98 protein-coding genes and 3 pseudogenes are annotated in these 113,006 nt (G+C 66.9%); 47 read left to right on the top strand and 54 right to left on the bottom strand.

The features are described 5' to 3' along the window. Positions 1–159 precede the first annotated feature (159 nt). From ACRYA2_RS18635 to ACRYA2_RS18620, 4 genes are all read right to left on the bottom strand, one after another. Positions 160–1,395, bottom strand: a complete 1,236-nt coding sequence (locus tag ACRYA2_RS18635; protein WP_433631551.1) for an orc1/cdc6 family replication initiation protein — start codon at positions 1,393–1,395, stop codon at positions 160–162. 1,449 nt (positions 1,396–2,844) lie between these two features. Beyond that, a complete protein-coding gene (locus ACRYA2_RS18630; RefSeq protein WP_433631548.1) occupies positions 2,845–3,651 on the bottom strand; it encodes a DUF8054 domain-containing protein in 807 nt (268 codons plus the stop codon). Between the two features lie 109 nt (positions 3,652–3,760). Beyond that, the gene (locus ACRYA2_RS18625; RefSeq protein WP_433631545.1) at positions 3,761–5,383 is read right to left on the bottom strand and encodes a response regulator; all 1,623 of its coding nucleotides are present in this window, start codon (positions 5,381–5,383) and stop codon (positions 3,761–3,763) included. Positions 5,384–5,486: 103 nt separating this feature from the next. Continuing rightward, complete coding sequence (locus ACRYA2_RS18620) at positions 5,487–6,284, bottom strand: ferredoxin--NADP reductase (RefSeq protein ID WP_433631542.1); 798 nt, start codon at positions 6,282–6,284, stop codon at positions 5,487–5,489. Between ACRYA2_RS18620 and ACRYA2_RS18615 the strand changes: the two genes are divergently transcribed. Next, entirely contained in the window at positions 6,255–7,361 is a 1,107-nt protein-coding gene (locus tag ACRYA2_RS18615) for a lysostaphin resistance A-like protein (protein WP_433631539.1), read from the top strand. The genes ACRYA2_RS18620 and ACRYA2_RS18615 overlap by 30 nt on opposite strands. Positions 7,362–7,370: 9 nt before the next feature. On the opposite strand, the gene ACRYA2_RS18610 is transcribed toward ACRYA2_RS18615, so the two are convergent. Further along, positions 7,371–8,573 (bottom strand): glycosyltransferase family 4 protein, encoded by a 1,203-nt coding sequence (locus tag ACRYA2_RS18610; protein WP_433631536.1) that lies wholly within the window; start codon positions 8,571–8,573, stop codon positions 7,371–7,373. A gap of 366 nt (positions 8,574–8,939) precedes the next feature. Here ACRYA2_RS18610 and ACRYA2_RS18605 point away from each other — a divergent pair, with 366 nt between their 5' ends. Continuing rightward, complete coding sequence (locus ACRYA2_RS18605) at positions 8,940–9,392, top strand: hypothetical protein (protein WP_433631533.1); 453 nt, start codon at positions 8,940–8,942, stop codon at positions 9,390–9,392. Here ACRYA2_RS18605 and ACRYA2_RS18600 read toward each other — a convergent pair. Then, complete coding sequence (locus ACRYA2_RS18600; protein WP_433631530.1) at positions 9,385–9,831, bottom strand: DUF7988 family protein; 447 nt, start codon at positions 9,829–9,831, stop codon at positions 9,385–9,387. The genes ACRYA2_RS18605 and ACRYA2_RS18600 overlap by 8 nt on opposite strands. 153 nt (positions 9,832–9,984) lie before the next feature. Between ACRYA2_RS18600 and ACRYA2_RS18595 the strand changes: the two genes are divergently transcribed. Beyond that, complete coding sequence (locus ACRYA2_RS18595) at positions 9,985–10,716, top strand: sporulation protein (RefSeq protein WP_433631527.1); 732 nt, start codon at positions 9,985–9,987, stop codon at positions 10,714–10,716. Positions 10,717–10,724: 8 nt separating this feature from the next. On the opposite strand, the gene ACRYA2_RS18590 is transcribed toward ACRYA2_RS18595, so the two are convergent. After that, positions 10,725–12,035: a dicarboxylate/amino acid:cation symporter gene (locus ACRYA2_RS18590; RefSeq protein WP_433631524.1), complete on the bottom strand. Its 1,311-nt coding sequence runs from the start codon at positions 12,033–12,035 to the stop codon at positions 10,725–10,727. A 280-nt stretch (positions 12,036–12,315) separates the two neighbouring features. Here ACRYA2_RS18590 and ACRYA2_RS18585 point away from each other — a divergent pair, with 280 nt between their 5' ends. Continuing rightward, on the top strand, positions 12,316–12,711 hold the full coding sequence (locus tag ACRYA2_RS18585; protein ID WP_433631521.1) for a thioredoxin family protein: 396 nt from the start codon (positions 12,316–12,318) through the stop codon (positions 12,709–12,711). Positions 12,712–12,831: 120 nt separating this feature from the next. Next, the gene (locus ACRYA2_RS18580) at positions 12,832–13,092 is read left to right on the top strand and encodes a Sec-independent protein translocase subunit TatA/TatB (RefSeq protein WP_113276641.1); all 261 of its coding nucleotides are present in this window, start codon (positions 12,832–12,834) and stop codon (positions 13,090–13,092) included. Positions 13,093–13,161: 69 nt separating this feature from the next. Here ACRYA2_RS18580 and ACRYA2_RS18575 read toward each other — a convergent pair whose 3' ends face one another. After that, complete coding sequence (locus ACRYA2_RS18575) at positions 13,162–13,743, bottom strand: DUF6663 family protein (RefSeq protein ID WP_433631517.1); 582 nt, start codon at positions 13,741–13,743, stop codon at positions 13,162–13,164. An 89-nt stretch (positions 13,744–13,832) separates the two neighbouring features. On the opposite strand from ACRYA2_RS18575, the gene ACRYA2_RS18570 reads away from it, so the two are divergent. After that, entirely contained in the window at positions 13,833–14,060 is a 228-nt protein-coding gene (locus ACRYA2_RS18570; protein ID WP_433631514.1) for a hypothetical protein, read from the top strand. A gap of 65 nt (positions 14,061–14,125) precedes the next feature. Here the strand turns inward: ACRYA2_RS18570 and ACRYA2_RS18565 are convergent, their stop codons facing one another. Next, positions 14,126–15,805, bottom strand: a complete 1,680-nt coding sequence (locus ACRYA2_RS18565; RefSeq protein ID WP_433631511.1) for a gamma-glutamyltransferase family protein — start codon at positions 15,803–15,805, stop codon at positions 14,126–14,128. An 87-nt stretch (positions 15,806–15,892) separates the two neighbouring features. On the opposite strand from ACRYA2_RS18565, the gene ACRYA2_RS18560 reads away from it, so the two are divergent. Beyond that, complete coding sequence (locus ACRYA2_RS18560) at positions 15,893–16,555, top strand: DUF1028 domain-containing protein (protein WP_433631508.1); 663 nt, start codon at positions 15,893–15,895, stop codon at positions 16,553–16,555. 3 nt (positions 16,556–16,558) lie between these two features. Here the strand turns inward: ACRYA2_RS18560 and ACRYA2_RS18555 are convergent, their stop codons facing one another. The 6 genes from ACRYA2_RS18555 to ACRYA2_RS18530 form a co-directional block, all read right to left on the bottom strand. Further along, positions 16,559–16,789: a hypothetical protein gene (locus tag ACRYA2_RS18555; protein ID WP_433631505.1), complete on the bottom strand. Its 231-nt coding sequence runs from the start codon at positions 16,787–16,789 to the stop codon at positions 16,559–16,561. 110 nt (positions 16,790–16,899) lie between these two features. Continuing rightward, positions 16,900–18,207, bottom strand: coding sequence for an ABC transporter ATP-binding protein (locus tag ACRYA2_RS18550; protein ID WP_433631502.1), 1,308 nt, complete (start codon positions 18,205–18,207; stop codon positions 16,900–16,902). Next, positions 18,204–19,280, bottom strand: a complete 1,077-nt coding sequence (locus ACRYA2_RS18545) for an ABC transporter ATP-binding protein (protein WP_433631499.1) — start codon at positions 19,278–19,280, stop codon at positions 18,204–18,206. The genes ACRYA2_RS18550 and ACRYA2_RS18545 overlap by 4 nt, the downstream gene beginning before the upstream one ends. Further along, entirely contained in the window at positions 19,277–20,278 is a 1,002-nt protein-coding gene (locus ACRYA2_RS18540; RefSeq protein WP_433631497.1) for an ABC transporter permease, read from the bottom strand. The genes ACRYA2_RS18545 and ACRYA2_RS18540 overlap by 4 nt, the downstream gene beginning before the upstream one ends. Continuing rightward, positions 20,275–21,228, bottom strand: a complete 954-nt coding sequence (locus ACRYA2_RS18535) for an ABC transporter permease (protein WP_433631494.1) — start codon at positions 21,226–21,228, stop codon at positions 20,275–20,277. The genes ACRYA2_RS18540 and ACRYA2_RS18535 overlap by 4 nt, the downstream gene beginning before the upstream one ends. Then, positions 21,229–22,887: an ABC transporter substrate-binding protein gene (locus tag ACRYA2_RS18530; protein ID WP_433631491.1), complete on the bottom strand. Its 1,659-nt coding sequence runs from the start codon at positions 22,885–22,887 to the stop codon at positions 21,229–21,231. It lies immediately after the preceding gene. Between the two features lie 163 nt (positions 22,888–23,050). Here ACRYA2_RS18530 and ACRYA2_RS18525 point away from each other — a divergent pair, with 163 nt between their 5' ends. After that, positions 23,051–23,740, top strand: coding sequence for a helix-turn-helix domain-containing protein (locus tag ACRYA2_RS18525; RefSeq protein WP_433631488.1), 690 nt, complete (start codon positions 23,051–23,053; stop codon positions 23,738–23,740). Here ACRYA2_RS18525 and ACRYA2_RS18520 read toward each other — a convergent pair. Both ACRYA2_RS18520 and ACRYA2_RS18515 read right to left on the bottom strand, forming a co-directional pair. Next, complete coding sequence (locus ACRYA2_RS18520) at positions 23,730–24,959, bottom strand: MFS transporter (protein WP_433631485.1); 1,230 nt, start codon at positions 24,957–24,959, stop codon at positions 23,730–23,732. The genes ACRYA2_RS18525 and ACRYA2_RS18520 overlap by 11 nt on opposite strands. Before the next feature lie 112 nt (positions 24,960–25,071). Further along, complete coding sequence (locus ACRYA2_RS18515) at positions 25,072–26,409, bottom strand: tryptophanase (RefSeq protein WP_433631482.1); 1,338 nt, start codon at positions 26,407–26,409, stop codon at positions 25,072–25,074. A 275-nt stretch (positions 26,410–26,684) separates the two neighbouring features. Here ACRYA2_RS18515 and ACRYA2_RS18510 point away from each other — a divergent pair, with 275 nt between their 5' ends. From ACRYA2_RS18510 to fdhF, 3 genes and pseudogenes are all read left to right on the top strand, one after another. Next, the gene (locus tag ACRYA2_RS18510) at positions 26,685–27,470 is read left to right on the top strand and encodes a YihY/virulence factor BrkB family protein (protein ID WP_433631479.1); all 786 of its coding nucleotides are present in this window, start codon (positions 26,685–26,687) and stop codon (positions 27,468–27,470) included. 167 nt (positions 27,471–27,637) lie between these two features. After that, a complete protein-coding gene (locus tag ACRYA2_RS18505; RefSeq protein WP_433631476.1) occupies positions 27,638–28,624 on the top strand; it encodes a succinylglutamate desuccinylase/aspartoacylase family protein in 987 nt (328 codons plus the stop codon). A gap of 108 nt (positions 28,625–28,732) precedes the next feature. Beyond that, positions 28,733–30,788 (top strand): annotated as a pseudogene (gene fdhF, locus ACRYA2_RS18500) (formate dehydrogenase subunit alpha). Positions 30,789–30,815: 27 nt separating this feature from the next. On the opposite strand, the gene ACRYA2_RS18495 reads toward fdhF, so the two are convergent. Together ACRYA2_RS18495 and ACRYA2_RS18490 are read right to left on the bottom strand one after the other, a co-directional pair. Then, entirely contained in the window at positions 30,816–31,079 is a 264-nt protein-coding gene (locus ACRYA2_RS18495) for a DUF7521 family protein (protein WP_433631474.1), read from the bottom strand. Position 31,080: 1 nt separating this feature from the next. Continuing rightward, the gene (locus ACRYA2_RS18490; protein ID WP_433631471.1) at positions 31,081–31,428 is read right to left on the bottom strand and encodes a helix-turn-helix domain-containing protein; all 348 of its coding nucleotides are present in this window, start codon (positions 31,426–31,428) and stop codon (positions 31,081–31,083) included. Positions 31,429–31,539: 111 nt separating this feature from the next. On the opposite strand from ACRYA2_RS18490, the gene ACRYA2_RS18485 reads away from it, so the two are divergent. The 3 genes from ACRYA2_RS18485 to ACRYA2_RS18475 all read left to right on the top strand — a co-directional run bounded on the left by ACRYA2_RS18485 (position 31,540) and on the right by ACRYA2_RS18475 (position 33,828). Then, positions 31,540–32,400: a DsbA family protein gene (locus ACRYA2_RS18485; RefSeq protein ID WP_433631469.1), complete on the top strand. Its 861-nt coding sequence runs from the start codon at positions 31,540–31,542 to the stop codon at positions 32,398–32,400. Next, positions 32,397–32,933 (top strand): hypothetical protein, encoded by a 537-nt coding sequence (locus ACRYA2_RS18480; protein ID WP_433631466.1) that lies wholly within the window; start codon positions 32,397–32,399, stop codon positions 32,931–32,933. The genes ACRYA2_RS18485 and ACRYA2_RS18480 overlap by 4 nt, the downstream gene beginning before the upstream one ends. Before the next feature lie 109 nt (positions 32,934–33,042). Further along, positions 33,043–33,828, top strand: coding sequence for a DsbA family protein (locus ACRYA2_RS18475; protein WP_433631463.1), 786 nt, complete (start codon positions 33,043–33,045; stop codon positions 33,826–33,828). Between the two features lie 62 nt (positions 33,829–33,890). On the opposite strand, the gene ACRYA2_RS18470 is transcribed toward ACRYA2_RS18475, so the two are convergent. Beyond that, a complete protein-coding gene (locus tag ACRYA2_RS18470) occupies positions 33,891–34,613 on the bottom strand; it encodes an HAD family hydrolase (RefSeq protein ID WP_433631460.1) in 723 nt (240 codons plus the stop codon). Beyond that, positions 34,610–35,209, bottom strand: coding sequence for a GNAT family N-acetyltransferase (locus tag ACRYA2_RS18465; RefSeq protein ID WP_433631458.1), 600 nt, complete (start codon positions 35,207–35,209; stop codon positions 34,610–34,612). The genes ACRYA2_RS18470 and ACRYA2_RS18465 overlap by 4 nt, the downstream gene beginning before the upstream one ends. Positions 35,210–35,319: 110 nt before the next feature. On the opposite strand from ACRYA2_RS18465, the gene ACRYA2_RS18460 reads away from it, so the two are divergent. Continuing rightward, positions 35,320–36,201, top strand: a complete 882-nt coding sequence (locus tag ACRYA2_RS18460) for a DUF7351 domain-containing protein (RefSeq protein WP_433631455.1) — start codon at positions 35,320–35,322, stop codon at positions 36,199–36,201. A 251-nt stretch (positions 36,202–36,452) separates the two neighbouring features. Here the strand turns inward: ACRYA2_RS18460 and ACRYA2_RS18455 are convergent, their stop codons facing one another. The 7 genes from ACRYA2_RS18455 to ACRYA2_RS18425 all read right to left on the bottom strand — a co-directional run bounded on the left by ACRYA2_RS18455 (position 36,453) and on the right by ACRYA2_RS18425 (position 42,802). Further along, the gene (locus ACRYA2_RS18455) at positions 36,453–37,241 is read right to left on the bottom strand and encodes a hypothetical protein (RefSeq protein WP_433631452.1); all 789 of its coding nucleotides are present in this window, start codon (positions 37,239–37,241) and stop codon (positions 36,453–36,455) included. Position 37,242: 1 nt separating this feature from the next. Continuing rightward, entirely contained in the window at positions 37,243–37,797 is a 555-nt protein-coding gene (locus ACRYA2_RS18450) for a class I SAM-dependent methyltransferase (protein ID WP_433631449.1), read from the bottom strand. Positions 37,798–38,092: 295 nt separating this feature from the next. Further along, on the bottom strand, positions 38,093–38,494 hold the full coding sequence (gene trxA, locus ACRYA2_RS18445) for a thioredoxin (RefSeq protein ID WP_433631446.1): 402 nt from the start codon (positions 38,492–38,494) through the stop codon (positions 38,093–38,095). A 373-nt stretch (positions 38,495–38,867) separates the two neighbouring features. Beyond that, the gene (locus tag ACRYA2_RS18440) at positions 38,868–39,221 is read right to left on the bottom strand and encodes a DUF7970 domain-containing protein (RefSeq protein ID WP_433631444.1); all 354 of its coding nucleotides are present in this window, start codon (positions 39,219–39,221) and stop codon (positions 38,868–38,870) included. After that, a complete protein-coding gene (locus tag ACRYA2_RS18435) occupies positions 39,218–40,054 on the bottom strand; it encodes a ParA family protein (RefSeq protein WP_433631441.1) in 837 nt (278 codons plus the stop codon). The genes ACRYA2_RS18440 and ACRYA2_RS18435 overlap by 4 nt, the downstream gene beginning before the upstream one ends. 555 nt (positions 40,055–40,609) lie before the next feature. Next, entirely contained in the window at positions 40,610–41,584 is a 975-nt protein-coding gene (locus tag ACRYA2_RS18430; protein WP_433631438.1) for an ornithine cyclodeaminase family protein, read from the bottom strand. A 57-nt stretch (positions 41,585–41,641) separates the two neighbouring features. Continuing rightward, on the bottom strand, positions 41,642–42,802 hold the full coding sequence (locus ACRYA2_RS18425; RefSeq protein WP_433631626.1) for an NAD(P)/FAD-dependent oxidoreductase: 1,161 nt from the start codon (positions 42,800–42,802) through the stop codon (positions 41,642–41,644). A gap of 169 nt (positions 42,803–42,971) precedes the next feature. On the opposite strand from ACRYA2_RS18425, the gene ACRYA2_RS18420 reads away from it, so the two are divergent. Then, positions 42,972–45,035, top strand: a complete 2,064-nt coding sequence (locus ACRYA2_RS18420) for a prolyl oligopeptidase family serine peptidase (protein WP_433631436.1) — start codon at positions 42,972–42,974, stop codon at positions 45,033–45,035. A 124-nt stretch (positions 45,036–45,159) separates the two neighbouring features. Next, entirely contained in the window at positions 45,160–45,576 is a 417-nt protein-coding gene (locus tag ACRYA2_RS18415) for an SPW repeat protein (protein ID WP_433631433.1), read from the top strand. On the opposite strand, the gene ACRYA2_RS18410 is transcribed toward ACRYA2_RS18415, so the two are convergent. From ACRYA2_RS18410 to ACRYA2_RS18395, 4 genes are all read right to left on the bottom strand, one after another. Continuing rightward, positions 45,573–45,821, bottom strand: a complete 249-nt coding sequence (locus ACRYA2_RS18410; RefSeq protein ID WP_433631430.1) for a hypothetical protein — start codon at positions 45,819–45,821, stop codon at positions 45,573–45,575. The two genes, ACRYA2_RS18415 and ACRYA2_RS18410, sit on opposite strands and share 4 nt — an antisense overlap. A 62-nt stretch (positions 45,822–45,883) precedes the next feature. Then, complete coding sequence (locus ACRYA2_RS18405; protein ID WP_433631428.1) at positions 45,884–46,288, bottom strand: HalOD1 output domain-containing protein; 405 nt, start codon at positions 46,286–46,288, stop codon at positions 45,884–45,886. Positions 46,289–46,464: 176 nt separating this feature from the next. Next, the gene (locus ACRYA2_RS18400) at positions 46,465–49,656 is read right to left on the bottom strand and encodes an integrin alpha (RefSeq protein ID WP_433631425.1); all 3,192 of its coding nucleotides are present in this window, start codon (positions 49,654–49,656) and stop codon (positions 46,465–46,467) included. 98 nt (positions 49,657–49,754) lie between these two features. Beyond that, positions 49,755–51,191 carry a hypothetical protein gene (locus tag ACRYA2_RS18395; RefSeq protein WP_433631423.1) on the bottom strand — a complete coding sequence of 479 codons (1,437 nt, stop codon included), beginning with the start codon at positions 51,189–51,191 and terminating at the stop codon, positions 49,755–49,757. A 167-nt stretch (positions 51,192–51,358) separates the two neighbouring features. Between ACRYA2_RS18395 and ACRYA2_RS18390 the strand changes: the two genes are divergently transcribed. The 6 genes from ACRYA2_RS18390 to ACRYA2_RS18365 all read left to right on the top strand — a co-directional run bounded on the left by ACRYA2_RS18390 (position 51,359) and on the right by ACRYA2_RS18365 (position 58,453). Further along, positions 51,359–51,769, top strand: coding sequence for an EamA family transporter (locus ACRYA2_RS18390; RefSeq protein WP_433631420.1), 411 nt, complete (start codon positions 51,359–51,361; stop codon positions 51,767–51,769). A 170-nt stretch (positions 51,770–51,939) separates the two neighbouring features. Beyond that, positions 51,940–52,515: a putative glycolipid-binding domain-containing protein gene (locus ACRYA2_RS18385; RefSeq protein WP_433631418.1), complete on the top strand. Its 576-nt coding sequence runs from the start codon at positions 51,940–51,942 to the stop codon at positions 52,513–52,515. A 974-nt stretch (positions 52,516–53,489) separates the two neighbouring features. Then, positions 53,490–54,251, top strand: coding sequence for an acyl-CoA thioester hydrolase/BAAT C-terminal domain-containing protein (locus ACRYA2_RS18380; RefSeq protein ID WP_433631415.1), 762 nt, complete (start codon positions 53,490–53,492; stop codon positions 54,249–54,251). A gap of 640 nt (positions 54,252–54,891) precedes the next feature. Further along, positions 54,892–56,151 (top strand): ABC transporter permease, encoded by a 1,260-nt coding sequence (locus ACRYA2_RS18375; RefSeq protein WP_433631412.1) that lies wholly within the window; start codon positions 54,892–54,894, stop codon positions 56,149–56,151. 306 nt (positions 56,152–56,457) lie between these two features. Next, positions 56,458–58,056 (top strand): ArnT family glycosyltransferase, encoded by a 1,599-nt coding sequence (locus ACRYA2_RS18370; protein ID WP_433631409.1) that lies wholly within the window; start codon positions 56,458–56,460, stop codon positions 58,054–58,056. Positions 58,057–58,144: 88 nt separating this feature from the next. Next, entirely contained in the window at positions 58,145–58,453 is a 309-nt protein-coding gene (locus tag ACRYA2_RS18365; protein WP_433631407.1) for a DUF7344 domain-containing protein, read from the top strand. 71 nt (positions 58,454–58,524) lie between these two features. Here the strand turns inward: ACRYA2_RS18365 and ACRYA2_RS18360 are convergent, their stop codons facing one another. Then, positions 58,525–58,881 carry a HalOD1 output domain-containing protein gene (locus tag ACRYA2_RS18360; RefSeq protein WP_433631405.1) on the bottom strand — a complete coding sequence of 119 codons (357 nt, stop codon included), beginning with the start codon at positions 58,879–58,881 and terminating at the stop codon, positions 58,525–58,527. Further along, positions 58,874–59,353 carry an Lrp/AsnC family transcriptional regulator gene (locus tag ACRYA2_RS18355; protein ID WP_433631402.1) on the bottom strand — a complete coding sequence of 160 codons (480 nt, stop codon included), beginning with the start codon at positions 59,351–59,353 and terminating at the stop codon, positions 58,874–58,876. Before ACRYA2_RS18355 ends, ACRYA2_RS18360 begins: the two co-directional genes overlap by 8 nt. Before the next feature lie 200 nt (positions 59,354–59,553). Between ACRYA2_RS18355 and ACRYA2_RS18350 the strand changes: the two genes are divergently transcribed. Then, positions 59,554–59,901 (top strand): DUF7344 domain-containing protein, encoded by a 348-nt coding sequence (locus ACRYA2_RS18350; protein WP_433631399.1) that lies wholly within the window; start codon positions 59,554–59,556, stop codon positions 59,899–59,901. Positions 59,902–60,035: 134 nt separating this feature from the next. On the opposite strand, the gene ACRYA2_RS18345 is transcribed toward ACRYA2_RS18350, so the two are convergent. Then, complete coding sequence (locus tag ACRYA2_RS18345) at positions 60,036–61,061, bottom strand: Gfo/Idh/MocA family protein (protein WP_433631396.1); 1,026 nt, start codon at positions 61,059–61,061, stop codon at positions 60,036–60,038. 274 nt (positions 61,062–61,335) lie between these two features. Here ACRYA2_RS18345 and ACRYA2_RS18340 point away from each other — a divergent pair, with 274 nt between their 5' ends. Then, entirely contained in the window at positions 61,336–62,970 is a 1,635-nt protein-coding gene (locus ACRYA2_RS18340; RefSeq protein ID WP_433631393.1) for a potassium channel family protein, read from the top strand. A 182-nt stretch (positions 62,971–63,152) separates the two neighbouring features. On the opposite strand, the gene ACRYA2_RS18335 is transcribed toward ACRYA2_RS18340, so the two are convergent. After that, positions 63,153–64,775, bottom strand: coding sequence for a stage II sporulation protein M (locus ACRYA2_RS18335; protein ID WP_433631390.1), 1,623 nt, complete (start codon positions 64,773–64,775; stop codon positions 63,153–63,155). A gap of 31 nt (positions 64,776–64,806) precedes the next feature. Next, positions 64,807–65,652 carry a hypothetical protein gene (locus ACRYA2_RS18330; RefSeq protein WP_433631387.1) on the bottom strand — a complete coding sequence of 282 codons (846 nt, stop codon included), beginning with the start codon at positions 65,650–65,652 and terminating at the stop codon, positions 64,807–64,809. A 170-nt stretch (positions 65,653–65,822) separates the two neighbouring features. Between ACRYA2_RS18330 and ACRYA2_RS18325 the strand changes: the two genes are divergently transcribed. From ACRYA2_RS18325 to ACRYA2_RS18310, 4 genes are all read left to right on the top strand, one after another. Continuing rightward, complete coding sequence (locus ACRYA2_RS18325; RefSeq protein WP_433631384.1) at positions 65,823–66,554, top strand: NADH-quinone oxidoreductase subunit B; 732 nt, start codon at positions 65,823–65,825, stop codon at positions 66,552–66,554. Then, positions 66,551–68,197 (top strand): NADH-quinone oxidoreductase subunit D, encoded by a 1,647-nt coding sequence (locus ACRYA2_RS18320; RefSeq protein WP_433631381.1) that lies wholly within the window; start codon positions 66,551–66,553, stop codon positions 68,195–68,197. The genes ACRYA2_RS18325 and ACRYA2_RS18320 overlap by 4 nt, the downstream gene beginning before the upstream one ends. A gap of 128 nt (positions 68,198–68,325) precedes the next feature. Continuing rightward, positions 68,326–69,102: a PAS domain S-box protein gene (locus ACRYA2_RS18315; RefSeq protein WP_433631379.1), complete on the top strand. Its 777-nt coding sequence runs from the start codon at positions 68,326–68,328 to the stop codon at positions 69,100–69,102. Between the two features lie 36 nt (positions 69,103–69,138). Then, entirely contained in the window at positions 69,139–70,746 is a 1,608-nt protein-coding gene (locus tag ACRYA2_RS18310) for a sensor histidine kinase (RefSeq protein WP_433631376.1), read from the top strand. A gap of 4 nt (positions 70,747–70,750) precedes the next feature. Here ACRYA2_RS18310 and ACRYA2_RS18305 read toward each other — a convergent pair whose 3' ends face one another. From ACRYA2_RS18305 to ACRYA2_RS18270, 8 genes are all read right to left on the bottom strand, one after another. Next, positions 70,751–71,551: an aldo/keto reductase gene (locus tag ACRYA2_RS18305; protein ID WP_433631373.1), complete on the bottom strand. Its 801-nt coding sequence runs from the start codon at positions 71,549–71,551 to the stop codon at positions 70,751–70,753. Between the two features lie 146 nt (positions 71,552–71,697). Next, positions 71,698–73,101, bottom strand: a complete 1,404-nt coding sequence (locus tag ACRYA2_RS18300; protein WP_433631370.1) for an arylsulfotransferase family protein — start codon at positions 73,099–73,101, stop codon at positions 71,698–71,700. Between the two features lie 160 nt (positions 73,102–73,261). After that, on the bottom strand, positions 73,262–74,827 hold the full coding sequence (locus ACRYA2_RS18295; RefSeq protein ID WP_433631368.1) for a protein kinase domain-containing protein: 1,566 nt from the start codon (positions 74,825–74,827) through the stop codon (positions 73,262–73,264). Positions 74,828–74,989: 162 nt separating this feature from the next. Further along, positions 74,990–75,781 (bottom strand): ABC transporter permease subunit, encoded by a 792-nt coding sequence (locus ACRYA2_RS18290; RefSeq protein ID WP_433631365.1) that lies wholly within the window; start codon positions 75,779–75,781, stop codon positions 74,990–74,992. Then, positions 75,778–76,812: an ABC transporter ATP-binding protein gene (locus ACRYA2_RS18285; protein WP_433631363.1), complete on the bottom strand. Its 1,035-nt coding sequence runs from the start codon at positions 76,810–76,812 to the stop codon at positions 75,778–75,780. The genes ACRYA2_RS18290 and ACRYA2_RS18285 overlap by 4 nt, the downstream gene beginning before the upstream one ends. A gap of 626 nt (positions 76,813–77,438) precedes the next feature. Continuing rightward, positions 77,439–78,419, bottom strand: a complete 981-nt coding sequence (locus tag ACRYA2_RS18280) for an ABC transporter ATP-binding protein (protein WP_433631360.1) — start codon at positions 78,417–78,419, stop codon at positions 77,439–77,441. Continuing rightward, complete coding sequence (locus ACRYA2_RS18275) at positions 78,419–79,519, bottom strand: FecCD family ABC transporter permease (protein ID WP_433631358.1); 1,101 nt, start codon at positions 79,517–79,519, stop codon at positions 78,419–78,421. The genes ACRYA2_RS18280 and ACRYA2_RS18275 overlap by 1 nt, the downstream gene beginning before the upstream one ends. 135 nt (positions 79,520–79,654) lie before the next feature. After that, entirely contained in the window at positions 79,655–80,806 is a 1,152-nt protein-coding gene (locus ACRYA2_RS18270; RefSeq protein ID WP_433631355.1) for an ABC transporter substrate-binding protein, read from the bottom strand. Positions 80,807–81,035: 229 nt separating this feature from the next. Between ACRYA2_RS18270 and ACRYA2_RS18265 the strand changes: the two genes are divergently transcribed. Further along, on the top strand, positions 81,036–82,130 hold the full coding sequence (locus ACRYA2_RS18265; RefSeq protein ID WP_433631352.1) for a hypothetical protein: 1,095 nt from the start codon (positions 81,036–81,038) through the stop codon (positions 82,128–82,130). Here the strand turns inward: ACRYA2_RS18265 and ACRYA2_RS18260 are convergent. Both ACRYA2_RS18260 and ACRYA2_RS18255 read right to left on the bottom strand, forming a co-directional pair. Further along, a complete protein-coding gene (locus ACRYA2_RS18260) occupies positions 82,096–83,388 on the bottom strand; it encodes a TIGR00341 family protein (protein ID WP_433631349.1) in 1,293 nt (430 codons plus the stop codon). The genes ACRYA2_RS18265 and ACRYA2_RS18260 overlap by 35 nt on opposite strands. A 185-nt stretch (positions 83,389–83,573) precedes the next feature. Further along, entirely contained in the window at positions 83,574–85,568 is a 1,995-nt protein-coding gene (locus ACRYA2_RS18255) for a bacterio-opsin activator domain-containing protein (RefSeq protein ID WP_433631346.1), read from the bottom strand. A gap of 126 nt (positions 85,569–85,694) precedes the next feature. On the opposite strand from ACRYA2_RS18255, the gene ACRYA2_RS18250 reads away from it, so the two are divergent. After that, positions 85,695–85,880, top strand: coding sequence for a hypothetical protein (locus tag ACRYA2_RS18250; RefSeq protein WP_433631343.1), 186 nt, complete (start codon positions 85,695–85,697; stop codon positions 85,878–85,880). Here the strand turns inward: ACRYA2_RS18250 and ACRYA2_RS18245 are convergent. Next, a complete protein-coding gene (locus ACRYA2_RS18245; RefSeq protein WP_433631623.1) occupies positions 85,846–86,511 on the bottom strand; it encodes a uracil-DNA glycosylase family protein in 666 nt (221 codons plus the stop codon). The two genes, ACRYA2_RS18250 and ACRYA2_RS18245, sit on opposite strands and share 35 nt — an antisense overlap. A 140-nt stretch (positions 86,512–86,651) precedes the next feature. Between ACRYA2_RS18245 and ACRYA2_RS18240 the strand changes: the two genes are divergently transcribed. Continuing rightward, positions 86,652–87,947, top strand: coding sequence for an alpha-amylase family protein (locus ACRYA2_RS18240; RefSeq protein WP_433631340.1), 1,296 nt, complete (start codon positions 86,652–86,654; stop codon positions 87,945–87,947). Next, positions 87,845–88,270 (top strand): alpha-glucosidase C-terminal domain-containing protein, encoded by a 426-nt coding sequence (locus tag ACRYA2_RS18235; protein ID WP_433631337.1) that lies wholly within the window; start codon positions 87,845–87,847, stop codon positions 88,268–88,270. The genes ACRYA2_RS18240 and ACRYA2_RS18235 overlap by 103 nt, the downstream gene beginning before the upstream one ends. On the opposite strand, the gene ACRYA2_RS18230 is transcribed toward ACRYA2_RS18235, so the two are convergent. After that, positions 88,267–88,905 (bottom strand): cyclase family protein, encoded by a 639-nt coding sequence (locus ACRYA2_RS18230; protein ID WP_433631620.1) that lies wholly within the window; start codon positions 88,903–88,905, stop codon positions 88,267–88,269. The genes ACRYA2_RS18235 and ACRYA2_RS18230 overlap by 4 nt on opposite strands. A 289-nt stretch (positions 88,906–89,194) precedes the next feature. Here ACRYA2_RS18230 and ACRYA2_RS18225 point away from each other — a divergent pair, with 289 nt between their 5' ends. Genes ACRYA2_RS18225 through ACRYA2_RS18200 form a run of 6 tightly spaced genes read left to right on the top strand, consistent with a single transcriptional unit; the run spans position 89,195 to position 97,695 of the window. Further along, on the top strand, positions 89,195–90,565 hold the full coding sequence (locus tag ACRYA2_RS18225) for a diaminobutyrate--2-oxoglutarate transaminase (RefSeq protein ID WP_433631334.1): 1,371 nt from the start codon (positions 89,195–89,197) through the stop codon (positions 90,563–90,565). After that, the gene (locus tag ACRYA2_RS18220; protein WP_433631332.1) at positions 90,558–92,048 is read left to right on the top strand and encodes a pyridoxal phosphate-dependent decarboxylase family protein; all 1,491 of its coding nucleotides are present in this window, start codon (positions 90,558–90,560) and stop codon (positions 92,046–92,048) included. The genes ACRYA2_RS18225 and ACRYA2_RS18220 overlap by 8 nt, the downstream gene beginning before the upstream one ends. Then, positions 92,045–93,847, top strand: coding sequence for an IucA/IucC family protein (locus ACRYA2_RS18215; protein ID WP_433631329.1), 1,803 nt, complete (start codon positions 92,045–92,047; stop codon positions 93,845–93,847). The genes ACRYA2_RS18220 and ACRYA2_RS18215 overlap by 4 nt, the downstream gene beginning before the upstream one ends. Further along, entirely contained in the window at positions 93,844–94,482 is a 639-nt protein-coding gene (locus tag ACRYA2_RS18210; RefSeq protein WP_433631326.1) for a GNAT family N-acetyltransferase, read from the top strand. The genes ACRYA2_RS18215 and ACRYA2_RS18210 overlap by 4 nt, the downstream gene beginning before the upstream one ends. Continuing rightward, on the top strand, positions 94,475–95,866 hold the full coding sequence (locus ACRYA2_RS18205) for a lysine N(6)-hydroxylase/L-ornithine N(5)-oxygenase family protein (protein WP_433631324.1): 1,392 nt from the start codon (positions 94,475–94,477) through the stop codon (positions 95,864–95,866). The genes ACRYA2_RS18210 and ACRYA2_RS18205 overlap by 8 nt, the downstream gene beginning before the upstream one ends. Beyond that, positions 95,863–97,695: an IucA/IucC family protein gene (locus ACRYA2_RS18200; RefSeq protein WP_433631322.1), complete on the top strand. Its 1,833-nt coding sequence runs from the start codon at positions 95,863–95,865 to the stop codon at positions 97,693–97,695. Before ACRYA2_RS18205 ends, ACRYA2_RS18200 begins: the two co-directional genes overlap by 4 nt. Positions 97,696–97,726: 31 nt before the next feature. Here ACRYA2_RS18200 and ACRYA2_RS18195 read toward each other — a convergent pair. Continuing rightward, positions 97,727–98,735 (bottom strand): annotated as a pseudogene (locus ACRYA2_RS18195) (DUF7351 domain-containing protein). A 133-nt stretch (positions 98,736–98,868) separates the two neighbouring features. On the opposite strand from ACRYA2_RS18195, the gene ACRYA2_RS18190 reads away from it, so the two are divergent. Further along, positions 98,869–99,693, top strand: coding sequence for an arylamine N-acetyltransferase family protein (locus ACRYA2_RS18190; RefSeq protein ID WP_433631319.1), 825 nt, complete (start codon positions 98,869–98,871; stop codon positions 99,691–99,693). Between the two features lie 69 nt (positions 99,694–99,762). After that, a complete protein-coding gene (locus tag ACRYA2_RS18185; RefSeq protein ID WP_433631617.1) occupies positions 99,763–100,506 on the top strand; it encodes an SDR family NAD(P)-dependent oxidoreductase in 744 nt (247 codons plus the stop codon). 71 nt (positions 100,507–100,577) lie between these two features. Here the strand turns inward: ACRYA2_RS18185 and ACRYA2_RS18180 are convergent, their stop codons facing one another. From ACRYA2_RS18180 to ACRYA2_RS18170, 3 genes are all read right to left on the bottom strand, one after another. Then, on the bottom strand, positions 100,578–101,060 hold the full coding sequence (locus ACRYA2_RS18180) for a hypothetical protein (protein WP_433631316.1): 483 nt from the start codon (positions 101,058–101,060) through the stop codon (positions 100,578–100,580). Then, positions 101,057–101,194: a hypothetical protein gene (locus ACRYA2_RS18175; RefSeq protein ID WP_433631313.1), complete on the bottom strand. Its 138-nt coding sequence runs from the start codon at positions 101,192–101,194 to the stop codon at positions 101,057–101,059. Before ACRYA2_RS18175 ends, ACRYA2_RS18180 begins: the two co-directional genes overlap by 4 nt. A gap of 292 nt (positions 101,195–101,486) precedes the next feature. Next, on the bottom strand, positions 101,487–103,313 hold the full coding sequence (locus tag ACRYA2_RS18170; RefSeq protein ID WP_433631310.1) for an ABC transporter ATP-binding protein: 1,827 nt from the start codon (positions 103,311–103,313) through the stop codon (positions 101,487–101,489). A 191-nt stretch (positions 103,314–103,504) separates the two neighbouring features. Here ACRYA2_RS18170 and ACRYA2_RS18165 point away from each other — a divergent pair, with 191 nt between their 5' ends. The 3 genes from ACRYA2_RS18165 to ACRYA2_RS18155 all read left to right on the top strand — a co-directional run bounded on the left by ACRYA2_RS18165 (position 103,505) and on the right by ACRYA2_RS18155 (position 106,226). Then, positions 103,505–104,491 carry a winged helix-turn-helix domain-containing protein gene (locus ACRYA2_RS18165; protein WP_433631307.1) on the top strand — a complete coding sequence of 329 codons (987 nt, stop codon included), beginning with the start codon at positions 103,505–103,507 and terminating at the stop codon, positions 104,489–104,491. A 57-nt stretch (positions 104,492–104,548) separates the two neighbouring features. Beyond that, positions 104,549–105,412 carry a CPBP family intramembrane glutamic endopeptidase gene (locus ACRYA2_RS18160; protein WP_433631304.1) on the top strand — a complete coding sequence of 288 codons (864 nt, stop codon included), beginning with the start codon at positions 104,549–104,551 and terminating at the stop codon, positions 105,410–105,412. Between the two features lie 283 nt (positions 105,413–105,695). After that, a complete protein-coding gene (locus tag ACRYA2_RS18155) occupies positions 105,696–106,226 on the top strand; it encodes a 2'-5' RNA ligase family protein (RefSeq protein ID WP_433631301.1) in 531 nt (176 codons plus the stop codon). Between the two features lie 1,643 nt (positions 106,227–107,869). Here ACRYA2_RS18155 and ACRYA2_RS18150 read toward each other — a convergent pair. Next, positions 107,870–109,722, bottom strand: a pseudogene (locus ACRYA2_RS18150) (cation:proton antiporter domain-containing protein). Positions 109,723–110,172: 450 nt separating this feature from the next. Between ACRYA2_RS18150 and ACRYA2_RS18145 the strand changes: the two are divergent. The 3 genes from ACRYA2_RS18145 (at position 110,173) to ACRYA2_RS18135 (ending at position 112,684) form a co-directional block, all read left to right on the top strand. Next, positions 110,173–110,412 carry a DUF2061 domain-containing protein gene (locus ACRYA2_RS18145; RefSeq protein WP_433631298.1) on the top strand — a complete coding sequence of 80 codons (240 nt, stop codon included), beginning with the start codon at positions 110,173–110,175 and terminating at the stop codon, positions 110,410–110,412. A 207-nt stretch (positions 110,413–110,619) separates the two neighbouring features. Beyond that, positions 110,620–111,597, top strand: a complete 978-nt coding sequence (locus tag ACRYA2_RS18140; protein ID WP_433631296.1) for a DUF7972 family membrane protein — start codon at positions 110,620–110,622, stop codon at positions 111,595–111,597. Between the two features lie 475 nt (positions 111,598–112,072). Then, on the top strand, positions 112,073–112,684 hold the full coding sequence (locus ACRYA2_RS18135; RefSeq protein ID WP_433631293.1) for a metal-dependent hydrolase: 612 nt from the start codon (positions 112,073–112,075) through the stop codon (positions 112,682–112,684). Positions 112,685–113,006: the final 322 nt, after the last annotated feature.

Here is a 113,006-nt window from a genome sequence, read left to right as displayed (position 1 = left end):
AGTGACTGAAACCGCTGTAGGTGGTGCAAACAACGGAAACCACGGAGTTGACAGCGGAAACGGCGGGGTCGTGGCTTGCACCGCGTGCGATTCGTGGTCGACCGGCCGGCACCGATGACAGCGGAAACGGCGGTGTTCGACGTACGAGGAAAAGCGGGGCTACGCGTTCTCCTCGGCCGCGGTCTGGTAGTAGGGACGGATGCTCTCGTGAACGCCGGCGAGTTCGATGGTCTCCTCCAGCGCACTCACGACGAGCTGGAGGTCCTGCTTGAGCGAGTGTTCACGATACTTCCCGCCGGACATCCCCTCGTTTTTCTCTGTCGAGGAGATGACGCCGAGCATCGCCAGATCGGCGAGATGGTCGCGCATCCGACGGCTCGTCAACGCCTCGGTGCCGATGTGGTTGCAGAGCTGTTCGTACCGGGGGCGGATGTCTCGCGAGCGCGCGGGCGTGGCACCTTCCGCTTCGAGCGAGGTAAGAGCGTACAGGATTAGTCGCGCGTGCTGAGTCAGGTCCGCGACCCCCTCCATTATCCGGTCGCGTTCGAGCTTTCGACGAGCCTCCTGCACCTGTTTCTCGGTCACCTGCTTGGCGTCCTTGCGCGCCAGATCACCCGCTTCGAGAAGCAGGTCGAGCGCCTGCCGGGCGTCGCCGGCGTCCTGGGCGCCGTAGGCCGCACAGAGCGGGATGACGTCGTCGGCGAGCGCGCCGTCGTGGAACGCGACCTGTTCGCGCTGGCTGAGCACCTTCTGGAGTTCGTTGGCGTCGTACGGCGGAAACGAGACCTCCTTCTCACAGAGCGACGAACGCACTTTCGCGGAGAGCGAGTCCCGAAAGGAGAGATCGTTGCTGATGCCGATGAGGCCGATCTTGGCGTCTTCGAGGTAGCCGTTGCTCCGCGCACGGGGAATCTGATAGAGGATGGAGTTGTCGTTGATGTGGTCGACCTCGTCCAGGACGACGATGATGGTGCCGCCGACCTTGTCGAGTTCGTCCCAGAGGAAACTGTAGACCTGCGCCTGGGGGTACCCCGTGTTACTGATCTGGTCGGCCGGGTCGCGTAGCGTGTTGACGAGTCGAACCGCCACCTGATAGCTGGAGTTGAGGCCGTCGCAGTTGATCTCGATGACCGACAGGGAGATATCGTCGTACTTCGCGGCGTCCTCCTGAAGCTGGTTCAGGAGGAAACGGGTTGCGGCCGTCTTGCCAACGCCGCTTTTCCCGTAGAGAAAGATGTTCGACGGGGCCTCTCCGTTGATGATCGGCTGGAGCGCGGCGTGATACTCCTCGAGTTCGTCGTCCCGGCCGACGAGGTTGTTCGGGGTGTACTCCTCCAAGAGTGCGTCCCGGTTCTTGTAGAGGGAGTTGTCCCGGTCGAAACTGAACGATGACATTGTAAAATCATTTCGCGGAACGATACTTAAAACTGTGGCGTCCGCTGTTTCTTCTGTCCCGATAGTATTTAAATATACGCCAGTAGCTGTAGGTGCGTCGTTTCCGATGTCTATGTCGGACGTCGCCGAGAACGGCGACTTTTCCCTGGGTCGCATGGCGTCGGAACTCGCGAGCGTCCCATCGCGTCGTTCTCTCTTTGTCCAGTGTTCAGGACTGCGGGTTGTGAACGCTTCAAACAGTGGCTGATGAGAATCGGAACAGCAGTCAGAACATCGTGGAAGGATAGGGGACACCCACCCCGTCGTTTCCGCTGTTTAGACAGGATTGAGAGGGGGTGGGGTGAGGGGTCTCTGTAACACCGGTGGTTTTATGCTATAGTAGGTAAAACTTTCTCCGCACTAGGAAAATATTACTTTGTCTTGACTTAGTTAAGTTCGTCAGTTGCGTTTTAAAGCCCGCCAGGGCTCTATTTTCATCGACACGGCGTTCGTCGCAACCGATGGCGTCCCCGAGCTTTCCGTCCTCGACTACCCTCTTATCCCTGCTCTCCCCCTGACCACTCCACCGACCCACTAAAGACAGCGGAAACGACGGGGTGGGTGTGCCCTATCCCATCTCGTTACCCTCACGTCGTCCCAACAGCGGAAACAACGGGGTCTCTGTCTCTTCTCCGCGCTCCGACTCCCGCTTCCTTCTTTCTCGTTCTTCCCGTCGCCCTGCTCTCTCGCTTTTCCTCCCTTCTCTCGTTCTTCAGTTCACGTCTCACACTTTCCCGACACCCCCTTCTCGTCCGGCGATGCAGGGACTGGTACGACCGTCGACGCGACACGAAGCGGCCCGAGGCATCGAACCCGGGGCACTGACCCCGAGACACCGAGTGCAACGCACGTGGAGCCGTACCGTCGCGAGACGACGTCCACGTTGGGCCGTACTTCCGGGAGACGGCGGAAACGTTGGGCTCTGCCGCCTGGAGACAGCGGAAACGATGGAGGTGCGTTCGCCGAGTCGGCCGCTATCCCCGCTACCGCTAGATAGACCCGGCCGAAACAGCGGAAACGCCGGTGTCGCGTCTCGGTCGTCTTCGCCCGTGGGTCTTTCGAGGGGACGGCCATCCGCCCGCTGTCGACACGGCAGAACTAGACGAAGGAGGCCGACTCGGACGAAACAGCCAGTACCAGACGAACCGGCCAGGTTCGGAGAAAACCACAGTCCCGGACAGAACCACCAGATCCGGACGAACGGGACAGCTACCCCTTGTCGTGAACCTCGAATCCGCGGACAGAATGCCCGGAGTCGATTCGGACGACAGAAGGCCGGTAAAACAACGGAAACGACGGAGTAAGCCCGCCGGGATACGTACGTTCCAGAGCTTACGTTCTGTGGATGTACGCTTCAGGAGACCTACGACTTCAGGGGACGTACGCTCTCGGCAGCGAACGACTATCGAGCTACCGGTCCTGTTCGACTTCGAGGAGTCGCGCGTCGCAGTTCTGGCAGTTCGCGGCAACGACGTCCATCGAGCGACAGCAGGACTTGACGGTCTCCTGTTCGGGCACGACCGTCCCACCGCACTCGGGGCACTCCTCGAGGAAGATGCGCAGGCCGCTCAGGACGCGGCTCTGGTCGTCGACCGTCAGCGCCTCCCAGTCGGGGTACCGATCTCGAAGCTCACGAGCGGCGGCGAGGTCTGCGACGAGCGCGGCGTGAGACTCCCACTGACCGAGATGGCGGCCCTCGAGGCGGGCGAGAAACGCCTGGTCGTGCTCCTCGAACTTCAGGTCGTCCTCGTCGACGTCCAGGATGGCACCGAGGTCGCTCTTCTCGGCACCCTCCTCCTCGACGCGCGCCATGCTGTCGTGCCACGCGTTGCGGAACTGGTCGTCGAGACAGAGGTCGTCTATCTCCTCGCACGGGCGGATGACGCCGGCCGTCGAGAGGACCTCCTCGGGTTCGACGTCGCTCTCGCGGGGGACGGTCTCGCTCGTCTCGTGCTTGTCGAAGGCGGCGAGGAACCAGTCGGGGAAGTAACGCTTCGTGAGCGTGGGAGTTCCCGGTACGAGATAGCCACGGAGGTAGATGGCCGCGAGGCTCAACGCGAAGACCCCGATTCCGAACGGGATAGCGACGAGCGTCAGCGCTGCACCGAGGACGACGGCGATGGCCACGTTGACGATGGTGCACGGCGTACATCGATTCTCGCCGGTGTACTCCGGTCGCCGGAAACGGTCGATGAACGACGGTAGTTCCGTACTCATCCTACTCTACTTCGTCCCTTCTCCAATATATATCTATCGTTAAAACAGTATATAGTAGAGTGAAATAAACGTCCGTAACGCGTATCCGATTCTGGACCGCCGCTTCGTATCAGTCAGTCGCACTTCCGGTTTCAATTCGGTCGGTCGCCCGTCCATCGGCCCGCTCGAGACGGATCGTCACGACGCTGCCGCGGGGCTGGTTGTGACCGAATTCGAGGTTGCCACCGAACTTCCCGACGACCCAGTTCGCCAGCCAGAGACCGAGTCCGCTTCCGTGGTGGAGTGCCGTCTCCCGTCCCTCCAGCAGAACGGTGCGTTCTTCCTCCGGGATTCCGGGTCCGTCGTCGGCGACGGTGAGTTCGACCTGGTCGTCGCCGTCCGCGGTCCGCTGTCGGACAGCGATGGACACGTTCGGGACGTCACTGTCGTTGTGTTCGACGGCGTTCTCGACGAGTTCGCTCACGACCGCGTCGAGGGTGTTGTCGCCGTACACCCACGCTTCCTTCGGCACGTCGGCCGAGAGGTTCGCGTCCGGATACGTGTCTTGTAGTTTCTCCTGGATTCGCTCGACGACGGCCGTCAACTCGACGGCTTTCCGGGTTTGGCACTCTCCGTCGAGCGTCTTCCCGACCTCCCGGGCTTTCTCGCTGACGTCGATGAGTTCCGACGCCTTCCGCCTGATGACGTCGGCGCTCTCGCGGGCGCTAGGAATCGTCTCGGCGAGGTTGTCGGCGTGACCCAGTACGACGTTCAGGTCGTTTCGCAGGTTGTGCCGGAGGATGCGGTTGAACACCTGCAGTCGCTGTTCGTGCCGGACGAGTTCCTGGCGCGTCTGAATCGAGTTCATCGCGTACGCGACGCTGTTGCCGAACTTCGAGAGGATACGTCGTTCGGTGTCGCCGAACGCGTGCAACTCGTCGGCGTAGACGTTCAGGACGCCGTACGTCGTGTCCTCGTAGTCGAACGGAACGACCGCCTTGGAGTAGCAGTCCCGTTCGATACCAGTCTCGCGCAACTGCGCGACCGCGAGGTCTGACTCCACGTTCCGTGTGACCTGGGCTTCGCGCCGCTCCAGTGCCTGGCGGAGTGGCTTCGCCTCCCGGGCCGACTCCCCGCAGTCGACGTCGTCGAGATAGCTGTCCTCGATGCCGGCGGAGACCCGAGGAATGACGTTGCAGTCGTCGTCTACCTTCCCGACCCAGGTGAACCGGTACAGCTCGGAGTCGGCCAGCCGCTCGCAGACGGCGCGTTCTATCTCCTCCTTGGAGGACGCCTGCAACAGCGACTGGCTGACGTCCCAGACGAGGTCGTTGACGTCGGCGACCCTGCTCGCGGACTTCTCGGCTCGCCGACGGGAGACGGCGTTCGTGATGCGGTTGGCCAGCACCACGAACTGGCGTTTGCCCTCGCCCTTCTGGAGATAGTCGGTGACCCCCGCCGAGATGGCCTCGCTGGCCGTGTCTTCGCTCCCGACGCCCGTGAGTAGCACGAACGGCATCTCGGAGTAGTCGTCGCGGAGAACGTCGAGGAGTTCGAGCCCGTCCATGCCGGGCATCTCGTAGTCGCTGACCACGCAGTCGAAGCGCTCGTCGTCGAGTCGAGCGAGCGCGTCGGTCGCGTTGCTCTCCCTGCAGACGGTCATGTCAGCTTCGGTTTCGAGGACGTCCGAGGCGACCGTCGCGAAGAACTCGTTGTCCTCGACGTGGAGCACCCGAATAGGTGGATGTTCCATCCTACACACAGGTTCAGAAGCTTATATTAAATAAATTGGCACTGTTCGGGCACGGTCGCCTCTCGGCTCGGCCGACCGACGACGCCCGACGGCGCCGTCACGATCACTCGTCGGCGACCTCGTCGTCCTCCCAGCCCTCGCTGTAGACGCGGTCGTCCGGGACGCCGAGTTCGGCGAGTCGGTCTTTCGTCTCGACGACCATCTCCGGGACGCCACAGACGTAGCAGTCGGTGTCGGACACGTCCGGAACGACGTCGGCGAGGTGTTCCTGGACGTGGCCCGTCGGTCCGTCCCAGTCCTCCTCGGAGAGCGAGTAGACGACGGTCAGGTTCTCGTGGTCGGCTTCGAACTGGTCGAGCGTCTCCCGGTACATCACGTCCTCCTGGGTCTTCTCGCCGTACAGGAAGTAGACCTCCCCGCTTCCCTCCTCCAGATACTGCTTCAGCATCGCTATCATCGGCGTGATGCCAGTCCCGGTGGAGACGAGCGTCACGTCTGCGTCGAGGTCGCGCAGGTAGAGGTTACCGTCCAGGTCCTCGATGCGAACGGTGTCGCCGGGTTGGCGGTCGTGCATGTACACCGACGCCGTTCCGTCGTCGTAGCGCCTGATGGCGAGCGTGATCGTGTCCGTCCCGGGAAGCGACGTCGCAGTGTACGGCCGGACGACCTCGTCGGAATCGTCGTCGGAATCGCCGTCGGAACCGTCGTCAGAATCCTCGCCGCCGGATTGGTCGTCGGAATCGCCGCCCGTATGATCGCCGGCGGACCCCGCCTCGTCCCGTTCGAAGTGAAGGTGTGTGTGCTGGCCGGGCCGGTACTCGAACGGCTCGTCGGCGACGACCTCGAACTGTTTCACGCTCGGAGTCATCTGATGGATAGACGTTATCTCGACCTCGCGCATACTGGCACCACGGTCGTCGCGCCCGTAAGTCTGCTCGCCGGGACGCCTTTGTTCCGGGGCGGCCTATCGGCGCCCGTGTTTCCGCGCGCGCTCACCACCCTGTTCTGGAACGCCGACAGCGACCGCCTTCGCATGCCCTGGCGACTCCTCGCCGGCACCGTGCTGCTCGTCGGTATCGCCGTCGTCTTCGGTCTGCTGTTTCAGGCACTGGTCTCGACGACACGCACCGGAGCCTTGGCCTCGCTCTTCGCCGGCACCGCGAACTCGCTCCTCCTCTCGCTCGCGGGCGTCCTCTTCACGACCGGCGTGACGGTCGTGGGGGTGTATCTCGCCGGACGGCTGGTCGACCGCCGGCGGTTCGCGGACTTCGGCCTCCACCTCGACCGGGCGTGGTGCGTCGACTTCGCCTTCGGCGTCGCGCTCGGCGCGGCCCTGATGACCGGAATCTTCCTCGTCGAACTCGGGGCGGGCTGGCTCGCAGTGACGGGGACGCTCCGGACGAGCGCCGCCGGCGCGAGCGGACCGACCGCGTCGCTGGTCGGCGGACTGGTCCTCGCGTTCGCGCTGTACGTCCTCGTCGCCGTCGGCGAGGAACTGCTCCTCCGGGGGTATCTCCTGACGAACCTCGCCGAGGGACTCCGGGGACTCGGCGCGACGCTGGCCGTCGCGGTCGCTACCCTCCTCTCTTCGGCCGTGTTCGGTCTGTTGCACGTCGGCAACCCGAACGCGACCGCCGTCAGCACCGCGAACGTCGCGCTCGCCGGCGTCGTGCTCGCGGCGGGGTACGTGCTGACCGGCGAACTGGGCGTCTCTGTCGGCTTCCACCTCTCGTGGAACTTCGTCCAGGGGCCGGTCTTCGGCTTCCCGGTGAGCGGTACCAGCCGTGGCGTCGCGCTCGTCGCGGTCGCGGAGCGGGGTCCGGACCGCTGGACGGGGGGCGGGTTCGGTCCAGAAGCGGGACTCGTGGGCGTCGCGGCCCTGGTCGTCGGTCTGGCGGCTATCGTCGCCTGGGCGCGCTATCGGACCGGGAGCGTCGGACTCTCGCCGGCCGTCTGGACGCCCGAACTGCGGGAGTAGGGTCGAACGTCAGTCGGCCCGCCCCGGGACCTCCGAGAGGTCGGGCGACGTCTCGGCCGTCGCGTCCGTGGACCGACCGAGCGACTCGTCGACGGCGGCGCGGAACTCCTCGCGGAAGCGTTCGCGGCCGAACCGTCGCCGTATCTCTTCGGGACGTTTCCGGAGGTCGCGCTGGAGGTCGGGATTCGAGAGCACGCGGTCCATCTTCTCGACCGCGTCCGCGGGCGACTCGTACAGCAGTTCCTCGCGGTCGTCGACGATGGCGTGCTGGCCGCCGTCGTTCGGGACGAACGGGATGGCCCCACCGGCGGCGAGTTCGGCGACGGCCATGCCGAAGTGTTCGAACTCCTTGGCGTGGAGGCCGTAGCGGTGCGAGCAGACGCGGTCGACCAGTTCCTCGCGCGGGAGTTCGCCCTCGAGATAGACGTACTCGCGGTCGCTCGCCAGCGCTTCGACCTCGCGGCGATACTCCTCGTCGACGGTCGGGCCGATGACGTGGAGATGCGTGTCGTGGCCGCGCTCGCGGACCCCGTCGACTATCTCTATCATCTCGACGACGCGCTTGCTGCGCTCGATGCGGCCGAGCGTGACGAACCCGTCCTCTCTCCGGTCCCACGGGTCGGGGTCGAACTCCTCGGTGTCGACCGGCGGGTGGACGACTAGGGGTCGGGAGCCGTAGGCGTCCTCGACGACGGACGCCGTCCACCGCGAGTTGGCCATCAGCGTGTTCGCCTGGATGTCCTCGCGGTCGACGCCCGCGATGGCGGTACAGAGGCGCTCGTACACCGAGTCGTCCTCGACGGTCGGGTGGAATATCTCCTCGCGGTTGTCGAGACTGACCGTCCAGTCGAATGGGAAGTGGACGTACTGTATCGAGTTGGTCTCGAGGCCGAGTTCGTTGATAGTGCTGACGAGCAGGTCGAACTCGTCGGCGTGTCGACGCGCGTACTGGCTGAGAAGCGCGTTCTGGAGCACGTAGTACTGGAGACCGTACGTCTCGTGCAGCCAGGGTGCGAGAAAGCCGGCCTGCCGGACCGACACCGCGCTGACGTCGGTGTTGAAGTAGTCGTTGAGTTCCTCGATGTCGGGCTCTGTCAGCGTTATCAGCGTCACCTCGTGGTCGTCCTCCAGTGCCTCGAGAACGTTCATGGCGACCGCTTCGCCACCTCCCTTCGCCATCATATCCATATGAATGACTGCTATTTCTGCCATAGTACCAACCCCCTGTTAGTTGGTCGGCGCCGTTTTCATTAGGTATTCTGGGCGGACCGAAACACGTCACCGGCTGGTCAGTTCGAACGTGAACGCTGCAAAACGTATTCTGGAATCGTGACGCGATGGATGAAACTTATATTCGCTTCGGTTACGTTAGCCGGGTGCGTCTATCGTACCGCGAGACAACAGGCGATTGGACGCTCGCGCGTCCGAGACGGGATTTCTGCCCCCGTCGCGGCCGACGTGTAACAGAACGGGAACGACGAAGCGGTCACCGCGACCCTGCCGACGGGCGCGCCCCGTCCAGCGCCGGTCGTCACGCGAGGCGGAAGGTACTTTGGGGGCGGACGCCGACCGTCGAACGTGCGCTGGACCGCAGTCGTTGCAGGGGCGCTCGTCGAACTGTTCGCTATCGCGCTCGGGGCCACGGTGCCGCTCCCGCTCGACGTTCGAGTGACCGCCGGGCTGGCGCTCCTGACCGTCGGCATCGCCGGGGGTTACGTCGCCGGACGACTCGCCGGTGGAACGTGGAAGACGGGCCTCCGCCACGGACTGGTGGCGGGTACCTTCGGGGGCGTCGTCTTCGCGACCGTGCTCTACTACACGATGACCCACCCCGGGTCCGAGGTCGGCGCGTACTGGGGACTGAACTTCGCTATCTCCAGGATCGACTTCCCGCCCTGGTTGGTCGACCGCTACGGACGGACCCTCGCGGCCCTCGTCGCCGCCCTCGGCGGGGTCGCGCTGGCGCTGGAGGGCGCGATAGCCGGCGGGGCGGCGGGCACGGCGCGCGTCGAACCGCCGGAGCCTACCTGACGGCGACCGAGACCGCCGTCTCCGGGTCGTCCGGTCCGCGGACGTATCTTACCTCCTCGTCGCGCTCGACCGCGAACGCCCGAATCTCGACCACGAGCCGACCGGCGTCGGTCGTCCCCCGCAGGACGGGGCCGCGACTCGTCACCACCACGTACGGCGGCGCGGGAACCGGCGACGCGGCGAGAGACAGTCCGGTCACCGCGACAGCCTCGGAGAGCAGGTCGGAACAGCGAGCCAGCAGCCCCGCGTCGGTCAGTCGCCGGGAGAGCGGGTCGACCACGGCCGCCCGGTCCGTCGCGGCGTCGCCCTCCCACGCCGCCGTCACCTCGTCCGCACAGCGGAGGACGGCGGCGACGGTCTCGCGGCCGTCCGAGAGGACGTGCTCCCGGGCGACGGTCGTCGGCGCGGACCCGTCGGTTCCGTCGTCGGCGTCGACCATCGACCGAACTCCCTCCCGCCGCCGACAAAACCGTGTCGCTCGCGACCCCGCCTCGGACCTTCCGGCGGACCCCGTTCGGTGGCGACGCGTCGGGTTCTGACCGATCGAGACGCTGCAAACGTTTATGACGGAAAGCGACACACTCTCGACCGTATGAAGGAAGTGCTCTCCCGCGTTGGCATCGGCTCCGCGACCGTCGACACCGTCCTCCCGACGACGACGCTGACCGCCGGCGAATCCGTCGACGCCGAGGTCCACGTCGAGGGCGGGTCGACCGACCAGGAGGTCGACGCCATCTACTTCGCCCTCCTGACCCGATACGAGACCGACGACAGCACGCGAACCGGCGTCGTCGACAAGTTCCGCGTCGCCGACCCCTTCACCATCGAGGCCGGCGAACGGCGGACGTTCGCGGTGACCATCGACGTGCCCCGCGACACACCCGTCACGGTCGGTCGCACGAACGTCTGGCTGGAGACGGGTCTCGACATAGACTGGGCGGTCGACCCGGACGACGAGGACCCACTCCAGGTCGCCCCCGGCCCGCGTCTCGCCACGGTGTTCGACGCGCTCGAATCGCTCGGCTTCACCGTTCGGACGGCTGAGTGTGAGGCGGCGCCGGGCGGACTCTTCTCGGGCAGTTTCGTCCAGGAGATAGAGTTCGTTCCCCGCTCCGGTCCGTTCTCGGGTCGGCTCGACGAACTCGAGGTCGTCCCGCGTCCTACCGCGGACTCCCTCGAGGTCGGCCTGGAGGTCGACCGCCGGGGCGGTCTGCTCTCCGAGATGAGCGACCTCGACGAGCGCCTGACTCGACTCCGGTTCACGGACGAGTCGGCCGACGAGGTCGAACGGCGACTGCGCGAGGAGATAGAGACCCACGCCTGAGGACCGGTCTAGTCGTTCGAAGCGAGGACGCCGGACCGCTCCGCCACGTCCCCGTCGCCCCAGACGCCGCCCGTCAGGTCGATGGCGTCGTTGTACTTCGCGGCCAGCGACGAGACCGCGAGGTCGCCGGTCACGTTGTTCATCGTCGCGATGCGGCCGAGGATGGGGTCGACGCCCGCGACGAACCCCACTATCTCGAGCGGGAGTCCGGCCGCGTTGAGGATGACGGTGAGCATGACCAGTCCGGCGCCGGGGACGCCGGCCGTGCCGATGCTGACGAGCACCACGGTGGCGAGGACGGTCACCTGCTCGGTGATGCCCAGCGGCGCGCCGACGAGGTTCGCGGCGAACACCGCCGTCACGGCCTGCCGGATGGCGGCCCCGTCCATGTTGATGGTCGCGCCGAGCGGCAGCGAGAAGCCGTAGACGCTCTCGTCGATGCGGAGGTTGTCCCGGGCGTCGGCGATGGTGACGGGGAGCGTCCCGCTGGACGACCGGATGCTGAACGCCGTCACCATGGCGTCTTTCGCGCCGTCGAGGAAGGCGAGGGGCGACTGGCCGAGCAGCCCCGCGGTGATGACGCCGAGGTAGGTGACGGCGATGTGGACGCCGATGGCGACCGCGATGGTTCCGACCAGCGCCGCGAGCGAGACGATCGCGTCGACGCCGTGGGAGCCCAGCGACGCCGCGACGAGCGCGAACACGCCGACGACGCCGTACTCCATGACGCCCCAGACGACGGCGAACAGCGCCTCCGTGGCGGCGTCGACCGCCCGGAAGATGGTCTCGACGCCCTCCCGGACGGCCTCGTCGTCGGCCGTGTCCCGGACGACGGCCAGTCCGAGTCCGAACACGACGACGAAGAAGATGGTCGCGAGGAGGTCGCCGCTCGCCATCGCCGAGATGGGGTTCTCCGGGACGATGCCGAGGACGACCTTCGCCAGCGACGGGGGCTCGGCGGATTCTGCTTTCCCGCCCGTGAACTCGACCCCGACGCCGGGGTTCAGGAGGTTCGCCACCGTGAGACCGATGACGCCGGCGACGGCGGTCGTCGCCATGTAGAGGCCGACGACGATGCCGCCGACCCGACCGAGTCGCGAGGGCGAGAGGCGTTCCATCCCCGCGAGCAGGGTGAAGACGACCAGCGGGATGACGAGCATCTCCAGCAGGCGGAGGAAGAGGTCGCCGAGCGGTTTCAGTTGCGTCGCCGGTTGCCCGACGGCGAGACCGACGACCGCACCGAGCAGAAAGCCGACCGAGATGCGGTAGACGATGGGTACGGAGCGGTACCCGCGCCACGCGCGTCGCAGTGAACTCATTGGTGCCGTCCCTTTTCGCTGGAGGGTCCAACGACTGTCGAAGGCGGGCAGTTTGGCCGCTATCCCGGTCGCAGACAGAGCGACGTTGGTTCGGGATTTCGCCGACGTCGGCGGGTCGACCGCCCGATTCCGACGACTGCCGGCCGTCGGCGCCCGACCCGAACCGGACCGCGTTCCGAGAACTGCGGGGGAGGGCGCGTGAACGTCCCCTCGACCGTCCGAGGCCGCGGGCGGCGGGGGCGGCGAACGACACAAGAACGACGAGTGCGTAGCCTGCTCCGTGACCGACGACACTACGCTCCGCGAGGAGTCGGCGAGAGACGCGTCCGAGGGAGACGACCCCGATCACCCCGTCGAGGCCACCGACGGCGAGGAACTCGACCGACTCGTCGCCGAGCACGACCTCGTGCTCGCGGAGTTCTACACGAAGGGGTGTGCGCTCTGTCAGGCCATCGAACCGGTGCTCGGGAACGTCGCCCGCGCCACAGACGCGACGGTGGTGACGGTGAACCCGGGCGACGACCTCGACCTCGTCGACCGGTTCGACGTGCGGAGCGTGCCGACCCTGCTGCTGTTCGAGGACGGCGACCTCGTCGACCGGATGGCGGAGGGGTTCCAGAGGACGGAGGCGGTCGTCGACTTTGTCGAGCGACGGGGCGACGCCGCGTCTTCGTAGTCGCGCCGGAACCGCCGCCGTCCCGCCGGGCGGGGTCCTCGCCCGTCCGAGGCGAGCGAATGGACAATACACTGACAGACAAAAAGCCTATAAATAACTGCGTCCGCGTGTTCTATACAGATGGTAGCCGAAATGATTCCCCTGTTCGGGCCGGTGCCGGGCGGGATGGAACTGGCAGTCATCCTGCTGATAGCCGTCCTACTGTTCGGCGCGAACAAGATTCCGAAGCTGGCTCGTTCGACGGGCGAGGCGATGGGCGAGTTCAAGAAGGGTCGACAGGAAGTCGAGACCGAACTGGCGGAGATGCAGAACTCCGAGAGCGACGCCGCGAACGCGGACTCGAACCCCACCGTCGACGCCGAAACGTCGGACTCGGCCTGAGCCGACGCAGTTCCCACCCGACCGCGAACGACCGGACTTACTTTTTATCGCGACCGATTCCGAGTAGTCCTACGGCTCGTCCGGCCGGGGACAGTCGTATGTGTCCCGGACGGTGTCGGCCAGCATCGACTCCTTCTGGAGGACGATGTAGACCACAACGCAGGGGGCGTCCGCGGGTCGCAGGACGAACACCTCCTGCGGGCCGTCGGCACCCTCCGCGGCGCGTTCGAGCAGCGGTTCGAGCGGCCGCACGCCGGTCCGGAACTCCTCGAAGAGGTCGAGCTCGCCGCCCTGCTCGGCGAAGGCGTACAGCGCACCGTTGACGTCGCCGTCCGTACTCCGGGTCACGTCGGAGGCGACGCCCTCCGTGCGGGCCTCGCGGCACGTCTCCGTCGCCGCCTCGAAGAGGTTCGTCACGCCGTCTGCGAACGAGAAGAGGGTGAACTCGCGAACCGAGACCGTCGAGAGCTCCGGTTCGCCCTCGACCCACTCCAGCGTCGCGTCGAGCAGGTAGCCGGGCAGCAACGACTCCTCCGCATCGTCGACCGCGACGTACGTCGGGTCGTGCGTGTCGACGTCCAGCAGCAGGCGCTCGCCGTCGGCGCGGGGACTGTCGAGGACCCGGAACGTGCCGCTCGTCGTCGGATTCACGTCCGAGGATTCGTGTCGGCGGGTGAAAGGCTTGCGGACTCCCGCGGTCGACCACAACGGAAAAGTCACTCACTCCCAAACTGTCAGGCATGTCTGACGACACGACAGGCGTCGACCGTGCTGGGAGCGGCGAGTCCGGACTGCGAACGCTCGTGCTGCTCGGACTCTCGTTCGTCGCGGGGTACCTCGTCGGCCGGGGACGAAGCGGGGCGGTCGACCTCGACGAGGACCTGAAAGCGCTCGCACCCGAGGAGGAGCCCATGGAGATCGAGATCGAGGAGTCCGACGAAGAAGAGGACGAGGACTCCGAGGAGTAACTACCGAGATATCCGGAGAGAAACCTGCCACCGCGTCCCGGGACGACGCGGAGTCCGGAGAGTGGTCAGTAGCCGCCGACGGTCCCGTCTTTCCGCGGTTCGGTCGCGCCGGAGAGGACGCCGTCTTCGTTTCTTGCTATCTGTGCACCGCCGAACAGCGTCGGTGCGAGCACGCGCACGTCGTGGCCCATCCGCGCGAGTTTCGTCGTGAGGTTGCCGTCGGTGCGCCCCTCGACCGCCAGCGAGCCGTCCTCGCGGTAGCGCCACCGTGGCAGGTCGAGCGCGGCCTGCAGCGGCAGGTCGTAGTCGACGACGTTGCTGACGACCTGGACGTGACCCTGCGGCTGCATGTAACCGCCCATGACGCCGAAGGCGGCCCAGTCGTCTCGCTCTTCGTCGGGCGCGAAGTCGACGACGCCGGGGATGAGGGTGTGGAACGGACGCTTGCCGGGTTCGAGGCTGTTGGGGTGGTCGGGGTCCAGCGAGAACGACGACCCGCGGTTCTGGAGCGCGATGCCGGTGTCGCCGGCGACGAGACCGGAGCCGAAGCCGGCGAACCGGGAGTTGATGAACGAGACGACGTTGCCCTCGTCGTCGGCGACGCAGAGCAGGACGGTGTCGGCGTCCTCCGCGTGGGAGTCGGGGACGCCGAAGCTCACGTCGCTGGCGGTCGCGTCGACGTCCGCCGACCGCTTCTCGGCCCACGACCGGGAGGCGAGTGGCGGAATCTCCTCGTACTCGGGGTCGGTGATGTAGCGGTGGCCGTCGTGGAACGCTCGCTTCGTGGCCTCCGCGAAGTAGTGGACGCGCTCGGGTGAGTCGAGCGGATGCTCGCCCGCTCCGACCTCCTGGGCGACGTTGAGCGCTTCGAGGGCGACGAGCCCCTGGTTGTTCGGCGGGAGTTCGTATATCTCCGCGCCGTTGTACCGGGTCGAGACCGGGTCGGGGAACTCCGGTTCGAAGGCGGCGAGGTCGGAGACGGTGAGGAAGCCGCCCTTCGACTGGACCTCCTCGGCTATCGCTTCGGCTATCTCGCCCTCGTACACCACGTCCGCGCCGCGCTCGGCTATCTTCCGCATGCTCTCGCCGAGGCGGGGGAGACGCACTCGTTCGCCGACGGCCGGCGCGCGACCGTCTTTCAGGTACGCTTCGCGGGCGTTGTCGTCGGTGAAGAGGTCCTCCGCTCCCTGCCAGTAGTGGGCGATGACCTCCGAGACGGGGTAGCCCTCGGTCGCGTAGCGGATGGCCGGCCGGAGCACGTCGCCGAGCGACCGGCGGCCGTGGCGCTCGACGGTCGCCTCCCAGCCTCGCGCGGTCCCGGGGACGGTGACGGTGTGGGGTCCGAGAAACGGCATCCCGAGGTCGTCGCCGTCGTCCCCGTCGTCGACCGCGTAGCCCCGGTTCTCTGGATACCAGTCGGACACGTCGTCGCGGTCCCGGAGGGACGCGCGGACGTTCTCGACCGTCGCCTCGGCGGGTGCGCCGCCGCAGGAACGCATCGCGCCGACGTCTCCGTCGGCGGTCCGGTAGAGCGCGAAGGCGTCGCCGCCCAGCCCCGTGCTCGTCGGTTCGACGACGTTGAGCGCGGCGGCGGTGGCGACGGCGGCGTCGAAGGCGTTGCCGCCCTGTCGCAGAATCTCGACGCCGGCTTCGGCGGCGAGAGGCTGGCTGGTGGCGACGACGCCGTTGTCGGCGTAGACGGTAGAGCGACGCGACGTGAAGCGGTCGAGATCGGGTTCGGGCATACGTATTCCTACGCTGACATCCACCTAAAACACCCACCGTATAGTTCCGGGCCGGACGTTATCGACCAGCACACCGTCGGGTCGAGCATGACGTTCTCCATCTGCGTCCGCGAAGAGACCGACGAGGGAACCGCGTTCGGCGTCGGCGTCGCCACCGACGCCCCGGCGGTCGGCGCGCTCGCGCCCTGCGTCAGCCACGACGGAGCCATCAGCACGCAGAGCTTCGTCAACGTGCGACTGGGCCGCCGCGGCGTCGCGCTCCTCCCCGACCTCGCCGTCGACGACGCCCTGACGGGCCTGCTCGCGCAGGACGACCACGCCGACCTCCGGCAGGTCCACGGGGTCGACGCGCGCGGCAACGCCTACGCCTTCTCCGGCGAGAACTGCGACGACTGGTTCGGCCACCGGGTCCACGAGGAGCGCGGCGTCACCGTCGCCGGGAACATGCTCGTCGGCGAGGACACGCTGGACGCGCTCGTCGAGACGTTCGCGGCGGCCGACCCCGGCGAGGACGGCGACCTGGTCGCGCGCCTCGTCGACGCGCTCGCGGCGGGCAAGGCCGCCGGCGGCGACAGCCGGGGACACAGCTCCGCAGCGGTCGCGGTGAAAGCCCCGCGCACGACGGCCTACCACGACCTCCGGGTCGACGCCCACGACGAGCCGATAGCGGAGCTCCGGCGGGTGTACGAGGAGGCGAAGTCCGCGAGCGACGGCTTCAGCGAGGAGTCGAAAGAGCGCATCTTCGACTGACACTCAGGTCCGGCGGCTGCCCCGCGGGGACCAGTCGAGTTCCTCCTCCGCCATCAGGTACAGCCCCGTTCCGAGCAGTCCGAGCGGGACGACGACGAGCAGGAACCAGCCCGCCGGGCCGGCGTCGGCGATCAGCGCTCCGGCGACGAGGACGACCGCCATCAGCGGCGACGCCAGCAGGGCGACGACGAAGAACAGCCGCCGGGGCCACTCGCTGTACCGTCCCAGAGTCATACGTCGACTCCTCTCCTCGATTGTATAAATAGTGTTACCATTCTGCCGGCCCGTCACCGGCCGACGCTGTCAGCGCCGCGCTCGCCGACGGACTCCCGGCCCCGTTCCCGCTAGTCGCCGACGCGGTGGCACGCCGCGACGTGGTCCGGTGCGGCCGCCACGCTCTCCGGCGTCTCGCGCTCGCAGGGCGATGGGAACGCTTCGGAGACGACGGTCTCCGCGCTCTCGCGGTTGCCCGCGGCGAGTTCGTCGGCCGCCGCGCGGACGGCGTCGGCGGCCTCCGTCGGCAGGTCCCCCGGGTCGCGGGGCAGCAGTTGCTCGACGAGGTAGGCGGCGACGCTTCCCTCGTCGGTGCCCCGTCCCTCCGCTCGCAGGCGGTCCTTCGCGGCCTCGCGGTCGAGTTCCGCCGAGAGCACGTGGTTCCGGAACGCGAATGCGTCGCGGAACTCCTCCTCCGTCCCGGTCCAGTCGTCCGGCGGGATGACGACCGGACACCGGGTGTGGAACCGACAGCCGGACGGCGGGTCCATCGGCGACGGGACCGTCCCCTCCAGGATGATGCGCTCGTCGCGGTCGTCGGGGTCGATGCGCGGCACCGCCGACAGCAGCGACCGCGTGTAGGGATGCCGGGGGTTCTCGAACAGTTCGTCGACCGGCGCGGTCTCGACGATCTCGCCGAGGTACATCACGGCGACGCGGTCGGCGACGTGGCGCACGACGCTCAGGTTGTGCGCGATGAACACGAGCGACAGCCCGAGGTCGTCCTGCAACTCGTCGAGCAGGTTCAGAATCTGGGCCTGTACGGAGACGTCCAGCGCCGACACCGGTTCGTCGGCGATGATGAGTTCGGGTTCGAGTGACAGCGCCCGGGCGATGCCGACCCGCTGCTGCTGGCCGCCCGAGAACTGATTGGGGTAGCGGTCGACGTGGCCGGGCTTCAGCCCGACGCGCTCGAGCAGGTCCTTCGCGCGCTCCAGGCGGTCGTCGTCGTCCGCGCCGATGTCGTGGACCTCCATCGGCGCGGTCAGAATCTCGCCGACCGTCTGGCGCGGGTTCAGCGCCGCCAGCGGGTCCTGGAATATCATCTGGAGGTCGCGCCGGTACGGCCGCATCTCCCCGTCGGACTTGTCCGCGAGTTCCTCGCCACGGTAGCGGACCGACCCCGCCGTCGCGTCTTCGAGGTTGAGTATCGTCCGTCCGAGGGTCGACTTGCCGCACCCGGACTCGCCGACGACGGCGAGCGTCTCGCCCTCCCGGACGGTCAGGTCGACCCCGTCGACCGCCTTCACGGTCGCGTCGTCGCCGGCCAGTCGGTCGAGGATGCCGTTCGACTGGTCGAAGTGCTTCTTCAGCCCATCGACCGCGAGCAGGGGGTCCGCTGCCGCGTCGGCGTCGGTTCGCGTTTTCTGCATGCTCATAGTCGCTCCTCCGGCGGCCCGCGGCGAAGGCAGGCCGCCTCGTGGTCGCTCCGTTCCTCGTCTTCCTCCGTCTCGTCCGCCTCCGCCAGTGCGGACCCGACCGGTCGGAAGTCGGGGTGTATCTCGTAGCACTCCCGCTTCGCCTCCGGACAGCGCGGCGCGAAGTGGCACGCGTACGGGATGTCGATGAGGTCCGGCACGTTCCCCTCGATGGGCCGGAGGTCCTCGGCGGGCGCGTCGAGGCGCGGCGTGCTGGCGATGAGCCCCTGCGTGTAGGGATGCTGGGGGTTCTCGAACAGTTCGCGGGCCGCGGCGCGCTCGACGATTTCGCCCGCGTACATCACGTTGACCCGGTCGCAGACCTCCGCGACGACCGAGAGGTCGTGCGTGATGAGCAGGATGGACGTGTCGAAGGCGTCCTTCAGCGCGCGCAACTCGTCGAGTATCTGGGCCTGGATGGTCACGTCGAGCGCCGTCGTCGGTTCGTCCGCGATGAGCAGGTCCGGTTCGGCGGCCAGCGCCATCGCTATCATGGCTCGCTGGCGCATGCCGCCGGAGAACTCGTGAGGGTAGTCGGTCGCCCGGCTCTCCGGCTCCGGAATCTCGACGCTCTCCAGCATCTCGATGGCGCGTCGCCACGCCTCGCTGTCCTTCGTCGCGCCCAGTATCTTGCGCTTGACCTCCGCCGGGAGTGACGTCGACTCGCCGACGGGCTGGTGGAGCCGCACCATCTCGGCTATCTGCTCGCCCACCCGGAGGGTCGGGTTGAGGCTGTTCATGGGGTCCTGGAACACCATCGAGACGGTGCCGCCGCGCACCTCGCGTCGCTCTGCCTCCGGTATGTCGAGCAGCGACTCGCCGTGCAGGCGGATATCGCCGCCCGCGATTTCGCCGGGCTCCTCGACGATGCCGGCGACGCTGTCGGCGAGGACGCTCTTGCCGGAGCCGGACTCGCCGACCAGCCCGACTATCTCGCCGGACTCGATGGTCAGGTCCACCCCGTCGACGGCGTCGACCGTGCCGCGGGGCGTTGGGAACCGCGTCTGCAGGTCGTCGACTTCGAGCAGGCTCATCGGCTCTCGACCTCCCCCTCGCTCACGTCGAAGATGTCGCGCAGGCCGTCGCCGAGCGTGTTGAACGCCAGCACGGTCAGCATGATGGCGAAGCCGGGCATCACGCTGATCCACCACGCCTGGCCGATGAACTGCCTGCCGTCGGACAGCAGCAGGCCCCAGGTCGGCGTCGTCGGCTTGACACCGAGACCGAGGAACGACAGGCCGGCCTCCGCGAGGATGGCGAGCGGTATCATCAGCGTCGCCTGGACGATGAGCGGCGCGACCGCGTTCGGCAGTATCTCGCGCGTCATGATGCGCCGGTCGGTCATGCCGATGGCGCGCGCCGCGGTGACGTACTCCTCCTCGCGCAGCGACAGCACCTCGCCGCGGACGAGGCGAGCGAAGTCGTCGATGTACGCGATGCCGATGGCGATGACGACGTTCGTCACCCCCAGACCGCCGGAGATGGCGATGATGCCGACCCCGAGGATGAGTTCGGGGAACGCCCACTGGAAGTCGACGTAGCGCATCAGCACGCTGTCTATCCAGCCGCCGTAGAAGCCGGCGAGCAGGCCGATGGTCGTGCCGACGGTGAACGCCACCGCGACGGTCGCCAGCGCGACCAGCAGCGAGACCCGCGCGCCGAAGACGATGCGCGAGAGGACGTCGTGCCCGAACGAGTCGGTCCCCAGCGGGTGCCAGACGCGCTCGGTCGCACCGTCGTCGTCGTAGTCGCCGACCGAGTGGCCGTTGGGCTCCTTCATGAACCCGTACGTCGCCTCGGGGTCGTGGGGGGCGACGAGCGGTGCGAACGCGGCGACGAGCACGAACAGGACGACGACCACGGCACCGAACAGCGCCATCTTGTCTGCCAGCAGCCCCTCGACGAGGCGCTGGCGGGTCGTCTTGTGCTCCTCGAACTCCTCCTCGTCGTCGCGGTACTCCGGCGGTACGTCGGACGGTCCGGGTTCGGCGGGCGTGTTCGGCCCGACGCCCGGTTCGGTGTTCTCGGTCATTGGTTACCTCCGTAGCCGATGCGTGGGTCGATGACGGTGTAGACGAGGTCGACCGCGAGGTTCGTGAACACCATCACGGCGGCCACGATGAGGATGACCGCCTGGGTCACGGGGTAGTTGCGGTCGAGCATCGAGTCGACGAGCAGCCGACCGAGACCCTGGATGCCGAAGACGAGCTCGACCGTGACGCTCCCGACGAGCACGAGCGCGAGCTGGATGCCCGCGACCGTGACGACGGGGATGAGCGCGTTCTGGAGCGCGTGCTTGTAGAGCACGACCCGGTCGCTGACGCCCTTCGCGCGGGCGGTCCGCATGTACGGTTCGTTCAGCACCTCCAGTAGCGACGACCGCATCATCCGCATCACGACCGCGGCGTACGGCAGGCCGACCGCGATGCCGGGCAGGAGGATGCTCTTCAGCCACGGGACGATTCCCTCGCTCGGCGGGACGTAGCCGAAGACGGGCAGCAAGCCCAGCCAGACGCCGAACACGAGCGCGAGCAGGATGCCGACGAAGAACGCCGGCATCGAGACGCCGAGGAACGCCGTGACGGTCGCCAGGTAGTCCAGCGGCTCGCCCTTCCGGGTCGCGCTCACGATGCCGGTCGGGATGGCGACGCCGAGCCCGACGACGATGGCCAGCAGGGCGATGGAGAGCGTCCGCGGTGCGGCCTGTCCGACGAGTTCGGCGACCGGCTGGCTCGTGCTGAGGCTCTGGCCGAACCGGAGCGTCGCCATGTCGACCAGCCAGTCGACGTACTGGACGTACAGCGGCTCGTCCAGGCCGAGTTCGGCGCGCATGGCGGCGACCGCCTGCGGGGTCGCCTCCTGGCCGAGCATGGTCCGGACCGGACCGCCGGGGATGAGGCGGAGTCCGAAGAAGACCGTGGTCGCGACGAGCCACATGACGAAGGTGGCGTGTGCGACCCGTTTCGCGACGTACCGGCGCATCTATTTCTCGACCCACGTCGTGTGGAAGTTGCGCATGAAGGGGATGTGGGTGAACCCCTTCACGCTCGAGCGCTTCGCCGCAATGTCGTCCTGGTGCATCAGGTAGGCGTGGGGCACTTCCTTTATCAGGTGGTCCTCCAGTTCCTGGAGCACCTTCTTGCGCTCCTGCCGGTCGAGCGTCTGGCGCTGTTTCGCCAGCAGCCGGTGGGCCTCGTCGTCGACGAAGTTGACCCAGTTCCAGACGCCGCCATCGTCGGGTTTGCGGTAGAAGTTGTACAGCGACTGGTCGGGGTCCGGGTCGCCGACGCTGCCGCTGATGGTGGTGTCGTAGTTGCCCTTCTCGTAGCGCTCCCAGTAGGTGGAGCTGGTGACCTGCTCGACGCTCACATCGAAGCCAACCTTGTTCAACTGCTGGCGCATCGCCTTCGCGCCGCGGAGGCTGCTCTTGGTCGTCAGGATGCTGAAGGAAGCGCCCTTCGCGCCCGACTCCTTCAGGAGCTGCTTACCCTTCTCGGGGTCGTAGTCCTGGACGCCCGGCTTGTCGTCGCGCCAGACCCAGTTCGTACCCTTGTTGATGGGACCCGTGTCGGGCAGGGCGTTGCCGAAGTACGCCGTCTCGACGAACGCCTCGTTGTCGATGACCTTCGCGATGCCGCGGCGGGCCTTCCGGGACCCGAACGGTTCGCGGCGCTCGTTCATCGCGAACCCGTACCAGTTGATGCCCGGCGCGGACAGCTTTTCGACGCCGTTGGCCTTCTCGACCTTGTCGACGTTCTGGAGCGGGACGAGGTTGGCGAAGTCGACGTCGCCGCTCCGGAGCGCGTTGACCAGCGTCGCGGGCTCGGGGATCGGCTTGACGTCGATGCCGTCCAGGTACGGCAGCGAGTTCCCCTCCGAGTCGGTCCCGAAGTAGTCGTCGAACGCGTCGAGTTTGAGGCCGGAACCGACCTGGTGCTTCGTCACCTCGAACGGCCCGGTGCCGACGGGCTTGATCTTGTAGCTGTCTTTGCCCTTCTCCTCGATGGCCTTCTTGTTCACGATGGTCGCGGCGCGTCCCGGGCCGCGGGTCAGGTAGATGAGCGCGGGCGCCATCGGCTGCTTGAAGTTCAGTTCGACGGTGTGGTCGTCCTTGACGACGACGCCGCCGTCGCCGACGGGCTTCAGCGTCGACAGCTTCGCGGCGGCGGGAGCGCCCTCGGAGATGGTGCGCTCGATGGTGTACTTCACGTCGTCAGCGGTGAACGTCGTCCCGTTGTGGAACTTCACGCCCTTGCGCAGGTCGAAGGTGAACTTCCTGCCGTCGTCGGAGACCTGCCAGTCCTTGGCGAGGTCGCCCCGGACGGTCAGGTCCTTCTTCAGCGTCACGAGCCCGTTGAAGACGTTCGCCGCTATCTGGAAGTACTGGCCCACGCTGATGTACGGCGGGTCGAGCACGTCGATGCTGCCGGTGAACCAGGCCGCTTTCAGGCGGCCACCGCGCTGGCTCGACGAGGGAACGTCCGTCGTGCCGCCGCCGTCACCGCCCGAGTCGCCGCCACCGCCGCCCGTGCAACCGGCGAGACTCGTCATGCCGGCGGCTCCGAGTAGCTTCATCGTCGTCCGCCTGTCGACCACCGGTCCGCTCAGGTCCGTGTCGGAGATGTTGTTACCGGAACCCATGTTACAACTGGACAGGGCGTGGAATCCACTTCGGTATGTAGCCGAATATAGACGGTCGACCCGAACGCGGCAAAAATTTCCACGATGCTCGCCCAGTGCGATGCCGATTTCCTAGCTTCTTCGTGAGTAAGCTTCAATTTCGTCCAATCCATATCCGGACTCGATGCGAGAAGTGACGCTTCGGGTGCGCCACCACGGCGAACCCGAGAGCGACCTCAGCGCCGACTATCCCGACCTGACTATCAAATCGGTGTCGTCGATGACGGGGAGCGCCGCCGAACGCAAACGTATCATCGAGATGTCGGGACCGGAACGGTCCATCGAGGGGTTCCTCGCGGACTTTTCTGCGACAGACGCCGTGCTCGACGCGTCGCCGCTGACCCCGCTCGACGTCTCCCGCGTGCTGGTCGCCATCACGTACGACAGCTACCGGTGGGACAGCATCTCGCAGCGACTCACAGACATGGGCGTCCACTACCGGACGGGCACGTCGATAACCGCCGGCTGGGAGCGGTGGACACTGTATCTCGACGACGGCGACGACCTGCACGAGATTATCGACTCGCTGGAGAGCGCCGGCAACGAGACCGACCTCGTCAGGGACGTCGAACTCGACGAGGTGAACGAGCGCGAGCAACTCGAACTGTCCCGTGTCGTCGACGAACTGACGCATCGACAGCAGGAGGTCCTGCGGACGGCCATCGACCTCGGTTACTACCGGCGCAAGGAGGACACGAGTATCGAGGACATCGCCGACGCCGTCGGTATCGCCTCCACCACGGCCTGGGAACACCTCGCGCGGGCCGAGGAGAAGGTGATGTCGGAGGTCGGCGGCCACCTCTTCAGTCCGTAGCGGGACCGCGGACCGACAGGACGACGCCGAGCGCCGACGCGACGGCGGCGAACCCTGCGAGCACTACGAACAGCGCCGCCGGCGAGGCGTACTGGAGGACGACGCCGGCGACGGCGGCGCCGAGCGCGCCGACGCCGAACACGCCGAGGTAGGTGAATCCGTACGACAGGCCGCGAGCGCCCGGCGGCGTGTACGTCGCGACAGTCGCCTGGTAGAGCGGCTGGACGACGAACAGGCAGAACCCGAGCACGAAACTGGCGGCGAGCAGCGGGCCCAGACCGGCGTCCATCGCGGGGACGAACGCCAGCGCGACGACCACCAGCGCGCCGAACGCGACGGCGATGCCGCGAGCGTTCTCGACCCTGTCGGTCAGCTTGCCGCCGACGTACTGACCCGCCATCCCGACCGTCAGCAGTCCGGCGTAGAGGTAGCGGGCGGGTTCCAGCGACTTGCCCGCCACCTCGACCGGCGCGAACAGCGCGAGCCCGGAGAGCAGGTCCGGGAGGAACGTCAGCACGCCGCGGTAGTACAGCCCGGACATCATGACGACGATGAAGACGACGACGAACCAGCCCGAGAACAGGGTTCGCGAGTCGGCGAACAGTTCCGACATCGAGGAGACGCCGCCGTCGGCGCGGGCGTCGGCCTCGCCCTCGCTCACCGCCGCCGCCTCGTCCACGTTCACGCGGAGCGCGACCAGGGCGGCGACGAACGCCGGGAGCGCGAGCACGACGACGACGGTCTGCCAGTCGAACGCGAGCAACAGCAGCGTCGTCACCAGTGGGCCGACCGCGATGCCGAAGTTGCCGGCCATGCCGTGGTAGGCGAACGCGCTTCCCTGTTCGGTGACGCCCTTGCTCAGCAGCGCCAGCCCCGACGGGTGGTAGACGCTGGCTGCGACGCCCCAGAGGAGCAACGCGAACGTGACTATCCACAGTGACGAGGCGACGCCGAGCAGCGCGAACGCGCCACCCATCCCGAGCAGACAGCCGGCGATGAGCCGCCGGGAGCCGTACGCGTCCGCGAGGACGCCGCCCGGAAGCGCGCCGATGCCGAACAGGGCGTACCCGGCCGAGATGACCACCCCGATGGCCGCGCGGGTCGTCCCGAACTCGGACAGCCAGACGGGAACGAGAATCGGAATCGAGAGCTCGAACGTGTGGACCATCGCGTGCGCGAGCATGACGAGCCCCACGATGGCACGGTCGTTGTCGTTCATCTCTACTTCGTTGTGTAGATTCGTGGGAGACGATGCCTTAAATCGCTACCCCAATGGGGCCGGGGTCGCCGGCTCGCGTCGGCGTTCGTCGCGTCACGGCGACCGAACTCGGTCACTCGACGGGCCGCAGTTCGGCGCTGAAGTGACGGAGTTCGGCCATCTCGGGCTCGTCTATGACCTCCAGGCCCGACACCTCCCCGCGCCTCTCCGCGACGTCCGCGAAGGTCTCAGCGACGTGTTCGAGGTGGTCCCGGAAGTACGTTCGCCGGGGGAGACAGAGCCGCACGAGCTGCGGTCGGTTCTCGCCGGGGAACGCGAACTCGCCGAGTTCGACGCCGCGCACGCCGCCCTCGCGGTAGAGTTCGCAGACCAGCGCCTGGCCGGGGAACCGCTCGCGCGGAATCGACGGCAGGAACTCCTCGGCGTCGACGTACACCGCGTGCCCGCCGGTCGGCGTGCGGACGGGGGCGCCGACCTCCTGGAGGAGTTCGCCGAGTTCCGCGACCTGCTCGACGCGCGACTCGACGTACGCCTCCTCGACCGCCTCGCGCAGTCCGACCGCCATCGCTTCGAGATCGCGGCCGGCCATCCCGCCGTAGGTGGTGAACCCCTCGTAGAGGATTCCGCGCTGGCGGGTCCGCTCGTACAGTTCGTCGTCGTCCTCGCGCACGCCGACGAAGCCGCCGACGTTCGCGAGCCCGTCTTTCTTCCCGCTCATGACGACGGCGTCGGCGTACGAGAGTTGTTCGCGGGCGACGTCGGCGACGCTCTCGCCGTCGAACTCGAGTTCGCGCTGCCGTACGAAGTAGGCGTTCTCGGCGAATCGGCAGGCGTCGACGACGAGTCTGGCGTCGAGTTCGTCGGCCACTTCCCGCGCGGCCCGGACGTTCTCGACGCTCACGGGCTGGCCGGCCATCGAGTTGTTCGTGATGGTGACGACGACGGCGGGAATCCGCTCCGCGCCCACCTCGTCGGCGAGGTCCCGCACCGCCGCGACGTCGAGGTTCCCCTGGAACGGGTCGCCCGCCTCGCTCTCGACCGGGCAGTCGACCGGCTCTCCGCCGCTGTTGACGACGTGCGCTCGCGTCGTGTCGAAGTGGGTGTTGTTCGGGACGTAGTCGCCCTCCGAGATTATCGTGCCGTAGAGAACGTTCTCCGCGCCGCGACCCTGGTGGGCGGGGACGATGCGCTCGAACCCCATCACGTCCGCGACGGCGGACTGGAGGCGCCGGAAACTCTCGCTCCCGGCGTACGCCTCATCGCCGCGCATCAGCGCCGCCCACTGCTCGTCGCTCATCGTCCCCGTCCCGCTGTCGGTCAGCAGGTCGACGAACACCGCGTCGGCGTCGAGATTGAAGACGTTGTACCCTGCCTCCCGGAGATGCCGGTTGCGCGCTTCCCGGTCGGGAAGGCTGATCCGCTCGACCGCCTTCGCCTTGTACGCTCGCATATCTTCACGGTGGCACGACGGCGGCTTAACGCTGCTGTGGCCGAAACGGCGGACGGACGGTCGCTTTCGGCTCTCGATGACCGACTCTGGTCACCGATGCCGCGTCGGTGGAGGGTGTCGCCCCGACGTTCGCGGCGGGCGATGGAAGTCGCGTTCGACGGTCCGGTCTCCGTTCGGTCGGGAGCCGTCGAGACGGGGCGGTAGTGGGCGCTTACCGAGACGTCGCCGACGGGACCGTCTCGCACTCTTTTGTCCGTCGACGCCGAACACCCGTCGTGATTTCGGTCGCCTCGGCCCGGCGCGTCGGTGCCACGTTCAGGGAGATCGTCATCACGGTCCGGGACAATCGAATCTCCTTTCTGGCGGCCAGTTTCGCGTACTACGCGTTCGTCTCCATCCTCCCTATTCTCCTCCTGACGTTCATCCTCGTCTCGACGCTTCGCGGCGAAGAACTCGCGCGGTTGGTCCTTCGACGGGTGACCACGCTCACACCGACCGGGAGCGACATCATCCGGGACGCGCTCACGGGTTCCACCGGGCGACTCGAACTGTCTGTCATCAGCTTTCTCGCGCTGGTGTGGAGCGCGGTGAAGGTCTTCCGGAGCCTCGACTACGCGTTCTCCCGCATCTACGACGCCACGAACGACCCGTCGCTCGTCGAGCAACTGCGGGACGGTGTCGTCGTGTTCGCCGCGATGACGGTCGCGGCGGTGCTGCTGGTGGTCGTCAGCGTCCCGACGGAGTTTCTCTCGGCGTGGCTCCCGTTGGGTGGCTTTCTCGACCAGGTCGAACTGTTCGTCGGCCTCCTGCTGGCGTTCTTTCCCCTGTACTACCTTCTGCCACCGGTCCGGGTATCGGTGCTGGAGGCGCTTCCCGGGACGGTCGTCGCCGCCGGCGGCTGGCTCGTACTCCAGGTCGTGTTCGGCGTCTACGCGGAGCACGCGACCCGGTACGCCACCTACGGCGCGCTCGGTGGGGTCCTCCTCTTCGTCGTCTGGCTCTACGTTGCCGGCCTCCTGTTGCTCGTCGGCGCCAGCGTCAACGCCGTCCTCTCGCGGTAGTCGGTCCGGAGGCTCGGCCCAAACAGCGGAAACGACGGTGTCGACCGGACTACGTCCGTCGACGCCGAGGACGCCTCGTCGTCCGGTTCTCCAGGACGGGTCCGTCGTTCGAACGTTCCGCCTCGACCGGGCAAACGGTCAATGTCTCGTCCGTCGACGGTACACCCATGACGGAGCCGTTCACCTTCGAGGGGGGAACCGTCGAACGGGGCGAGACGCGCCACGTTCGCTTTCCGACGAGCGAGAGCTACCTCGGCGACCCGGTCCGCGTGCCGGTGACCGTCATCAACGGTGCCGACGATGGACCGACCGTCTTCCTCGCGGCCGCCCTGCACGGCGACGAACTCAACGGCATCGAGGTCGTCCGCGAGGTCGCCAACCAGTGGAACCACGCCGGAATCCGCGGGACCCTCGTCTGCCTGCCCGTGCTGAACGTCCCCGGTTTCATCGCCCAGGAACGCTACCTGCCCGGGTACGACCGCGACCTCAACCGCGCCTTTCCCGGCGACCCCGAGGGAACCAACGACCGCCGCATCGCCTACCGAATCTACGAGAACTTCGTCGCGCCCTGCGACTTCGGCATCGACTTCCACACGTCGACGCGCGGCCGGACGAACGTCCTCCACGTCCGCGCGGACATGGACGACCCCGACGTCGCTCGACTCGCCAACGCCTTCGGGACGCACCTCGTCATCTCCTCGTCCGGTTCCTCGGGGATGCTCCGGCGGGACGCGACCGAGGACGGCATCCCGACCGTCACCGTCGAGATGGGCGAGGCCCACCGCTTCGAGCGCGGCCTCATCGACGCCGCGCTCGACGGGGTCCGGAGCGTGTTCGCCGAGTTCGGGGTCGACAGGCAGGAACTCGTCCGCTGGCCCGGGTGGCGGACCGTCGTCGACGAGGCCGACACGACCTGGGTTCGCTCGGACGAGGGCGGCATCGTCGACATGCACCACGAACGCGGCGCGCTCGTCCGGGAGGGGGAGGTCGTCTGCACCGTCGGCGACCCGTTCGAGCGCGAGAGCGTCGAGGTGACCGCGCCGTTCACCGGCGTTCTCGCGGGCGTGCTGGAGAACCCCGTCGTGTATCCCGGCAATCCGCTCTGCCACCTGGTCGCCGTCGACGAGCAGGTCCAGCGCTGCATCGAGTCGTGAAGTCGGCGCACGCGTCCCGCGCCGGTCGACGGACGGCGTTCGGGGTTTTGCGAGGTGCTCGACGGCCTGGCCGTTAGAACGAAGCTATCGGTCGTCGGTACTGTCGCCATGGCCGATTCTCCGGAGCGAACGTTCGAACCGCGGCCGAGCGTCTGCCCGTTCTGCGGCGTCGGGTGCGGAATCGAGTACGCTCCGAAGTCCGGGAAGGCGACGGGGTGGAAGGCGCCGGTGAACGAGCGGGGGGGAGATCTGTCCGAAGGGTGCCGCCGCGTTCGACGTCGTCGACCACGAAGACCGACTCACCGAACCGCTCGTCCGCGAGAACGGTCGGCTCGTCACCGCGTCGTGGGACGAGGCGTTCGCTCGAATCACCGACGCGTTCGGCGGAATCGTCGAGGAAGACGGTGCCGACGCGCTCGCGTTCTTCGCGTCGTCGAACTGTACGAACGAGGAGAACTACCTCCTCCAGAAGGTCGCTCGCGTGCTCGGGACCAACAACGTCGACAACTGTGCGCGACTGTGTCACTCCTCGACCGTCGCGGCGATGCAGGACCGGTTCGGTGCCGGCGCGATGACGAACACCCTCGACGACCTCGCCGACGCCGACGTGTTCCTCGTCACGGGTGCCAACCCCGCCGAGCAACATCCGATAATCTTCCGGTCGTACCTGCTACCCGCCATCCGGGACGGAACGGAACTCGTCCACGTCGACCCGCGGACGAACGACACCACCGGGACCGCGACGCTCCACCTCCCGGTTCGTCCGGGGTTCGACATCCCGCTGCTCAACGCGATGGCCAGGGTAATCGTCGACGAGGGACTGGTCGACGAGGCGTTCCTCGACGACCGGGTGACGGACTTCGAGACGTTCCGGGAGTTCCTCGAAAGCGTCGACGTCGGCGAGAACGCCGCCCTCGCGGGCGTCGACGAGGGCGACCTCCGAACGGCCGCTCGGCTGTACGGCGAGGCCGACCGGGCGGCCGTCTTCACCGGGATGGGGATGAGCCAGCACCACTGCGGCACCGACAACGTCCACGCGCTGTTGAACCTCGCGCTCCTGACGGGGAACGTCGGCGAGCGCGGCACCGGCGTGAACCCGCTTCGCGGACAGAACAACGTGCAGGGTGCCGGCGACGTCGGCGCGCTCCCCGACGTGTTACCGGGGTACCGGTCGGTTCTCGACGGCGACGCGCGGCGGCGCGTCGCCGAGGAGTGGGGAACCGAACCGCCGTCGACGCCCGGGTTGACCGAGGTCGAACTGACCCACCGATTCGGCGAGACGGTCCGCGGGGCGTACGTCTTCGGCGAGAATCCGGTCGTCACGGAGCCGAACGCGAATCGCGTCGCAGACGCCTTCGAGGCGATCGAGTTCCTCGTCGTCCACGACCTCTTTCGCACGGAGACCGCGGAGTACGCTGACGTCGTCCTCCCCGGAAGCTCGTGGGCCGAGAAGGCGGGGACAGTGACGAACACCGACCGCCAGGTGATGCGAATGCGACCCAACGCCGACCTGCCGGGCGACGCCCGTCGCGACCTCGCCGTCGTCAGCGAACTGGGCGCGAGACTCACCGACGCCGCGTTCGACTACGAGGGCCCGGCGGCGGTCTTCGAGGAACTCACGCGGGTATCGCCTATCTACGCCGGGATGAGCTACGACGCCATCGGCACGACTAGCCTCCGATGGCCCTATCCCGAGGGGGCTTCGTCGGGCGTCGACGTCCCCCACGCGGACGAGTTCGAGTCCGGCGACGACACCGCGGCGCTGGTTCCGGTCGAGCACGTCGACCCGGTCGACCCCGTGGCCGACGACGAACTCGTCCTCACGACCGGCAGGGTGCTCCAGCATTTCAACAGCGGTGCCGTCACCCGCCGTTCGGGGACGCTGATGCGCATGCGCGGCGAGGACGTCCTCCAGATACACCCGGACGACGCGGCCGAGTGCGACGTCGACGACGGCGAGGTGGTCCGCGTCGAGAACGACCGCGGCGACGTGACCGTCCGGGCAGAGGTCACCCCCGCCGTCCGCCGGGGTACGGTGTTCGCGACGTTCCACTACGCCGACCCCCTGGTGAACGTCCTGACGCCGGACGAACTCGACCCCGTCGCGAACATTCCGGAGTACAAGCACGCCGCAGTCCGGGTCACGGTGTCCCCGGACGGGTGACGAACGCCGACGACCGCGAGAAGAGCGTCAGCCGTACAGCGAGTAGAGGACGAACCCCATGCCGACGGCGACCAGCACCGTCTGGGCCGCTCCGAACGCCGCGGACGAGATGCCCAGCGTCTGGATGAGCGAACAGCCCATCGTCCCGCCCGCGGTGAGGAAGACGAACCCGACCGCCACGAACAGCATGGGCTCGCTGTGGTTGCGCCGGTAGCCCCGAAAGCCCTGGTAGGCGATGAGGAGTCCGAGTGCCATCACGAGCAGCTTTCCCGCGAGCAGTTCCATCCGCATCTCAATCACCTCGCATGTCTTCCCAGACCTGGGTGAACTGGTCGGCGACGTCGCGCGCGCTGACCTCCACTTCGAGGTCGCCGTCGACGATGTCTATCTCGACGCGCTCGACGGTGGCCTCGTACACCGCGCGGTGATTCCCGTCGGGGTCCGGACGAGTCCGTTTCTCGACCATGTCGGACGCTTCGAGGTCGTTCAACCGGCGGTAGATGGTCGGGAGCGACGCGTCACATTCGGTGCTGAGAGTCTGGGCTGACATCGGTCGTTCGCTCGTTTTCGTGAGGATGTCGCGCGCGTACTCGTCGTCCAGCAACGCGAAGAGTTCCGCTGGACTCGGCTCCCCACTCACGTACTGATTACCGAACCTCGGCTTTTAAAACGTGCCGAACGACTTCCGACCCTGAAAACGAGCGAGTGCGCTTTCAGTCAGGGGGCGTTCGGTCCGAGACGAGCACTCATCATGTTCGACAGCGAGACGAGCAATCGACGCGCGTTCCTCGGGGTCGCAGCGGGGTCGGTCGCCGGGATGGCGGGCTGTACGAGCGCCCTCCAGGGCTCCGACGGGGGACCCACGACGAGCGAGTCCGGGACGACCGGCGAACCTGGGACGAGCGCGGCGTCGACTGCGACGGGGACGAAAACTCCCTCCGGGACGGATTCCGCCACGTCGAGCACGCGAGGCAGCGGCGGCGACTCGCGGGACCCGGAGACGCTGGTCTACGCCTCGGACGAGACGACGAGCTACGGCGTCGACCTCGCGGGCAATCCCGTGATGGGGTCGCCCGACGCGCCCGTCGACCTCTACTACTGGAGCGACTACCAGTGTCCGTTCTGCAAGAAGTTCGAACAGGACACGTTCCCTAAACTCCTCGAAAAACAGATCCGACCGGGGAACGTACGGCTCGTCATCCTCGAATATCCCAATATCGGTCAGGCGTCCGAGACGGCGGCTCGAATGTCAAAGTGCGTCTGGCGGCAGGTCCGCGAGGACGACCCGATGGCGTTCAAGCGGTGGCACGCGACGATGTTCGACGAGCAGAAGAAGCCGAACTCCGGGTGGGCGAAGACGCAGAACCTCCTCGACATCACCGCGAGCGTGAATGGCGTGGACGCCAGCACGGTCGAGTCCTGCCTGAAGAACGACGCGCAGGCGGTGAAGGCGAGCGTCGACGAGGACGAGCGAGCGGGCGACTCCAAGGGCGTCCAGGCGACGCCGACGTTCATCTTCGACGACCCGACGTCGAACGACCTGGCGCCCATGATAGAGGGCGCACAGCCGTACCCCCGCTTCGAAGCGGTGATCCAGAGGGCGAAATCATGACCGGACAGGCACGAGTTCGCCGCTGGGGGAGCGACCTGGTGGACGCGCTCACGTACCCGACGACCTCCGTCCCGCGCATCGTCGGGGGCGTCGTCGTCGCGGTCCTGACGTACGTCCTCCTCATCCTCTCGACGTTCCCCGGGATGTCGATGCAGATGCTCGGTGCCGGCCTCAAGTGGTTCGACGACACGCTCGTCCTGCTGACGGAGAACGTGCTGGCGACGAACGGCTGGTTCGGGCTCGCACTCATCCTGTCGTACGCGGTGCTGACTGGCGTCGCCGTCGTCAACGCCGCGGCGCAGGTGAGCCTGACCGGCGTGTCCGGTCTCTCGGACCTGACGGGCGTCCTGCCGGGGCTCGTCGCTTCGGGCTGTGCGAGCTGTGGCGCTGGACTGCTCGGATTTCTCGGGTTCGCGGGCGCGCTGGCCGCGATGCCGTTCCACGGCGACCTGCTCCGCGTCGGCGGCATCCTCCTCCTGGTCGGCTTCCTCGCCCGCGCCGGCGACCCGCGAACGTGCCGCATCGACGCGTAACGTCCCTGCTGACGCCCCTCCCCGTTTAAACGCCCCCGGCGACTTCCAACCCTGAAAACGAGCGAGGCGAATATACGTCCCGAGTTCCTCCTCCGACACGACGATTGCCATGTACGACAGCGACGAATCGAGCAGTCGACGCGCGTTGCTCGGGACGGCGGCGGGGTCGCTCGCCGCGCTGGCTGGATGCACGAGCGCGCTCCCGTCGATGGGCGGGAGTTCGAATGACGGGGGCGACACGCCCAGTGGTTCCGACTCGAACGACGGAGCCTCGTCCGGGACGTCGCTGCTGTACGCCAGCGACGAGACGACGAAGTTCGACGTCGACCTCGAAGGCAACCCCCTGATGGGGTCGGCTGACGCGCCGCTCGACGTCTACTACTGGACCGACTACCAGTGCCCGTTCTGCAAGAAGTTCGAACAGAACACCCTCCCGAAACTCGTCGACGACTACATCGAGCCAGGGAAGCTCCGGATGGTCGTGATGGAGAACCCCTACATCGGTCAGGCGTCCGAGACGGCGGCTCGAATGTCAAAGTGCGTCTGGCGGACGGTACGGGACGAGAACCCCGACGCGTTCAAGCGGTGGCACGCGACGATATTCGACGAGCAGGGCAAGGAGAACTCCGGGTGGGCGAAAGAGAAGAACCTGCTCGAGATAACGCGCGGCGTCTCCGGCGTCGACGCCGGGGCGGTCGAATCCTGCATGAACGAGGAGACGAAGGCGGTGAAAGCGAGCGTCGACGCCGACGTTCAGGCGGCCAAGAGCAACGACATCCGGGGGACGCCCGCCTTCATCTTCTTCGACCGGGAGTCGGAGAAGGCCGGCAAAATCGTCGGTGCACAGCCGTACTCGCTGTTCGAGAAGGCCATTCGGAAGGTCGACAACGCGTGAGGACGAGAGCCAGAGACGAGGCGGTTTCGAGACCGTTGCCCGCAGGACGACGCGTCGGTACGCTACTTCGAGAGAACGCTCGGTAGATCGGCCAGCGACGAGAGGACGTACGTCGGCTCCGGGTCGCTCGACGCCCGCATTCGATTCCCGTAGGGAATCCAAGCGGAGTCGATGCCGAGGTCGTTCGCGCTCGTGACGTCCTTCGCGAGCGAGTCACCGACCTTCAGCGTCCGGCTCGGTTTCGAGTCGAGCCGTTTCAACGCGCGCTCAAGCGGGTCTACGGCCGGCTTGACGCGTGCGACGTCGCTCCCGAACACTACGGTGTCGAATCGGTCCTCGATACCGACGGCTTCGAGTTTGGTCGCGTGCGTGCGCTCCGGGCCGTTCGTCACGAGGGCGGACTCGTAGTCCTCCGCTGCCGCGAGCGCCGTGTCCGCCCCGGGTCGGAGCGACACGGCACCGTTGTCGAGCGCGTCGTCGTACGCGTTCGCGAACTCCGTCGAATCGATAGCGACGCCAGCCGCCGCCGCGGCGGTCTCGAACACCCGCCGGTCGAAGGTCTCGGCGTCGACCCCCGTGGACTGTCTCCCGACCAGCCTCGTCGCGAGGTCGAGCGCCTCCGGCCCGCAAAACGGCTCGATTCCACAGGCGACGCAAGCGGCCTCGAACACGTCCGCGAACGATTGGTCGTGCTCGACGAGCGTTCGGTCCAGGTCGAAGATGAGCTTCTCGTACGACCGCTCCCCGCTCTCGACCTGCGCCGGTTCGTCGCTCGCGGTGATCATCGCGTCCCCTCCTCGTCGCGCCACTCGTCTTCGAGCAGCCCGTACCGTTCCCTCCCGCGATACTCGCCGCCTGCGAAGCGACACTCCCTGGCCGTTCCTTCGTGGACGAAGCCCAGTCGGTCGAGCAGCCGCCGAGAGGGTTCGTTCTCGGTGAACGCTTCGGCCTCGATGCGATGGAGTCCGAGACGCTCGAACGCGTGGTCGACGACCAGCGAGACGGCCTCCGTCGCGTACCCTTCGCCGCGGTACTCGTCGAAGAGCCAGTAACTGAGCGTCCCGGCGACGCGGTCGACGTCGAAGAGGTTGACCGCACCTGCTATCTCGACGTTCTCCTCACCGTCTCCGTCCGGCCGTCGTCCGTCTCCAGGAGCGTCGTCCCCGTCGAGACAGACGAGAAGGTTGGTACTCGAGTCGTCGGTCGCCGTGGAGGCGACGAACTCCTCGACGCGACTCTCCGGCCACGGAGCGTCGAATCCGAGCGTGCGGCGGAACTCGGGGTCGTTTCTCACGTGGCCGAGGACCGTCCGGTCGGGGTCGTCCTGTTCGACGACTCTGAGGTCGACGCGCTCTCCTTCGAGGAACACGTGTCCTGGCATGGTCTTTCGTACGACGCGTTCGGGCGGAAATCGCCATAACGATTCGGAGAAATTTCGTTCCCCATCGGGACAATCAGAACGCCTTACTCGGGAGAACCGGAAGTGGTCGTATGACTCGTCGGGATTCCGGCAGAAGCGACCCGGACGCTGATACGATATCGGAGGTCGGCCACGAGTCGTTCGGTACTCTCGCGAACGGCACCCGACTCGAAATCCTGGACGCCCTCGCCACGGCCGACTCCCCGCTCTCGTACGCGGACCTGTTCGAACGGTCGTCCGCCGACGACCGCGGACGCTTCAACTATCACCTTAGACAGCTCCGCGACGGCCACGTCCGGAAGACAGACCAGGGGTACGACCTCACCCAGAGCGGCGTGTGGGCGACCAACATCCTCACCGCCAGCGTGCTCCAGCAGGGAGGCGAACGCCCGTTCCGCGAAATCGATTCTACCTGCGGGAACTGTGCGTCGTCGCCCGTGGAAATCGGCTACCGCGATGGCGAGGGAATCGTCCGCTGTCGGGAGTGTGACCGCTGGCTCACCCGATTCGATTTCCCGCCCGGTGCCGTGCGGAATCTCTCGCTCGAGGACTTCGTCGAAGCGTTCGCACAGCGGACGCGCCGGTACATTGGCCTCGCAGACGCCGGCGTCTGTCCGTTCTGTTCTCACCGGATGACGTCGGTGCTGCGTCCCGGGTCGGCGACCCGTTCGGACAGCCTCCCGGTCGCGTTCGACTGCTCGGGGTGTTCTGCTGAGCTACGTGCTCCGCTCGGACTCGTGCTGTCGAACCGCCCGCGCATCTCGGCGACGCTCTTCGAACGCGGAATCGACCTCGAGGAGACGCCCTTCTGGGAACACGGATGGTGTACGTTCTCGGCCCCGACGGTCTCCCGGACCGACCCGCTCCTCGTCACCCTCGAAATACCGGCCGACGACGAAGACTGGACGGTGTTGGTGGACGAGAACGTAGACGTCCGCGAACTCAACTGCTGAACTCGGCTTCTCCGGACCGGACGGCCCGGCTCCGAACCGCTGACCTCACTTCCCGAGGAAAGAATATCGCGGTATGCCGTTTACGAGGTTTGGCAGCTCGTCTCGGGCCTCGTCCGAACGTCTAACGTCGCGTCGATGTCACCGGACGTCGCGGTGCGAACCGGTCCGACGTCGACGCGGAGGACGGAGTCAGTTTCGGCGGGGAGGTCACAGGTACGTTCTCCAGTTTCTCCGGACTGACGCCGGGCCCCTCAACCGCCGTCAACGAACTCGGCGATTCTCCCCCCGTCGTCGCCTTTCACCTTGAACGTCGCCGTCTCGCCGACGCGCGCCCGGTCGAACTGCGGCCGTTCGGTCTCGTAGAGACGCTTCCCGGGGCTGCCGTGAGCGACGACGAATCGGTACACCAGCGCGTCGAACGTCTTCAGCAGGCGCTTGGCCGTCCGCCGTCCAACCGTACGTCCGGACAGCCCCGACCGGTTCGTCGAGACGCCCTCACGGGTCACGGTCAGCAACCGCTTTTCCGTCGGCTTCCGGTCGTCGGGGTTCCGTCTCCCCAGGAGGCGCTTCTCGACGATTCGGCCGGAGCGGACTATCTCGCTCGGCGCGAGCAGGTTCGGCCGGTCGACGAGCCCGATCTGGAACCCAATGCCGTCTCCGGCCATCACCTGGTTGAACGTGCTTCGAGTGGCGCGATAGGACATCGTCTCCCCGGAATCCACGCCGTCGACGTAGTTCTCGTTCCGGTGACGCACCGTCACGCGACAACCGACGTCGTCGTGGCGCTCTCGTATCTCGCCGGCGAGTTTCTCCGTGATCGTCGTGTTGCCGGCCATCGGCTCGCGAGGGAACCGCTCGCGGAGCAGCCGCGTCCGGGGGTCGATTCCCGACCTCGTCACGGCCAGCAACGTCCCGTCCTCCGCGACGATTCGCTTGCGGGCGACGGTACCCCGGAGCGGCGGCAGCGGGTGGCCGACGCACCCGGCGCTTGAGCCGACGACGCCGGCCGCGAGCGCACCCAGCAGGGACCTGCGTCGCATCTCAACGACTGGCGACGAAGAGGTACGTTTCGGGGCGTTCGGTCGCGTACTCGACCGTCAGTCCGGCGTCTGTGACCCGTTCGCGCGCACCGTCCAGGTCGTATCGCTCCTCGACCGGCGGGCCGCTCTCGCCCGCTCCCGTGGCCGTCCAGTCGGCGACGACGAACCGCCCGCCGTCGTCGAGGACGCGAGCCACCTCCTCGAGCGCCGCCGCTCCTGCGAACTCGTGGAACGTCATCGTCGAGAAGGCGGCGTCGAGTTCGCCGTCGTCGAACGGGAGGTCCGACACGTCGGCCGTCACGAGGGAGACGTTGTCCGGGACCCCCTTCTCGCGGTACTGGTCGTGCATCGCCTCCTGGACGTCGACCGCGTGAAGGCGTCCGACGAACGGGGCGACGTCGTCGGTGTAGAACCCCGTTCCGCTACCCAGGTCCGCGACGACGTCGTCGCCTGTCGGGTCGAGATTTCCGACGAGTTCCTCCCGGGAGACGTACCGGTAGCGCGACTCGTCCTCCAACTTCTCTGCTCGGTCCGGGTCGAACGTGTGAAAGCCCATTGGTCGCCTATTGGTACGCCGTGGTCTTAAAAGCGCGAGGCCGGCGCCGCCGGGAGTCGCGTTCCCGGTCCGGGGGAGGGCCGTCCTCGTCGTGCACTCGTCGGCCAGTGGTCGGCGGGGGTCCCGAACGTAAACTCCTCGGTCGGCGTTTCGCTCACCGAGTGGGTGTGACTCCGTCGCGTCGGCTCGAGGGGACCGCGTCGATGTGGCCGAGACGAGTACCGTCTCGTCGCGCCGGCCGGGTATCGACGCGACCAGCTTCGGCTTCCGCGTCCGTCATCGGAGTGGAATCCGACTACCCTCCGTGCTGTTCGATCAGGTTCTTCAGGGTCGACTCGTCCTGGACCCCGACCAGCTGCTCCACCGGCTCTCCGTCCGCGTAGAGGAACAGCGTCGGCACACCCTGGACGCCGTTCTGCTGGGCGAGCCCCTGGTGCTGGTCTATGTCGACCTTCGCGACCGCCGCGTCGGTCTCTGCCGCGACGCTCTCGACGACCGGCTCCAGCATCTTGCATGGACCGCACCAGTCTGCGTAGAAGTCGACGAGCACTACGTTCGAGCTTTCGACGAGTTCGTCGAGGTGAGAGCTCCCCTCGACGGAGACTGGCTCGCTCGGGGTTTCGTCCCCACTCTGCTGGTCTTCGCTCAGTATCTCTTCCCGTTTCTTCTGCCGAATGTCTTCGAGTTTGTCGCTCATTCAGTTCGACGTTGTCGCCCGACCGCCTTAACGGTTTTGCACGAGTGGCACAATACGAATGGCCTCTCCGCTGGTACGGGTACTGTCGACGTAGCACTCCCGTTTTCCTCCGAGACTGGCGTACTCCCACAGAGGCGCAGTGCCGCTCGACGGTACAGTCGATCGGTACGATGAGCAAAACGACTCGGTCATTCTTCTGGCGGAATTCGATAGGGAGATTCCCATTCACATACTCGGAAAGTCACCTGCTAAGGTGTCCGAATATATTGGCAGAAATACGCACAGAAATGTTCCTGTATATATAGCCAAATATAAATATAGATGTATGGCGAGATAGCTAACTGGATAACCGCACGACGAAGGTGGATTCGCGCTATCGGCGGCCGTATCCCCAGTCCTTCATGACCTGCTCGACGTCGTCGACGTTCTGGAGGCCAGCTCGAACGAGCGCTTCGCGGACGTCGAGAGCCATGACCTTGTCGCCGTCGAACTGCTGTCCGAGCTGGCGCTCGATCTCCTCGATCTCGGCTGCCGTGTCGTCCTGGACGTAGACGGGGACTGCTTCGCGGTCGGCTTTCACCGTCCGTCGGGCGAAGATAAACGGGAGCGCATCGTCCTCATGCTCCTCCTCGTCCTCCGCGGTCGACGCGACGGCTCCCGAGGAGAAGTCGTCGAGTTCGTCGCCGTAGTCGTCGTCGGTCGCGCCGTAGCGGTCGTCTTTGGTCATGCTTCCACCTCCTGTACGTCGACGGTCCCCTGTTCGACGATCTGGGCGAGATGCTCGAAGTTACCCAGGAGGTCGTGTTCGTACTCGCGGAGATCCCTCGTCTCGTCGCTCTCGGCGAACTCGAAGACGTTCATCTGGCACTTCCAGGCTTCCTTCAGCACGTCTCGCTTGCGAACGCCGAACGGCGTCACCGGTTTCCCCGCCGTTTCGAGTTCTTCGCGCGTTTCGCGGTAGATGTTCGAGTCACCGACCTCGTTGGGCACCACCGCGAGGATACCGAGAGTGAAGTCGTCGTCGAACTTCCGGAATCCGCGTTCCATGCTGTCCAGGGTGTCTTCGAGACCCTCGATGGAGATGCTACCCTTCCGCGTGAGTTCGATGGGGATGAGGACGTTCCGCGCCGCGACGAGGGCGTTGTCGACGAGCACGTTCAGCGTCGCCGGCGGGTCGATGACGAAGTAGTCGTACTCGCCAGCGACGTCTTTCAGTGCGGACCGCAACTGGAACTCTCGCAACGACGTGTTGCGCGCGGCCATCTCGCTCTCGATGTTCGCCAGCCCCTCGTGGGAGGGAACGAGGTCGAAGTCGCCGGTTTCGACGATGAGCGACTCCACGTCCTCGTCCTCTTCGAGCAACACGTCGCCGAGATGTTTTCGGTCGCCGGTTTTCAGCTCCTGCTTGCCCACGTGGTCGGTCAGACTCCCGAGCTGGGGGTCCAGGTCGATGACGAGCACTCGCTCGTCGCGACGGCCCAGTGCGGCGGCGACGTTGGTCGCCATGGTCGTCTTGCCCACGCCGCCGGATTCGCTCCAGAGTGTAATGGCCCGTTTCATACGGTCGGTCGTTATACCCTTCTCCCTCATAAATTCTCGTCAGACAACCGGCTCAAACTATTCAGATGGCTATCTAGTTAGCTATCTGTACAGATATCTATCTGGATATCTATCCAAATAACCGCCGGACGATATCCGGTTGACCCGATGGCAACGGACCAGCGTCATCCCTTGCGGTCAGATATCTATCTAGATAGCCATCTGGATATCCGTCTCCGGCCGGAAACGAGTACCGACGTTACGGCGGGCCGGACAGCATTCTGGGTAGCTACCCGGATAGCTATTCGGAAATGCGGCGACCGGCGCGCTCTCGAACGTTGAGTCAGGTCGGTGGCGAGGTTCTCTCATCGCGACGACGGCCGGGCGCTGCGGTGGACGCGTGGTGACCTCCTGCTGCCTCGGAGGATCCGGCGACTGCGGCTAGATAGCTATCCGGATAGCTTGCCAGATAACTATCTGCAGCGCCGGACTTCGGACTGCGGTCGGGTACCGACGAGAGTACTGTCGAGATAGCTTTCCGGGAAGATAGACAGATATCCGGTAGACGGCGGTACGTTACAGCGAGACGTCGGTACCCCGTCCGGTCGCCCGCGCCCGCTCGAAGACGTGCTCGCTCGCGGCGGCGTCGAGCACCGCCGACCCGACGCTCTCGACGACCAGAATCTCGTCGTTCGACTCCCGTCCGGCGTGCTCCTCGAACAACGCCGAGAGGGGGACGAGATCCGCCTCGGCGACCCCGACCTCCCGGAGATCGCCCACGTCGACCGCTTCCTCGGGGACGTCGGCGAAGACGCGCGCGGCGCGCTCGACGGTCGTCGCGTCGAGTTCGCGCATCTCGGGCGTGTACGCGCCGATGGCGACGACGAGCGTCCCGTCGTCCACGTCCTCGCCGTCGAGAACCGGCGTCGTGCTCGTCGTCGCCGTGACGACGACGGTCGCACCCGCGACTGCCTCTCTCGGCGTCTCGACCGCCTCTACGGGGGCGCGGAGTTCGTCGTCGAGGTCCTCGGCGCAGGCTCGCTTCGAATCGCTCGGCGAGTAGACGCGCACGGCGGCGAGGTCGGTCGCCGCCGCGATGCAGCGCGCCTGCCAGCGGGCCTGCGTCCCGGCCCCGATGACCGCGAGCGTGACTGGCGCGCTCGCGAGCTCTGCGGCCGCGAGGCCGCCGATGCAGCCCGTTCTGGCGTTCGTTATCCGGTTCCCCGCCAGGAAGGCGGCAGGTCGGCCGGTCTCGGCGTCCGTGAGGACGACCTGGGCGTTGACGGTCGGCAGGCCGCGCGTCGCGTTCCCCTCGTGGACGCCGACGAGCTTCGTCGCGTAGTGGTCCGCGCCGTGGACGTACGCCGGCATAGCGAGGCCGGTGCCGAGCGGTTCGTCGCCCGCGATGCCCGCGCCGACGTGGAAGTGCGGGCGGTCGGGTCGCTCGACCTCGCCTCGGCCCTGGCTGACGAACGCCGACCTGACGACCGGGAGGAGTTCGTCGACGTCGAGACACGCCGCCACGTCGGTATCCGAGAGTATCCTGACCATGCCTCGCGTTCGTCCGGTGGGTTTGTGAGCGTTGCGTGGCACCGGCCCCGCCCGCGGTCAGGCCACGTTGCGCTCCTCGACGGTGCGGTCTTCCTCGAAGCGTGCGCTGTCAAGTCCGGATGCGTCGACGAGCGAGATTTCCCCGTCGCAGACGAGTTCCGCGACGATCTGACCGGTGGCCGGCGCGTGCTGGAAGCCGTGGCCGGAGAAGCCGGCGGCGGTGACGAGTCCCGGCACCGTCTCCTCGACGATGGGATGGTGGTCGGGCGTGACGGCGTACAGCCCCGCCCAGCCCCGTCGGACGCGGGAGTCCGGGCCGAAGTAGCCCGCACAGTCTGCCGCTCGCTCGACGGCCGTCGCGGTCCAGTCGAGGTCCGACGAGCGGTCGAACGCGTCCGGGTCGGCGTCGGGGTCGTCGGCCGAGAAGTGACCGCCGACGAGCGCCGCACCCTCCCGCTCCGGCCGGAAGTACGCGCCGGTGTCGAGGTCGACTGTCAGCGGGACCGAGGCCGGGACGGGCGTCTCCGGGTCGACGACCGCTATCTGCCGGCGTTTCGGCGCGATCGGGAGGTCGACGTCGGCCATCGCGGCTACCTCCCGCGCCCAGGGTCCGGCCGCGTTGACCACGAAGTCGGCGTCGACGCGGCCCGATTCCGTCTCGACGCCCGTGACGCCGCCGTCGGCGCGGCGGCCGCCGCGCAGCACGTCGGTCACCGCGACGCCGGTCCGGACGTCCGCGCCGGCCTCCCGCGCTCCGCGGGCGAACCCCTGGAGCGCGAGGTGCGGGTCGGCGAACCCGTCCGTCGGACAGTAGGTGGCGGCGACGAACTGCTCGGCGCGCAGTTCGGGGCAGCGCTCGCGGGCCGCCTCGGGGTCGAGCAGTTCGCTCGGGACGCCGAGGTCGTTCTGCACGGCGACGTTCTCGGCGAACCGCTCGGCGGTGGCGTCCTCGCGAGCGAGAAAGAGGTAGCCGGGACGGCGGTAGGCGATGTCCACGCCGAACTCCGCCTCGAAGTCCTCCCAGGCGTCGACGCTCGCCCGCGAGAGTTCGACGTTGACGCGCGTGGAGAACTGCTGGCGGATGCCGCCCGCGGAGCGTTCGGTGCTGCCCGCGCCGAGCGAGGACCGCTCGCAGACGACCACGTCGACTCCCTGCTCGGCGAGGTAGTAGGCGCTGGCGAGTCCGACGATTCCGCCCCCGACGACGACGATGCGCATGGCCCGAGTACGGACCCGGGCGTAATGGTTTCGTCGGTGGGCCCGGCGGAACGGTCGACGCGCGGGGCCGGTCGGGTTTCCGACCAGCGGGCCCTGCTCCGTGCCGTCCGTACGGGCGTCGGTTTGCTGCAGGACGTACACTGATAACCCCTGCGTCCGGACGTCCACCATGGCAGACACGTTCGACCTCGGCGACTTCTACGACCTGACGCTGGTCGAGGACGTCGCACTGTCGCCCTCTGGCGACCGACTCGCGTTCGTCGCCGACGAGTTCGACCGCTCGGAGGACGACCGTCGAAGCTCGCTGTTCGTCGTCCCGACGGACGGCAGCCGGGAGCCGTACCGACTCACCCGCGCCTCCGACGCGGGGTCGCCGAAGTGGTCGCCCGACGGGTCGAAACTCGCGTTCGTCGCGGCCCGCGAGGAGGACGCCGCGCTCGCCGTTCGGGACGACGCCGACGAGGAGAGCACCGAGGAGGACGGCGACGGATCCGGCACGGGTGCGGAAGAACCGCAGTCGCAGGTCTGGCTGTTCGACCTCGGACGCGGCGGGGACGCCCGGCAGGTGACCGCCCGGGAGGAGGGCGTCCGCGAGTTCGACTGGGGACCCGAGGGCGACCGCGTCGTCGTCGCGTCCCGCGACCCGACCGACGAGCAGGCCGAGTACCTCCGCGAACGCCGCGACGGCGGTCCCGTGGAACTCGAACGTCTCCAGCACAAGGCCGACGGACGGGGCTACCTCGACGACGTGACGACGTACCTCTTCGTCGTGGACGTGGACACCCGCGAGGAACGTCGCCTCGACGACGCCCACGGCGGCGGCGCGTACGAGCCGATGACGGGGATGCAACCCGCGTGGGGCGACGACTGCATCGCGTTCGTCGCGAACCACGGCGAGCGCCCGGACGACGAGAGCGCGATGGACGTGTTCACCGTCGCCCCGGACGGCGGCGACTGCCGACGGCTCACGGACGGCGACGTCGTAGCTCGCGGCCCTCGATGGAGTCCCGAGGGCGACCGACTCGCGTTCGCTGCGGGCGCACCGACGAACTGGCACGTCCCCGACGAGGTGTACGTCGCCGAGCGCGTCGGCGCCGACGACGCCACCTACCGGTCCGTCTCGGCGTCGTTCGACCGTACCGTCGCCCGCGACGGCACCGTTCGCTGGACCGACGAGGAGACGCTGGTCGCGCTCGTCGGCGACGAGGGGAGCACGCGCCTCGTGCGGTGTTTCGCCGACGGGAGCGACCCGGAGCGGACCTTCTCCGCGCAGGGCGAGTACCGAACGGTCCGGGGGTTCGACCTCGCGGGCGACGCGGTGGCCCTGGCGCTCACCGAACCGGACGCGCCGACCGACTGCTACGCGCTCGACGTCGCCGACCTCGACGCCGACGGCGCGGAACCGAGGCGGCTGACCGCGTCGAACGAGACGTTCGTCGAGAGTCACGCGATGCCGGCGTGCGAGCGAGTCACCTACGAGAACGACGACGGCGAAGCGGTCGAGGCCATCACCTACCTCCCGCCCGAGTTCGACCGAGACGACCCCGAGGAGCGTCCGCTCGTCGTCTCCATCCACGGCGGCCCCGTCTCGTACGACGCTCCCGAGTTCCGGTTCGAGTACGCCTACTTCGCCGACCGGGGGTACGTCGTCCTGCGGCCGAACTACCGGGGAAGTAGCTCCTACGGCCGGGCGTTCTCCGAGAGCATCCGCGGCGACTGGGGCCGCCGGGAAGTGGACGACGTCTGCTCGGGCGTCGACCACCTCGTCGACCGCGGCTGGGTTGACCCCGAGCGAACCTTCGCTACCGGGTTCTCCTACGGCGGTATCACGACCGGCTACCTCGTGACGAACACCGACCGGTTCGCGGCGGCCGCCGCCGAACACGGCATCTACGACCTGCGCTCGTCGTACGGCACCGACGACGCCCACAAGTGGTGGGAGAACGACTTCGGACTCCCGTGGGAGCGCCCCGAGGCGTACGACGAGTCCTCCAGCATCACCGACGTGGGCGACGTCGACACGCCGCTGCTGGTCACCGCGGGCGGCGAGGACTGGCGGTGTCCGCCGTCCCAGTCGGAACAGCTCTACGTCAGCGTGAAAAAGCAGGGCGTTCCCGCGAAACTGGTCGTCTACCCCGACGAGCACCACGCCATCGGCGACCCGGACAGAGCGGTCCACCGACTGGAAGCCATCGCCGACTGGTTCGAGTCACACGACCCCGAGAGGGTGTAACGACGCGTTTCCCCAATAGCGCCCTCGTCGTCGGCTCCCCGTAGCGGTTGAACAGTTATCGAAGCTCGATTCCTAGTCGTAAACGGTCGTCGCGGTTTATACGTCATGAATCGTACCTCGGTATATGAGTGAATCAGAAACCGAACGCAGACGGACGACCGAGCAGACGACCGCGGATTCGAACCTGAAGTGGCTCAGCGGCTTCGTGTCGCTCGTCGGCGCGTGGATATTCGTCTCCGCGTTCGTGTACGACACGATGTCGACCGTAAGTTACTGGAACAACGTAATCGTCGGCCTCGCTATCTTCCTGATAGCGGGGTACAACTACTACCGGATGACGAACGGCTACGAGGTCAGCGTCGGTAGCGCCGGATTCGTCGCGCTCCTCGGGCTGTGGATGATACTCGTCCCGTTCGTCATCGCGGACATCGGCGCGGCGTTCTGGAGCGACGTCATCTCTGGCATCGTCGTCGCGGGCATCGCGGGGTACAACGCGTACGCCGGACGCGAGATGAGAACGGGCGCGCCGACCCGGGCCTAGAAATTTTGGCTTTCGTTTTCGAGCTGTCGGATACGGAACGTCACGAGGTGGTGGCGCGTGACGAGCACGGCGAACGCGACCATGACGACGCCGAACAGCGCGTGGTAGGTGAGCGTGCTGCCGAAGTAGAATCCGTTGAGCAGTTGCGCGGCCGCGAGCACGACCGGCCCGAAACTGAACAGGCTGGTCTGTACGGGCCACTCGCGTAGCATCTTCCGGAAGGTAACGTCTCCATTGTCGGTCATCAATCGTTCCTTGACCGTGGTGACGGTTGGGACCACAATACCGTTTCGGTCTTCCCCGGGCGCTACGAACCGTCGCTTCGATTCGGCGAACCGCCGCTCTCGTTCTGCGGTCCGTCGGGGGAATCGCGCGTCGTGCCGGAGTCGTCCTCGGGGTCGTGATCTTCGGGGGCGTAGATGACCAGCGACCCGTCGCCGTGAACGACAATCTCACACCGCTGTGCGGTGAACACGACTTTCCCGTCCGTTCGCGGCGTTCCGTCGTGCTTGTCGTCGAAGATAGCATCGAGCGCGTCCGGGTCCACGCTGTCGTACAGCCACGTCCGGTTCGACTCGTCGTCGCCCACTATCTCTTCGACGGCCCGGATAACTCTCGTGCTCACGTCCTCGTCGGTACCGGAGACCTGATACGCTGCCCTCTCGTCCCGATCAAGGTCCATCGCTCGTTCGGTGATTCGTTCGTTCTTCATGGATGGTTTCTGGTCCCAAGAGATTCGATTACCGTGCCAGACTGGTTACAGGAACAAAAGAATCCCGATTGTAGTTGAATGCAGCGAAGGTACGACCAGTCGCAGCGTCAGCAGAACGCATTCGTCGAACCGTTTCTCCTCCCCTGATTCCGTCGTTAGCGACCGTCGCTCCACGACTATCCACCCCCAGACGCGACGGTCGTCGTCTCCGTGACTTCGGACGCCGCGGGTTCGGTCGTCTCCACGGGTTCGACCGCTTCCGTCTCCGCCGCTGCCGTCTCGGTCGGCTCCGGTTCTGGGACGTCGGTCGACTCCGTCGTCGGCGACTCCTCCGTCACCCGCTCCTCCGTCGCGGTGACCGTGGTGGTCGTCTCGGCGGTGGTTGAGGTCGTCGTGGTCTCGACAGTCGTTTCGGTGGTCGGTGGTCTCTCCTCCGTCGTGGTGGTCCCCCTGGTCGTTGGAGTGGCCGGGGTGGTCGTCGTAGTTGTCGTCGTGGCGGTCGTCTCCGCCGGCGCTTCCAGACACCACGGGCCGGCGTAGGGGTTGAACGGCCGGAACCGGAGGTCGGTGCCGGCGGGGTCAGCGTACAGTTCGACGTAGTCCAGGCCGAACGGCGGGTCCTGGAACTGGGTGGGGTGGACGAGCGTCGTCCCGCTGGCGGGGTCGAGCGAGAAGAGGCTCGTGGCGAACCCGCCGTCGTCGGCGACGAAGCTGACGTGGGCCCGCACCTCCGGGAACTCGCCGTCGACGCGCGCCGCCGAGCAGTTGAGGTAGGTCACCGGCGTTCCAGCGGCCGGACTGTCGCCGAGCTCTGCCGGCCGGACCGCCTCTCCGTTCAGGTAGATGGTCGCCTTCTCCAGGGTCGCCGCGGTCAGCTCGATGCGGAACCGCGAGATGTCGCCGGTGAACCGGTAGGCGTCGGCGTCGCCCGCTATCGCGCCCGTGACCCGGGAACCGCCGCCGGAGATGGCCTCGATGCGGTCCTCGTCGCTGACCGTTATTCGCTCGTCCGGCACCGGCGCGTCGCCGCTCTCGGCGGTCTTCTCGGCGTCACCCTCGACCACGAAGTCGTACCGAACCGGCTCGTCGGCGTTCCCGACGATGACGATGCGGTTCTCCGCCGGCGGTTCCTCCTTCGTCGTAATCGTCGTAGTCGTGGTTGTCGGCGGCTCTTCCGTCGTAGTCGTGGTGGTCGTTTTCTCTGTCGTGGTGGTCGGCGGTTCTTCCTTCGTCGTGGTTGTCGTCGTCGGTGGCCCCTCCTTCGTGGTGGTGGCCGTGGTGGTAGTCGGGGGCTTCTCCGTCGTAGTCGTGGTCGTTTCCCCCGTCGTCTGTTTCGGGACGCATCCGGACACGTCGTTGCGAACCACCCTGAACGAGTTCGGCCCGTCGAACACCCGAATCCGGGTGATGACCTCGTCTGCTGTCGTTCCCGCGAAGACGTTCGTCCCGCTGTAGATGCCAGTGAACGCCTGCATCGAACCGTCGCGGAACCGGAGCACGACCCGCGTGTACTGGTCCGCGGTGACGGTCGCCTTGGTGCAGCCGAACGCGACCGTCACGTCCAGCGGCTCGGTCTTCGGCCTCGGCTCGGGTTTCGGCGTCGTCCTGGTCGGTTTCGTCTCTCCCGGCTTCGGTTCGGTCGGCTTCTCCTCGCGGGTCGTCGTCTTCGTCACCGTCGTCTCGGGCGTCGCCGTCGCGGTGGTCCTCACCGGCGGCGCACCGCCGAACACGACGTACGCCGCTCCGACGTTCGTCTCGCGCGAGTCGTCGTACGGCGCGGCGACGAACAGGTCACCAGCGCCGTCGTCGTTGGCGTCGCCAGCGCCCGCCGCGTCGAAGCCCGCGAGGTCGTTCTCGCTCTCGCCGACGAACTTCGCGTGCGCCCCGGCGAGCTCCTGGGTCGACGCCAGCTGGGACCCGTACAGCAGGTAGGCGGCGCCGGCGTCCGTCCCGCCCTCGTCCTCGTACGGCGCGCCGACGAGGAGGTCGTCGAACCCGTCGCCGTTCGCGTCCTCCGGGAGTGCGACCGACCAGCCGGCGAGGTCACCGGCGCGCTCGCCCGGTAGCGTCACGTTCGCTGCCGCGAGGCTGCGGTCACCGTCCAGGTCCCCGCCGTAGACGACGTACGCCGCGCCCGCGTCCCTCGCCTCGTCGTCGACGTGCGGCGCTCCGACGACCACGTCGGCGGTACCGTCGCCGTCCAGGTCGCCGCCGGACGCGACCGCGAAGCCGGCTTCGTCGCCCTCGTTCGCCCCCGTCAGCGTCGCATTCGCGTCGCCGAGGTCGACAGTCCCCGAGCGACGGAGGTTAGTGACGACGTACGCCGCGCCGGCGGCCGGCGCTGTGGAGGAGGCGTTCGGCGCACCGACCACCACGTCTGCCCCGGAATCGCCGTCCACGTCACCTGCGGCGACGGCGAAGCCGGCGTGGTCGCCCTCGCTCTCGCCGACGAACGTGGCGGCCGCCCCGTCGAGGCTCCGCGCGTTGTCCGGCGAGAGCTCGGTGGGCCCGTCCAGCGATTCGCCAGTGACGAGGTAGGTAGCTCCGGCGTCCTCGGCCCCGGCGTCGGCGTACGGCGCGCCGACGAGCACCCCCGGCGTCTCCCCGCCGTCGCTCCCGGTCGAGGCGTTCGCCATCGTCGTAAGCGACCAGCCCGCGCGGTCACGGGCCCCCGCTCCGACGAGTTTCGCGTCCGCCTCGGCGAGCGGAACAGTCCCCGACAGCGAATCGCCGCCGTAGACGACGTACGCCGCGCCAGCGTTCTTTCCCCCGTCGTCGTCGAGCGGTGCACCGACCACAACGTCCGAGACGCCGTCGTCGTTCAGGTCGCCCGCAGCGACGGCGAAGCCGGCGCGGTCGCCCTCGCTCTCACCGACGATTTTCGCGTCGGCGTCGGCGAGCGACACCGACCCTCGCTCGGCCGGCCCGAAGACGACGTACACCGCGCCCGCGTTGTCGCCCCCCTCGTCGTCGGTCTGCGCCCCGACGAGCAGGTCGTCGACGCCGTCGTCGTTCAGGTCGCCCGCCGACGCGACGCTCCAGCCCGCGCGCTCCTCGGCAGCCGTGCCCGAGAGTTTCACGTCCGCGTTCCCGAGCGGGACGGTGCCCGCCGGTCCGCGCGGCACCGCTCCCCGTCGGTCGGTCGTCCGCTGGTCCGTCGCGTCGCCCGGGGTGGAGCCGACGAGCAGTCCCCCACCGCCGACCAGCAGGCTCGTCGCCACGAACCACGCGACGACCACCACCGCGGCGCTCCGGTAACGCGGGCCGCCCGACGCGTTCTCGCGTCCGCCGTCCGTGCTGCGTCCCGTTCTCCACCCGCGTTCGCCGCAGTCAGCGTCGTCGCTTCGCGGCTGGTCGCCCCCGGACATCTCTACTCCCGTCCGATACTACCGTCGTCGTCTTTGTTATTCAGACCTGGCCGTTCGACAACGCCGGATTTCCGCCGACGGCGAGGCGGTAATCGCGATTACTTCCGGTAACGTCTCCGCCAGATGAGGACGGCGACGACGCCGGCAGCGGCCACGCCGAGCACCCCGGTGTAGTCCGCCAGCCTGCCGGCCGCGGAGGGTGTTGCCGTCGACGTGCTCTCGCCCCCGTCTCCGTCCCCCGCATCGTTTCCGCCCGCATCGGTCGTCGACTGCCCGTCCGTCTCGTCACTCGCGGTGTCCGTTCCAGCGGACTGACCGTCGCTGTCGAGTCGGAGCAACCACCCGTCCTTCCCAGACGCGCCGAACCCTTCGGTCCGGCCGGCCAGCAGGTATCCGCCGTCGCGGGTCTCCACCGCCGGCCACGGCTTGTCCCAGGCGGAACTGCCGTACGACCGGTTCCACCGGACCGAGCCGTCGTCGGCCGTCTTCACGACGAACCCGTCCGCGCTACCGACGCGGCCGGTCAGCGTCCCGCCCGTGAACAGGTAGCCGCCGTCGACCGCCATCGCGGAATCGAGCCAGTCGCGCTCGGGGCCGCCGTAGCGCTGACTCCAGGCGAGGCTCCCGTCGGCGGCGTACGCCAGCACCCAGCCGTCGAGCGCCCCGCCGCGTTCGGTCTCGCCCGCGAGGACTACTCCCGAGTTCTGACCCCGCGTCGCGGCCCAGATGGCCTCCTGGCCCGGACCGCCCCGCGTCCGGTTCCACGCCGGTTCGCCGTCGGGGCCGACCCGGAGCGCCCACGCGTCGCTGTCATCCCGGCTGGCGTCGCCGCCGAGGAAGTAGCCGCCGTCTGGCGCGGGTGCGACCGCCTTCAGCCGCGCCGACGAGTAGCCGTCCGGCGCCGAGTACGCCCGTTCCCACTCCTCGTTCCCCCGGGCGTCGACCGCGACCAGCCAGCCGCCGACGCCGGCGTCGGTCCGGGTCCATCCGGCGAAGGCGTACCGTTCCCCGTCGCTTCCGCCGGACGCTATCGCCGTGAACGCGCCGGTGCCGAGCGTCCGGTCGGCGCGCGTTGTCCCGTCAGGGGCGAGCGAGAGCATCCAGCCTCGTGCTCCCCCGTCGCGGTCCGAGCGGCCGGCCAGCAGGAAGCCAGAGTCGGTGCGTACGACGCCGTACAGTCGGTCGGTTCCGCTCTCACCTATCGTTCGCGTCCACTGCCGGTCGCCGCTCGCGTCGACCTTCACCACCCATCCGTCGCGGTCTCCACCGCGCTCGGTCCAGCCTGCGAGTACGAACCCGCCGTCCTCCGTCCGGACCACGTCGGCGAACGTGTCCTCGCCGGCATCGCCGTACGTCCGGTTCCACCGCTCCGGCGGGGCCGCGTCGTCCGTCTGCGCCCCGCTCGCGACGAGCGCGCTCGCGCCACCGCTGGGGCCGCTCTCGCGGTCGTGGACGTGTGCGTGGCCGCCGGCGGCTGCGACGGCGCTTGCGGCCGCGACCGCCAGCGCGAGGACGAACAGTGTTGCGCGTCGCATGGCCGTCCGGTCGCCCGCCCGGCAGTTTGTTATGCTCGTCCTGAGCCAGCGAAAAGCGACGGCTCACGACCGGTAGAGCCCTCCTTCTGACGGCTTCGGGGGCCGGCGAGCGTTCGCGTCTCGCCGATACCGGAATCCATTCCTCGTCGGCGCGTGACCGTCGACGCATGCGAACGGCAGTGTTGTTCGCGGTCGTCGGGATGGTCGACTGGGGGTTCTGGGCGCTGTTCGCCGACCTGGCGACGGAGACGCTGTCGCCCGAGGCGGCGATGGTGATCTCCTACGCCGGCGGCGTCGCGGTCGCACTCGGATACATCGCCGCCGGTCCCGGCTCTGTGTCGCTGTCGGGACCGGGCGTCACGTACGCGCTGGCCGGGGGTCTCTTCTCCGGCGTCGGTGCGATAAGCTACTACGCCGCCCTGAAGAGCGGGAGTGCGGCGGTCGCGACGACCGTCACCGGACTCTACTTCGTCGTCGCGGCCGTTCTCGCAGTCCTCGTCCTCGGCGAGTCGCTGTCGGCGAAAGACGTGGCCGGCGTCGCGCTGGCCGTCTGCGCCGTGGCGCTGCTCGCCTCCTGACGTCGACAAGAGCACGCTTCCTAAACCGTATGGCGCTATACTATTGCCACCGTCGCTGAACTCGCATGTACCGTACAGTTCGGTAGTTTTACTCGATACAGAGCGCCTATCATAGCCGTCTGTATATTAGACACGGTGACATTATCTAGTATCGCACTAATTGTCGTGGCATGAATCGAGACATATACTGGATACCGGCCGCCGGATTCGGAATCGAATCGCTTCATCTCATCGAGGACTCGGCAGGTGTCGATGCGGAGAGTGTCGTCGTCAGTTCGATCAACGGTGAGTCGTTCCGTGTCCGATACGAGATCGAGTGTGACCGTCACTATCGCGTTCAGAGGGTGTCGGTTTCCACCCTTGGCCGGGAATCGAAATCGATCTCACTCCGGGCCGACAGGGAGGGCAATTGGACTGACGGTCAAGGAGAGACGGTGTCGAGACTAAATGGATGCACCGATGTAGACATCTCGGTAACGCCGTTCACGAACACGCTCCCGATTCGACGCTTGGAACTCGACCAGAGCGAATCGACCGAGATCGAGACTGTCTATATTTCCGTACCCGATTTACGTGTCGAGACTGCCTCTCAGAAGTACATATGTCTCGACCCGCTCGACGAGGATGGCGGGCGGTATCGCTACGAGAGCATATCCAGCGGCTTCAAGGCCGAGTTACCGATTGACTCGGATGGACTCGTCATTGATTACCCGGAACTATTCGACCGGGTCTACCCTACCGAGTGAGTCACGACGATTATTTCACTCGAAGGTGCGAGTGCGGTCGGAAAGACGACCACCGCCGAGGCGCTTTGCGACGAGTTCGACGCTTACCACGTGCCCGAGGTGAACGCACCTTTCGATACGTCTAACGAGGATTCAACGACATGGTACTTCGAGCGTCAGTGTGACCGCTGGGAAATCGCCGTTGACCGCGAGAGAGCGACTGGATGCGATGAGACCACTACCGTACTCGGACCAATAGCTGATACGGACATCCAGTACTCGGGAGAAGAACCTTAAGATAAACTGAACGAAATAGCTCTTGTCTAACCAAGATGGCTCCTGAACGCCGCTCTCGACGCGAATTACTGGCGTCAGCAGCGGCCATCGGCACAGTCGCTACCGCCGGATGTCTCACTGGTTCACTCTTCGGCGGGAATAGGGGGTCTATCCAGGCTCCGGCTCAGACCACGGTCGGCGACCCGCTTCGCGTTCGCCTGTCCGATTTCGAGCCAGAAACCTCGGTTACGCTCGATTTCGTCGCCAACGATGCTCGGGGCCGCACGTTCGAGGGCTCGTGGTCACTCCGAACTGATAGCCACGGGGAAGCCACGCTCTCGACTACCGACCTAACGGCTAATGCGCCGAAGTCGACGTGGTACGGGTCGGAGGGGGGCCTCCAGGTGGCAGATCGATCGAAGGTCGACATGATTCTTCACCGACTGTCCTCAGCGGGCCTCTTCTCGTCGCCGTCTAATTTCGTCATGGGCGACCGGACCAGGGCCGAACTTGCGTTTCGGGCACGCTCCGGCCTTCTCGAACGCTCTGAAGCTCGTGATTCACAGCGTCGAGTCCTCATCGATCCAGGGATCTCACGACAGCCAGTCGAAACGAACGGACTGGTTGGATGGCTCTACGAGCCATCAACATCAGGGCCGCATCCACCCGTACTCACACTTCACGGTTCGAACGCCGCTGTCCCGCATCGACTGAGCAAGATGCTGGCAACGCAGGGATACGCGACTCTCGCGTTACAGTACTTCCACGCGCCCGGGTTGCCCGAATCGCTGAAAGAGATTCCACTCGAATACTTCGACAGAGCAATTCAATGGCTAACGCATCGACCGGCGGTTCGCGACGGGAGAATCGGAGTTCTCGGGATTTCACGTGGGGTCGAAGCCGCCTTACTGACCGCAGCCAACTACGACGGGCCGGCGACAGTGATCGGCTACTCCGGTGGGGGCGTCGTCGGCCACGGGGTTGCCGGGGTCCCTCCGAGGGCGTTCATCGGTCGCCCCGCGTGGACTCGAAACGGGAAGCCGGTGGCAGGGTCGGACCCGGTTGGAATCGTCTTCGACGCGGTCAAAGACACCCATCAGCATCGCTGTGAGATCGAATCTCTCCCGGACTCGATTCGATCCCGCGTCCCGGACGAGACCCTCCAACGGGTCCTCGTTCCGGTCGAGGATATCGACGGACCCGTACTGTTGCTCGCTGGAGTGGACGATCGAGAGTGGCCGTCCGCTCCCGTGTCAGCATTGACTATCAGTCGGTTACAACGACGCGACTATTCACATCCGTACGGCCTTCGGGCGTACTGTAATGCCGGCCACGTGTTCGGCATGCCGTATGCCGACTACACGGGCAGCCCCTCGAACGACGAGAGGGGTGGCACCTCGAGAGCGAATGCACGGGCCGCAGCGAACTCCTGGCCACTCGTTCTCGATTATCTAGACCGTGGCCTCAAACAGGAAGCGTAGCACGTGAGCCTGTAGCCGATACAGGAGACGCGGGTCTTCTCCACTCGAGTTGGTGTGTAGTCGGTTTGCTCGTGGAAGTCGCAGTGACTGGCGAGTACAATCTGTCGCCAGTCGTGACGGCGAACACGACGTCGAGGTGGAGCGGTCCTCTCCCCCGAGGAAGTAGCGCTGTGGGTCCTTGCTCTGGTTTCTCGACTCCGCCCGATAGAGTGGAAGTGGCTCTCCGTGAGTTCGTCGACGATGCAGGCGTTCGTCCTCTCCATCCACATCGTCGGGCTCTGGCGAGCGTGCCGCCGAATTTCTCTTCGGGCTCCTCCGGAGGGAAGATGGGGATTTCCCCTCGACAGGCGTTGTTATCTCTATTGGCTCCCCGATTATCGTCTATTCCGGCATAATCCGACGTTTCAGGCCATTAATCCGCCGTTTCTATCTCGTGGCTTTTTGTCCGGTGAACGCGTAACGCAGTCGGGGGAACGGGAATGGCAGCATCGAGGAACGACAACGTACGAAGAGTAACACAGACGGACCGGAGGTTCTCAACCGACGGTGAACTAGCGGATGGGAGGGTCCTGCGGACCGACGGTGGCGAGGGAACCTCGCCGGCCGCACCGTCGAATCGAGCGGGGCGAGACGGCCGGGGATGAACGCACTCGAGAGCCTGCGCATCAGCCTGCGCAACATCCGGGAGCACAAGCTCCGCTCCGCGCTGACGACGCTGGGCGTCATCATCGGCGTCGCCGCCGTCATCACGTTCGTAACGCTGGGAGCGAGCCTGCAGGCCGACATCGTCCAGACCGTGGCGGGAGGCAACGCCGCGACATTGTACGTCTCCGCACAGTCGGAGGGCAACACCGGCCTTCCGGACCTCGGCGGCGGCGGAGAGACCGTGTTCACCGAACACGACGTGAACGGCATCCGGTCGCTTCGCGGCGTCGAAGCGGCGGTCCCGCAGAGCGGTATCGCCGCGTCGTCCGTCGAGTACGACAACTCGACGGTGAGCCGTCAGTGGGTGACGGTGACGTCGCCGTCGTACTTCGACGTCAGGAACCAGGAGTTCGTCGCCGGCGGTGCGTTCCAGAGCGGCCAGCGCGAGGTCGTACTGAACCGGCCTGCGGCGCAGATGTTCGCCGCTGGCAACGTCTCGGTCGGCGATACGATAACCATTACGCGAGCGGCCAACGGCGAGCCGCTGAACGCCACAGTGGTGGGCATCGTCGAACCGACCGAGCAGTCCGCACTCGGAATCCAGGAAGGGCCCCAGCCGGAGATATACGCGCCGACGGACCCGTTCTACCAGCGGACCGTCTTCAGTCCGTCGGCGAACGAGAACCAGCGCGTCTACGGGCGGATACTCGTACTCGCCAAGAGTACGCAGCAGGTCGACGCCGTTCAGGGCCGCGTGTACACCTATCTCGGCGAACAGTCCGACGCCCGCCAGCTGAAGCGACGCGGGTACACGTTCAAGGTCACTACCCAGGACGAACTCGTCGCGCAGGTCCGGCAGGTGAGCAACACGTTCACCGCCTACATCACTGGCATCGCTCTCATCTCGCTCGTCGTCGGCTCCATCGGCATCGCGAACATCATGCTGGTGTCGGTGACGGAGCGAACGCGGGAGATCGGCATCATGAAAGCGGTGGGCGCGCAGAACAGCGACGTGCTCCAGCTGTTCCTGCTGGAGGCGGTGCTGCTCGGCGTCTTCGGCTCGACGGTGGGCGCGCTCGTCGGGCTCGGCGGTGGGTACGTCGCCGCGCAGCTCATCGGACTACCGCTCGCAGTCCGCTTCGAGTGGCTGGGCATCGCCGTCGTGGTGGGGCTGGTCGTGGGGGCGCTGGCGGGGCTATACCCCGCCTGGGACGCCTCGCGAACCGACCCTATCGACGCGCTGCGGTACGAGTAGCGGTCCCGCCGCGTTCGACGCGTGGACGGACGGTAGGCCGCCCGAACTGGGTGGTGCTGCGTTCGTCCTCTTTTACCGCCGTGAACTGTGGCCAATCCGTCGTTACCGTCGATTGACAGCGGTGAAACCGACGGAACTCCACGGATAGGTTGGGCCTACGCGACGATAGCCACTGGATAACAAAGAACGTGTCCGGCGACAGGGTTTCCGGAGACTGCGGTCGTCGACGGGACGACCTCGTTTCGAATCATGGCCCGGGAGCAGACGCACACGACCCAAGAGACGGACTCCACGGAGAGTCGTATAATGGACGACGGTCGGGGAAAGGTGGTCGGTGAACTTCTCTGGATGATCCCCGCCCTCGTCGCCGGCGTCTGCATCTTCCTCTTCTACCTCGCATCCCACCAGTACCCCGCGTTCGGTGCGGGACTGTACTTCCGCATCGCGGAGGAGATAGTCGCCAACGGGTACGCCCTTCCGGAGCGTATCCCGGGTTACACTGCCGACGGCGTTCCCTTTGCCTATCCGCCGTTGATGTTCTACGTCCTCGCGGTGCTCCAGGACCTGACAGGCCTGCGAGCGGTCACCATCGCGCGCTTTCTCCCGGGTATAGTCAGCGTGGCCTACCTCGTCCCGCTGTACTTTCTCGCCCGGGACCTGCTCGATTCACGCACCCAGGCGGCGCTAGCGGCGTTCGTCGTCGCCGTCAGCCCGCCGGTGCTCCAGTGGCACATCTCCGCCGGCGGCATCGTCCGTGCGCCCGCCACCCTGTTCGCGCTGACGGGCATCTACGCCGGTCTGCGATTGTTCCGATACGCCGAACGCCGCTGGCTCGTACCGGCGATGGCCGCGTTCGCGCTGACGATACTCACGCATCCGGTGTACACCGTCTTCTTGGCCGTGAGCGTTCTCCTGCTGTACGTCAGCTTCGACCGCTCGGTCCGGGGGTTCGCCTACGGAGCAGCAGTCGCGGTCGGCGGCGTCGTCCTCACCGCGCCGTGGTGGGCGCAAGTACTCGCGACCCACGACCCCGCGGTGTTCGCCGCTGCAGCGGGCACCCACGGCGGCATCGGCAGTAGTATCCCGACGGTCGAAGAGTTCGTCCAGCGTTTCCTCGGCGAGACGCTGTTCCTGTCGATATGGAAGGTGGTTCCAATCGTCGGCTGTCTCTACCTCCTCGCGCGGCGGCGCTACTTCCTGCCGGCGTGGCTGGCCACCGTCATCCTCACCGTCGAGAAGCCGCGATTCGTCTTCCTCGTCGGCGCGCTCGTCAGCGCGGCGTTCCTCCTCGACGGACTCCTGCCGCGTCTACGACGCGAGGCCGCTGCGCTCGACAGGGAAGAGATGGTCGCTTTCTCCGTCGTCGTGTTCGTCGTGCTCGGCGTGAGCACCGGCGCGCTGTACGCCGCCGGCGGCGTCGACGCCCACGCCGGCAGCCCCTCCCTCCCCCAGTTCGTCGACGACGGCGAGGTGTCGGCCATGGACTGGGCCGAACGGAGCACGTCTCCGGACGCCCGGTTCGTCGTCCTCGGCGACGCCGCCGAATGGTTCCCACAGCAGACCGGCAGGACCATCCTCGTCGGACCGTGGGGCGTGGAGTGGGAGGGACAGGACGCCTACCGCGAGCAGCTACATCAGTTCCGACGGACGTCGCGCTGCGAGAACGCCCTCTGTCTCTCCGGGGAACTGCAGCAGGCGGGCGTCCATCCGGACTACGTCTTCGTCCCGAAGGGCAAGTACACCATCCGAGGGATAAAGAAGACCCGGGGCGAGGCGATGGTGACGACGATGCTCTTCTCGCCGCAGTACCACCTCGCCTTCGAGAACGACGACGTCGCCGTCTTCCGGGTCGCCGACGGATGGCCGACCTTCGATTCGTCCGCGAGTGCTCCCGAGCCGAGCTGATGGACGACATTGTGCTATAACGGACAGAAGAGCGCAAAAATTTCCAGAGTCGTACTTCACATACGCACCCGTGGCTTCCCTGGGAAGGATGGGAGAAAACGAGAAAGACGAGAGCGTTTCACCGACGACGATATTCGACGTGTTGGCGCACGCTCACAGGCGAGTCGTCCTCGCGCGACTTCGGGCGGACGGTCCCTGCGAGTTCGCGGCCCTGACCGACGCCGTCGCTCGTCACGAGGACGAGACGCCGGTCGAGCGCCTCCGTGTTTCGCTGCGACACCACCACCTGCCGAAACTGGAAGATTCGGAGTTCGTCCGCTGCGACGCGGGCCGGGTCGTCCCCACCGAACGATGCGCCGCCGTCGACCCGTACCTCGCGCTCGTGGAGGACGAGTGAGCGTCGAGGCGGTCGTCGGCACGCTCGTCGACGTCCGCCCGTCGTCCGTCCGAACTGACGGCGTCCGTCGGCTACCCTCCGTTCGATTCCGTCGAGGCCCTCGGTCGCTCCGTCTCGTCATCGCGTCGGAACTCGATGCGTCCCCGCTCGAACACGGTCACCTCGTAGCCGTGGTAGGAGAACGCCACCTTCCCGTTCGCTCGGACGTCTCCCTCGACGGCCGGCTGGAACAGTTCGTCGAGCGCGTCCCCGTCGACGGTCCAGTACAGCGGGTCGAGTTCCGTCCTCTCCGTCCCCGTTATGTCTCGTATCGCGGCGGGGATGACGACGCTCGGCGGAACGCTCTCGTGGTCGTAATCGACGCAGTACGTCTTCGTGTCGGGGTCGTACTCGGGCGAGGCCACTTCGGTCGTCGGTCGATCACTCATGATTCTCCTCGTCGGCGATGTGCTCGCCGAAATGGTCGAACGGCTGGATGTGCGTGCTCTTGAGCACCTTGGAGTTGACGACGTCGAGGCCTCGCTCGCTGAGTTCGTCGGTGATACGGGCCATGTCGTCGGTGTCCGTGCTGACAGCCTCTATCTGGACGTTTTCCTCCCCGTTCAGCACTTCGTGGATGGTGACGACGCCATTCACGTCACGGGCTTTCTTCGCCAGCTGCTCTCGTCGCGGATTCGGCGCTCTGCAGATGAAGAAGACGTGGAGTTGCAGGCCCGCCCTGTCGTAATCGACGTCCGGGTGATAGCCGCGGATGACGCCTCTCTCCTCCATCTTCTCGATGCGGTTGCGTACCGTACTGGCCGACACGCCGACCTCCTCCGCCATCTCTTCTGTCGTTACGTCACGGGCATCGTTCTGGAGCATGTAGAGAATACCCTTGTCCGTGTCGTCGAGGTTCATCGACTCTTCACGGAACCCCAAGGACCTCTTCTCTAATGGCCTTTTCGCAACAATTGCAAAATATAGTTTAGTATGCGAATATATTCTGTAGAAATATGCGAAATTAGCAGTATGGGGCCCCCCGTTCGAATTTACGAATTGACATTTGCGAAATTCATAAATAGGTAAACGTTGTGAACATTACGAGAAGGGACTGTACGATGACGGATACAGGCTCCGATCGTGACGAGGGTGATGGAAGCAGTGGGGGGACGTCGTTCGACGAACTTCTCGAGGTAGTCGCCGACCAGCACCGCCGATCCGTCCTCTACTGCCTCCAGGATACCGACGGAGACGTCGCCTCCTTCGAGGAGTTACGGGAGCATCTTCTCGCTCACGACCTCGACGACTCAAAACGGGCGACCATCGCGCTCCATCACAGGATACTCCCGAGGTTGGAAGACGCCGGCCTCGTCGAGTACGACGCCCGGAGCGACACCGTGCGGTATCGGGAAGGCGACCTGGCGGAACGCCTGCTGGACCGTCTGGCCGACGTGGAGAAGCGATAACCCCGGCGAACGCAAAGCCCGTAGTCGCGTACCGCCCCGCGACAGTCGCGAGTCTCGCCGGGAAGCGACGCGTCGGGTCTCCTGGGCGCGGTCGGTGCCGTCAGTTGTGGGGTTCGAGTCCGCGTTCGCCGCGGTCAGACGTCGAGGTCGACCGAGACGCGCTCGCCGCTCCGGGCTGATTCGTAGGCCGCTTCGGTGAGCGCGGTGACGGCGAATGCGTCCCGGGCGGTGGCGGGCGGCGTCTTCCCCTGGCGCACGCAGTCGACGAACGTCTCGGCCTTGGTGTCGCCGTGGTCCCGCCGGATGTACGGGACGACGTCCGTGCTGTCCTCCTCGATCTTCGTCAACTGGCGGGGTTCCCACTGGCGCCCCTCGAGATATATCGCGCCCTCGTCGTCCCACGTGTGGATGTGTTCGCGGACGCACGGAGCGTCGCTGAACACGGAGACGCTCGCTCTCGCGCCCTCTGCGAACTCGACGTTCAGCAGCGCCTCCACGTCGACCCGTCGCTCCTCGTCCGCGAACTCCATGTCCGCGCGGACCGCAGTGGGGGTCAGGCCCGTCGTCCAGAGAACGGCGTCGAGGAGGTGGCTCCCCGTGTCGTAGAGGTTGCCGCCGCCGGAGAGGTCGGGATTCGCGCGCCACGTGTCCTCGAAGCGGTCGATCCAGTTCTGGGTTATCTCGGCGGTGACGAACGTCGGCGTTCGGTCGCCGTTGGCCCAGCGTTCGCGTGCCTGGACGAACGCCGGGTTGAGGTGGCGCTGGTAGCCGACCATCAGCACCTCGTCGCCGGACTCGCTGCGCTCGACGAGTTCGCGGGCCTGCTCGCGGTCAGTCGTCAGCGGCTTGTCACAGAGGACGTGCAGGTCCCGGTCCAGCGCCGCGGTCACCTGCTCGTAGTGGAACGCGTGCGGCGTCCCGACGAGCACGGCGTCGAGGTCTTCCTCGTCCAGCATCGTCTCGTAGTCCTCGTACTGGGACCCGTGGCCGACGTACAGTTCCTCTCCTGCCTCCTGGAGCGCCGCCTCGCTCACGTCGGCGATGGCGACGACCGTGGAGCGACGGTCCCGCATGAACCCCGCGCCGACGGTCTTGCCGATGAATCCGCCGCCGACGACGCCGACCCGCAACTTTTCCGGCTCCGGACTACTCTTCGCCATACGCCACCTCCGAGTGACACTCCATGGGCGTCGTTTCCGAGACCAGTTCACTTAATTCGTGTTGTATTCGAGGCGTCGAAGCACTACGCACGCTGGTATATCGGGCACGACGGAACGTCTCCGACGGTTTCATGTCTCGCTCCGCCGTCGACGCTGCGCTACTCTCGTCGCTCGCACGCCCCCACTCCCGTGCGCCGGGCCTCCCTCCGCGCCGCCTCGCCGCGCCCGACGGACAGTAGAGTAAAAGGTCCCGCACGAGAGAGCGTACACCGAGATGAACAGACAGCGGCGTTGGGTGTTGCTCTACGTCGGCGCGTTCGTCACGGTGGTCGTCGGGTACACTTTTGCCTACTCGTGGGGAATGGCGACGTTCGAGGGACGAGAACGGAGCCTGCTAGAGTCGTTCGCCATCGTCGTCGAGACGTTCACGACGACCGGCTACGGCAGGGACGCCGGACTCTGGACGACGACCGAGATGGAACTGCTGATGGTCGCCATGCAGATGACCGGCGTCTTCCTCATCTTCATGACGCTGCCGCTGTTCGTCGCGCCGTGGGTCCAGGAAGCGGTGCGGGTGAGTCCGCCGACGGCCATCGACGAGCGCAGCGGTCACGTCGTCATCTGCGGCTACTCGCCGCGCGCCGAGACGCTCATCGACGAACTCCGGTCGTGGGACCGCGAGTACGTCCTCGTCGTTCGGGACCGAGAGACGTCGCTGGACCTGTACGAGCGCAACCTCGACGTGATACACGGCGACCCCGAATCCGCCGAGGTGCTCCGCCGCGCGCGGGTCGCGACCGCAGACACCGTGGTCGCGGACGCGACAGACGAGCAGAACGCCAGCATCACCCTCGCCGTCAGGGAGATAAGCGACGACGTCGAGGTCATCAGCCTCGTCCAGGACCCCGACCTGGCGAGCTACCTCCAGTACGCCGGTGCCGACCAGGTGTTCTCGCCGCGCCACCTCCTCGGCGAGAGCCTCGCGGAGCAGGTGACCGCCTCGGTGACGACCGACCTTGGTGACACCATCACCATCGGCGAGGACTTCGAAATCGTCGAACTCTCCGTGCAGGAGAACTCGGCGGTCGTCGGCCGCGAGCTATCCGAGAGCAACATCCGCGAGCGGACCGGCGCGAGCATCATCGGCACGTGGACGCGCGGCGAGTTCCACACGCCGCCGTCGCCGGACACGATGCTCGACGAGGACACCATCCTGCTGGTCGCCGGCCGGGAATCACAACTCGAACGTCTCAAGCAGATGACGCTCGGCGACGAGTACTCCCGCTCGCGGCGCTCGGCCATCGTCGCCGGCTACGGCGAGGTCGGCTCGACCGTAAGCGAGAAACTCGTCACCTCCGGGCTTCGTAGCATTGTCGTCGACCGCGAGAACAAGGAAGGCGTCGACGTGGTCGGCGACGTGACTGACGAGTCGGTCCTGCTGGAGGCCGGCATCGACCACGCCAACGCGCTCATCCTCGCGCTCGGCGACGACACGACGACCATCTTCGCGACGCTGGTCGCCCGCGAACTCTCGCCGACGGTGGAGATCGTCGCCCGCGCGAACGAGACGGACAACATCGGCAAGCTGTACAGCGCCGGTGCCGACTACGTGCTCGCGCTCGAAACCGTCAGCGGGCGGATGCTCGCCTCGACCATCCTGGAGGACGAGGAGGTCATCTCGCCGGACAAGCAGATAGAGATCGTCCGGACGACCGCCCCGCGCCTCGTCGGCCAGAGTCTCGGCGAGGCCAACGTACGCGAACGCACCGGCTGCACCGTCATCGCGATCGAACGCGACGGCGAGGTGACCACCGACCTCGGCCCCGACTTCGTCGTCGAGTCCCAGGATAGACTGATCGTCGCGGGCACCGACGCCGACACGAACGCGTTCACGGAACTCGCACAGTGACCGCCCCCCTCGCCGGTCGAGAACCGTCGCACGGAGAGCCACGTCCCGTCCGGTAGCGCCACCGCACGACGGTCTCCCTGGCGACGAATCCGGGACTGAGGCGGACGCCGGCCGTCCGGACGACCCGGGAGGTGACGTGGCCGACCGCGCACGCGCCGAACCGCGGCGACACGGCCCGGCGGTCACACCACCAGGCTGGCGACCCACCAGGTGAGAAACGCCTCGACGAACCCCGCGACGACGAACAGCGGTAGCAGACCGAGCAGGGCGTAGTACGTCCGGACGAGTTCCTCCGCGAGCGCGTCGGCGGACGTCCGGCCGCGGACGTACGACCACGCCGCTCCGCCGAGGTGAAGGCCGAGCGCGGCGGCGACCGACAGTGCAGGAATCTCCACGACGCCGTGGGGAACGACGAGCGCGGCGAGCGCGACCGGGTCCGAACCGAGACCGACGACGCCGCCGACGAGCGCGCCGTTGAACAGTAGATTGACCACCGTCGGCACTCCGAACCCGAGGCCGGCGTACGCCGTCGAGATGGCCACCGTCCAGTTGTTCGCGGTGAGGCTGACGAACGTGTCGACGGGGAATCGTCCGAACACGTTCTCGCTCACCGAACCCGGGACGGGCGTGGAATACGGTCTTGCGGCGGTCCACCCGCCCGCCACGCCGACCGCGAACAGGCCGAGCGCGACCGCGACCAGTCCGGGCCGGGCCGCGACGAAGCCGACGAGTTCCCGCCACCCGCGCCGGAACGCGTCCGCGAGGGAGCCGCGACCGCTCCCGTCCGTCGGCGTCCGGCGGGCCACCGTCGCGTCGACCGGCTCGCCCGTCTCCATCGCCCCGTTGGACGGCTCTCTAACCGCATCCGTGGCCGCCCCGGTCGCCCCTCTCTCTGCCGGTCCGGCAACCGCGGTCGGCGGCCCGGGGTCGCGCGGGTCGAGGTACAGCGCGGTCTTCAGCACGCCGAGGGCGGGGGTGACCAGAAACGCCACGGCGACCTGCAGGAGGGAGCCGACGCCGAGCGCCTGGAAGCCGACCGCCGCCGCGCCGGTCGCGACGACGGCCCCGAACGCGACGACGAGGTAGCCGACCACTCGCCCGGGTTCGCGTCGGACGAACCCCGTCGCGCGTTTCACGGCCTCGACGACGCCCGCGTCGTCCACGACGATGGCCTGCGGCGCGAACGCGAACAGCAGGTAGACGGCGAACGTGAGCGGTAGCCACGCCAGCACGGCGACGAACAGCACCAGTCCCGCCGCGAGACCGCCGCCGTTCGCCGCGACCGCCGCCAGCGCGCCCACGGCGACCGTCGGCGCGAGCAGGGCGAGCGCCCGGGCGACGCCGAGTCCGAGGAACGTCCAGCCGTCCGCGCTCGCCCCCTCGACGCCGGCCGCCATCGGACGCGAGTCCGTCGCCCCTTCGAGCGCGCTCACGACGGCGTGGACCTGCGCCGCGCCGACGAACGCTCGCGCCACGAGGAACGCCACCAGCCCGACCGCCGCGGAACCGAGAAGCAGCGCGACGGTCGTCGGCGTGAACAGCGCCAGCACCGCGTCGGCGAGCGCGCTCGCGGCCGCGTCGCTCACGCCGTCCGTCGGCTCGACGTCGACGCGTCGCACCGTCTCGAGGAAGCGGTCGATGCGGCCCGACCCGAGGAGGACGGCGAACGCCAGCGCGACGCCGACGAGGGGGACCGACTGGGCGACGAGCGCGACCCCGACGCCCGCGAGGAACGCTGGCAGCACCGTCGCGGGGCGGTCGACGAGCACCGAGCGCGTCGCCCTCGCCGCGTCTCCGAGTTTCATGGCCGAAGCCTCACGCGCCAACCGGATACCTCTATCCCCCGGAACGACGGCTCTCTGTCGACTCTGCGGCGTACTCGACGGTGAGGAACTGCCGACCGAACGCCCACATCTCGTGGACGGCACGAACGCCGTCGCCGTCGGGGCGAACCCGGAACCGCTGGGCGAGCGGGAGCGCGACGCCGCCCAGCGGCGTGACGAGGTAGAGTCCCTCGTCGTCGGTGCCCGCCCGCGTCGTCAGCTCGACGCCGCCGTCCTCGCAGGTCCGGGGGAGCAGGACGGTGCTCAGGTTCGAGGCCGGGAGCGGGACGGCGATGTTGACGTAGCGACGGTCGCCGGACACGTGACTGGCGTAGACGGCGACGATGACGGCGACGCCGTCGTCGTCGGTCCGTATCCAGGCCCGCGCACCGTCCCTGGGGTCGGAGCGCTCCTCGACCGCGACGATGCGGCTCCGGAGCGTCCCGCCGATTCCGCCCGGCGCAGGGAGGTTCAACTGTTCGAGGCGACTCGTCGCGCGCGCCGCGAGCGTCGCTCCGAGACGGAAGCCTGGATGCCAGCGAACCGAGTAGCCGAGGTCGTACTCGGCGGTGCGTTCGTAGAACCGTCGCACTGCGGGGTCGAGCGCGTCCGGTTCGAACTCCGGGCTCTCGTACGTCGCGACGTCGTCCATCTCTCCCGGCAGGGAGTCGCCCGTCGCGACGCCGTGGCGGTCGAGGTAGTCCGCGCCGACCCGCCAGCGGGCGAACAGCGGGCTGAGCGGCACCGAATCGGCTCGTGCGACCGCCCTCCGGAGTCGCCCGACCGCGAGCGCGACGACCGCCAGTCCCGCGGCGAACAGCACGGCGACTCGTCCCCGCCTCTCTCGCTGCGTCGTCACACCGGACGGTTCCTCGCCTTCCTATTTCAACGTCCGGACGCCGGGCGGTGCGACGTGCGCCGGCGGCCGGGCAGTCGTCATCGGCTTCGCCATCGAATCCATCCCGAACATTCATGCTGATACCGGCCCAACCACCGGAAAGGCCCGTATCCAGGGCCGGGGGTTGTGGGATGAGCGAACGCAAGGCAGACTACACGTCAGAGGGAGGACCGTCCGTCGACCCGCACGGCGGTGAGGAGTTCCGGGAACCGACGAGTCGCGAGGAGGGCAAAGCCGAGAGCCGCGACCGGTTCAACTCGAAGCTTCGGACGGCGTTCGGTTCGTCGCCGTTCATACTCACGAAGTTCGACAAGTTCATGAACTGGGTCCGGGGGTCGTCGATGTTCATGCTGCAGTTCGGCATCGCCTGCTGCAGCCTCGAGATGATGCACACCTACGCGGTCAAACACGACCTCGACCGCTTCGGCGCCGGAGTGCCGCGTGCGTCGCCGCGCCAGGCCGACGTCATCATCGTCCCGGGGACCATCGTCTCGAAGTTCGCGCCGCGGATGCACCGCGTCTACGACCAGATGCCCGAGCCGAAGTTCGTCGTCAGCATGGGCTCGTGTACGTGCTCCGGCGGTCCGTTCCAGGGCGGCTACAACGTCATCAAGGGCGCGGAGGAGGTCATCCCCTGTGACATCCACGTGCCGGGCTGTCCGCCTCGCCCCGAGGCGCTCATCTACGGCGTCGCCAAGCTCCAGGAGCGCGTCGCCAACGGCGAGGCGAGCCCCGTGACGGTCAAGCCGTACGAACTGGAGCAGTTCGGCGACCTCGAACGCGACGAACTGGTCGAGACGCTCGCCGACCGAATCGACGAGGAGACGCTCGTCATGCGCTACAACTGGGCTGATTCGCCGTGAGCTCGCAGGAAATCCAGCGTCCGGAGGTTGACTACGACGGTCTCGCCGAGTTGCTCGGCGACCGCGTCATCGGTCGGGAGACGCACGGCAACGCTGAGGCGTTCGTCGTCCGGCCCGACGAGGTGCAGGACGCGCTGTTCACGCTGCGCGACGAGGCCGGGTTCGACCACCTCTCGATGGTCACCGCACAGGACTACGAGGACCGCTACGAGAGCATCTACCACCTCACGAAGTACGACGACCGCACGCAGGAAGTGAGCGTCGTCGTCCCGACGCCGACCGAGGACCCGGTCAGCGAGACGGCAGAGCCCGTGTTCCGCACGGCCGAGTGGCACGAACGGGAAGCGTACGACCTCGTCGGCGTCGAGTACGAGGGCCACCCGGACCTGCGGCGCATCCTCCTGCCCGAGACGTGGCAGGGCCACCCGCTCGGCCTCGACTACGACCAGGACCGGCCACAGATCGTGTCGATGGAACGACATCGCAACCCGCTCCAGGCCGACCACCGCGACGAGGAGTCGGACACGATGCTGCTCAACATCGGTCCGCACCACCCCGCGACCCACGGAGTGCTCCACCTCAAGACGGTCCTCGACGGCGAGCAGGTCGCCGACGTTGAGCCGGACGTCGGTTACCTCCATCGCTGCGAGGAGCAGATGGCCCAGACGGGCAACTACCGCCACGAAATCATGCCGTACCCGGACCGCTGGGACTACAGCGCGAACATGACCAACGAGTGGGCGTACGCCCGCGCCGCGGAGGACCTCGCGGACATCGACGTGCCGGAGTACGCCAAGGTGCTGCGGACGCTCGGCGTCGAACTCTCGCGGATGACCGGTCACTTCCTCGCCGTCGGAACCTTCGCACTCGACGTGTACGGCGACTTCACGGCCATCTTCATGTACGCGATGCGGGACCGCGAGAAGGCCCAGAACATCCTCGAAGATCTCACCGGCCAGCGGATGATGTTCAACTACTTCCGGCTCGGCGGCGTGATCTGGGACGTCCCCGAACCGCGCGACGAGTTCTTCGGAAAAGTCCGGGACTTCCTCGACGACCTGCCGGGAGCGCTCGAGGAGTATCACGACCTCATCACCGGCAACGAGATATTCCAACTCAGGTGCATCGACACCGGCGTTCTGGAGCCCGACGTCGCCAAGCAGTACGGCGCGACCGGTCCCGTCGCCCGGGGGTCTGGCATCGACTACGACGTGCGCCGGGACGACCCCTACGGCTACTACGACGAACTCGACTGGAACGTCGTCACCGAGGACGGTTGCGACAACTACTCGCGCGTCCTGGTGCGCCTGCGCGAGGTCGAGGAGTCCGCGAAGATAGTCGGGCAGTGCGTTGACCTGCTCGAAGACTGGCCCGAGGAGGAGCGCACCCTCCAGTCGAACGTGCCGCGCACGCTCAAACCGCCCGCCGACGCCGAAACCTACCGGGCGGTCGAGGCCGCGAAGGGCGAACTCGGCGTTTACATCCGCTCGGACAACACCAGCAAGCCGGCGCGATTCAAGATCCGGAGTCCGTGCTTCCACAATCTCTCGACGCTGCCGGAGATGGCCAACGGCGAGTACGTGCCGGACCTCATCGCCTCGCTCGGTAGCCTCGACATCGTACTGGGTTCGGTCGACAGGTAGGTCCGTCGGAACTCGGCCGGACGCCCGCAGACGCGTTCCCCGGTTCCGCCACCGCCGGTCCGGCGTTTTCGCCCGTTCACGTATCATCGAAGTGGAAGTTTTATGTGGTGAGTTCCCAATTCGCCAGTATGGCCGACGCAGTGCGGGACCACCTGCGAGTCCTCCACGTCGACGGCGACCCCGACTTCGGCGACCTGACGGTCGACTCCCTCGAACGCCGGGACGATCGGTTGTCGGTGGTCACCGAGACGAGCGCAGCCGACGGGCTGGACCGCCTCGCAGCGGAGACGTTCGACTGCGTCGTCAGCGACTACGACCTGGCGGATACCGACGGACTGTCGTTTCTCGAAGCGGTCAGGGAGGACTACCCGGACCTGCCGTTCGTCCTCTTCACGGGGCGAGGGAGCGAGGACATCGCCAGCGCAGCCATCTCCGCGGGCGTCACGGACTACCTCCGGAAGGGGGACGCGCCGGACAGGTTCGCGGTGCTCGCCGACCGCGTCCGCGAGGCCGTCGAGAGCAGCGGAACCGAACGAGCGCGGCGCGAGAGCGAACACCGCTACAGGACCGTCGTCGAGCAGAGCCGCGACGCGATATACATCTTCCAGGACGGGGTGCTCGAGTTCGTCAACGGTCGGGCCTGTCGTCTCACCGGGTACGACAGGGACGAACTGGAAGGAATGGACTTCCGTGCGCTGGTCCATCCGGACGACCACGAACGGGTCGAGAGGATCGCCGCCCGACGCGAGCGGGGCGACGACGCCCCCGAGACGTACGAGGTGCGACTCCGGACGAAGTCGGGCGTCGTTCGCCGGTGCGAGTTGAGCGTCAGGCCGATAACGTACGACGGGAGGTACGCGACGCTAGGGTTCGTCCGGGACGTCACCGACCGGCGGGAGAACTAACGGACGTTCGAGGCGCTGCACACCGCGACTCGCGAGATGATGCACGCCGAGACGAAAGAACGGGTCTGCGAGATAGCGGTCGAGACCGCGCGATCCGAACTCGGATTCCCCCTGACCGGCTGCTGGCTGGCCGACGAGGACGAGATGCTTCGACCCGCGGCCCAGACGGAGATGTCGCACGAGACGTTCGACGGGCAACCGACGTTCGAACCCGGCGACAGCCTCGCGTGGCGCACATTCCAGCGCGGCGAGACCGCCGTCTACGAGGACGTGCGGACCGAGGCGGACGTCCACGACCCCGACACGCCGGTACGGAGCGAGATCATCGTGCCGCTTGGCGACCAGGGCGTGCTGACCACCGGGACGACGGAGATTCGGGACTTCGACAACGTCGACGTCGAGTTCCTGGAGTTGCTCGGGACGAACACGGAGACGGCGCTCGATCGCGCCGAACGCGAGGCGGAGTACCGCCGACTCGGCGCGGAACTCCACGAGAACAAGCGCAAGATAGAGGAACTGCACAAGACAGCGACCCAGATGGAGGCCTGCGAGACGGAGCAGGCCATCTACGACCTCACGGTCGACGCGGCCGAGCGAATCCTCGAGTTCGACATCTGCGTCGTCGACGCCGAGGAGGACGGACTGCTGAAGACGAAGAGCATGTCGACGGGTATCGTCCCGGACGAGACGCCGACGATGTCGGTCGACGATGGGGTCGTCGGGCGGACGTACCGGACTGGCGAGTCGAACCTCGCAGACGACCTGCGGGACGTCGACGCGGCGGACCCCCAGGGCGACTACCGGTCCGGCATCAGCGTGCCTGTCGGCGACTGGGGAGTCTTCCAGGCGGTCGCCGAAGAGGTCGGCTTCTTCGACGAGACGGACCTCGAACTCGCCGAACTGCTGGTCACCCACGTGGCCGAGGCGCTCAACCGCGTCGAGCGCGAGCGCCTGCTCCGGGAGCGCGAAGAACGGCTGCGCCGCCAGAAAGACCAGCTGGAGGACTTCGCCGGCATCGTCTCCCACGACCTCCGGAACCCGCTGAACGTCGCACACGGGTACGTCGACCTGCTCGCGGAGACGTACGACGACGGGCGGTTGACGAAGACCCTCGACGCACTCGACCGGATGGAGGCCATCATCGACGACGTGCTGACGCTCGCGCGGGAGGGCGAACTGGTAGACGACCCCGAACCGGTCGCCCTCGCGACCGTCGTCCGCGGCGCGTGGGCGAACGTCGACACCGCCGACGCGCCGCTGGCGAGCGTCCCCGACGGTCGCATCGAGGCCGACGGTGGACGTCTCCAGCAGCTGTTCGAGAACCTGTTCCGCAACGCCGTCGAGCACGCGGGCAGGGACGTCACTGTCCACGTCGGGGCGCTACGGGCCGGTCCCGCCGACGGGTTCGTCGACGGCGTCTACGTCGAGGACGACGGACCCGGCGTTCCCGAGTCCGAGCGGACGGTGGTGTTCGACTCCGACTACTCGACTCGCGACGACGGAACGGGGTTCGGCCTCGCCATCATCGACCAGATCGCCGACGCCCACGGCTGGACCGCGTCGGTGACCGTGGGCGTCGACGGCGGCGCACGGTTCGAGATTCGGGAGACGACCGGGGACCCCGGACCGTCCGCGGACGGCTAACCGGCTACCGGTTCCACGGCGCGTCGTCGGGGTCGACGATGCGCTCCTCGCGCTCGATGCCGTCTATCGCCGCCACGTCCTCGTCGTCCAGGTCTATCTCCCGCGCTTCGAAGTTGTCCTGCAGGTGCTCCTCGCTCGACGTCTTCGGGATGGCGGCGACGTTCTCCTTCGCGGCGAGCCACGCCAGCGACACCTGGTAGGGCGTGGTGTCGTGTTTCTCCGCCACCTCTCGAATCTCGTCCACCTCGGTCACCTTCCCGCGCGCGACCGGCGAGTAGGCGACGAGCCAGTGGTCGTGTTCGCGGGCGTACTCCTGTAGCTCCTCCTGCTGGAGCAGGGGATGCATCTCGACCTGGTGGGCGAAGATGGGCGCGTCGAGCGTCTCGCGCGCCGTGTCGAGCTGGTCCGGCGTGAAATTGCTCACGCCGACGTGGTCTATCGTGCCCTCGTCGTACAGTTCGTCGAACGCCGGCAGGGTGTCCTCGGCGTCGTAGGTGTCCCGCGGCCAGTGGACGTACAGCAGGTCGACGGCGTCGACGCCGAGTCTGTCGAGGCTCTCGTCCGTGCTGGCGAGCACGTCGTCGTGCGCGAGGTTGTCGTCCCAGACCTTCGTCGCGAGGAAGACGTCCTCGCGGTCGACGCCCGCCTGGGCGATGCCCTCGCCGACGTACGCCTCGTTGTCGTACTCCTGGGCCGTGTCGACGTGTCGGTACCCCATCTCCAGCGCGGCGGCGACGACGTCGGCGCACTGCTCCGGGTCGATGTTGTCGTAGGTGCCGAGTCCGATTCGTGGTAGTTCGTCCATACTCGCGTGTGGACCAGGACGCTTGTGAAACGTGTGGCCGCCGCGCTGTCGCCCGAATTCTGGACGGACCGGCCGGTCGTTCCGCTCGCCCGGATGTCTGCAGGGGTTCCGGCGACGGTCGACGGCGGAAAACGAGCGTGACCGGTTCAGGCCAGGCGCTTTCTGATGCCGTGGTAGATGCGCCGGCGGTGGTAGACGCCCTCGCCGAAGACCCAGCCCACGAGCAGGAGACCGGCGAGTATCGCAGCGATGAACGCGTACTCGTCCATCCAGATGGGGCGGATGAACGGCGTCGCCTGGTCCCACGTCTCGCCGAGTCGCTGCATCTCCTCTTGGAACGGCGTTCCGGCGAACGTGTTCGAGAGGAAGACGGACATCTTGATGCGGTCGCCGCCGGGTTCGAGATTGGCGCTTCCGGTCACGTCGTACTCGCCGGTCACGCCGACGTCCGACATCGTCGAGCCGTTCGATTCGTCGCCGTACTTCAGGCGCTCGACGTCGTACGGCAGCCAGGGCGAGTAGAACTCCCAGACCACCTCGCCTTTCGGCGTCACCTCGATGACGCGGTGGTTCTGCGAGTCGACGATGAGGGTGTTGCCGTTGGGCAGGCGGTCGGCGTCACGCGGCCAGTTGAGCGTCTCGTGGGACCCCACGCTCCAGGTCTGGTTCCACTTCCCGTTCTCGCGCTCGTACTCGACGACGCGCTGGTTGTGCGAGTCGGCGACCAGCACGGTCGGGTTACCGTCCTCGCTCTCGAGGTAGTCCGGGTTGTGCTGCTTGCGGAGGACGTCGTAGTTTCCGTCCTCGCCGAGCTTCATCGTGACCTCCTTGCTCTTGCGGTCGACGACGATGACCTCGTCCATGTTCCGCGGGTCGGCCATGTACTTGCCCGGTCCAACCTTCTCCACGTCGTTGACGTGGGTCCAGTCGCTCGTGTACTCGCCCTGGCCCTTGCCGGCGTCCCGGTCGTAATGACTCCGGAAGTACCAGCGCCAGACGATCTCGTCTTTCTCCAGGTCGTAGACGAAGATGCTGTCGTTGTTCGTCTTGCTCTGCTCGTCGTAGTTCTTCAGGTTCGCGACGAGCAGCTGGTTACCGTTGATGAGGTCGACGTCGTGGGTGTCCTCGATGGGGAGCTCCTGCGTCCACACTTTCTCCTTCGTCTCCGGGTCGAACTCGTACACCAGCGTCTTCCCTTGCTGCGTCGAGGTGACGAGCAGGTTACCGTTCTCCATCGGGTCCACGTCGTAGAACCACGTGGCTCCCTCCTTCGAGCCGTTGTGGACCCACTTGACGTCTCCGCGGGGGCCGACGGCGACGAGTCGGGCGGGCTTTTTGTTGTTCCCTTGTCCCTTGAAGTGGTACCCCTGCACGCTGATTACTGTCGTTCCGTTCGCCGATTTCTCCATGGTGCCTCTCTCGAGGTTCGACTCCTCCTGGTCGTACGTGAGTGCGGAGACGGCGGAGGGCGCGAGCAGAGCGACGACGAGTAACAGGACGGTCCCGCGCACAAGCCACGGCTGTGACGGGAGTTTCTCCCTTATGTCCATACACCTCTAGTCGGGCGTCTCCTGTTTGAGTATTTTGTGATTCGTCAGCTACCGTTCACCCCTGAATTCGAGGGGAACACGCGGGAAACGGAGGCGTTCGAGAACGCCGGATCCGAACACCTAATCGTCCTTACAGTACGGCGGTCGGTGGGCCGCCCGGTCAGGCGTTCAGCAGTTCGGGAGCGCGGTCCTCGAGGACGCGTTCGAGGCCGACCCGGAGATCCGCGACGGTCTCGTAGCGCTCCGGCTTGCGCTTTGCGAGCGCACGAGCGACCACGTCGTCGACCGCCCTGGGAAGGTCGGCGTCGCTCTCGGTCGGCGCGGGCGGGTCCGCCGACTCGACCTGCTGGACGACGACGTGCGGATCGCCGGTGAACGGCGGTCGACCGGCGAACAGGCCGTACAGCAGCGCACCGAGGCCGTACACGTCCGTCGCCTGGTCGGGCCGGCCGAACGTCTCGGGCGCGACGTGTTCCGGCGCGGCGAAGGCGGGCGAGACGGGCTTCGTGCCGGCCTCGGCGAGGACGCGACCGAACTCCCAGTCGGTCACCTTCGGCACGGGCCACGTCCGCCCGAGCGTCTCGACGACCCCGACGACGCCGGGGCGCAGACCGCCGTGGACGACGCCGAGCGCGTGGGCGTGGGCCACGGCGGCGACGATTCGGTGCCCGTACCACAGCGACGCCGCGACGCCGTCTCCGAGGTGGTCCGCGAGCGTCCCGGCGTCGAAGAACTCCGTGGCGACCCACGGACGCGGGCCGTCGCCGCGTGCCAGGACGCCCGCGACGTGGTCGTGGTCGTCGACGCGTTCCCACCGGCGCGTCGCCCGGGCGAACGCCGCGGCGTGGTCGCTCTCCTGCAGCGTCCGGAGCGTCACCACGACGTGTGCCCGCGGGCCGGGTGCGAGGACGCGCGCCTTGTGTCCGACGGTGAGTGGGTCGGTGCCGACCCGGCGCAGTCGCTCGAACTCGTCGTACTCGGCGTCGACCGGGTCGGGGGAGACCACGTCGGCCGGGTCGGGCGGGCGACCGCGGACCTCGTCGTCGGCGTCGCGGCTGTCGGCGGTCCCGGATTCGGCACTCTCGACCTCGGACGCCGGCGCGACGCGGACGGACGTGGACTGGCCGCCCCCGCCCGTCTGGACGACGTTCGCGCCGTCGAGCACGTCGGCGAGTCGCTCGTCGCTGACGCTGACGACGGTCGGTTCGCCCGTGAGCGTCGACTCGGACAGCGCGTCGACGACGTGCCGGAGCGCTTCGCTCGTGTACCTGCGCACGATGCCGTCGTCGTCGTCCCTGAGGGCGGCCAGTTCCTCGATGGCCGGTTCGGCCGCCCGGGGGTGCTCGGTGGCGACGCTGGCGACGGTGACGACGGCGTTCTCGCGCACGAGCGGGTCGTCGTCTCCCACGAGGCGGGTCGCCCGTTCGACGGTCGAGCGGGCCGCCTCCGGGTCGGACCGGGCGACCTCCGCGAGCGCCCACGTCGCGCCGCGTCGCACCCAGACGTCGTCGTCGTCGGTCGCCCGTGCGAGGTCCGAGACGGGCACCTGCCCTGGCCGGGTTGCGGCCTCCTCCGCGAGCGCCCACGCCGCGCTCGCTCGCCGAGCGGAGTCGTCGGCGGACAGCGACATGACGAGGTCTGACACCTCCCGACTCTCCGGTATCTCGACCTCCTCGCGGTGCCGGCGGGCCAGCCGGTCGCGGTCGCTCGCTTCAAAACGTGTCATGCTCTCGGGGGGTCGTTTCCCTATCCTTCTCCCCGCCCGTGATAAAGGTTTTCTCACGACGCGTCACGTGCGTCCGAACGGCGTCGCTTCCCGCGCTCCGTTCGACGCGCCGTGAGCGGCGACCGCGACGCTCGCTTCTCTCACCCTCGAACGCGTCGGGGCTCAGTTCAGGTCCTTCCGGCGGAACCACTGCTGGCTGACGACGACGAGCGCGACCGTGGCGGTGAGGAGAACCGCAGCACCGAGGAGGTCGTACTGGCCGTCGACGAGCACGGCGGTCGGGTCGTAGTAACGCATCGGCGCGACCGCGCCCAGCGCCTCGTAGTCGGTGTCGGTCAGCACGGACTCGACGAGGAAGAGGGCGAACACGACCGCGAGCGCGACCCGCTGGGCGATGGCCTCCCGGTCGAACGCGACGGAGGCGACCAGGCCGATGCCGGCGCAGGCGAGCAGGTACGGTATCGAGAGCGCGTGGACGGCGACGAGGTCGGCGACCGGGATGGCGTCGTCGACGAGCAGACTGCCGACGTAGACGACGACCGCGGTGACGACGTTGAGGACAAGGATGGGCGCGAGCAGCGAGAGGAACTTCTCGGCGACGATGCGCGACCGCGAGACGGGCAGCGACAGCAGCATGTCCATGCGCTCGCGCTCGACGTCGTCGGCGACCAGCGACGCGGCGCTGTACGCGAAGTACAGACCGAGCAGGATGACCCACGCGAAGTTGTACAGTTCGACCGCGAGAAAGCCCGCGAGCGTGCTCATGGTCCGTATCCCCATCGCCTTGACGATGGGCTCGGGGTACGACTGGAGCAGCCGGTCGAGGTCGATGCTGTCGGCGAACGAGGGGTAGACCCAGATGACCATCGCCGCGAGCAGCGACAAGCCGACCGCGAGTGCGACCGCGCCCCGAATGCGGTGGCGGGTCTCGTAGCGCGTGAACTCGAACGTCACGCTTCACCTCCGTCGCCGGGGCGTCGCTCCGGTGGCACGTCGGCCGCTTCGGCGCTCTCGTCGCCGTAGAACCGCATGAACACTTCCTCCAGCGGCGCCTCCTGCACGTCGAGTTCGAGCACGTCGTAGTCGTGGATGCGGTCGACGAGCGCGTTCACGTTCCCCGTGAAGGTGAAAGAGAGCTCGGTCACGGTTGGAGCGACCGCGGTGCGCTCGGCCGTCTCCCGCTTTCCGGCACCGTCGACGCTTCCCCCGTTCGCCTCGCCCTCGACCGTCTCGCCGTCGACCTGCCGGACGGCGAGGTCGTGGACGCCGTCGAGGTCGAACTCCCCCGCCCCGACGTCGTCGGTGACGGTCAGGTGGACGACCTTGCCGCTGCGCCGCAGCAGGCGCTCGACGCTCTCCGTCGTCACGAGTCGGCCGTCGCGGATGACGCCGACGCGGTCGCAGACGCGGCGCACCTCGCTCAGGATGTGCGAGGACATGAACACCGTCGTGCCGGCGGCCCGTTCCCGCCGGACGAACTCGTTGAACTCCTGCTGTTTCAATGGGTCGAGCCCGCCGGTCGGCTCGTCCAGCACGACGAGGTCCGGGTCGTGCATGAACGCCTGGACGAGTCCGAGCATCTGGTTGTTGCCCGAGGAGTACTCCCGCACCTCCCGGTCCAGCGGCGGGTCGAAGATGTCGAGCAGTTCCTCGCGGCGTTCGTCGCCCTTGACTGCCGCGTGGAGGTCGAGAATCTCGCGGCCGGTGGCGGTCTCGTCAAAGGCTGGGTCGGCCGGCAGGTAGCCGACCCGTCGCTTGGCCTCGATGAGTTCGCGCTCGTCGCGGACGTCGCTGCCGAGCACCGTCGCGGTCCCCGACGTCGGCGACTGGAACCCCATCAGGGTCCGGATGGTCGTCGTCTTGCCCGCGCCGTTCGGGCCGAGGTAGCCGAACACCTCCCCTTCCGCGACCGAGAAGGAGAGGTCGTCGTTCGCCAGGACATCCCCGTATCTCTTGGAGAGACCCCGAACGTCGATGGCCGTCATGTAATACGCTCGACGCCACGGCGAGAAACAGTTTTCGGAGGAAACGTCGGCAGTCCGCTGGAATCGCCGGGTGGGTACGGCGGTCGTTTCACCGTATCGAACGGTCTTTCCGACGCCGGGAGTCGCCCGACGTATGTAACGACGTCGCGTCCTCGATTCGCGGTCGGGCGACTCTCCGGCGTTGGTCGGTTCGCGCCGGCCGACGTTCTCTCGCGTCGTCGACCGTCGGCGTAGAAGGGACAGACGCGGACGGATGCCCACCGTTCGCGCTCGTTCGCGGACGATACCTCTGCGGCGTTCGCCCGTCGGCGAGACTCCCGGCGCCGAGTCCCGGAAGCCGGAACCGCACGGGCGCTTTCGGAAACGCGGCTCGCAGGCCGGAGACGCACCGTCGCGGGGCCGTTCGACCCCCGCGACGTGGCTCCCGCCTCGTGTTTTAGGCCGACCTAAAAACTGGTAAAGGTTGCGGTTCTTCGCTCTCCCCGAGCGCGGTCGGTCCGCCTCGCGGGACGGCCTGGGTTCAGAGTCGGCCTTCCGACGGCAGGAAAACGGAGAGACGGCGGCGACGGCCAACCGACGCCGCGGTGCGGTCCGGCCGCGGGCGGAGTCACCGGTCCCTGCCTGCGCTACAGTGGTCGATGCGGGTGGACGACGGGCCCGTCGTCGCTCGATTCGACGGTCGCCTCGACGCCGAACACCGCCGCGAGTAGCTCCTCGGTCACCACGTCGGCGGGCGGTCCCCAGTCGTACGGTTCGCCGTCTTTCAGAGCGACGAGGTTGTCGGCGTAGCGGGCCGCTTGCGCCACGTCGTGGAGGACCACGCCGATGGTCAGGTCAGCTTCGTCGGCGAGCGTGCGGACGACGTCGAGCACGTGGAGCTGGTGGCGCAGGTCGAGATACGTCGTCGGTTCGTCGAGCAGGAGCACGTCGGTCTCCTGGGCGAGCACCATCGCTATCCACGCCAGTTGGCGCTGGCCGCCGGAGAGATTGCCCATCTCCTCGTCCCGCAGGTGGGCCACGCCGGCGAGGTCGAGCGCCCGCTCGACCGCCTGATGGTCCTCCTCGCTCGCCGACTCGAAGAACCCCCGGTGGGGGTAGCGCCCGTGGTAGGCAAGCTCCTCGACGGTGATGCTGTCGGGCGACTCGTTCTCCTGGGAGAGCATCCCGAGACGCCGGGCGAGCGCCTTCGTCCCCATCGCGTGCACGTCCTCCCCGTCGAGGAGGACCGACCCGTCGTCCGGCGTGAGCTGTTCGGCGAACGCCTTCAGGAGCGTGCTCTTGCCGGAGCCGTTGGGACCGACGAGCGCCGTCACCTCCCCGGCGGGGAGGACGATGGACTCGCACTCGACGACGATTCCGGTGTCCGGGTAGCCGATGGCCAGCCCTTCGCCGTGCAGTTCGCTGGCGTCGGTCGCGTCGTCGACGCCATCGACGTCGGCGTCGTCCGCCACCTGCTCTCGTTCGACCGCGATGCCACCGTCGGACCTGCGGTCCGACGAGGTTCGCGGAGCTTCGCTCCGTTCGCCGCCGTCAGACCTGTGGTCTGTCGAGGCTCGTTGAGCTTCGTTCCTCTCACCGCCGTCCGTCGTTTCGGGTTCGTCCGTCATCAGATCTCACCTACGTCGTGCTGTTTCCGCATCAGATAGAGGAAGTACGGCCCGCCGAGGAGGCCGGTGACGATGCCGACCGGAACCTGAACGGGGAGCGCGAGGCGCGCTCCCACGTCCGCGCCGACCACGAGCGCGGGGCCGGCGAACGCGCAGCCGAGCATGAGTTTCCGGTAGTCGCTGCCGACGATAGTGCGGACGAGGTGAGGGACGACGAGTCCGACGAACCCGACGATGCCGGCGACGGAGATGGCGGTGCTCGCGGCGACGATGGCGAGCGTCGACAGGGCGAACCGGATGCGTTCGACCGACATCCCGAGCGACTGGGCCGTCCGCTCGCCGAGCAGGAGGACGTTCAACTGTCGCGACGAGACCAGCGCGGCGGGCACCACGAACAGGGTCGGAACCAGCGCGATTCGCACCTGCTCCCAGTCGGTTCCCGTGAGCGACCCCGTCGTCCACGAGATGGCGTTCTGGACGACGGCGAGGTTGTCCGCCATGAAGAACAGCGCCGTCTGGAACGAGTGGAAGACCGTTCCGACGACGACGCCGGCGAGCACCAGTCTGACGGGGCTCGTCCCGCCCTTCCAGGCGACGGCGTAGACCAGCAGGAACGCGGAGACGCCGCCGAGAGCGGCGAACAGCGGGAGGAACACGGCCATCCCGCTGAAGACGACGAGCGTCAACAGCACGGCGAACCCCGCGCCGTGGCTCACGCCTAGCACGAACGGGCTGGCGAGTTCGTTCCGCGTCACCGCCTGGAATATCGCGCCGGAAACGGCGAGGTTCGCCCCGACCAGGACGCCGACGAACACCCGCGGGAGGCGGAGACTCCAGACGACGACGGTCTCGTTGCTCAGGTGGTCGGGCAGTTCGCCGCCGAGCAGCAGCGTCCCGAGGACGGTCGGGTCGAACAGGACGTCCGGATCGGTGACGGCCGACCACACGTCCTGCATCGGTATCGAGTACGCGCCGAAGCTGACCTGCAGCAGTCCCGCGACGATCACGATGGCCGTGCTGGCGAGCATGAGCGCACCGAGCGAGCCGTCGAAGCGGCCGAACAGTCGACCGCTCGACTCCGCCTCGGTCCGTCTGCTCATCCCGTCTCCCCCTCGGCACTCGACGCCAGTGCGGTGCCACCGTCCGTGCTTCCCGCTGCGACCATGTGGTTTAGGTCTCCCTAACTCCTGATAAGGGCTGTGATTCGGCCGATAGGCCGGCGGTCGTTTCCGGCCTCAGAACTCGCCGTTCACGATGTTCGCGACCCGCTTGCGGTCGAAGAGCTTGCCCGACGCGCCGTACAGCTGTTTCGCCGCCCGTTCGGTGAGGACGAGGTTCGTGATGGGGCCCTGGTAGAGCGGACCGCCGCGATAGACGTCGCCGTTCTTGACTGCGGTCAGCTTGCTCCCGACGTTGTGGTTCTTCATGGACGAGACGACGGTGTTCTGGAACTTCTCTTCGGTCTTTTGTTCGTGTCCGCGCAGCAGGAGCACGTCCGGGTCCACCTGGAGCAGCGTCTCGTAGTCTACCTTCCCGCGCCCGCTGTGGAAATTTTTGACGGACGTGTTGGCGAGCGCGTCCTTGACCTTCAGGTCGCGCCACTGCTTGAAGCTCGTCCCCTCGTCGATCAGGTACGGCAGGAACGTCTCCGGCTTGTTACTCGACGCCCACAGGACTGCCACCGACGGCCGCTTTTTCTTCGGAGGGACGACCGAATCGAGCTTGGACTGGAACGTATCGTGCAGGGACGAGAAGGCGTCGTAGCGGTCGGTTCGCTGGAAGACCTTCGCGAGCTTCCCGAACGCCTGGTACAGCGTGTAGTAGCGGTAGTCCTTGTGCCACTCGTAGCCGCGCGAGAAGATGCTGTTCCCGAAGAAGGGGCCGATGTTCTTCCGAATCTCGTCGACGTCGGACTGCTTCCAGCCCTTGAACCGGTTCTGGAGGAAGTTCGGGTCGATGACGTGGACGTCGCCGTCGAGCGAGTAGAACCGCTCCTTGCTGACGCCGTCCTGATAGAGACTGACCATGCCGCTCTTGTCGACGGAGACGCCCGGTATCTCGTCGTAGTACCGCGTGTAGTATCGGCTCGTCATCCACATCCCCTTCGGCGGTTCGAGTCCGAGCGCGACGCCCATGTCGGCCCAACTGCCGTTGTTCGCGACCCACGTCTTCGGTACCGACTCGAACTCGACGCTCCCCATCGGCTCTATCGACACCGAGTAGGGTCCGCCCGACTTTGTCGTTCCGTCGCCCGTCGTCGTTCCGCCGTCGTTGCCGTTCGTACCCGAACCACCGCTGGTACAGCCCGCGAGCAGCGTCCCGGCCGCGGCTCCGGTTCCGGCGATTAGCTTCCTGCGCGAGAGTTCCGTCGAGTCGTCGTCTGCCATACGATTTAGGCTCCCCTAAACGCTGGTAAAAGTTCCGATTTTGGTCGACCAAAAACAGTCGGGACTGCGGTACGCGACCAATTCATTCTTTCCGGACAGTTGCGGCCGAACCGGACGGCGGAGATTCAAGTGCTCGTCCGTCGTACAGGTCTGCGAGATGCGAGAAAGGGACGACGACACCGGTCGCCGGCCGAGACCGCGGTCGGTTCGTGCCAGCCGACTGAGAACTATGGGGCGACGTCGCTTCGTCGAGACGCTGGCCGGGGCGGGGTTCGGAGGGATGGCGGCGCTGCTGACGGCGGACGACGTGCGCGCCGCCGGCAGCGACGAGGTGCCCATCGTCTACGGGTTCGCCCGCGACGCGGAGAACGGCGGCGAGGAGGGTCGCTTCGGGCCGCGGAAGACCACCGTGCCGGCGGACTGGTTCGCCGACCTCCGGGCGGCGCTCGACGCTCACCGGGAGGCGGCGTTCGTCTCGCGCGAGGGCGTCGTGGCGGCCGGGGTCGTGCCGGGAGAGTTCGGCGGCCGGAACGCCGCCGTCGAGGTCGCCGCCCGGGCGGACGCCGACCTGCCCGAGCGAGTCGGCGACGTGTCGGTCGAGGTGACGCGGGTCGACCCGGGCCGCTCTCCGCCGTCGAGCGTCGACCCGGTCGAGAACCGCTCCGGAACGTCGGTCCCGGGCGGCGTGGCCTGCGGGACGCCGGATTCGACCGGGACGCTCGCTCCGGCGATGTACGACGGTCGACGGCCGTTCTTCGCCACCGCGAATCACGTCGTCGGCGGCGACGAGACGGAACGGCGGGGCACGTCGCTCCGTCTCGTCGGGAAGGCGGCGTCGCCCCGCATCGGCACCGTCGAGCGGGGGTACGCGCTGGAGGACTTCGTGCGCGTCGCCCCGACCGACGGCTACTGGCCGGCGAGCGCCATCGAAGGCGCCGAGCCCCGGACGGTCGTCGGTCAGTTTTCCCGCGAGGGGCTGGCGACGTTGAAAGCGCAGGACGAGAAGCTGGCGAAGGTGGGCGTGACGACCGGCCGGACCCGGGGGAAGATTCAGGCGATCGACGGGATGACCTGCGCGTACGGCCAGGTGTGCAAGCGCGGTCAACTGAAGTGGGGGTCGCAGTCGGCGTTCGACGACGGCGACAGCGGGAGCGTCAACTACCACCCCGACCCGGAGCGGCCGGACGCGGGCGTCATGGTCGGCGGGTTCAACAACGCCCGGACGTGGTGGCCCGCCGAGGACTACGTCTGGGGGACGGCGGCCCACCACGTCACGGCGCGCCACGGGTTCACGTTCGCGCCACGTGACGCTGGCGCTCGGTGAACTCCACTTCGACGACGGTCTTCCCGTCGACGCGTTGGGCGACGCGGTTCCCGATGGTCTTCGCCAGCCCGGGATAGGACCTGTCGGCTGGCCTGCTGACCACCACCGTGACGTTTTGAGATTCGTCGACCAGGCCCATGTCGTCGAACTCCGCCTGCACGTCGACGAGTTCGAGTTCGCCGTACCGGTCCTGTTCGACGACGCCCTGTACCGCCTCGTTGACGGCGTTCTCCGTCTGGACCTGCTGGACGGTGAGGAGGCCGGCTCCGGCAAAGGCGACGAGCAGGAGGAGCGCGGCGGCGACGACGGGCGTCGCGTCGCGGAGTCGCTCCGCTCCGGTCGGGCCGTCCTGGGGCCGGTAGCCGAGATACCAGAGGACGGTGCTCCCGGCGACGTTGATGCCGACGGCGTTGATGACGAGCAGGACGAACGCCCCGAACGCGACGCCCGGTGGCCCCCACGCGAGGCCCACCCCGACCGCCGCGGCCGCCGGGATGAGTGCCGCCGCGATCATGACGCCGACGAGCGACACCGGCAGCGCAGTCGCGAGGCCGAACGCACCCGCCGCGCCGGCACAGATGCCGACGACGAACGAGAGCAATCCGGGCGAGATGCGCTGGCTGATCTGATTTATCGTCGCCACGTCGAGCGCCGGCGGGACGAACGCCGCCGACTTTAGCGCCCACCCGAACGCCGCCGCGCCGACGATGGCCAGTCCGAGACCGAGCACCTGCGAGCGCAGTCCGTCGGTTATCATGTCGCGGTCGTTCAGCACGAAGCCGACGCTGACGGTCATCGCGGAACCGACCTGCGGTGCGATGACCATCGACCCGACGACCAGCGCGGGCGAATCCAGCAGCAGACCCGCCGTGGCGACGACCGCCGAGAGCAGCGTCATCGCGTAGTACGGAAGCGGATTCGGGTTCATCCCGAGCGCCTTCGTCCGTATCTCCTCGCTGGCGACGCTGTCGTCCTCGTCGTTGCCCGTCATGAACCGATTTTCGAGTTCGTCGATGTTCGGTGTCCGTGCGGTCTCGACGTTCCCGACGACGGTGTACTCGTCGTCGTCGAGGCCCGCGTCCCGAAGGTCGGAGAGCGCGGCGTCGACCGCCTGGGTCGGTAGCGGGAACTCGAGCATGGTCGCCTCGTCGCCGTCGCTCGCCTCGGGCGTGAGCACGTAGTCGATGTCCTCGTCGTCGAGGACCCCGAGGACCGCGTCGCGGTCGTCCTCCGGGACGCGGACCTGGATGAGGCGCATGTCCGCTTCCAGCCACCCCGGGATGATAAATGCGTCCGTCTCCCGGGAGCCCCGGCTCCGGCCCTCGGAGTCGCGTCCCGGTCGCTACCCCTCGCCCCTCGCGGCGCGCCGGGACAGCGGAAATCGCGGGGGTGGTCGGTGCGGCCAGCGGGCAGCCGGCGACGCGGACGACGCCCGCGACCGACCTATCTCCCGTCGAAGAACTCGGCGCAGAGCTTTCGCTGGGCGGCCCGGAGATGCTCGTGGAACGTAGACCGGGATATCCCCATCGAACTGGCGAGGTCCTCGCCCGTCACCGGTCGGGGCCACTCGAAGAAGCCGCCGACGTACGCCTTCTGGAGCGCCGTCAACTGGCGGTCCGTGAGTTCGTCGGACAGCGACGCGATGAACTCCTGTTTCGTCTTCGCCGGGCGCTCGCGGTGGCGCAGCGCCAGCAGCTCCGTCCCGTCGTACCTGGACCGGAGGTCGTCGACCAGCGAGCGCACGTCCGCCGACTCGGGGAACTCGACGACCATCCGTCCTTCGCCGTCCGCGGCGCTGATGGACTGGGTCTTGCCGCCGTGGCCGGACACGGTCGAGACGACCGCGTCCGCGGGGAGGTCGAACTCCACCAGCGACGCGCCGTCCTGTTCGGCGACCAGGGTCGCGCCCGCGACGTCCTCGCAGTCCTCGGCGGCCTCGACGACGCGCTCTCCGTCCGCGCCGCTGACCGAGAACAGCGAGACGAGCGACCCGTCTTCGCGGTGGACCGACCCCCTGTAGGTGAGTTCGGCACCGGTCTCCCGGGAGACCGCGACGAAGAAGAGGTCCGGGTCGCGGAAGGACAACTCCGTCTCGACGACGCTGTCGGCGACGAGGATGCGCCGCGTCTCCCGGGCGTTGATGGCGCTGGCGATGGCCCTGCCGAGCGACCGCAGGACGACGCGCTCGCGCTCGTCGAACGCGTCCGGGCGGGTCGCCTGCACCACGAGCACGCCGTACTCGGCGTCCTCGGCGTCGAGCGGTATCGCCGCCGCGTGGCCGTCGGCGCTCACCCGGAACTCGCCCGTCCGGAGCGCCGTGTCGACCACCTCGGCGTCGGGGTCGGGCGTCGGCGCGTCGGCGGCGTCGGTAGCGTCGGTCGCCGCGGTCGCTGACTCCCGGGGCTGCACCGTGCCGCGTCCGACGTCGCGCTCGCCGACCCAGGCCAGTTCGTAGGGGTCGCTGTCGGCCAGTCGTCGGCAGACCGCCGCCTCTATCTCCGCGCGCGTGTCCGCCTCGACCACCGCGCTGGTCACGTCACCGAGCAGTCCCTCGATGCGCTCCAGCAGGAATTCGAGCTCCTCTGCGCGCCGGCGGGCGGTGCGCTCGGCGCGCTTGCGCTCCGTCACGTCCGTCTGGAAGCCGACGAAGTGGGTGACCTCGCCGTCGTCTCCGCGCACGGGCGCGATGTCAACCTTGTTCCAGAACGCCTCGCCGTCCCGTCGGTAGTTCCGGAGTTCGACGGAGACGGGTTCCTCGGCGTCGATGGCCGCCGACATCCGCTCGACGGCCTCCGGGTCGGTCTCCTCGCCCTGGAGGAACCGGCAGTTGCGCCCGAGCACCTCTTCGGCCGGATAGCCCGTCAGTTCCTCGAACGCCTCGTTGATGTACACGAGCGGTTCGTCGTCCGACTCCGCGCTCGCGATGGTGATGCCGACGGGCGCTTCGTTGATGGCGCGCTCCTTCAGTTCGAACTCCGCCGCCACGTCGGTCGACGCGGCGAGGTCGCCGGCCGACAGTTCGGAGAGCCTGGTGGTCGAGCCGTCCATCCGCGCGGTCGACGGCGTTCCGGCCGCCGGTTCCGCCGTCGGGTCGGACGGAGCGTCGTTCGACGCACCGGAGGCGTCCGACGGCGGGTCGACGGGCTGGAACGCGAGCGTCAGTTCGTCGCCGTCCGGATGGATTCTGACGGCGTGGTCGTCCTCGAGCGCGACGCGGACGGAGACCGGTTCGCCGCGGCGGCTGGCCCACTCGCAGTGCTCGCGGAGCCGGTCGACGGCGGTCGCGGGAAAGGTCTCCGAGAGAGCGTCGCCGACGCGAACGTCGAACCGGTCGCTCGCCGCGTCGTTCCGGTAGGTGACGCGCCGGTCTTCGTCGAGCGCGACGACGGGGTCGGCGAGGCGCTCGACCGCCCGGCGCGCGGAGTCGGGACGGGTCACGTCGCCAGTTACGGACCCGTTCCTCATAGATGTTCAGTTCAACCGCCGGTAGCCGTCGGTCGCTCGACCGCGCGACGGGCCGCGGTCGCCCGGAGTCACCAAGTGCCTCGACGCCGACTGTCCCCCATGGACATCGAGTCGCTCGGAACGCCCAAGCTGGTCGCCATCGGAATCGGGGCCGTCGTCGGGCTCGTCGTCGTCGACCTCGTACTGCTCCCGGTCGCGCTGCTGGCGCTGTCGATGGTCGGAGCCATCGTCGAGGAGGTAATTCGCGTCGTCACCGAACCTCGTACGGCTCGTCGGTCGCGGTGAACCGTCCGAGGTCGACCGTCTGGCGGTAGTCCCCCGCGAGAATCCCTGCGAGTTCGTCGCGGAGCGCGTCGTCGTCGCCCGCCTCCCACTCGCGCGGGTCGCGTATCGGCACGACGAGGAAGCCCCGGCCTTTCAACTGGGCGGCGTGCAGGGACGCCATCCCCCGGGACAGCTCCGACGCTCGCGCGGTGTACTCCTCGAGGACGTGCGCCGTCGCTCGCTCGCCGACGGGGAGCAACACGTGGGCCGCGATCGCGCGCAGTTCCGCGTCGAAGAACGGTTCAAGGGCGGCGTACTCCCGGTCGGTCGGCTCCCGGTCGTCGGGCAGACAGCACATGTGAAGGTAGCTCGAAAAGAGGTTCGAGACGGTCGGTTCGTCGCTGTAGGCGTCGCCGAGCAGTCCGACCTCGTTCAGCACCGGCTGGAGTCGCTCGCCCGCGACGCCGTCCGTGAACGGGACGCCGGTGGACACGCCGCCGTGAGCGTTCGGATGGTCGCCGACGAGGTGGAAGTCGGCGTTGGCGTCGCCGTAGCCGAACACGGCCGACCGGCCGCCGTCGGCCGCACAGTCGTACTCGCAAGGCGGGGACATGCCGAATGGGTTGGAGGTCCGGTCCGTGACGTTCTGCACGTCGTGCAGTAGTCGCGTCCGGGTTAAAGGCAGTACGGTCGTCCGGCGGAACTGTCGGAAGACGGACGGCTCGCCGTCACGTCTCTTCGTATCGTCTCCCAGCCACATGATTTTCTTGCCCTCCTTCCTTGGTTGCGGTCGTGCGAGAGACGGAGAATTCGTGGTACCAGGACGCCACCGTCTACTCCGTAGACCTGAAGGCGTTCCGGGACGCGGACGGCGACGGCATCGGCGACTTCCAGGGGCTCACGGAGAGCCTCGACTACTTCTCCAGACTGGGCATCGACTGCATCTGGCTGCTGCCGTTCTACCCGACGCCGGGTCGGGACAACGGTTACGACGTGATGGACTACTACGGGGTGGACTCCCGGCTCGGCACGCTCGGCGACTTCGTGGAGTTCGTGCGCGCGGCCGAGTCGCGGGGCATCCGGGTCGTCGTGGACCTCGTGGTGAACCACACGTCCGACCAGCACCCGTGGTTCCAGGCCGCCCGCGAGGACCCCGACTCGAAGTACCGGGACTTCTACCTCTGGGCGGACGAGGAGCCGGACCTCCACCCCGACCGGGGACCGATATTCCCGGGCGAGGAGGACCACGTCTGGTCGTACGACGAGGCGGCGGACGCGTACTACTACCACCGGTTCTACCACTTCCAGCCGGACCTGAACGTCGCCAACCCCGCGGTGCGCGAGGAGGTCAAGAAGATAATCGGCTTCTGGCTGGAGCTCGGCGTCGACGGCTTCCGCATCGACGCCGCAGGGTTGCTCACCCAGACGAAGGGGCTCGCGGAGGGGCCGCTGGACGACCCCCACGGCTTCCTGCGGGAGATGCGCGAATTCGTCTCCCGGCGGCGCAGCGACGCCGTCCTCCTCGCGGAGGCGGACAGGCCGCCCGCTGAACTCGGTGAGTACTTCGGCGACGGCGACGAGATGCATCTCCTGCTGAACTTCCAGCTAAACGCTCGTCTGGTGCTCGCGCTGGCCCGCGGCGAGTCCGCTCCGCTGGCGTACGTGCTCGACGAACTGCCCGACCCGCCCGAGGGCGCCGGCTGGGCGAACTTCCTGCGGAACCTGGAAGAACTCAACATCGGCGCGCTCACCGAGGCGGAGCAGGCGGACGTGTACGAGGCGTTCGCGCCCGACGAGGACATGCGCATCTACGACCGGGGCATCCGCCGCCGACTCGCGCCGATACTCGACGGCGACCGCGACCGCATCGAACTCGCCTACAGCCTGCTGTTCTCGCTGCCCGGTACGCCCGTCGTCGTCTACGGCGACGAGATGGGGATGGGCGAGGACTTGAACCAGCCCGGACGCTTCGCCGTCCGACCCCGATGCAGTGGTCCGACGAGAAGAACGCCGGCTTCTCGACCGCCGACCCCGACGACCTCGTCCGCCCGGTCGTCTCGGACGAGGCGTTCGGCCCCGGGGCGGTGAACGTCGCCGACCAGCGGGCCGACCCCGACTCGCTGCTCAACTGGACGAGTCGCCTCGTCCGGACTCGCGGCGAGTTCCCCGAACTCTCCCGGGGGGACTGCACCGTCCTCGACGCGGACCATCCGGCGGTGTTCGCCCACGCGAGTTCGCTCGACGGCGACTCCATCGTCGCGGTCCACAACCTCGACGACGAGACGGCGACGGTCACGCTGGCGCTGAACGCCGACCCGACGCCCGTCTTCGGCGACGCCCGCTTCGAACCGGACGGCGACGACCTGCACGTCTCGCTGGGCCCCTACGGCTACTGCTGGTTCCGACCCTAGCCGTCCGTCTCGGCGACGGCCCGAACCGGCGCACCGTCCCCGTCCGCGACCGGCAGGGGGTACGCCCGGAGCCGGAACCGCTGCGGGAGTCCCGCGAGGTTCGTCAGGTTCTCCAGTATCAGTCGCTCCGCGCCGAGCAGTTCGTGGTGGGCGGGCACGCCCGTCGGTTCCTCGTCGCTCCCGCTTCCGGGCGTCGGGTCGACGCTGAGCGCGTCCACCGCGACGTGGTGACCGCGGTCGGCACACCACGCCGCGGCCTCTCGCGCGAGGTACGGGTGGTCAAGGTAGGCGTCGGTGCCCCAGCGGTCGGCCCACCCCGTCCGGAGGACGAGCAGGTCGGCGTCCGTCTCAGGCAGCGCCGACCGTTCGATGGGGTCGCGCGGGCCGCAGTCCGTGCAGTCGACGAGGCGCGCGTCGAACGCGAACGTCTCGACCGGAAACGAGTCTATCGTCCGTCCGTCCGGTTCGGTGTGGCTGGGCGCGTCCACGTGCGTCCCGCTGTGCGTGCCGAGCGACAACCGGGTCACCCGGTAGCCGTCCGCCTCGTGGGTCGCGTGCGGCGACAGCGTCACGTCGGGGTCGCCCGGATACACCTGCGTCGACGGACCGAGGGGATGTGAGAGGTCGCGGGTCACGGTCGCCGGTTCGTCGCGCCGGTACAAATCCCGTGCGGAACTCCTGGCGTCGCGGTCGACGCACGCGCCGAAGGATGTCGACCGCACGCGTGCGCTCGGGCCGCTCGTCGCGTTCTTCTCGCCGGAAGTGACGGTGTCGGTCGACGACAGGTCACGGCGTTTAGGCTGGCCTAAAATCCGATGCCTTTACCTTGGTTTAGGCAAGCCTAAATTAATGTATGCAGCGAGCGACCCCACGAATGCAACGGCAGTGCGACGCCGAACCGTCCGAAATCGGAGGGTTCTCCCCGTGAGCTACCTCGACGGCGGTAACGACGCGATTCTCGCCCAGCAGGCCGAACGGGAGTCGAACGCGCGGACCTACCCGCGCCACCTCCCGTTCGCCATCCGCGAAGCGCAGGGTGTCACCGTCACCGACATGGACGGCGACGAGTACTACGACTGTCTCGCCGGCGCGGGAACGCTCGCGCTCGGGCACAACCATCCCGTCGTCACCGAGGCGATGGAGCGAGCCATGGACGCCGACCGTCCGCTCCACACGCTCGACATCTCGACGCCCGCGAAGGAGCGCTTCGTCGACTCGCTCTTCGAGAGCCTCCCCGACGAGTTCGCCGACTCCGCGAAGGTGCAGTTCTGCAGTCCCGCCGGTACCGACGCCGTGGAGGCGGCGCTCAAACTCGTGAAGACTGCCACCGGGAACCGGAGCGTCCTGGGGTTCCAGGGCGCGTACCACGGCATGACCAGCGGTGCGCTCTCGCTGATGGGCGACACCGACGCCAAGGAGGCGGTCCCCGGACTGGTCGACGACGTCCATCACCTGCCGTACCCCCACGACTACCGCTGTCCCTTCGGCATCGGGGGCGAGGCGGGCCATCGCACCGCGAGCACGTACGTCGAGAACCTGCTCGCCGACCCGGAGAGCGGCGTCACCGACCCCGCGGGGATGATCCTCGAACCGGTTCAGGGCGAGGGCGGGTCCGTCCCCGCGCCGGACGAGTGGCTCCGGGAGATGCGTCGGGTCACCCGCGAACACGACGTTCCGCTCGTCGTCGACGAGGTCCAGACCGGCCTCGGCCGCACCGGCGAACTGTACGCCTTCGAGCACGCCGACATCACGCCCGACGTAGTGACGCTCTCGAAGGCCGTCGGCGGCGGCCTCCCGCTCGCCGTGGTCGTGTACGACGAGGCGCTCGACGCGTGGGACCCCGGCACCCACGCGGGAACCTTCCGCGGCAACCAGCTCGCGATGGCCGCCGGCGAAGCGACCGTCGAGTACGTGCTGGAACACGACCTCGACGACCACGCCGCCGAGATGGGGTCGCGCCTGCGCACCCGGTTGGCGGAGACGGCGGCACGCTTCGACCGCGTCGGCGACGTTCGCGGTCGCGGGCTGATGCTCGGCGTCGAGTTCGTCGACCCGGACGCGCCGTGGCGGGGTGCCGGTCCGCACGCGCCCGACGGCGACTTCGCCGAGGCGGTTCGGGCGGCGTGTTTCGACCACGGCCTCGTCGTCGAACTCGGCGGTCGCGACGGCGCTACCGCGCGCTTTCTCCCGCCGCTGGTCGTCTCGTCGGAACAGGTCGACGACATCGCCGGCATCTTCGACGAGGCGGTCGAAGCCGTCGCGAACGCCCCCGGAGAGGTGTCGACGGATGACTGAGGCGGACGACGCCGACCGCCTCTTCCTCGGCACGGCGGCGGGCGAGGCGACCTATCGCGAGGCGCTGGACCGCGCCGCTGAGGCTGTCGTCGACGCCGCCGACCGTGAGCGACCGTTCTCTGGCCGTTCCCCCGACGCGCTCGACGCACTGCTCGACGACGGTCCTGTGCTGCCAGAGGAGGGCGTCGGCCTCGACGCGGCGCTCGACGAGGTGGCAGAGCGCGTCCTCCCGCACACGGTGAACGTGGCCGACGGGCGGACCGCCGCCCACCTGCACTGCCCCCCGATGGTGCCCGGACTCGCCGCCGAGGTGCTGCTCTCGGCGACCAACCAGTCGCTCGACTCGTTCGACCAGAGCGGGGCCGCCACGCTCGTCGAGCGGCGCGTCGTCGACGCGCTCGCCGACCTCTTCGACCTCCCGGACGGCGCGGACGGCGTCGTCACGGGCGGCGGGACGGAGTCGAACTTCCAGGGGCTGTTGCTCGCCCGGAACCGGTACTGCGCCGACCGTTTCGGCCGCGACGTCCAGTCCTCCGGACTGCCGCTCGCGGCGAAGCGGCTCCGCGTCCTCTGCTCGGAGGAGGCGCACTTCACCGCGGAGCAGGCGGCCGCCCACCTCGGCCTCGGGGAGAACGCCGTCGTCACCGTCCCGACCGACGACGACCGGCGCATGGACCCGTCGGCGCTGGACGAGACGATAGCCGACCTCCGGGACCGCGACCACGAACCGTTCGCGCTCGTCGGCACCGCCGGGACGACCGACTTCGGGGCCATCGACCCGCTCGACGACCTCGCGGACCGCGCGGCCGACCATGACCTCTGGTTCCACGTCGACGCCGCGTTCGGCGGGGCGCTCGCGCTCGGCGACGAGCGCGACCGCCTCGCGGGCGTCGAGCGCGCCGACTCGCTGGCCGTCGACTTCCACAAGCTGTTCTACCAGCCGATAAGCTGCGGAGCCTTCCTCGTCCGCGACGGCGCCGCGTTCGCCCACGCCGCGCGCAACGACGAGTACCTCAACCCCGCGGACGCGGCGGCTCCGAACCTCGTCGAGAAGTCGACGCGCACGACTCGCCGCTTCGACGCGCTGAAACCCTACGTCGCGTTCCGGGCGCTCGGCCGGGAGCGCCTGGCCCCCCTCGTCGAGACGACGCTCGACACTGCGGACGACGCCGCCGCGCTCCTCGCCGACGCCGACGACTTCGACCTCCTCGCCGACCCGTCGCTGAACACGGTCGTCTTCCGCTATCGACCCGACGAGGACCTGACCGCGGGCGAACTCGACCGCTTCACCCGCGCCGTCCGCGAGGCGCTGTTCAACGCGGGGCGGGCGGTCGTCGCCCGCACCGAGGTCGACGGCGTGGCGGCGCTGAAGCTCACGCTGATGAACCCCCGGACGACGCTCGACGACGTCGCGGCCGTCCTCGACGCCATCCGCGACTGCGCCCGGACCGTCACCGCGGTCCGGCGGGAGGTGACGGCATGAGCGATGTCGACCCGGACGCCCGCGCGGACCGGGCGACGGTGCAGGCGTTCCTGAACTGCTACCTCCGTGAAACCGGCGAGTACTCGGTCCACGAGGACGCCGTCGCGGGCGTCGAACCCGGTCCCGACGGGCTCCTGCGGGCGACGCTCCCGGCGCAGGACGTCGCGGTCGTCGCGCCGCTCGCACACCGCTCGCCGACCGAGCGCCACCTGTTCGAGTTCCCCGTCCGGTACCGTCTCCCCGACGGGTCGGTCCACCGGGCCGACGCCGCGACGCTCGCGACGCTGGTGACGAAGGACCTTCTGCTCGCCGACGGCGGCGACGCGGGCGACGTCCGCGACGAACTCCTCGAACGCGTCCTCCGGAGCGAGCAGAACACGGCGCGGTTCGTCGCGGCGCGCGCCAGCGACGAGGACCGACTCGTCGGTCCGGACGTCTCGTTCCGCGACGCCGAACAGTCGCTCGTCTTCGGCCACCACCGCCACCCGACGCCGAAGAGCAGGCAGGGAATCGCCGAGCGCGACCGCGAGACGTACGCGCCGGAACTCCGGGCGTCGTTCCCGCTCCACTACTTCCGGGCCGACCCCGGCCTCGTCTCGCAGGCCTCCGCGCTCGACCGGTCCGCCGCCGAGTGGGTGGACGACGCCCTCCGCGACGACCCCGAGGTACCGTCGTCGTTCGTCGCCGACCACGTGGAGTCCGACGACGTCCTCCTGCCGGTCCACCCGTGGCAGGCCGACTACCTGCTCGACCGCCCCCACGTGCGGACCCACCTCGGCGACGGCCTCGAGCACCTCGGCGCTGTCGGCCGGGAGTTCGCCCCCACGACGTCGGTCCGGACGCTCTACAGCCCCGACGCGTCGCTCATGGTGAAGTCGTCGCTCCGCGTGAAGATAACCAACTCCGTCCGGACGAACAAGCGGCCGGAACTGGAGCGAGGCGTCGCCGTCGCCGAACTCCTCGACACCGCGTTCGGCGACGAACTCCGCGCCGAGTTCCCCGACTTCGACGTCGTCCGCGACCCGGCGTACCTCGCGCTGGACGCCGGCGATGGGTCCGAGTCGGGGCTGGAGACGGTCCTCCGGTCGAACCCGTTCACCGGCGACCGCGCCGAGCGGTCGACGCCCGTCGTCGCGCTCTGTCAGGACGGCATCGCGGGTCCGTCGCGCCTCGGCCGCCTCGTCGCGGACGTCGCGGCGCGCGAGGGCCGCGACACCGCCGCCGTCAGCGAGGAGTGGTTCCGGCGGTATCTCGAAGTCGGGATTCGGCCCGTGCTGTGGCTTTACCTCGTGCAGGGCGTCGGCGTCGAGGCGCACCAGCAGAACTCGGTGGTGACCCTCGACGGGGACGGCTACCCCGACGAGTTCCGATACCGGGACAACCAGGGGTTCTACTTCCCCGAATCCATGTACCCCCGGGTCGAGGAGTACCTCCCCGGGGTCGGCGAGCGCGCGGACACCGTCTGCGCGGACGCCATCGCGGACGAGCGCCTGCGCTACTACGTGATACTGAACAACGCTCTCGGCGTGGTCAACGCCTTCGGCGCGGCGGACCTCGTCGACGAGCGACGGCTCCTGTGGCTCCTCCGCGAGGAACTCGAACGGGCGCGGCGGCGCTACGACCGCCCGTCCTCGTCGTTCCTGGGCCCGCTCCTGGACGACGAGACGGTCCCGTGCAAGGCCAACCTCCTCACGCGCTTCCGCGGCCTCGACGAACTCCAGAACGACCTGGAGAACCAGTCGGTGTACGCGGACGTGAAGAATCCGCTGGTCGCCGAACTGGAGGTGGGTCGCGCGTGACGGGACCGGACGCCGTCGTCGCGGCCCGGTACGACTTCCAGACGCACGCGCGCGACGTCGGCAAGACGGTGTCGCTCCGACCGGTCGACCTCGACCGGGACCTCGGCCGCCTCCACCGGTGGCTTGGGAGCGAGCACGTCAAGCCCTACTGGCAACTCGACCTGCCGCTGCCCGCGTTCCGCGAGGAACTCCGGGAGAAGCTCGAAGACGACCACCTCACGCCCTACGTCGGCTGTCTCGACCACGTCCCGATGAGCTACTGGGAGTGCTACTGGGCGGCCGACGACGCGCTCGCGAACCACTACGACGCCGACCCGAACGACCAGGGCGTCCACCTGCTCGTCGGACCCGAGGAGTATCTCGGCCACGGGTACGCGCTCCCCCTGCTGCGGGCCGTGGTCGCCATGCGGTTCCGCCACCCCGAAACCCGGCGGGTGGTGGCCGAACCGGACGCGCGCAACGAGCGTGCCCGCCGCGTCTTCGAACGCTGCGGCTTCCGCGACGAGGGGGAGTTCCGCTTCGACGAGCGCGAGAAGGACGCGGCGCTCCTCGTCTGCGACCGAGACCGCTTCGAGTCCCAGGTGCTGACGGACCCGCCGGCGGCGCCCGCACAGGGGGTGGCCGACGATGACTGAGGACGCCGGGTCGGCGGCGACGACCCACGACGTCGTGGGCGTCGGCCTCGGACCGTTCAACCTCGGTCTCGCCGCGCTCCTCGACGGGACCGACGCGGTCGACGTCGACGCCGTCTTCCTCGAACGGGACGAGGTGTTCCAGTGGCACGAGGGGATGTTGCTGGAGGGGACGACCCTCGAGGTGCCGTTCCTCGCGGACCTCGTCACCCTCGCGGACCCGACGAACCCCCACAGCTACCTCAACTACCTGCGGGAGACGGGCCGTATCTACGAGTTCTACTTCTACGAGACGTTCCAGACGCCCCGCCGCGAGTATAACGACTACCTCCAGTGGGTGTCGGAGCGCCTCGACGCGACCCGGTTCGCCCGCGAGGTCACCGAGGTCAGGTGGGACGACGACGCGGCCGAGTACGTCGTCGCCGCGTGCCGCCCCGGAACCGACGAGCGCTTCGAGTACCGCGGCGAGAACCTCGCGCTCGGTGTCGGCTCCCGGCCGCAGATTCCGGACCACCTGCAGGGCCACCCGGAGGAGGACGTCTTCCACACCTCGCAGTACCGCCACCACCGCGAGCGCGTGCTGGACGCGGACTCCGTCACCGTCGTCGGGTCGGGCCAGAGCGCGAGCGAGGTGTTCGAGGACCTGCTGGAACGGCAGGCCACCCACGACTACCGCCTGGACTGGCTCACTCGCTCGGACGGGTTCTTCCCGATGGAGTACTCGAAGCTCGGCCTCCAGCACTTCACGCCCGAGTACGAGCGCTACGTCTACGACCTCCCCCAGGCGGTCAAAGACGACCTCGTCCCGAGCCAGGACCGCCTCTACAAGGGCGTCGACCCCGACACGAGCGCCGCCATCTACGACCTGCTCTACCGGCGCTCCATCGGCGACCGCGACCCCGACGTCGGACTGTTCGCAATGACCGAGGTGTGCGACATCGCTGACGTGGGCGACGCCTACGCCCTCGACTGCCGCCAGTGGCAGGCCGAGGAGTCGTTCGTCCACGAGTCGGAGGTCGTCGTCCTCGGAACGGGCTACGAGCGGCCCACGCCGGCGTTCCTCGACCCGCTGGCCGACGCCATCCGCTGGGACGACCGCGGTCGCTTCGCGGTGACCGAGGACCACTGCCTCGACGTCGACCACGCGGGCGACGTCTTCCTCCAGAACGCCGAACTCCACACGCACGGCGTCGGCGTGCCGGACCTCGGCCTCGGCGCCTACCGCAACTCGAAGTTCGTCAACCGACTCGCCGGCCGCGAGGTCCTGCCCGACGACGAGGACACGGTCTTCCAGGACTTCTCGGTCGACCGGTTCGTCGAGCGCGCGCCCGGTGCCTCCCGCGACGGGAGCGAAACGACCCCGCGTACGAACGACCACAGACCATGAACCCGAACGACACGATCCGCGACGCAGCGTTGAGCCAGGACGTCTGGGAGACCGTCGAGCGGCGTCTCCTCGCAAAGATGCTCGAAGAGTTCGCCTACGAGGAGATACTCCACCCGAAGAAGGTGGTCGCGGGCTGCGACCGACACATCTACCGCGTCGACCTCGACCCGGCGAGCTACCGCTTCGAGGCGACCGAGCGGCTGATGGACAGCTACAGCGTCCACGGCGACACCGTCGAACGACGTACCGCCGACGGGGACGCGTGGACGACCGCGACCGACCCCGTGCGCCTCCTCCGGGACCTCGAAGCGACCGTCGACCTCGACGCGCTGACGGCCGGCAACCTCGTCCGCGAGTACGAGCGGACGCTCCTCGCCGACGCCCACGTCGAGGCTCGCAAGCGCGAACGCGACGGGTTCGACCCCGCGGACCTCGACTACGCGCACCTCGAAGGCGAGATGGAGGGCCACCCGTGGATAACCTACAACAAGGGTCGGCTCGGGTGGGGCTACGACGACTACCGGCAGTACGCCCCCGAACGGAAAGAGCCGGTCACGCTGTCGTGGGTGGCCGTCCGGCGGAGCGAGGCGACGTTCACCGCGACGCCCGACCGCGACCACAACTCGCTGGTGCGGAGCGAACTCGGCGACCACTACGACCTGTTCCGCGACCGCCTCGCGGACCGGAGCTGCGACCCGGACGCCTACTACTTCGTCCCGGTCCACGACTGGCAGTGGGAGAACAGCATCGTCCCGCTGTTCCCCGGCGACATCGCCAGCGACGACATCGTTCCCCTCGGCGAGGGGCCGGACGAGTACCTCCCCCAGCAGTCGGTGCGCACCTTCGTCAACCTCGACAGCGAGGAGAAACACCACGTGAAGGTGCCGATGCGCATCCTCAACACGCTCGTCTGGCGCGGCCTCCCGGGTGAACGCACCGAGATAGCGCCGACCGTCACCCGGTACGTCAAGGACATCTACGAGCGGGACGAGTTCCTGCAGGAGCAGGACGTCGTCCTCCCGGGCGAGATAGCAGGCGTCAACTACGACCACGACGACTTCGTCGGCATCGAGGGGTCGCCCTACCAGTACCACGAACTGCTCGGCGCAGTCTGGCGCGAGTCCATCTACACGTTCCTGGAGGACGACGAGCGCGCAGTCACGCTCTCAGCGCTGATGCACGTCGACGGCGACGGCGTCCCGTACCTCTCGCAGCTCGTCGAGCGCTCCGGACTCACCCTCGACGAGTGGGTCGAGGAGTTCTTCGACACCGTGTTGCCGCCGCTCCTCCACTTCCTCTACCGCTACGGGACGGCGTTCTCGCCGCACGGCCAGAACACCATCCTTGTCGTCGAGGACGGCGCTCCGAGCCGTCTCGCGGTCAAGGACTTCGCCGACGACGTGAACGTGAGCGACCGGCCCCTGCCCGAACTCCAGGCTCTCCCCGAGGCGGTAGACGATGTGCTCCGGAAGGAACCGCCCGAGGGTCTCACCCAGTTCGTCTTCTGCGGCCTGTTCGTCTGCGTCCTCCGCTACGTCGCGGACGTGCTGGAAGCCCACGAGGACTACGACGAGGAAGAGTTCTGGACGCACGCCCGCGAGACCGTCCTCGACTACCAGTCGCAGTTCCCGGAACTCGAGGACCGCTTCGAACTGTTCGACCTGCTCCAGCCGGAGTTCACGAAGCTGACGCTCAACCGCAACCGCCTATTCAATTACGGGTACGACGACGCTCCCGGTCGTCCGCACGCCGCGGAACACGGCACAGTCACGAACGCCCTCCACGAGGTGGCGGACGACAGTCGGGTGCACCCGAGGACGGACGACTGACCTGTCCCCGCTCCCGTCTCGCCGGCAACCGCTACGGGTAGTCGCGCTCGACGACCGAGAGGTCCTCGTCCACGACCAGTTCGAGCGTGTCACCGTCGGCTGTGGCCGACGAGCCTCCGCTCGAACGGTCCGCGGAGCGAGTCTCCGCGCCGCTCGCGGAGACGCCGTCGAGCGAGACACACAGGGCCACTTCCCAGGGGTCGGTCGAGCGAACCGTCGTGAAGCGGTCGGTTGCCGCGAACTCCAGTTCCCAGATGGGCGTCGTCGTCACGTCGAGCCCCCGCTCGTGGCAGAACGATATCAGCCCGGGGTCGCGCAGGAGTGCCTCGCCGACCCGCAGGTAGTTCCGGTGGCCGCAGTGGTCGCACGCTCGGTTGATACACGCTTCGCGCAGGTCCGGACGCGGGTACCCCGTGTCGGACGGGGGAACGAACCGCACGTCGACGGCGTTTCCGCAGAGCGGACAGGCGCCGCGGGCGAACGTGGCGCTGGTGCTCGCCGACCTGCGAGAGCAGCGTCCGCTCGTCGTCGTCAAGGACGCCGGGCGGCACCAGGTCGTACTCGTAGAGATACTCGCAGTCGGGACACTGCATCCTGAATATCGAGTTGCGGTACGTCGCTTCGACGGGCGTCCTGCAGTGGTAGCAGTCGAGGTCGACGGCCAGGCGGTCGACCGACTCGTCGCCGGTCGTCCTAGCGCGGATGGTCCGGGTGAGCATCGTCCCCTCGGGGCGCAACGCGTAGCCGTCGTCCTTCCGGTCGACGACGTCGTCGACGAGCTGGGCGTTCCCGTCCGCGCGCTTCTCGACGAACTGCCCGACGAGCTGCTGGAGGTGGTAGTTGAACTGACTGCTCCGGACGTCGGCGTCGACGCGCGAACGAAGCTCCGAGAACGACAGGGACGGTGGACTCCCCTCGCCGCCGCGGGCGTCGCTGAGCGTCCGGAGGATTCCCGCCCGGACCTCGTTGCCGACGAGCGCGAACGTCTCCTCGGCCGTCGGGGCCGCCTCCGTGGCCGGTTCGTGGTCCTCACCCGCCATGCGGGAAACGTGTACGGGAGGTGGATAATCACTTTCGGTCCGACCCGTCGGCGGCCAGAAGTATAACCCGGGTAACAATAATCGAGTTCAGCGAGTCCTTTTGTTCTTGTCGACGCGACGTTCGACAGGAACCGTGACGGACGACATGAACCACGAACGCTACCTGTCCCGCATCGGCGTCGAGCCGTCGCGCGCGCTGGCCCGCGACCGCGAGACGCTCGAACGTCTCCAGCGAGCGCACGTCACCGCGGTCCCGTTCGAGACGCTGTCCATCACCGGCGACCCGCACGGGGACCGCGAGGGCGAGGGCGTGTCGCTCGCGCTTTCCGACCTCTACGAGAAGATCGTCGACCGCGAGCGGGGCGGCTTCTGTTACGAACTCAACGGGCTGTTCGGATGGCTCCTCGACGAACTCGGGTTCGACGTGGACCGCCTCTCCGCCCGAATCGCGAACGACGATGGCACGTTCGGACCGCCAGCGGACCACCTCGTCCTCCGCGTCTCCCTCGACCGGCCGTACCTGGTCGACGTCGGCCTCGGCCTCCCGAAACTGCGACGCCCGGTCCCGATGGACGGGACGACTCGCTCGGACGCCGCCGGCGTCGAGTGGTGCGTCGTCGAGAGCGAGCGGCCGGACGCTGACCACGTGACCCGGTACCGGCGGTCCGACGCCGACGACTGGCAGGACAGGTACATCTTCCGGACCGTGCCACGGGAGCTGCGCTACTTCGAGGCGACCTGCGAGTACTTCCAGACCGCTCCCGACTCAGCGTTCACCGGCGACCCCGTCGTCCTCGTCGCCACCGAACGGGGGTACGTGAAGCTCACGCCCGACATGCTCACCCGCGCGACCGAGAGCGACGAACGCGAACGACCGGTCGAGCCGAGCGAGTGGCACGACGTGCTGGAACGGGAGTTCGGCCTGCGCTACCCATCCGACCGACCGAATTCTCCCTGAGACCGGGTCCGTTTCGTCCCTTCGACCGGCTCCCTCGTCGTTCGCCACAGGTATTAGTCGGTAGTACGAATCTGTAATGCCACGACAGTACTCGTGACCGGTGCGAGCAGGGGAATCGGCCGAGCCATCGCGTTGCGGCTCGCGGAAACGAACGACGTCGCCGTCAACTACTTCCGGTCCGCCGACGCCGCCCGAGAGGTCGTCCGTGAGGCGGAAGCGAAGGGAGCGACCGCCAGCGCCTTCCGGGCCGACGTCCGCGACTCCGATGCGGTGACGAGCATGGTCGACGACGTCGTCCGGACGTTCGACGGACTGGACGCCGTCGTCAACAACGCCGGAATCGTCCGTCCGAGCAGGGCGACCGAGATTACCGACGAGCAGTGGCAGGACGTGATGGAGACGAATCTCGGCGGCGCGTTCTACACGGCGCGAGCGGCGATTCCGCATATATCCCCGGGCGGGGACGTCGTCAACGTCTCCAGCATCGGCGGGACGGGCGGAACCGTCGACGCGAGCTACGCGGCGAGCAAAGCCGGACTCCACGGCCTCACCCGCTCGTTGGCCCGGGAGCTCGGTCCCGACGGCGTTCAGGTGAACGCCATCGCGCCCGGGCCGGTGGAGACGGATCTGAACGACGACATCGTCTCGTATCTGGAAGATATCGACTTCCGCGGCCACGAGAACGTCGACACCCACCTTCCGACCTACGCCTGCGACCCGGAAGCGATCGCACACACCGTCGAGTACGTACTGGAGAACGACTTCGTCCACGGGGAAATCGTGAACGTGAACGGCGGCATGCAGTTCCGGTGACATCCTCGCCTGGCGTTCACGCCGGGGCTTCCACCACGGGTGGAATACCCAGACTGGCTGGGATTGAGGTTTCAAGACGTGTGCGCGTCACCGGTCTCTGGCCCCGTCCCCGCTCCCACCGCTGGTGAGCTAGACGAACCCTTGTCATCGGAAGCCCGCTTTGCAGACGGGAGTTCCTCACTCGATGGCGTGTCTTGGTGGGCCCTGCCGGAGAGTGGGACTTCCCAGCAAATCGAGTGGTGTCTGTCCTCGTCAACGTCGAAGACGGCTGCGGTGTTCGCGTAGCGGATGGGGTGGTCGTCTGCGAGTTGCTTTGCACCGTACGTGTCCTCGTCGAGCAAGTTGGGAACGTATTTCTTGAGTGCGTTTTTCGAGTGCCAATTGAGGTCTTCACCGCTGACGACCTCGTTGACAGCACTCATCGTATCGCACTCTTCGTTGAAACTGCGGTGGAGCAGCGTCCCGTATCGCTCATGCTCGTCGTGGAGCTTGCGCTGCTTGTGTCGAGTGGGTGGAGCAAGATACGCTTCGAGCGTCTTACTTTCCTCACTCATTCTTCAGCAGCGTCGAGGCCCTTCTCCACGAGTTCGGCGTAGGCGAAGTCCATTCGTAGGCCGTTCTCGCGGGAGTATTCTTTCACTCGCTCGTGAAGGTCACTGCCACGCTTGATGGCGATGTCAACTCGCATCCGTTTTTCTGTATGTTTTCTTGTACCTTAAAAGGTTCGTGTTACGGTGGGGTATTCAGAGTGCTGTAGCACGTAGGTTGTGTAATGAAGTGACGCGATTCACGCCTGCCCTAAAGGGCCGAATTCTCTCACTGCTTAAAGATAGTCGGATTGCGCGGTGCTCGTCGCGCCCGGGGTTTCGTTCGCAGGTGGCGGTCGCGGACGTTCGGTTGCGACGGTCCGGCCGCCTGACGAAGCCATCGACGAGCGCGCCGACCCGGGTCGGTACGGCACCGCTCGTCCGGTCCCGGCCTCAGGAGGGGACCTCGGCGACGTCCCCTGTCTGGATGCGCCACAGCGTGGCGTACGTGCCGCCCCGCTCGACGAGTTCGTCGTGCGTCCCCCGTTCGACGACGTTCCCGTCCTCCAGCACCAGAATCCGGTCTGCGTCCCGAACCGTCGAGAGGCGGTGGGCGACGATGAGGGTGGTACGGTCCGCGGTGAGTTCGTCGAGTTTCTCCTGGAGCACCAGTTCCGTCTCGTTGTCGACGTGGCTAGTGGCCTCGTCGAAGACGAGGATCAGGGGGTCGGGGAGGATGGCGCGTGCGATGGCGATGCGCTGGCGCTGGCCCCCCGAAAGCGTCGCTCCCCGCTCGCCGATGGTGGTTTCGTAGCCGTCGTCCAGTTCGCGGACGAACTCGTGTGCACCTGCCTGCTTTGCGGCGGTCACGACGTCCTCCCGCGTCGCCTCCGGGGTCGCGTACGCGACGTTCTCCCGGACCGTGCCGTGGAAGAGGAACGGCTCCTGGTTGACGTACCCGATCTGGTCCCTGAGACTCTCGACGTCGACGGTGGCGACGTCCTGCCCGTCGATTCTGACGGTGCCCGAGTCGGGGTCGTAGAACCGGAAGAGGAGCTTCGTCAGCGTAGACTTGCCCGCCCCGGTCGAACCGACGACGCCGACGAACTCGCCGGAGTCGGTGGCGAAGGATACGTCGCGGAGCGTCTGCTCCTCGGCCGTCGGGTACGAGAAGGAGACGCCGTCGTACTCGACGCGGCCCTCGGTCACGCTTAGGTCGGGAGCGTCGTCGCGTTCCTCGATTCGGTCGCCGCTCTGGAGGAGGGAGACGACCCGCTTGCTCGACGCCTGCGCGCTCTCGAACTTGTTGATCACGTCGACCGCGAGGCGCCGCGTCGGGTCCAGGAAGGAGAACGTGTACATGATGAACGTCAGTAGCGTGCCAGCGGACAGCGCCTGGGTGAACCACAGTGGCGGTCCCGCGATGATCCAGTACCCGCCCAGCAGGAACAGTCCCCAGATGCCGACGGCGGCGATGAGCCACGAGACCCGATTGTAGACGGCTCGAAGGCGGATAGCCGACCACTTCGACCGCTTGTACTCGGTGGACGCGTCCGCAACGCGGGCGCGCTCTCGGGCTTCTTGCGTGAAGGCCTTGACGGTGTCCAGCCCCTCGATAGCGTCGCGGAGGCAGACGTTCATGGCCCCGACGCTCTCCCGGATGGCATCGAACCTGGGTTCCAGCAGCGCGGCGTACACGCGACCCGTCGCCACGATCAGCAGCGGTAACGCGGCGACGACGAGCGCGAGGTTCCAGTTCAGCAGGAGCATGAAGGCGAACGCGCTGAGGACGTCACCGCCGTAGAGGACGCCGTCGCGTGCGCCGTCGAAGAGGTCGCCGAGGTTGTCGACGTCGTCGTTCAGGATGCTCAGCATGTCGCCACCCTCGCTGGTGTCGTGGAAGCGCATCGAGAGCGACGTGGCGGTGTCGTAGGTGGTGGTCCGTATCTCGTGGAGCGTCCGGAGGGTCGCCTCCTCGTAGACGAGCTGCCCGTACCACTTCGACGTGCTCTCGACGATTATCGCGGCTCCGAGGACGCCGACCGTCAGGAGGGCCTGTCCGTTCGTCGTCGTCGGAATCCAGCCGGCGGCGAGCAGTGGCAGCGTGAACGCCCGGCTCTCCAGGAGGAGCGCGTCGAGGGCGACCCCGATGAAGAGGGCGGGAATGCGCTGGAGGAACAGCGCGAGGAGGAGAAAGCAGATCCCCTCGGTGAACCTCGCCCAGTGTCGTCTGGCGACCCGATGCAGGAGATAGCCGATCGACTTCTGTGGCGTTTGCATAGAGTGGACTGTGTCGGAATCGTGTCGGAAGTTGGTCGACGGGGTAGCGACTTCGTCCTATACCCGTCGCGATACGTTCTGTCGTCGGTCGCCGTCCGAACTGGTTCGAACAGCGTACGTGTCGACCATCGTATTCGATTGCGGGAGCGACACCGCATAAGTGTAATCCGCAGCCGATTACTGTTGGAGAAATGATATTTTCCGGGCAGGGTAACTCCCGTCGGCTCGGATCGGAGCGCATCGCAAGCGAAATGGCGTTCGACGGCGACGACGAACACATGTCCGACGGGGCTCCCGACGATGACCCGTCCGTGGTCGTCGAAAAACGGTCGCCGGTCGAGGTCTTCGAGTTGCTCTCCAGCGGGGTGCGCGTCGAGATCCTTAGAGCGCTCGGCGAAACCCCGAACGAGGCGCTCACGTTCTCGTCGCTGTACGAGCGCGTCGACATCGCGGACAGCGGGAACTTCAACTACCATCTCGGCAAGCTGGTGGGGTCGTTCGTTCGCGAATCCGACGGTTACGAGCTGACTCACGCCGGCAAGCAGGTCGTCGGAGCGATGTACGCGGGCACCTACACGACGAAGGCGACCGTCGACCCCATCTCGGTCGGGTGGGACTGTCTGCTCTGTGGCGGCGAGATGGTCGTCAGCTACGACGACGAGAAAGCAGACTTCCGCTGTACCGACTGCGAGAAGGGAGCCAGGTTCTCCTTCCCGGCCGGCAGCCTCGACCAGTTCGAACGCGAGGAGTTGCCACAGGCGTTCGCCCGCTGGTGGCACCAGCTCATGACACGGATCGCCGACGGGTTCTGTTCCATCTGTGCGGGACGACTGGACGGAGAACTCGCCAGCCCTCCCGGAGGCACCGAGGACGACCCGCAGCCGTCGCACGCCGAGTTCGAGTGTCGCCGCTGCGGCGGCGTCGCCGAAGTATCCGGTGCGACGCTCGCGACGTTCCACCCCGTCGTCGAGGGGTTCTTCGCCGAACACGGGTTCGACGTCTCGACCCGCCACGGCTCGCAGGTCTGGGGGGAGATGGACGCGTTCGATGCGACCGTCCTCTCGGAGGACCCGCTCCGACTCGAAATGCGATTCGAGCACGCCGGCGAGACGGTCGTCGCGGAGATCGATCCGGACGCGACGGTCAGTTGCGTGGAGCGTCGCCCCTCCGCGAGGTGAGCCGCTGCCGTGAAACGCGCTTTCGGAACGCACCTCACTACGTGGACGAGCCGACACGTGTTCGCCGCCTTCCTCGCCCTTACGCTCGCGATATCGTGGGGCATCCCCGGAATCTTGCTGGTTCTCGCCCCGGTTCTCCCGTTCGAGGTGACGTTCGCCGGATACTCTCCGCTGGCGTTCCTCGTCGTCTGGGCGCCCGCGATCGCCGCGTTCGTCGTCGTCGGCATCGCTTACGGACGGGAGGGCGTCCGCGATTACGGGCGTCGTATCTCGCAGGTGCGCGGTCGGTGGCCGTGGTATGCAGCCGTCGTCGTCGGCATCCCGGCCGTCTACTTCGTGGCTGCCGCGTTCACCGCGGTACTCGGTGGGCCAGACCTCCGTCTGGCCGACGGCTGGCTCGCGGCGTTCCTGACGACGGCGGGCTTGCGCCTCCTGCAGGGCCCCATCGAGGAACTCGGGTGGCGCGGTCTCGCACTCCCGGTCTTGCAACGGCGGTACAGTGGCCTCGGCGCGGCGCTCGTCCTCGGATTCGTCTGGTCGGTCTGGCACGCGCCGGCCACGGTGATCGCGGCTGCCGAATTCGCTCGTGGTGGCGGCTCCATGCCGGTTACGCTGGTGCGCCTGTTCGTCGGACTGATGGCAACCTCGGTGGTCATGACCGCCGTGTACAACGGATCCGGTGGAAGCGTGCCGCTGATGGTCCTGTTTCACTGGCTGACGAATCTCGCCTATCTCTGGGAGACGACGACGAGCGTCCCGCTGGCACAGGACGCCCTGACCGTCCTGGTTGCCGTCGCAATGGTGTTTCTGTTCGGTCGGCAGTACCTCGGAGACGCCGACCTCGTCACGGACGTGGTTCCGACTGTCGACCGCGACGAACCCGGCGGGGGCTCCGCATCGTCGACCCGTCACTCGAAGTGACTGGCCCTGCTCTCGATGCAGACAGAGCATCGTCAGAGTGGCTGAGATCTCTATCGACCCGTCAGTGGTTGGCCTCGGTCGACGCCCTCGTTCCAAATCGATACACGGACCTGGAAGATCGTTGACCGCAAGGTGGCGTTTAAAGGACAGATAAACGATTGTGCTGACTCAGCTGATGCCGGCCTTTCGACAATTATCGGTTCCAAAACTGGGACGCTTCGTGCGTACTACTTCTCAGACTAACAGCAGAATATTTATTGCAAATATTTTAGGATATCGAAGTATGGCTACCATCATCGGACCTACGCTTCCTGACCCGTATTACAGCACCGTCGAATCCATCCGGGACGAGTTAGTAGATGAATTCGGCGTTGACGAGTACGCCAACCCCTTTCCGCACTTTACCCTGTACGCGCTGGACGATGACGTCGATACTGCAACCGTTGAAGCGGCCGTCGAGGAAGCTACGGAAGAGCACTCTCCGTTTTCTGTCCATACAGATGGTATCGGCATCTTCCCCGGTAACGTCGTCTGGCTCCCGGTCGCTAAATCCCCTCAACTCACAGCACTCCACTCTGACGTCGTACGGGCGGTCGAGAATCTGGGAACGGCACCAGAGCCATACTACGAACCGCAGAGATGGTTTCCACACGTGGGCTTCGCACTCGACGTTGATGATGAGCGAACTCGTAACATCGTTTCGTTCCTCCTGGAATACGACTTCGAATGGGATTTCACTGTAGATAATATTACGATCACTCGACCACCGGCCGATAGAAGCGAGTACGAAGTAGTGGCCTCTGTCGATCTCTGAACAGACCGTACTGAGCAGTTAGACGCATTCTTGCGCGTGCCGTGTCCAGCGTCTCGTAGCGGTTTCGAGTGTGAGTCTCGCCGAACTGTCTTTCGACGGATTTCCCGACGATCGCACACCGAGTGACCGGTGTACGGTTCGACGCCCTGGTACGACCGAACCCGGCTTGCCGGACTGGAGTCAGATGTTCGCACTATCTCAGAAACGTGGTTCTGATACGACGAGCGCTCCTCTGTCGAGCAATTCGCCCGTTCGTTTCCGCTGGCCTACTTCATCTTCGATGCGCACGACAGCGACGCGAGGTCGACATGGTGGGCGGTCGATGTGCTCGTCCAGGTGGATTCGACTGATGGGTACGAACACGCGCCGATAACACGCTCACTTTGCTGAAGAAGGAGTCGGGAATCGGAGAGAAAGCCGTCCAATCCAGCCGAACGCCGTGTTTCCGAGTGGCATCGCTGCCTGCGGTCTCGAGAACTCGACAGAAAGTAGTTGGTACGACAAGACTGAGCGCGAGACTCGATTTGCAGCGGTTTCCGCTCACTAGTCCGTCCGAAATCCCGAATCATAGATTCTCTATAGCCGTCGCAGTATCGACTCCCGAAACCCACTGATTTCCTATAGCACTATGAGATTTATCACCGGGCATCCCCGACGCCCTCATGCGGTTTTCGTCACTCAGCGCGTAACCATGTCACTTCCGCTTAAGACCTATTTAACCGGAAGTGGCCTACCCCCGGTATCCCGTTCTCGATCTATGCGGAGTTCGTAGTGCTGTTCGAGAGTCTCTTCATCGTGGACAGCATCTCCTGCTCGGCGGTCAGAAAGCTCCTCGAGGCTATCTTGTTGGCCATCGAGGACGAGGGTGTTGCCCGGTTTCGTCTCCGTTTCTGGCTGGGGTGCCGATGTACGAGCCCTCTCATCGAATACCGAGTATCACTCCTTCCGCTGGCAGATTTAGTTCGGATAACGTTCTCTCGGATCCGTTGAAATCATTGGAGAGTGACAGGAGCAATCGGTAGTCCGATTCGAGGTTGAGGAAACTATCGCACCTCCGCTCGTTCGATTCGGGGCCATAGCGCTCAGTATTATCACTCCGTCACCCGTCAGAAGACGCGGATATCGACAGAGCCACGTATACACACGGAAATTCGCCCGTTCTGAAGCTGTGTTTCCTGCCAGAAGAACCATTACTCACGAACTGGTTGAGTGAACTATCCGAGCGAGCAATCGAGTATTCGAAGCGTAAGCGTCGCGTCATCGATCCTCGTTGCGCTCTTGTACGGCGACATCGGGGGTGCGACGATTACCACCAGATTCCTTCCGTACGTGACGTCGCTGCTCGTGACGATCGTTCTCGTTCCCCTCGTACTGCTCGCTGTGTTCATCCTGGGACTGCAACCGTAACTCGGCGGACTTCGACAGTTGGACCGCTGCTCCTACAGCGAGCCTTCGATGAAAACCAGTCCAGATTAAAAGCAATAATTCTTATTAAGGTAGGTACGTACAAAAACCGAAAATAGACCGCTCACCTCGATGTCTGCATAGTTAACCCAACGAGCCCCGTTGACCGCCTTGCCCGGTCTCACTTGCTCACGTGACGATGAGGAAAACGCGACCGGTCGTACTTCGAGTGACGGGTCTCACCCGGTGCAGTGCTCGATGGCTTGACGGACTGCTTCTGTTCGCCCGATGAACGTCAGATGGTCACCGTGCTCGATCGTATCCTCTGGATGGGGAAGCTGATTGACTTCGTCTCGACTGAGAAGCGCGAGGTGACAGTCTTCCGGGATATCGACCATGAGCTCTGACACCGTCTTGCCGGCAATCGTATCGGTCGTGACTTCGACTTCCTGTACGTCGCCCGTTCGGCCTAACTCGGTCATCCAGCGGGAGATCGCGGGTCGCTCGATCACGTTGTCCATCGACCACGCGACGGACATGCCGGCCGAGATTGCTTCGACGTCGAGATCTTCGAACGCGTCGACGTTGCCTGGCTGATTCACGCGGGCCACCACGGTCTCGACGTCGAACGTGTTCTTGGCGAGTTGGGCAATCAGAAGGTTGACGTCGTCTTCGCCTGTCGCCGCCGCTACTACCTTCGCGTTCCCGGCTCCCACGGCCTCCAGAACTTCCTGACTGGCGCCGTCATCGTGTCGAACGGAAAACCCGTCCGCTCTGAGCTCTTCGACGGCCTGCTCGTCGTTGTCGATGATCACAACGTCCTCATCGCGTTCCTCGAGCCGTTCGGCAAGCGCTCGCCCGACGCGCCCGCCGCCGATGATGATCGTCCGCATCGGAATCACGTCCAGTGCCTGTGCGAGGTGACGTGCCAGGCCCCCTTCAAAGACCACGGTCACGAATATTACGAGGAAGACCGTCCCGACGAGCGTCGTCGCAACTTGCGGGTTCTGGGGCTGTATTTCCAGCGCGAACAGGGTTGCGACGCTGGCCGGGATGATTCCTCGCGGGCCGATTGCGCTGACGTAGAGCCGTTCGTTCAGTGTCAGCTACCTCCACGGGTACAGAGCATGACGAGGGCGGGACGAATCACGCCGGCGACTGCGATGACCACGATCACTCCCCCGATTCCGAGCGCGAGTAAGTCCCCGAGAGAGAGGAGCGAGGCGAGGGTAATGAAGATGAATGCAATCACGAGGAGTGTGATATCTCCCTTGAATCGTTCGACGGCATCTCGATACGGCAAGTCGGTGTTTCCGAGGATAAATCCACCTGCCGCGACGGCGGCGATGCCTGCTTCCGAGGCGATCTGTTCGGCCAAACCGTACATGACGAGGGAGGCGATGAGGACGATCAACCGTGCGTTCTGTGGTGCGTTCTCGACAGAGAGCCTCACGTGGCGTAGGAGATACCAGACGATTCCCGCGACGATGCTCCCGACAAGAACACCGACTCCGAATCGCACCCCGAATTCGCGGACGAGCGTCGGGAGTCCGCGCGTCTCCAGCAGAACGTATTCGAACATCACGATGGAAAGAATCGCAGCCGTGACGTCGTTGACGACGCCTTCGGTTTCGAGCGTGGTGGCGACGCGGTTACGGACAGGGACGACGTTCGTGATGGGCGTGATGACCGTCGGTCCGGTCGCTACCAGGAGCGACCCGACCAAGAGCGCCACGTCCCATGGAGCGTCCAGTGCATATCGCACGGCGATGGCCGTTCCAGCGAGAGAGATGACTGCGCCGAGGGTGACGAGGCGGAGCGTCTCCCTCGGAGATTCGCGCAGATGCTCTAAATGGAGATGGAAGGCTCCTTCGAAGACGATAATTGCGACGCTGAGCCCAACAATCGCCGGAAGTGCCTCACCGAAGATATTCGGTGTGATGATGCCGAGTCCCTCCGGTCCTACAGCGACGCCTGCGAGGATGAGGAGCATCACGCTCGGAACACGAAACCGGTCCGAGATGACTTGAGCAGCGACTCCCAGTCCCAAGATCGTAACGACGACCGTGATCAACTCGACTGTAGCGGCCACGGGTTGGGGTCCGTTCTCGGATTACTGCATACAATCGGTAAACCTCTATGACTACTTTCGAGCAGCCCATCCGCCGAAGAAGCGAGCGGTGTTCCATTAGGAGCCCCCGGTTTCCTCGTTGTAGTTACCGGCGTAGTCCGTCGTTTGCATGTGGACGGACTCAGGCGCGGGCAGGAGACCCGAGACGGGTCGGATCCGTGTTCGCTCTTTCCCTGCTTCTCGCGGTGTTCCTGCATCCGTCGGTACAGGCGTCTCGTTTCGCCAGGTTCGTCGAAGATCACGGTCGTTTCGGACGGTGGATCGTCGTCCGATACCGTTGCCGAGGAATCTCTCTTTCGAACTATCATCGGACCATCGGATTTCGCACTTCTGTAACTGCTTTCAGTTACGAAACAACCAACATGGAACTATTGGCGGTTACTTATTAGTGTCGGAATAGACACCTTCTCTATGCTCCGATGGCTCGCTTCTCGCTCTCCCCGCCAGGCCAGGTTACGAGCGATTACCAAGACGCTGTGCTATCGGCTTTTCATGCTGTTGATTACGATCACCGTTGCATGGCTCGTCGTCGGGAACGTCGGCGATGCGCTCAATATTGGCGTCGTCACCAACGTCGTCAAAACGGTGACCTACTACGCCTACGAGAGGCTCTGGGACCACATCGCGTGGGGAATTTCGTCCACCGACTGAACTCTCCGGAGATAGGTAGACGCTCTGTCGCCAATTTTCCACTGCCGTTCGCGTCAATCGTTAGCGCGTTCGATTCCGACGTTCGGATAACTTTGCCGTCGAACCACTATCTCTACGAAGCTACTCTAACGATACGTTCGGGAGGAATCCCTTCCTCTCTTCAACCACGTCAGTAGCATTCATACGTGTCCCTCGCTATCAGTTTCTATGCGGGAAACGTCGCCCGACAACGAGCCATCGTTACAGGAGGGTGAGTTCGCTCTTACCGAATGGCTGCTGTTTCGCGGGCACCGGCTTCTGATTGCAGGTTTAGTGCTTGGGCTGATATGGGCGTTGAGCATCCTTCTGATCCAGTTTAACGTTCTGGAAGTCGGTCCGTCGAGTTCGATGCCCACGCTACTCGGTGGTATCATCGCCGGCCAACTGACGCTTTTCACGGTGACGCTTTCTATCAACCAACTTATTCTATCGCGAATGTTCGCCTCTCCGCCCGAAATCAAGAGACGACTACGGGGGACTGTCAATTTCCGCCAGCAGGTACGAGACGTCACGGACGACCCGAGGCCGCCGGTGAATCCACAGGAGTTCTTGGCGGTGATCGCGCGTGCACTTCACGCGCGCTCAGAGGAACTCGTCGAAAGTGCCGACACGGTCGATCCAAAGCACCACGAGGCGATCGAAGAGTGCGCGCTATCGCTTCAGAACTACTCGAAGTTCATAGAGACCCTTGCGAAGGACGAGCGGACGGAAACCCTCTACATCGTATCGGCGCTTTCACACGAGACGTACGTACAAAACACAGTAGCTGTGGAACAGCTTCGAGCCGATCTGAGCTCCCTTCCCGAGCGTATTTCGGCGATACTGGAGGACGTTTCGACGATACTCGAGGCAGTGCCCGTCGCCCGGCAGCATTTCAAAACTCTGACCATCCAGCAACAGCTCGCCGGTCTCTCACGGTACATCGTTTACACGGGTATCCCGTCGATTCTCATATCAATACTGCTGCTCCTTTTCTACACTTCGGGTGGAGGAGTCAAAGTTCCGGAACTGTACATTCGTCCGATAGCCGCGTTGACCATCCCGATAATCATGACCCCGAGCGTTCTTCTCGGCGTGTACGTCCTCCCACTGGCTGTCGTTGCCGAGCGTACCGTCTCGACCGGCCCGTTCCTTCTGGCGGAGTAGGCCCTCCGTTTCGCTGTCGCCCGACCACGTCGTCGAGTACTTCGAGCCAGGAGTCGCCACGGGCGAATTGCTCGGCTGGCACCGTGGTGTCCGATTCTCGGACTATTCCGGTGTGGACCGTTGGTTCGACGAGTTGCGTCCGCGCCGGAGTCGGTTGCGGCCCATCCAGCGGGGCTACCTGACCACTGGACTAACGAGCGCTGGGCGGTGACGTCACGTTCAGTTACGGTGGTAGCGAACCCCACTGCGTCCTCGCCCACCGGGAGCGGATTTTGCCGCTCCAGTGACGCAGTAGCTTCCGATCGGCGATTTTCCCCCTCTCGCCGGGCCGCCGGCACCTGTGAATCGTCAACTTCTACCGACCGAAAACCGGCGATGGTGTGTACTTTTCCGTCTCGGGTCGTTACTCACCGGCGATGAGATTCCCGGACGAAGACCCCGGTCGCGCGGTCGGTCCCGACACCGCCGGTTCGTCGTGTACCGAGGATACGCGCCGGTCGGTGATGTCGCCGTGATGCCGTGGGGCCACGCCGCCTTCGGCTACGTCCTGTACTCGCTCGGCCATCGGCTCGTGACAGGCGACCCGCCCGCGGGTCCTGCGGTCGTCGTCGCGTTGCTGTTCGGAACGCAGTTGCCGGACCTCGTCGACAAGCCGCTCTCGTGGGGGCTCGGCCTCTTTCCGCAGGGGTACTCGGTGGCGCACTCGATACTCGTCGCCGTCCCGGTCGGTCTGGGCGTCCTCGCCCTGACGGCTTCTCGGAGCAGATTCGACGTGGGCGTCGCGTTCACCGCCGGTTACTGGTCGCACCTCCTCGGCGACGCGATTCTGGCGGTGCCCAAGCGCGGTATCTCGCCGCTCGACCGACTCCTCTGGCCCGTCGTCACGCTTCCACCGTACGGCCACGAGACGACGCTGTTCGGTCGAATCGACCGCGTCTTCGGTGAGTTCTTCCAGTCCGTACTGACCACGAAGCATCTGCTCTTTCTCGCCCTCTACTCGGTGCCGTACCTGCTGGCGTTCGCGCTCTGGCTCGTCGACGGTGCGCCCGGTATCGCGCACGTTCGGCGGACGGACAGCGGACAGTAACCGGCCGCCGCTCGTCTCCGGCCGACCACACGGCGGACGTCCGGTGGGTCGCCGACGCAGAGTCAGCCGGATGGGCCCGCGTCGCGGGCGAACGCAGAGAGAACGAGCCTGGGTTCGCGTCGCAGCCGCTGGCCGTTCCACGCCCAACAAAAGACGAGTACGCCAACGGGCCGGGTTAGCTACCGCCGCCCTCGGTGGTCGTTGTGGTCGTCGTCTCACCGGGCGTCGTGGTGGGCGTACCGCCCCCGCCGCCGCCTCCGCCACCGCCGCCCTGTCTGCTGGCGGACGTGCTGACGAGGCTGAGTTGGCTGCTGAACACGTT

The sequence above is a fragment of the Halomicrococcus pelagicus genome, from assembly GCF_050954125.1.
This window is presented reverse-complemented; position numbering and strand designations above follow the sequence as displayed.

Excerpts from the sequence above, each read along its gene's own strand:
- ACRYA2_RS18215 (WP_433631329.1), top strand. The coding sequence starts at position 92,045 with ATGAGCGATGTCGACCCGGACGCCCGCGCGGACCGGGCGACGGTGCAG.
- ACRYA2_RS18235 (WP_433631337.1), top strand. The coding sequence starts at position 87,845 with ATGCAGTGGTCCGACGAGAAGAACGCCGGCTTCTCGACCGCCGACCCC.
- ACRYA2_RS18220 (WP_433631332.1), top strand. The coding sequence starts at position 90,558 with ATGACTGAGGCGGACGACGCCGACCGCCTCTTCCTCGGCACGGCGGCG.
- ACRYA2_RS18480 (WP_433631466.1), top strand. The coding sequence starts at position 32,397 with ATGACCGGACAGGCACGAGTTCGCCGCTGGGGGAGCGACCTGGTGGAC.
- ACRYA2_RS18275 (WP_433631358.1), bottom strand. The coding sequence starts at position 79,519 with ATGAGCAGACGGACCGAGGCGGAGTCGAGCGGTCGACTGTTCGGCCGC.
- ACRYA2_RS18505 (WP_433631476.1), top strand. The coding sequence starts at position 27,638 with ATGACGGAGCCGTTCACCTTCGAGGGGGGAACCGTCGAACGGGGCGAG.
- ACRYA2_RS18595 (WP_433631527.1), top strand. The coding sequence starts at position 9,985 with ATGAAGGAAGTGCTCTCCCGCGTTGGCATCGGCTCCGCGACCGTCGAC.
- ACRYA2_RS18550 (WP_433631502.1), bottom strand. The coding sequence starts at position 18,207 with ATGAGCATGCAGAAAACGCGAACCGACGCCGACGCGGCAGCGGACCCC.
- ACRYA2_RS18425 (WP_433631626.1), bottom strand. The coding sequence starts at position 42,802 with ATGCGCATCGTCGTCGTCGGGGGCGGAATCGTCGGACTCGCCAGCGCC.
- ACRYA2_RS18350 (WP_433631399.1), top strand. The coding sequence starts at position 59,554 with ATGACGGATACAGGCTCCGATCGTGACGAGGGTGATGGAAGCAGTGGG.
- ACRYA2_RS18175 (WP_433631313.1), bottom strand. The coding sequence starts at position 101,194 with ATGCGAGTTGACATCGCCATCAAGCGTGGCAGTGACCTTCACGAGCGA.
- ACRYA2_RS18450 (WP_433631449.1), bottom strand. The coding sequence starts at position 37,797 with ATGGGCTTTCACACGTTCGACCCGGACCGAGCAGAGAAGTTGGAGGAC.
- ACRYA2_RS18515 (WP_433631482.1), bottom strand. The coding sequence starts at position 26,409 with ATGCGAGCGTACAAGGCGAAGGCGGTCGAGCGGATCAGCCTTCCCGAC.
- ACRYA2_RS18540 (WP_433631497.1), bottom strand. The coding sequence starts at position 20,278 with ATGACCGAGAACACCGAACCGGGCGTCGGGCCGAACACGCCCGCCGAA.
- ACRYA2_RS18180 (WP_433631316.1), bottom strand. The coding sequence starts at position 101,060 with ATGAGTGAGGAAAGTAAGACGCTCGAAGCGTATCTTGCTCCACCCACT.
- ACRYA2_RS18560 (WP_433631508.1), top strand. The coding sequence starts at position 15,893 with ATGACGTTCTCCATCTGCGTCCGCGAAGAGACCGACGAGGGAACCGCG.
- ACRYA2_RS18420 (WP_433631436.1), top strand. The coding sequence starts at position 42,972 with ATGGCAGACACGTTCGACCTCGGCGACTTCTACGACCTGACGCTGGTC.
- ACRYA2_RS18360 (WP_433631405.1), bottom strand. The coding sequence starts at position 58,881 with ATGAGTGATCGACCGACGACCGAAGTGGCCTCGCCCGAGTACGACCCC.
- ACRYA2_RS18305 (WP_433631373.1), bottom strand. The coding sequence starts at position 71,551 with ATGGACGAACTACCACGAATCGGACTCGGCACCTACGACAACATCGAC.
- ACRYA2_RS18300 (WP_433631370.1), bottom strand. The coding sequence starts at position 73,101 with ATGGACATAAGGGAGAAACTCCCGTCACAGCCGTGGCTTGTGCGCGGG.
- ACRYA2_RS18600 (WP_433631530.1), bottom strand. The coding sequence starts at position 9,831 with ATGGTCGACGCCGACGACGGAACCGACGGGTCCGCGCCGACGACCGTC.
- ACRYA2_RS18395 (WP_433631423.1), bottom strand. The coding sequence starts at position 51,191 with ATGCGACGCGCAACACTGTTCGTCCTCGCGCTGGCGGTCGCGGCCGCA.
- ACRYA2_RS18280 (WP_433631360.1), bottom strand. The coding sequence starts at position 78,419 with ATGACGGACGAACCCGAAACGACGGACGGCGGTGAGAGGAACGAAGCT.
- ACRYA2_RS18440 (WP_433631444.1), bottom strand. The coding sequence starts at position 39,221 with ATGACCAAAGACGACCGCTACGGCGCGACCGACGACGACTACGGCGAC.
- ACRYA2_RS18475 (WP_433631463.1), top strand. The coding sequence starts at position 33,043 with ATGTACGACAGCGACGAATCGAGCAGTCGACGCGCGTTGCTCGGGACG.
- ACRYA2_RS18390 (WP_433631420.1), top strand. The coding sequence starts at position 51,359 with ATGCGAACGGCAGTGTTGTTCGCGGTCGTCGGGATGGTCGACTGGGGG.
- ACRYA2_RS18335 (WP_433631390.1), bottom strand. The coding sequence starts at position 64,775 with ATGAAACTCGGAGACGCGGCGAGGGCGACGCGCTCGGTGCTCGTCGAC.
- ACRYA2_RS18610 (WP_433631536.1), bottom strand. The coding sequence starts at position 8,573 with ATGGCAGAAATAGCAGTCATTCATATGGATATGATGGCGAAGGGAGGT.
- ACRYA2_RS18370 (WP_433631409.1), top strand. The coding sequence starts at position 56,458 with ATGGACGACGGTCGGGGAAAGGTGGTCGGTGAACTTCTCTGGATGATC.
- ACRYA2_RS18520 (WP_433631485.1), bottom strand. The coding sequence starts at position 24,959 with ATGAACGACAACGACCGTGCCATCGTGGGGCTCGTCATGCTCGCGCAC.
- ACRYA2_RS18270 (WP_433631355.1), bottom strand. The coding sequence starts at position 80,806 with ATGGCAGACGACGACTCGACGGAACTCTCGCGCAGGAAGCTAATCGCC.
- ACRYA2_RS18455 (WP_433631452.1), bottom strand. The coding sequence starts at position 37,241 with ATGCGACGCAGGTCCCTGCTGGGTGCGCTCGCGGCCGGCGTCGTCGGC.
- ACRYA2_RS18285 (WP_433631363.1), bottom strand. The coding sequence starts at position 76,812 with ATGACGGCCATCGACGTTCGGGGTCTCTCCAAGAGATACGGGGATGTC.
- ACRYA2_RS18355 (WP_433631402.1), bottom strand. The coding sequence starts at position 59,353 with ATGAACCTCGACGACACGGACAAGGGTATTCTCTACATGCTCCAGAAC.
- ACRYA2_RS18205 (WP_433631324.1), top strand. The coding sequence starts at position 94,475 with ATGACTGAGGACGCCGGGTCGGCGGCGACGACCCACGACGTCGTGGGC.
- ACRYA2_RS18430 (WP_433631438.1), bottom strand. The coding sequence starts at position 41,584 with ATGGTCAGGATACTCTCGGATACCGACGTGGCGGCGTGTCTCGACGTC.
- ACRYA2_RS18170 (WP_433631310.1), bottom strand. The coding sequence starts at position 103,313 with ATGCAAACGCCACAGAAGTCGATCGGCTATCTCCTGCATCGGGTCGCC.
- ACRYA2_RS18340 (WP_433631393.1), top strand. The coding sequence starts at position 61,336 with ATGAACAGACAGCGGCGTTGGGTGTTGCTCTACGTCGGCGCGTTCGTC.
- ACRYA2_RS18630 (WP_433631548.1), bottom strand. The coding sequence starts at position 3,651 with ATGAGTACGGAACTACCGTCGTTCATCGACCGTTTCCGGCGACCGGAG.
- ACRYA2_RS18365 (WP_433631407.1), top strand. The coding sequence starts at position 58,145 with ATGGGAGAAAACGAGAAAGACGAGAGCGTTTCACCGACGACGATATTC.
- ACRYA2_RS18165 (WP_433631307.1), top strand. The coding sequence starts at position 103,505 with ATGATATTTTCCGGGCAGGGTAACTCCCGTCGGCTCGGATCGGAGCGC.
- trxA (WP_433631446.1), bottom strand. The coding sequence starts at position 38,494 with ATGAGCGACAAACTCGAAGACATTCGGCAGAAGAAACGGGAAGAGATA.
- ACRYA2_RS18635 (WP_433631551.1), bottom strand. The coding sequence starts at position 1,395 with ATGTCATCGTTCAGTTTCGACCGGGACAACTCCCTCTACAAGAACCGG.
- ACRYA2_RS18155 (WP_433631301.1), top strand. The coding sequence starts at position 105,696 with ATGGCTACCATCATCGGACCTACGCTTCCTGACCCGTATTACAGCACC.
- ACRYA2_RS18315 (WP_433631379.1), top strand. The coding sequence starts at position 68,326 with ATGGCCGACGCAGTGCGGGACCACCTGCGAGTCCTCCACGTCGACGGC.
- ACRYA2_RS18470 (WP_433631460.1), bottom strand. The coding sequence starts at position 34,613 with ATGATCACCGCGAGCGACGAACCGGCGCAGGTCGAGAGCGGGGAGCGG.
- ACRYA2_RS18555 (WP_433631505.1), bottom strand. The coding sequence starts at position 16,789 with ATGACTCTGGGACGGTACAGCGAGTGGCCCCGGCGGCTGTTCTTCGTC.
- ACRYA2_RS18625 (WP_433631545.1), bottom strand. The coding sequence starts at position 5,383 with ATGGAACATCCACCTATTCGGGTGCTCCACGTCGAGGACAACGAGTTC.
- ACRYA2_RS18375 (WP_433631412.1), top strand. The coding sequence starts at position 54,892 with ATGAACGCACTCGAGAGCCTGCGCATCAGCCTGCGCAACATCCGGGAG.
- ACRYA2_RS18495 (WP_433631474.1), bottom strand. The coding sequence starts at position 31,079 with ATGCGGATGGAACTGCTCGCGGGAAAGCTGCTCGTGATGGCACTCGGA.
- ACRYA2_RS18410 (WP_433631430.1), bottom strand. The coding sequence starts at position 45,821 with ATGACCGACAATGGAGACGTTACCTTCCGGAAGATGCTACGCGAGTGG.
- ACRYA2_RS18415 (WP_433631433.1), top strand. The coding sequence starts at position 45,160 with ATGAGTGAATCAGAAACCGAACGCAGACGGACGACCGAGCAGACGACC.
- ACRYA2_RS18310 (WP_433631376.1), top strand. The coding sequence starts at position 69,139 with ATGATGCACGCCGAGACGAAAGAACGGGTCTGCGAGATAGCGGTCGAG.
- ACRYA2_RS18535 (WP_433631494.1), bottom strand. The coding sequence starts at position 21,228 with ATGCGCCGGTACGTCGCGAAACGGGTCGCACACGCCACCTTCGTCATG.
- ACRYA2_RS18580 (WP_113276641.1), top strand. The coding sequence starts at position 12,832 with ATGGTAGCCGAAATGATTCCCCTGTTCGGGCCGGTGCCGGGCGGGATG.
- ACRYA2_RS18295 (WP_433631368.1), bottom strand. The coding sequence starts at position 74,827 with ATGACACGTTTTGAAGCGAGCGACCGCGACCGGCTGGCCCGCCGGCAC.
- ACRYA2_RS18620 (WP_433631542.1), bottom strand. The coding sequence starts at position 6,284 with ATGCGCGAGGTCGAGATAACGTCTATCCATCAGATGACTCCGAGCGTG.
- ACRYA2_RS18200 (WP_433631322.1), top strand. The coding sequence starts at position 95,863 with ATGAACCCGAACGACACGATCCGCGACGCAGCGTTGAGCCAGGACGTC.
- ACRYA2_RS18140 (WP_433631296.1), top strand. The coding sequence starts at position 110,620 with ATGCGGGAAACGTCGCCCGACAACGAGCCATCGTTACAGGAGGGTGAG.
- ACRYA2_RS18345 (WP_433631396.1), bottom strand. The coding sequence starts at position 61,061 with ATGGCGAAGAGTAGTCCGGAGCCGGAAAAGTTGCGGGTCGGCGTCGTC.
- ACRYA2_RS18260 (WP_433631349.1), bottom strand. The coding sequence starts at position 83,388 with ATGCGCCTCATCCAGGTCCGCGTCCCGGAGGACGACCGCGACGCGGTC.
- ACRYA2_RS18405 (WP_433631428.1), bottom strand. The coding sequence starts at position 46,288 with ATGAAGAACGAACGAATCACCGAACGAGCGATGGACCTTGATCGGGAC.
- ACRYA2_RS18485 (WP_433631469.1), top strand. The coding sequence starts at position 31,540 with ATGTTCGACAGCGAGACGAGCAATCGACGCGCGTTCCTCGGGGTCGCA.
- ACRYA2_RS18465 (WP_433631458.1), bottom strand. The coding sequence starts at position 35,209 with ATGCCAGGACACGTGTTCCTCGAAGGAGAGCGCGTCGACCTCAGAGTC.
- ACRYA2_RS18460 (WP_433631455.1), top strand. The coding sequence starts at position 35,320 with ATGACTCGTCGGGATTCCGGCAGAAGCGACCCGGACGCTGATACGATA.
- ACRYA2_RS18435 (WP_433631441.1), bottom strand. The coding sequence starts at position 40,054 with ATGAAACGGGCCATTACACTCTGGAGCGAATCCGGCGGCGTGGGCAAG.
- ACRYA2_RS18400 (WP_433631425.1), bottom strand. The coding sequence starts at position 49,656 with ATGTCCGGGGGCGACCAGCCGCGAAGCGACGACGCTGACTGCGGCGAA.
- ACRYA2_RS18545 (WP_433631499.1), bottom strand. The coding sequence starts at position 19,280 with ATGAGCCTGCTCGAAGTCGACGACCTGCAGACGCGGTTCCCAACGCCC.
- ACRYA2_RS18380 (WP_433631415.1), top strand. The coding sequence starts at position 53,490 with ATGCTGGCAACGCAGGGATACGCGACTCTCGCGTTACAGTACTTCCAC.
- ACRYA2_RS18525 (WP_433631488.1), top strand. The coding sequence starts at position 23,051 with ATGCGAGAAGTGACGCTTCGGGTGCGCCACCACGGCGAACCCGAGAGC.
- ACRYA2_RS18385 (WP_433631418.1), top strand. The coding sequence starts at position 51,940 with ATGAATCGAGACATATACTGGATACCGGCCGCCGGATTCGGAATCGAA.
- ACRYA2_RS18530 (WP_433631491.1), bottom strand. The coding sequence starts at position 22,887 with ATGGGTTCCGGTAACAACATCTCCGACACGGACCTGAGCGGACCGGTG.
- ACRYA2_RS18265 (WP_433631352.1), top strand. The coding sequence starts at position 81,036 with ATGGGGCGACGTCGCTTCGTCGAGACGCTGGCCGGGGCGGGGTTCGGA.
- ACRYA2_RS18590 (WP_433631524.1), bottom strand. The coding sequence starts at position 12,035 with ATGAGTTCACTGCGACGCGCGTGGCGCGGGTACCGCTCCGTACCCATC.
- ACRYA2_RS18145 (WP_433631298.1), top strand. The coding sequence starts at position 110,173 with ATGCTCCGATGGCTCGCTTCTCGCTCTCCCCGCCAGGCCAGGTTACGA.
- ACRYA2_RS18615 (WP_433631539.1), top strand. The coding sequence starts at position 6,255 with ATGGATAGACGTTATCTCGACCTCGCGCATACTGGCACCACGGTCGTC.
- ACRYA2_RS18250 (WP_433631343.1), top strand. The coding sequence starts at position 85,695 with ATGGACATCGAGTCGCTCGGAACGCCCAAGCTGGTCGCCATCGGAATC.
- ACRYA2_RS18325 (WP_433631384.1), top strand. The coding sequence starts at position 65,823 with ATGAGCGAACGCAAGGCAGACTACACGTCAGAGGGAGGACCGTCCGTC.
- ACRYA2_RS18565 (WP_433631511.1), bottom strand. The coding sequence starts at position 15,805 with ATGCCCGAACCCGATCTCGACCGCTTCACGTCGCGTCGCTCTACCGTC.
- ACRYA2_RS18570 (WP_433631514.1), top strand. The coding sequence starts at position 13,833 with ATGTCTGACGACACGACAGGCGTCGACCGTGCTGGGAGCGGCGAGTCC.